This window comes from Clostridium sp. TF11-13AC (assembly GCF_003481065.1).
In the GTDB taxonomy this organism is placed as follows: Bacteria; Bacillota; Clostridia; order Lachnospirales; family Lachnospiraceae; genus Otoolea; species Otoolea fessa.
On sequence record NZ_QUKJ01000002.1, the window covers coordinates 172,351 to 287,693 of the forward strand.

The window sequence follows — 115,343 nt, forward strand, 5'->3', positions numbered from 1 at the left end:
GACTGGGCGGACAGCTTGACAAGGTGCGGCTGGACTTCTCGATGATCAATGACATTGAATATTATAACGGTATTATTTTCCAGGGATTCTTAGATGGTCTGGCACGCCAGGTGCTTTCCGGCGGCCAGTACGACGGTATGATGGCAAAATTAGGAAAGAAAGCCGATGCGATCGGATTTGCCATCTATTTAAAAGAGCTGGAACGCCTGCCGGAAAAGAGTATCCGCTACGATGTCGATGCGCTGGTACTCTATGAGCCGGATGTCGATGTAGTGCGCCTGTGCCAGGCGGTTGAAAGCCTGCGCCGTCAGGGACTGCGCGTGCGGGTGGAGAAAACTGTGCCGGAGGATCTGCGTTACTGCTATCTGTACCGGTATGACGGACGTCTTTCCCTGGAAGAGGACCGGGAAACTGCCTTTCAGGAGAATGGAAAGGAGGGCGCGAGATGTTAAACATAGCACTGCCAAAGGGAAGACTGGGCGATCAGGTGTATGAGCTTCTGGCGTCGGTCGGATATGACTGCAAGAGTATTTACGACGAAAATAGAAAACTGGTGTTTGAGAACCCACAGACGGGTGTCCGCTACCTGCTCGTAAAGCCGAGTGATGTGGCAATCTACGTCGAGCACCATGCGGCAGACGTCGGAATCGTCGGAAAAGACATTCTGATGGAGAGCAACCCGGATGTATACGAGCTTCTCGATCTGGGACTTGGAAAATGCCGGATGTGCGTGGCTGGAAAAGAGGATTACGTCGAGGACAAAGACCGCCCGGTGCGTGTGGCAACGAAATTTACGAATATTGCGAAAGAGCATTACGCGAAGCTGGGACGCGATATTGATATTATCAAATTAAACGGAAGCATTGAGCTGGCGCCGATTCTGGGACTTTCGGACGTCATCGTGGATATTGTCGAGTCGGGCAGCACGATCCGTGAAAATCACCTGAAAGTGCTGGAAGAGTTCCTGCCGATCAGCGCCCGTTTCATCGCCAACAAGAGCAGCTTTGAGTTTAAAAACAAGCAGATCACCGAGATGGCGGAGAAGCTGAAGGGCGCGGTGGAAGCACACCAGAAGAAAAAGGAACAGGAAAAGAAAGAAAAAGAAGCAAAAGAAGCAAAAGAGAAAGCGGAGAAAGAAACCGCAGCAGAAGATAAAAAGGAGGCGTAGGCAGATATGAGCCGTTTTTTGAGCAAAGCAAGCGAATCACTTCTTCCGTATACACCGGGTGAGCAGCCGCAGGGGCGGAAATTTATCAAGCTGAACACAAACGAATGCCCGTATCCGCCGAGCCCGAAGGTTGCGGAGGCGATTCTGGCGGGGTATGAGGAAAATTCTTCTAAAATTATGCCGCGGGAACTTGCAAATTTACGCCTGTATTCGGATCCGGAAGAGCGCGTCCTTATCGAGGCGATCGCCGATCACTACGGCGTGGGAACAAACCAGGTCATCGCGGGCAATGGTTCTGACGAGATTTTAGGTTTTGCATTCCGGGCATTCTGCGACCAGAACGCGCCGCTTCAGTTCGCGGATCTGACGTATGGCTTTTATCCGGCACTCTGCGGGCTCTATGGAATCCCGTTCAAGGTAGTTCCGCTGGAGGAAGATTTTACCTTAAATATCGAACCGTATAAAAATTGCGGAAATAATGTGATCATCGCCAATCCAAATGCCCCGACAGGCATGAACCTGCCGCTTTCTGCGATTGAGGAAGTAGCGGCGTCCAACCCGGACCGCGTTGTGATGGTGGATGAGGCGTATGTGGATTTCGGCGGCGAATCGTGTGTATCACTGCTTCCGAAATACGAAAATCTGGTGATTATCCAGACCTTTTCCAAATCCCGCAGCTTAGCCGGCGCGCGCGTCGGATTTGCGATCGCAAACCCGGAACTTATCGCGGATATGAACCGGATCAAATACAGTTTTAACCCGTACAACGTCAACCGCCTGTCGATTCTGGCTGGCGCGGCGGCGATGCGCGACTGGGACTACACGAAAGAATGTACCGGGCGCATCTGCAAAACGCGTGAAAAAACGACCGAGGCGCTCCGGGCACTTGGATTTACTGTGCTGGATTCGAAGACCAACTTCATTTTTGCCAAGAGCGGCGATATGCCGGGAAAAGTCTATTTTGACGGACTGCGCGAGGCAGGAATCCTGGTAAGACGCTGGGACAGCGAGCGGATCAAAGATTACGTCCGCATTTCCATCGGATCCGAGGAAGAGATGGAAACGTTTGTTGAGGAGACGAAGAAGCTGGTGGAAGCGGCGAGAAGTGCAGTTGTAAGATAGGCTGGAATTCAATAGGTTCACGCATTTACTGTGGGAACCGTATGAAAATGCTGGCAGCATGGTTTTTGTAGATGGGGCAGCTGTGAATAAGAAAGGAAGGCTGGCAGAAATGTCAAGAGAACGCAAGATTTCATTAGAACGAAACACGGCAGAGACGAAAATCAGCCTGTCGATTGATTTAGATGGAACGGGAAAATATCAGGTCGATACGGGCTGCGGATTTTTAAACCATATGCTGGAGCTCTTTGCCAGACATGGACGGTTTGACCTCACATTGAAATGTGACGGAGATACGCAGGTCGATTACCATCATACGACAGAGGACATCGGAATCGCCATGGGACAGGCAATTTTAGAGGCGCTGGGTGATAAAAAGGGCATCCGCCGTTATGGCAGTTTCCTGCTTCCGATGGATGAAACACTGGTAATGACGGCGCTCGATTTAAGCGGACGTTCCTATCTGGTCATGGATGTGGAGATTCCGACCGAAAAAGTGGGCGATTTTGATACCGAGCTTGTAAAGGAATTTATGATTGCACTGTCCTCCAACAGCCGGATGACGCTGCATTTTAAAATGTTCCACGGCGAAAACAGCCACCATATCATCGAGGCGATGTTCAAGGGACTGGGACGCGCGCTCGGCGAGGCGGTGTCGATTGACGAGAAGTACCGGGACGAGATTCCATCGACAAAAGGGGTATTATGATCTAAGATAAAAATAAGCATAACAAATCTATTTAATAGGTTTATAATGATTCAGCGGGTTCCTGCGTTGACTGCGGGAACATACATGAATTGATATAGGAGGCTGCAAATGATAACAATTATTGACTACGGCGTAGGAAACCTGTTTTCCCTCAGTTCCTCCCTCAGTTACCTGGGACTGGAAAATAAAGTCAGCCGCGATCCGGAAGATTTAAGAAAAGCGGATCACATCATTTTACCGGGCGTCGGCGCGTATGGCGATGCGATTGCGAAACTGCGCGGATCCGGAATGGCAGAGCCGCTGCTGGATGAAGCAAAAGCAGGCAAACCGATCATGGGAATCTGCCTCGGAATGCAGCTTCTCTTTGATAAAAGCTATGAATACGGCGAGCATCAGGGTCTGGGACTGATTCCGGGCGTGATGGCAGACTTAAAAGAAGACATTCCGGCAAACCTAAAAGTGCCGCACATGGGCTGGAACAGCCTGCATCTGACGGAAAAAGGAAAGAAGCATCTACTGTTTAAATACAGCAAAGAGGGCGATTACGTCTACTTTGTCCACAGCTTCTATGGAAAAGATTGTGATGAGAGTCTGCTGGCAACCTCGGAGTACGGCATTCCGGTCACGGCGTCCGCGGCAAATGAAAATGTCATGGGCTGCCAGTTCCATCCGGAGAAGAGCGGGGAAGTGGGACTGCGGATTCTGAAGGCGTTTTCGGAGATATAATTAATAGAAAAACAAGAAAGGTAACTGTTTTTTCAGGCTTGTAGATTGGATTTAAACAGTTATGGAGAGGAAACGGACATGGAGCTATTTCCGGCGATTGATTTGCGGGACGGCAAGGCGGTGCGCCTGGTGCAGGGCGATTATAACCAGATGACAGTATTCAGCGACCGGCCGGAAGAGGTGGCGCTGGGATTCAAGGAGCAGGGCGCGAAAAACCTGCATGTGGTCGATCTGGACGGCGCGAAAGACGCGGCGCTGGCAAATTTTGACACGATAGAGAAGCTGATTAGGACAACGGGATTATTTGTAGAAGTCGGCGGCGGCATCCGCAACGAGGCATCCATCGACAAATACCTGTCGCTCGGAGCCGGACGCGTGATTCTCGGCACGGTGGCGGTCACAAATTATCCATTTGTCGAAGAAATGGTCCGCAAATACGGCGATAAAATTGCAGTCGGTGTGGACGCGAAGGACGGTTTTGTGGCGACTCACGGGTGGCTTGAGACGAGCGAGGTAAGAGGCGTTGACTTCTGCCGCCGCCTGCGCGATACGGGAGTGAAAACGGTCATTTACACCGATATTTCCCGCGATGGAAAGATGCAGGGAACGAACCTGGAGCTTTATAAAGAATTATCGCAGATTGAAGGGCTGGATATCGTGGCGTCTGGTGGAATCAGCAGCCTCAAGGAGATTGAGATCTTGAAAAATGAGGTGTATGGTGCGATTTTAGGAAAAGCACTGTATCTGGGTGCGATTGATTTAAAGGAAGCATTGAAATATTCCGTTTAGGAGAAGCGCCGTATAAAAAGCGGCAAAAAAATCATTCGAATCGTTCGAATGAATAATCAGAAAAAGAAATCAGGAGGGAACGGCATGATTTCAAAACGTATTATTCCGTGTCTGGATGTAAAGAACGGGCGTGTCGTGAAAGGCGTCAACTTCGAGGGAATCCAGGATGTGGCGGATCCGGTCGAGATGGCAGAATTTTACAACCAGAGTGGCGCGGATGAGCTGGTATTTTATGATATTACGGCAAGTGTAGAAGGAAGAAAAATCTTTACCGACATCCTGACTGAGGCGGCAAAACGGGTTTTCATCCCGCTGACGGTCGGCGGCGGCATCAGCACGCTGGATGATTTCGACCGCGTTTTAAAATGCGGCGCGGACAAGGTCAGCGTCAACAGCGGCGCGATCAAAAATCCGGAGCTTATTACCGAGGCGGCACACCGCTACGGCGATCAGTGTGTGGTGCTTTCGATGGATGTCAAACGTGTTGGAGACGAATATCACGTATTTAAGCAGGGCGGGCGTGTCGATACAGGCATTGATGCGCTGGAATGGGCAGAATCCGGCGTCAGACGCGGCGCAGGCGAGCTGGTGGTCAACAGTATCGATACGGACGGTGTGAAGCAGGGATTTGACATTCCGATGCTTTTGGAGATCGCGAAGCGTGTCGATGTGCCGATTATTGCATCGGGAGGCGCGGGAAAGAAAGAAGACTTCTTAGACCTTTTTCAGTATCCGCAGATCGACGCGGGACTGGCAGCAAGTATTTTCCACCGGAAGGAAGTAAATATTAAGGAACTCAAGCAGTATTTGGCGGAGAATGGGGTGGAGATGCGGTTGATCTAATCGCATGGAGTAAAAGTTAGAGGGCGGTGCTTTTTCGTGAAAGGGACGGAAAACAGGCATCCAGAAACTTCCGAAAAACGCTTGCGCTCTTGCGCCTACGCAGCGGTGCTAAGTTCGAAAAGACCTCACTAAGCACCGGCGTATGCGATGTTTTCTACAGTTTTTGGATGCCTGTTCTCCTGTGGAGCACGAAGGAGAGCGTCGGCGCTGCGCTGATCGTACGAAAACATGAGCCAGCAGGCAATTTTTAATGGGATTTTGCGCGTGACTGTGAAGGTACTGAACAGTTACGATGTAATTAAAATTTTATGTGGTAAGGCAGGATAAAAATATGAGTGAGAATATCAACGAGATTGCAGGCGTAGAGCCGTCGTTTAAGATTGATGAGTTAAAGTTTAATGAGAAAGGTCTGATTCCGGCGATTGTGCAGGATCATTATAGCAAGAAGGTTCTGATGATGGCTTGGATGAATAGGGAGAGTCTGGAGATCAGCCTTCGGGAGAAGAAAACCTGTTTTTACAGCCGCAGCCGTCAGGAGCTCTGGAGAAAGGGTGAGACGAGCGGGAATGTGCAGCATATTTCCAGTATTTATGCGGACTGCGATAAGGACACCTTGATTGTCGAGGTGGTCAAGGAAGGTCCGGCGTGCCATACGGGCGCAGAGAGCTGCTTCTTTGAGCCGGTTTACCAGAACGAGGAGATCACGCCGTTTTCCTATGAGGGACTTTACGACCTCATTATGGGACGTAAGACGAATCCGAAGGAAGGAAGTTATACGACTTACCTGTTTGATAAAGGTCTGGACAAGATTCTGAAGAAAGTCGGCGAGGAGTGTACCGAGGTTATCATCGCGGCAGCGAAGAAAGACAAGGACGAAACGATCTACGAGCTGGCAGATCTGTGTTACCATGCCATGGTTCTGATGGCAGACGCGGGCATCAGTGTAGAGGATGTGACGAAAGAGCTGGCGAAGCGGCATGTGGTGGATCATAAGGTGAAGCAGGAGTATATGCGGTAGAAAGCTCTTTTAAGTTTTTGGAGAGTGACGAATATAGTAGAAGGTAAGAATGGGCTATTGCGGATGCAGGTGTTTGCAATAGCCTATTTTTATACGAAAATTATATATATTAAGTGTATGGAATGCCTGGAGAATCAGGTTAAAAATAGGAGTGCAGAAGGAAAAAATGAAATTTGTGAAACAGCAAATGACAACAGATGCTGTTTCGCAAAATATAAGAAAAATGATATGGTCCTTTTTAATGATATGTGCACTCAATTTTAAATTTACAATGTAAAAAACATAGTTTTTACGAGAATGGACGTAAATAAGAATCAAATTTTGAGCACATTGAGAATCAAATTAAGTTTAAGTCTTGACGAAGTGGATGGTAGATGCTATACTAGGCGTGGATTTAAGGAGGGAGATTCTCAGATGGCACAGTCGGCTGAAAAAAATATAAAGGAAAGAAGTTCACTGTATCCCATGTTTTCTATTAAAGAAATTGTGGATTTCATTAATGAAATTGTAAAAATCGGTGGAAAGCGTGTATCTATCAATACTATTGCAAGTGTTCTTGGATTTAGCGTGAAGACAAATTCCTTTCGGGCAAAGATTAGTACTGCAAAGCAGTTTGGATTGATTCGAGGTTCAAATGGAGCGGTTGAACTGACAGAACTTGCCAAGCGGATTGTCTATCCGGTTAATGAATTAGATACCAGACGCGCTATCGTAGAAAGCTTTTTATCGGCTCCGCTATATCGTAAGATCGTGGAAAGATATGAAAACCAGGCCCTTCCTAGTCAAGATAAGCTTAGTAATATACTTCTTTTAGAATACAATCTAACGAAAAGCGCTAAGGATATTGCCGCTGCGAAATTCATTGAAAATGCAGAGCAGGTAGGAATACTGAAAAACGGCATTATTCTTTTGGAATCAGATGAGAATGATATTGACTCCTTTGAGGATGAAAGTTCTTCTAAAGATTCTAAAGAGGTTAGTGAAAATAGTACCGCTGAATCCAAAGAGGAAGTTCTGACGTCGATGGAGCCGTCGGCGTATTGTTTTACAATACCAACACTTTCTGGTTCTGTGGCAAAGGTTATCATTCCCCAGAATGTGACCGAAAAAGATTTAGATTTCATCACACTTTACATTGAAAACATGTTACCCACTTTTATTTCCAACTTAAAAGAAGAGTTGGAAAAATAAAAGCAGACCACCCATAGGTGTTCTGCCTCTTGAATCTGTGTTGCAGCACAAATTCTGCCGACGAGTATGCCGGGATACGTATTTACATTTTTAAATGTATCATACTTTGTCGGGGATTTCAAGAGGAACCTTCAAAAAAGGAGGTGACCGCCTTATGGATAAGGAATATGTCTTAGTATATACTCCATATATTACTCGTAAGGGCGTGCGCATCTGGGCTTCACAATATGGCCTCAAGGTGTTCTGCCTGCGAATCCCTCGCGAAAAGTATCGCGGCTAATTGATGATCAAGATTCTATTCCGGCATAGAATCTTGATTTTTTTTGTAATTGAGAGAGACGGATAGAGTAATTATGAAACATAAAATCAATAAAATAACGGAAAAATCACAAAAATGTTGATATAAAAATCAGAAATTTGTATATTATATAAAAAGGAGATACAAAACATGTTGGTGCAATTTAAAATGAAAAACGTTCTTTCCTTTAAAGAAGAAACGATTTTTGATATGACAGCAATCAGCGCTTATAAAGAGCATCGTCGAACCTGATTGATATAGATACCAAGGAAAAATTCCTGCGGGTAGCAGCTATTTATGGCGCCAATGCCAGCGGAAAGTCCAATTTCGTGTGGGCACTACAGCTTTTTCGGCGGATTGTTTCCCAATCTTTGAACAATGTTGATGACGGAGCTGAGTCCGTACTCAAAAAATGCAGTAAACCATTTTCTTTTGAAGAGAACAAAGGTAATTCAGAATTTGAGATTGTACAGATTCTGCGGGACGAGGAGTATCAGTATGGGTTTGAGTACAATTCTGAGAAGATCGTGATGGAATGGCTGTACAGAAAGAGTTTAAAGACAAACCGTAAAGTGACGATTTTTGAGAGGACGATGCAAAAAGTAAATTTAGGGGTGTACGTTAGAAAAAAATGTGAAGCTTATAAAGATCAAATTCCACCAGAGACATTATTGTTATCTTTCTTTAATAAACTCAAGTTAAAAACAGATATTTTTAAAACGGTTTATTCAGGAATTACAGATGTACTGGTTTTTATGTCGGATGACTATGAAGATACAAGGTTTTTAGATGCTCTTTTACCTAAGGTGATTGATGGAAAAAAGGAAAAGTTATTAGAGTTTCTTACCGCAATAGATATTGGAATAAAGGATATTACTTATAAAGAAAAAGAAACGCTGTTTTTTACATTTCATAAAGGGGCGGATGGGGAATTATATCCTTTGAATTTATACGATGAGTCAGAAGGTACAATCAAGAGTATCATGCTTTTTATCCATGCACATATGGCAATTATCAATGATTATGTACTGGTGATGGATGAGCTAAATGTAAAATTACATCCATTGTTGTTAAAATTTTTTATTGATTTATTTTATGATAACAATTCAATGGCTCAGCTGATTTATACTACACATGATACGACATTAATGGATAAAAAATTCTTCCGAAGGGACCAGATTTGGTTTGTACAGAAAGACGAGCTGGGACATTCGGAATTATGTGCGCTTTCGGACTTTAAGGTGCGTTCCGATGCATCATTTGAAAAGGATTATCTGGCGGGGGTATATGGAGGAATTCCATTTCTTAAGGAGTTTTCCTTGAAAGAAGGTGAGTAAGAAGAGTATGTGTCAGCTGTGTAATGGCAACCGCATGGTTTTATAAGGCAGAATTAGTGCGGTATTATGGCAATTTTCTTGTGTTTTCTGTATGGAAATGTTACAATTAAATTGGAGAGCATTTCATTTTACAGTTACAAGGGGGAGTTATTATGAAACGTTTTAAAAAGTTTGGAACCGCGCTTTTATCCTGTATGATGCTGACGGCATCTTTCACAACAGTCTCAAATATGACGATGATTACAGCTGAGGCGCATCAGGGACGAACCGATGCACAAGGCGGTCATCATGACTACAAGAATAAGAGCGGTCTGGGAAGTTATCATTATCATTGTGGCGGCCATGAGGCACATCTTCATCCAAATGGAGTCTGCCCGTATAAGAATGGGGCTGTTTCGAATGGAAATACGTCCAGCCAGACGCAAACTCAGACACAGGCACAGTCCGCAGGTAATCAGAATCAGGTAGCGGAACAGATGAACACGTATCAGCCGGTGTTTGATGCAAATTATTATTATATGAATAATCCAGATTTGCAGTCGGTCATTGGCTTGGATTCGCAAAAGTTATTTGAGCATTTTTATACGTGTGGTATGGTAGAAGGACGCAGGGCATCGGAGAATTTCGATGTCAGTGTATATAAGGCAAATAACCCGGATTTGGCGGCAGTGTTTGGAGACGATTTGAAGGCTTACTATACACATTATGTGCAGAGTGGGCAGTTGGAGAACCGGGTTTGCAAATAAAAATAGGTGATGGAAGAGAAAAGCCATGCGGTTGTGTAATAAAGCCGCATGGCTTTCTATTTTCGCTTTTCTAAAACCAACTTCCGCATCCTTTGTTTCATGGAAGACCAAAACGGGGGCGGGAAAACTGTCCTGTTTTAGAGTTTAGAGAAATCTGAAAGCATATCTATAAAAGTTAAATGTCCTTGTTTCTTTTCAAAGTGATGCTTTCCGGTATGAAAAACATTTAAAGCATATATGGTTAAACCTATTTTTTTCATGGCATTGGCCTCCGAGGTAATATTTATAAATCTGTAATTTGTAAATGCTAACAAGCCAATTATAGAACTTATGTTCTGCAATGTCAACTGAGTTCGCTATCAGTCCGATATGTATTTCTAAGTAAATGTAGAATTTTGCCTTTGTACCCTTTATTTTAAATCAACTCCCGCAAGAAAAAAGCAATCTGCGATCCTCGATTTACCATATACTCCAGCACCGTCTGAGTCTTCAAAGCCAGTTCCACATCGTTCCTGAAATCCATGCGATGACGTGATACAAAAAGACCGACGTACTCTTCCATATAATACAAGGTTTGCTGATAAAGCGGTAACCGGCAGTCAGGATCACGCGTGACCAGTTTATACATCCAGTCGATTCCGTTTTCAATGTAAGGTTCCCGCCCAACGGTATAGAGCAGCCGGGAAATCGCATAGAACAGGGATTTGAGACTTCCTGATTTGTCGATAAAATCGTCAAAGAAAGCCGCTTTTCCTTCTGGAAGGAAGGCGCATCGGTGAACGCCGGATCTCCAGGGAGAATTGCCAAATAAATAGCTGATAATCACTTTGTCCAGTCCATACGGATGGCGGTCATCAAAAGAAACCTGTGGTTTGCTGCTTAATGCAAGAAGGTAAGGTTTCAGTAATTCCCATATATTCCAGAAAGCATCCGTTTTTCCACAGATATCTTGAATTCGAATAAGTTCGGTAATCAGATATTTTGAGTTATCATTCCGAATCAAATCTGCAGATTTGAAAAATGCATCGATCAGACCTGCCTGTTCTGCCTGCTCACAATGGAGCAGAACATCTGCCAGCCAGGAAACATAGTTTAATGTATATCCAGAAAGTTCCCTGCGTTCGGTGCGCAAATCCCTGTTATCTGTAAAAACAAGTTCCATGACAAGATCTTTCGTTGCATCCGCGAATTTAAATGCCTCTGCTGCTTGGGGAGAGATCAAGGAAAGAAGCGTGAAAATTGTTATATTCTGGAGCTTGGAAAAATCAAAGTCGGTTATATCAACTGAGTCTTTCGCAAGCGCACGGGCAATCACATCCTCATTCCGCTTGAAAAAGTCATCGCTGGAAAATGACTCATTTTTCAAAAGCGCGTCTTCATAAGAATCGGCGAGGAGTGAAAACAGATACAGGAAATGCCATGCAGCATTCTGGCTGTGCACCCAGATGGTTGACGCGATTCCGTTCACGATACGGCTGTTATAACTCCAGTCATTCAGTGCCAATTTAAGAAGCAGGCACAGAGGATTTTCGTCATTTATGGCTTTTATATTATCTTCATTGCTTAAAAGAACCAGTCCAACGGCAATCGCATCGATTCCATTTCCAGCCTGAACGATTTCAAAGTGAGAAGCGTGTGCAAATAAATCAGCAATAGAGAAAATGATACATTCGCATAATGTCCGATCTTCATGTGACAATGTTTCCTTAAAATCCCGAAGTAAAACAGCACTGGTGTAAGATGCGATCGCGGTAAAGCGGTCCACGATCACAGATATATCGTCGGAAGAGAGTTCCTCATTGCGAACTTCAGGGTCCATATATGCCCAGATTTCGTTCAGCTCTGAGCAAATGGTGCGGACATTCTCATACTTTTTATATTCCCGGAATTTAACATCATGGTGGAATTTATAATCGCTCCATAACTGTAAATCCATATATTTCAGATGAGGTTCATAGGCGGCGGCGCTCTTCTGGCTTAATGCTTTCATGTCTTCTGTAAAATCAGGGAGAACCGTACAGAGTGTCTGCCCGTGCTCATTTTCCCGAACATCAACAATTTCCTGATAATGTCGTAAATCCATCCGGTAATAGGCAAATTTGTCATTGGATGACCAGGTATCGATATCGGCAGTCGCTCGGTCAATCGCTTGATAAAGTGTTTGTTTTCGGAAATTGAAGGCTTCTGTTGAAAGACCGCTGGAATTTGTTTGATACGATAAAATAACTTCTTCCAGACGTTTTTTCCTGAAAGGAAGCCGGTTACTTTCTAGCCGTTCTTTTTCAAGAAGATCTTTTCCGGTCAACAAAAAGGAAGCTGAGGATTCGGCGGTAAAGCGGTATGAATCCAGATGAAACAGTTCTTTTGTACGCAGAAGCTCACAGGCAATCTCAAATAATTTATCTGGATAAGCTTCTGCGGCGCTGACGATCACGGAAGTTAACATAACATTGCGGGACTTCTGCAGGATATAGCGGCAATAATTAACAACAATAAGAGTTTCTGAATGCTCGATAACCATAAGAAGCCATTTTTCAAACCCCATCAAGAGACTAATCAGAAGATTTGGACCAACCGAAGTTCCGCGGTACATCTTCCAGAGTCGGTCAGATGCAATTTGTTCTACAGGTATATTGTTTACATAAATAGTAATGTTTGTACATTCCCCATAATCCTCATTTAAAGATGAATGTGCGTAGGAATTACCAGCTTGATTGCAAAAATCAATTAACCAATCAGTTACAAGATTTTGTTCGGCTTGCAGCAATGGGATAATTGGTGTTGCATAAGCGCTTGCGGTTTGATACCAAAAGTCCAGATGAGGATTTAAACCGAAATCTTCTTCAACATCAGGATGGGCGTAATGGGTACGAAGAGTCATATTGGAGTGAACCCACAATTTTGCCATCAGATGAAGCGCGATTTCAGGCATTGCAGCTGGAACCATTCCATAATGATAAATATCCGATACAGCACATTTTGCCAGGTCCGTATACATACGGGGAAGAGGAGGATGATTTTCATCGCCTGTTTTTTCATCTATTACCATTTGAAAAAGAGATTTTAAGGGTTCCTGAATCATCCATGCGGAATTTACCAATACATCCTGCAGCTTTTCTACCTGCCCTTTTTCAAAGGTATAACGCAGATCCTTGTCGTTGGCTATTTTTTGAAACAAAAATACCCCGATTTCTCCGGCCATGCGGGTGTTTTCTGATTTGGCATGAGCGAGGTGTTTGGTCCAGGAATCCAGTACCTCGATGATGATAGAGATCAGGCTTTCATCCCAAAGAATAGTCTCTTTTTGCTCCAGCAAAAATGCAAACAAAGCTTGCCAGGCATAGCCGGATGGCTTGGAAAGGCGAAACGGAATCAGATTTCCAGTACTCCAGTATTGCTCCCAGTTCTCTGCGGCGCGGCAGCAGGTGTTGATTAAAATTACAAGTTTTCGTAACAGCTCATAGTTGTTTGCAGCCATCTTTTGTGTCAGCTTTTGATAAACTACTTTTAAAGATTCCGTGCTGATAACCGTTAAGAGAATCTCATCTTTCCATATCCGCTCTATCTGTTCGCAGTCGAGAAGGTGGAAAATAAGCTCCTGATGCGTTGGAACAGCGGCAAAATCAGCCAGCCATCCGCGAAATAGCTTTCGGATGCGGAGAGAAGGGTGGAAATCGGCAAAAAACTGCTTATTCAGGGTACCATGCCGGTAGCGTTCAGTAAAAATATGACCGACAACCAACTCTTCAAATACATCATGGCTGTGCAAATATCTTCTGGCATCGTCGCTTTGGAACAGCACGCCGCTTTTTTCCAGTTCAGAAAGTGCCTCGGAATCATCCTCTGCGAGAATCTCATGATAATAAATCTCATTTCGAAGCATTTTCGTGGTCAAAGAAATAAGGGCCGTTTCCCTTCTGGTTGGCAGATTGTCCTTCCGCTTCCGGCTGTTACGGATGATATCATTCCAGATTTTTTCCTCAAATGCCTCACGGTTCAAAGAACGCATCGATTCATCCTCGAGGTTTTCCAGAGCCAGATATAAGCCCAGATAGAAAGGCGCACAGAGCAGATCCAGCAGCCGCTTATCCTGTGGCAGCTGAAAACCATAGGTATGGGATAGAGTGGACAGCTTATCTAGGTTAATTGGTTCGACCTGGTAGGTCTGAACCTTGCTGCCGTGTAATAGAGAGTTTTGAAAAGAATCCCGGTACGCGGTTCGGAGTGTCAAAATGATTTTCCATCCAGCGGCTATAAAGCGGTTCAGGATACCCTCAAACGTTTCCTGATATTCACAAATAAAAAACTTTTCGGCTGCATCGATATAGAGCACACGTGTGACAGCCATTTTGTATACATCGATCACTTCATCCAAATTTAATTCGCCATAACGCGTCAAAAAATTTAGTATATCATTCACATCCAGATCGGTGCTTTTAAAGGCAAGGAACGCGCAGTCACCTGTAAGTTCATTTGTAAGCTGTTTTACCAGAGCCGATTTTCCGGAACCGGCAGCTCCGTCAATGAGCAAAATGACCGCATCAGAATTTAGAAACGAGTTAAGGTCTAGTTGGATATGTTCCAGAGTAATATCGTTTTCTCTATATCTTACGCTGGTGTGAATGTGATCAAATATCTCTCTTTTATGTTTTACAAGATTTTCACAGCAGGTCTGTACGGCAGAGTCCACCTGAAAAAACACATTGCGGCAAATGGTAAGCTGCTTATCCTGCATCAACTGCGCTTCCAGATTGCTGGGACCCCGCCAGATAAGTTCAATGCCAAGCTCTTCAGCGGCTGCTTCCACCTTTTTCTGATAGGAGGGCCTGATATCGTCCTTTTTAGAACTGGGGGAAAATTCACGGCTGATATAGAAATAGAGTGTTGTAATACCCGGATATCTCTGTGCAGCTCCCTTGACAGCACCGATTAGTTCCTGTTCTTTGGAAGACATGGTAACACTGTCTGCATAGTATTTCGACTGGAAACCAATATAGCGATCGCCCACATGAATGGGATTTGTCTCAATATGGGGCTGGTTGAAGTAGCGGAAAATACCGTAGGGCTGCTGGAACTCATGGCAGAAGAGGTAGTATGTGAGGGATTCAAAGGCGTGTTGGGGATTGGTGGAGTATTTGTAGTTAAATGCGGTCCAGTTGACGGATGTTTGTGGGATCATGGGTGAGAGCCTCCTTTGGGTGGTGTGATAAGGGTATTGTAGCATAGGGGGGAGGGGAAGGGGAATGGGAAAAGAGCAGACGACGGAGATTTGATTTTTTATTTCACGTAAAGTTTAGAAGGAAAAATATCGGAACAAATATATTTTTTAAATAATACATGAAGTTTGCTGTGTGATTTTGTGCAACTTTGCTTGCTTATGGTTGAATAATTTAGAAAATAGCAGTAGAATAGTCATCGTCGCACTTTTTGAATGGATGTATTATGTGCTTTTTATAATAGGGGGGGATGTTTGGTTTGCACAAAAGAAAAAGACGCTCTTCTAGTGCGCCAAAGAGAACGCTACGCCTCACAATAAAAGCAGTAGTATTCGCTTTCATTTTGATTACCATTATATTTACTTGGCTTCGAATGGTCGGATTTGAACGATATATTCTGGTAACTATTGTTCTGCTTTTTGCTGCGTTTGCTGTTCGAGATTTTCTTTTTCGATTTAAAAATCACATGGATGAAATTGAAAAAAATAAAGAGTGGCCCAGAAAAATACAAGAACTGTCGGAACAAGTAGAATCTGTGTCGGATTCGTTTGTTTTAGGAATTGTAAAATATATATATGCTTTTAAAAGAAATGGTTTTATTGTAACAGAACTGATTTTTAGTGGAGCTATTTTGGCGGGTTCTGTAGTCGCAATTTCATTTCCACAGAATTGGTTTCTCCAAAAGCCTGGGGTGGGTAGAACACTTCGAAATGCGCTGGTTATGTGTGCTGCTCCCAATGAGTTAGCCATTACTGACGGCAGTGAAACTACAGCAGATTCGATTCCAGAGTCAAAAACAATTATAGCGCAAAATACGGAACAAAATGCTACAGTGTTATCATTGGATAATGAGTCTACAGAAAATGTGGATTCGGATACAGTTGAAAATAATACGTACATTAACAATTTGAGACAGGTGCCATTAATGGAAGCAGATCGTTCTCCGGTATTTTCGAAGACAAGACAAGCAGAGCTGCTTTTTCAATCTGGCAGTAGCATAGTTTCTTATCGTATGGAGATGGAAGAGGCTGTTAATATAGTTCAGGGTTTTCTAAAAAAAGAACACCCACCGTGTCAAAAAGAAACGTTAAATAATGCGGATGAATCCATTAAATCCAAGGTTAGTTATTTATCAAAGTGGCCCATTCATTCTTCTAATGATTTGGATAAGGTTCTCGAAGAACAAATAGCTATTTATAATGGTGATTCTAAGGGAAATATTGTTCAGGCCAGGAGTTATAACTTGGCGCAGTTGATTGCTAATAACTATTATGGTTATGGTTTAGCCTATTATGATCGAGGAACAAATCCGGAGACTGCGTTGTCATATATGCTTTTATCAATTGAGTGGCGTTTTTGTATGATGGATTTTGAACTATCAAGCGATCCTGATGAACAAATTCGCAGACATAATAATATTTATGAACGTATTATTCAAACGTATAAAGATATAGCATCGCTTTCAGGACTTTCTTCGGAAATTCATATGCAGGCTACTTTTTTGGCGGAAGTATTTGTTAGATTAAAATAACTATATTTTTGAATATGAGTATGATTGCATCAGTATTTAAATATATAGTTGTTTTACTTTTTTGTATTGAAATGATAAAGTTCGAAAATTTACACATGAAAAGATAATAACTGAAAAGAAAGAATATGTTGACATATTATGACAAATTCATTATATTATATATAAGGTGTGTATCCTCGTACGAAATAGGGCACATAGCATATTTGGATTGTAAAAAACCTTTGTATGAATTAAGACTTACAATTGATAATTTACATAAATGCTATATTTAACATACATAGTAAGTCAAATATAGAGGAGGCGTTTACAATCGACATGAATATTTTGTTAAGGGATTTTTGTTTATTTATTCTTGGTATATATGGGGAAAAGATATTTGATTATCTACACATCTTAGTACAAAAGCGAGAAGTGCAGTATTTTATGTTTTTAATAGTATCGTTTGTTTCGATACATATGCTTTTGACTTACCTCTAGGAAAATAGACAAATCCGCTACGCCCCCAGTTTTTAAACTGGGGGTTTGATGAATATGTATATAGATTCTTATATTGATGACAGTAGGGGCGATGATTAAGTTGAGCAAAGAATGTGGAGATAAGATGATGATAAACAAAAAATATGTTTTATCGGTATTGATATCAGTATAATAAAAATAATGAGTGGGAGATATATATGACAGGAATAGAGGATGTAAAGAGCCAAAAAATATTATATCATTTGACCAAATTTGAAAATCTAGATTCGATTTTAAAATTTGGTTTATTACCGAGAAATGTGCTTTTAAAACAAGATAAAATATTTAATGATATAGCAGATCCTAATATAATTAGTAAAAGAGCGGGATTGGCTAATTATGTGCCATTTCATTTTCATCCATATTCAGCTTTTGATATGGCGGTAAAGAGTAAACATGATGGTCAAACAATGATTTATATATGCATAAAAAGAGAGTATGCAAAAAATAATGGCTTTTATGTTTTGCCAAGACATCCATTATCGGACGAAAATATTCAATTATTTAATTATGATGATGGATTCAATAAAATTGATTGGGATACGATGAAAACAAAAAATAGAACTGATAATTATGCAAAAGAGGTGAAAATGGCGGAGTGTTTAACGAAAACAAGAATTCCAGCAAATTGTTTTGCTTGTATATTTGTGCCATCAGAAGAAATAAAAAATGAAGTTGAAAAGAAACTGAAACAAAATGGGATTTATCCGCCTTTTGCCGTACTTGTTCAAAAAAAGTGGTTTAATATTTCTGGGCGTTAATAATAAGATAAATGAAAATTGATTTTTAATAATTCGGAAGTTTCTTATAGAAACTTCCGAAAAACTATAGAGTAGAAATGAATAAAGGTAAAAATTGTACACAAATTAATAAGACATTTTATCTGGCAATGAATTGCTATGTTGTACTGAAATAAGAGAGAGCATTGCAAGATTGTTGATTGTACTACAAACTTCGGCTTCTTTTTGCTGTTTCCAATGAGGCTTCCAAGACATGATAAAATCATAAATATCTTTATCATATAGAGCCTGTTTTTCCTTATATAATTCATCATATGAATATAAAACTGTTGTCATTATTTCTGCTTGTTCTGTGCTTTTAATTCGGCCAAATAAGTCGACGGTTTTTTTCATTGCATTCCATTCTTCTGGACTAAAATTGCTTTTGCGTATAATTACGTCATCAGAGACATGTAGTGAAATCATTCGACCTAAAGTCTGCTCCGTAATTAAATTTGCGTTTGCTAATGCTGTAATAGAATCTTTGACATTGGCAGAATAAGGGCCATAGGACCCTTTTGAAAATATAAATCCTGTTTTGATACCATTTCTTGTCATGACATAACATATTTTTTGATAGATTGTTCTTCCGACTTTTAATGAATATGTTCTGCTATTAAGTTCTTTTACAGCTTCTAATATTAAATACCATGTAGGATTGATTTTTATTGCACTTTTTCCTGTAATATTATTGTTAATGATTTTTTTTGATAAAAAGTCATTCGTAATTTCATTAGGCTTTGTGCCAAATGGGGCATATATTTCGATTTCGATTGGTAAATTAATTAGTTTTTGATACATAATAGGTCCGACGCTCTCCCATGAAAGCCCTCCGTTTCCACACCCTAATGGAGGAAATGCAATACTTGTAATTTTGTAGTCGCCATAATTTTTTATAAACCAATCTAATCCGTCTATAATAAAAGATAATTTGGAAGAGGATCTCCAGTGATTTTTTGTTGGAAAATTAAGGATTTTGATACCATTTCCAACATCAAATACATATGGTGTTCCAGTTTGAACTTGTCCGGATTTGCATTTGTTTACATAATCAAAAAACATTTCTGGATATTTTTTTTTGAATTCCAAAGCAATTCCCTTACCCATTACACCTACACAATTAATAGTATTGACAAGGGTTGAGCATTTGCTTTCAAAAATATTCCCAATTTTTACTTTCATATTATCAACTCCTAAAAAAACAAGCTTTTTTCTATAAAGATTTTTTTGTTAAATCCAGTGGATTTTAAATTGATTTTGGCATTTTCATTTACAACAGCTGCACACATTACATAATCAAATGGAATATAATGAGGAACTAAAACTTCGGCACATTTAATAGATTTTTTTTTGCATTGTTCGTAATAATTGTCATCGATCCAATATTTAGCATAAACAGAGTTAAAATCTATATTGTCTAACCCTGTGAATGCATCATAGAAAGCAGCATAATCACTAGAAGCATTTCTGTCTGAAAGAATAACATCTTCAAAATCTAAAACTACTTTGTCGAATTTTAAAATACAAATTTCTTCATTTTGGTTTCGTCTTTTGGATAACATTGGGTTCCATGGATCAAAATAAAGATTGGCATATTGATGCAGCCTTAATCCATTAGGGATTCGAATAAGGTCTCTTCTGTCCTGTACTTCATTCATTGCAATTGATGTATGATTGATTTTACGGGCTTTTTCATTAGATAATAATCCTCTTTTCATAATGGATGGGATATTATTAATGGGTTGAATATTATAAAGACCTGTCTGATGCGTGATTTCTTCAAATCTATCGGATGCTCTCATTAGTATACCTCTATTATAGCAGATTATATGGAATTGCGCAAACGTTTGTTCTTGCCGCAGCGCTTTAAACTTTAAGTGTTAATATATAGTAATAAATAAAAAATTGTTGAAAGAAGGGTACCACTTTTTTGATGAAATTCTCTAGAATATTGTGATATAAAAAGTCTATTCTTTATTTTCGATTAAACAGTTTTCTCCCTAACTTCAAAGTTCCCTAAACATAAAAAAGCCTCTTTATGATTTAGAATATCTGTGACACTAAAATCGGGCATATCTTTTTCATAAGGGAATACATATGCTCGAATTTCATATACTCCTGTTTTGGTAAATTTAAGTTTTTTAATTTCTACTTTTATACTTGATGCAAAAGCATCTGAAAAAGAACATTCGCGTCCTTTACCATCCACTCGTTGAGAACCAGAGACTCTTCGTAAGATACTTTTGCTTAGCATTTTTACACTATTAGCTTCGTTTTCTTTAAATTCTTGAACACGATATATCAAATAATAGACGATCATTGCCTTGGGCGGATATTCAACGCCAGAAAAGAACATTACAAGGTCAAAAGATTGACGTTGAGCGTCGTTTAGAGTTATCGTATTAAAGATACCGGTAATATTTCCATTATTCTTATCAAAATTTTGACATAAAATAAGATTTCCATTCAAATTTTCCATTTTTATATCTCCATATTACTAACTTCTTGAGAGTCACTGTCTATATCATCGTTTCTAAGTGTATATTCTGAAACTTTTTGAGCAGTAGCATCCGGTAATGAATCAATTCGTTTATTAATTCGTCTAGACCGTCATTTACCTTTTGTAAACTGTTTTCAATGGTGTCATTGATGCGATTTACAGTTTCTTGCGATTGTTTGATTTCCTTGGCAGCTGCTTCTAATTGGTCTTTTATGTGTTCGGTTTTTCCTTCTCCTGTAATACTCATTATGATGGCTAATACAGATAAAATGATAGATGTGATCGTACTTGCAAAGGACATTTGCTCTACAAAACCTTTATGGTCATACGTTAATAATGAAAATAACCATATGCATATTATGGAGGCAATGATAAGCAAGTATGTGCTGTGCAATTTTGTTTTTATACATTTTATCTTTATTTTATATTCATCATCTTTAGAACAGGGACATTCTTTGCCTGTTTCTATTTCACCAAAAGGGAGTTTGATTTTCATGGTTGTTACCTTTCTATATTGATATATGCATGATACCTTGAAGCGGTTGATTTTACAAGAGAAAACGAGAAATTTTTTATTTAAAGGCAATAAAATTGAGATATCTTGAAAGAATTTTTGATGAATTACAAATTATATCAAATAAGACACACAAAGCGAAGCGAAAAGAAGAGAACCTTCTCCCAAGGCTCTCTCCCCATCATACAGCCGATTGCGCTTGTCCAGTGATGAGAAGAAGGAACGAAGCGCTGTATGACACCCCAATCATAACGAAAAATCCTACAATTTTCAAGCAATTACGAAAAAAATCTCATATACTCACTTCAAAAGCGATGTCCCCCCTGATTCTTAAGAATTTCCTAACCTTTTCTTCCCATAAACTTCTATTGAATCCCCACCGAAAGTAGCGTATAATAAACTAGAATTTATCTGTCTAGTGGAAGGATAAAAACAAAATGAAATACTAGGGATGGGCAATTGCAATGAATATGAATGTTGTACTGGAGAAGTACCTGCCTCATAGCAAAAGGGCACGTATGATGATTTTGATGGTGGTCGATGCACTGGCTGTGTGCATGGCATCATTTTTGGGACTCTTTGTCCGCTTCGATATGAACGCGTGGAAGATCCCGGTGGAGTATGCAGGACCCGTTGAGGCATATCTTCCTCTTTACATAGTAACTACACTGATTATCTTCTTCTTGTTCCGCCTGTACGCGATCATGTGGAGTGTGGCAGGCATCCGGGAGGCACTGCGTATTGTGGGATCCTGTGCACTGGCGACGCTGGTGCAGGTTGCTGGAATGGTATTTCTGGAGCACAGGGTTCCGAGAAGTTTTTATGTGATTTGTTTTATAGCGTTAACCTGTATGGAGCTGGGGGTCCGCCTGTCCTATCGTATATTGACAACTATTGTGCCTCAGAATATGGGACAAACTGAGCGGAGAATCATGATCGTGGGTGCAGGAAGCTCCGGCGCCGTGATATTGAAAGAGATGACCAGCAGCCAGCAGGTAAGTGATAGGGTTGTCTGCTTTATCGATGACAATCCGAATAAACAGGGAAAATATTTAAATGAGGTACCGATCGTAGGTACCCGGAATGATATTCCGGAAATGGCGGCAAAATACCGGGTTGATGAAATCTATATTGCGATGCCATCTGCTTCGGCAAAAGAACGCAAGGAGATCATTGAGATTTGCCGTAAAACAGACTGTAAAGTAAAGACCCTTCCGGGCATCTATCAGCTTTTAAACGGGGAAGTGGGCGTGTCCAAGCTTCGTGAAGTACAGATCGAAGATTTGCTTGGTCGCGATCCGATCCGTGTCAATCTAGACGAGATCATGGGATATGTCAGTGGTAAAGTGGTGCTGGTTACCGGAGGCGGCGGTTCTATCGGAAGCGAGCTGTGCCGTCAGATTGCGGCCCACAATCCTAAGCAGCTGATCATTGTGGATATCTATGAGAACAATGCTTACGATATCCAGATGGAACTGCGGGAAAAATATCCGGCTCTGAACCTAGAGGTATTGATTGCCTCTGTGCGAAATACACACCGTATCGATACAATCTTTGAAAAATACAGACCGGAGATCGTATATCATGCGGCAGCGCATAAGCACGTTCCGCTGATGGAAGACAGCCCGAATGAGGCGATCAAGAATAACGTATTTGGTACATATAAAACAGCCAAAGCGGCCGATAAATACGGCGTCAAGCGCTTTGTGCTGATTTCAACGGATAAGGCGGTGAACCCGACTAACATCATGGGTGCTTCCAAACGTATGTGCGAGATGGTTATCCAGATGATGAACGCGAAATCCAAGACCGATTTCGTGGCAGTACGATTTGGCAATGTACTCGGCAGCAACGGCTCGGTTATCCCGCTTTTCAAGAGACAGATCGCAGAAGGCGGACCGGTGACGGTTACACATCCAGACATTATCCGCTATTTCATGACGATCCCGGAGGCGGTATCTCTGGTACTGCAGGCAGGTGCCTATGCAAAAGGTGGCGAGATTTTTGTTCTGGATATGGGAGAGCCGGTTAAGATTCTTGATCTGGCTAAAAACCTGATTCGTCTTTCTGGTTACCGGGTAGATGAAGATATCAAGATTGAGTTTACGGGACTTCGTCCAGGTGAAAAATTGTACGAAGAACTTCTGATGAATGAGGAAGGACTTCAGGATACTCCAAATAAGCTGATTCATATTGGTAAACCGATAGATTTTGATATGGATTACTTTGCACATCAGCTGGATGAGCTGTATGAGATAGCAAACCGGGATTCGGATAGTATCAAAGAAGTTGTAAGAATGATTGTGCCGACATATGTGAAGCCGGTACAGACAAAGTGAGTATGCTTGTTTTGAAATGTAAAGTATTAAAATTAATTAATCGAACGAGGAATATTGAAAGCATAAAAATTTTAGAATACAAGTGGATGGGAGATAAAAATGCCATTAGTTTTGATGTATATAACTAATAATCCGAAGATTGCGTTAATTGCTGAAAAATATGGGGTTGATAGAATTTGGATTGATTTAGAAACCCTTGGAAAAGAAGAACGTCAAAAGGGATTAAATACGGTAAAGTCAAAACATACCATAGATGATATAAGGGAAATAAAACCCTTATTAACAACATCGCAATTGTTGGTACGCGTTAATCCATGGAATGTGTGCTCTATTAAAGAAATAGATGATGTCATATCGGCAGGAGCGGATATAGTTATGCTTCCGATGTGGAAAACTTCGCAGGAAGTGGAAAACTTTGTAAGAGCTGTTGATGGTAGGTGTAAAACAACATTGCTTCTTGAGACGAAGGAGGCTGTGGAATGTTTAGATGATGTGTTACAACTGGGGGGAATAGATGAAATACATATAGGATTAAATGATTTGCATTTATCTTATAAATTGGATTTTATGTTCGAGTTATTAACAAATGGTACTGTTGAAAAATTGACGAAAAAGATTAGAAAAGCTGGTTTGCCATATGGATTTGGTGGAATAGCGCGCATTGGAAGTGGAGATTTACCTGCAGAAAAAATAATTATAGAACATTATCGCCTTCAATCAACGAGAGCAATTTTGTCTAGAAGTTTTTGTAATACTGAAGTCGTCTCTGATTTGAAAGAAATAGAACGGTTGTTCAAAGAAAATATGAGGGTGTTAAGAGAATATGAAATGACGATAGGAAAAACGACAGATTTTATTTCGAATGAGAAGGAAATTAAAAGAATTGTTGAAAACATTGTTAATAAAAAGAAAGAGTTAAAAAAATGATTATTGATAAAAAAATGATTTCTACTTTACGAGCTAATTATGGGGATGCGTTTTATATTCTTGATTCAAGACAATTTCAAAATAATTTTTTAGAGTTAAAAAGTGAATTTGCCTCTATATATCCTAATTTTAATATTGCATACTCTTACAAAACGAACTACATACCAAAATTATGTAAGATAGTAAATGAATTAGGCGGATATGCAGAAACTGTTTCAGAGATGGAAGTAGAACTTGCATTGAAGTGCGGAGTTACTCCAGATAGGATTATATGGAACGGACCAATTAAAGAGCGCACAAAGTTAGCGGAGTTTCTCTTGCAGGGGGTAACGGTTAATATTGATTCATTGGAGGAAGCGGAGGATATACGTAGGATTGCAAAAGAAACAGAAAAAAAATTAAATGTTGGGATTAGATGCAATTACGATGTGGGAGATGGAGTTTGCTCACGTTTTGGATTTGATATTAATAGTCGAGATTTTAATCAAGTATTAGATATGTTAACACATACAAATAATTTACATTTTATGAACTTTCAATGTCACTTTGCAAAACGGCAATTAGAATATTGGCCAGCAAGGGCGAAAGGAATGATTCAATTACTGGATAAAGTGGGAATTATTCCTGATAGAATAGATATTGGCGGTGGAATTTTTGGTAAAATGCCAGAAGAATTAAAACAGCAAATCGCGACAAAAATACCAAATTATAAGGAATATGCTATTGCGGTTGCTACAATATTTCAAGAATATTTTAAGGATAAAGATAAGCTCCCGGAATTGTTGGTAGAACCTGGAACAGCAATTGTTGGGGATTGTATGAAATTTGTAGGGACAGTAAAAACAATAAAAGATGTTAGAGGAAAAAAAATAGCTTCAATACTGGGGAGTCAAAAAAATATTAGTATGTCAGGAGTTAATCCACCTATAGAGATTGTTCATATGGGGGAAACAGAGAAAAAGTATGAGAAGCTTGATATGGTGGGTTATACATGTATCGAGGGAGACGTGATTTATAAGGATTATAGTGGGAAATTAGCATTAGGGGATGCTGTTATTATTAGTAATTGCGGATCTTATTCGTTAGTCATGAAACCGCCATTTATTTTACCGAATTTTCCAGTGTTGGATATTTGCGGAAACGAAGTAGAGGTAATCAAGCGAAAAGAAACTTTTGAGGATATTTTTCACACATTTAAATTCTAAGTAAATATTAATGGAGTGGCTATGAAAAAGTTTAGTTTGTGCATAAAAAGAGTATTTGATATTCTGTCATCAGGAATATGTATTATTTTATTAACACCGGTTTGGATAGGAGTATCTATTGCAATAAAAAAAGATTCTGAAGGACCTGTTTTCTTTCGACAAGAAAGAAGAACAAAAGATGGTCGAGTGTTTCATATGCTAAAATTTAGATCTATGGTAGTAGATGCAGAACAAATGGGCGCGGGATTATTTAATTATAAAAATGATCCTCGCGTAACTAAAATAGGTAGAAAATTACGAGATAGCAGTATTGATGAATTGCCTCAGTTGTTTAATATTTTAAAAGGAGATATGTCAGTGGTTGGTCCTAGGCCATGCGTAACGTATGAGCTGGGAGATTTTGATACGCTTAATAATAAGTATAAAAAACGTTTTAAAGTAAAAGCTGGATTAACTGGATTGGCACAGATAAAAGGAAGAAACGATATTTCATGGGACGAGAAAGTTACATATGATAATGAATATGTTGATTTGTTCGCAAAATATGGTTTTTTAATAGATATTAAGATAGGAATTGAATCAATATTCAAGGCTTTTAAACATGAAAAAATTTATGAAAATAAAGTAGACGATTCTTTGGATGATGTGGAAGCAGCCAAAGCGGAGGAAACGGAGATTATTAGGCTGGCACATCAACCAGATCCTGAATAATCAGTAGGAGGGGTAATATGAAATACGACGTTGCACATAGAAGAATATGGTTTAAAGAACAGATATTGGATATCAATGATGCTAAGATAAATATTCTTGCACCTACATCTCAATTTGGGCTAAATGTGTTTGAAGGAATTCCATGTTATTGGAATGAAAATGAGAAACAGTTATATGCATTTCGATTAAATGACCATTATGATAGATTACTTCGTTCAGCAAAGTTGATACAAATTGACTGTAAATATACAAAAGAAAATTTAACAAAGGCTTTTTTAGAAGTTGTTAAAGCGAATGAGTATAAAGAAAATCTTTCAGTTCGTCAGACTTTATTTGTAGATGGATTTGGTTCGTGGGGCTCTGATGGACCGGTAGAGATGTTTGTGGCACCGATTCCGAGAGGAAACACTAGTGCTGAATATAATAAAAAGGGCTTAAATGTTTGTATAACATCATGGAGAAGAATTAGTGATGAGAATCTTTCGCCACGAATAAAATGTGGTGCAAATTATATTAATAGTCGAGTGGGACAGAGAGAGGCGCTTCGCAATGGCTATGATACCTGTATTTTTTTGAATGAAAGGGGAAAGGTTTCAGAAGGACCAGGTTCTTGCTTTTTTATTGTAAAAGGTAAAACGCTCATTACACCGAAACTTACGGATAGTGTTCTTGAAAGTATTACAAGAGATACTGTAATAAAAATTGCACAGAGTAAAGGCTTGCCGGTAATTGAGAGGACGATTGACAGAACAGAATTATATACTTGTGATGAGGCATTTTTATGCGGTTCAGCAATGGAAATGACACCAGTATTTAGTGTAGATAAATATAAGGTTGGAGAAGGAACAACTGGAAATATTACTAGAGAGCTTCATGTTGCGTATCTTAACGTTGTGAGGGGAGAATTAGAACAATTTAGAGACTGGGTTACGCCAGTTTATTAATTGGGAGAAGAAAATGGAACGTCAGTATGTCAAGGGAAGGGTATCGGTTATTACACCAATTTTTAATGCAGAACGATACTTAAAAGAAACGATAGAGTCAGTTCTTTCTCAAACTTATAAGAATATAGAGATTATATTGGTGGATGATTGTTCGAAGGATAAGTCGGCACAGATTATTAAACAGATGCAAAAGTTGCATCCAGAAATAATATATTTTTGTCAGCCAAAGAATATGGGAGCTGGAGCAGCTAGAAATAGAGCGTTAGAATTAGCGACGGGACAGTATGTAGCGTTTTTAGATGGTGATGATTTATGGTTGCCAGAAAAAACAAAGCGTCAAATTGAACTTATGAAAAAAACGAAAAGTCCATTTGTGTATGCTGCTATTGAAATGATAAATCAGAATGGTGAGATAATAAAGAAAAAACGTAATATCAAGGAAAGCTGTGATTATAGATATCTTTTGCATAATACAATTATTGCAACTTCTTCTGTTATGGTTGATAGAGAAATTGTAGGAGAATTTAGAATGCCCCTTCGAAGAGGGGGACAGGATTATGCAACTTGGCTTAGTCTTTTAAGAGGTGGAATTATTGCATATGGAATTAATGAGGCTTTAGTTAAATATAGGATTAGCAATAATTCCTTATCATCAAATAAATTTAAGAGTATTAAACAGGTATGGGAGATACAAACACAGGATGAACACATTGGTAGGCTTGCAGCTGGTTTTCATGTAACATGCTTCGCATGGAATGCTATGAAAAAATACTTTTTATAAGAGGTTTATAATATGGTAAAAGATATTTATAATGATGTTTCGATACTTGTGGTTGGGTATGATGGATATATTGATGTTTGGAATCACTTTTTTGAGTTGATGAATAAATATTGGAAAGATAGACCAAGTACATATTTGGCTACATCTGAATTAGAACCTTCATATGATAATGTGCATGTTGTTCCGGCGGGGAAAAATACGGAATGGAGTAAACGTGCCTTGGCGGGACTTGAAAAAATAAAGACTCCATATGTGATTCTGATGTTAGAGGATTTTTTTATTTCAGATTATGTAGATAATAAAATAGTAAAATCTTGTTTGGAGATGGTTGAACAAGATAAAATAAAGTTTTATCAAATACTTGTTCAGTTGGTAAAACAGACATGGGAAAAAGGTAAACCTTATAAAGGAAACAAACATATTCATATTGTACCAATTGATAAGAAATATGGACTTAATCTTCAAGCAGCCATTTGGGAAACTGATTTTTTGAAGAAAAAAATTGGGAATGAAAATTACAATGCATGGAAGTTTGAAATGAATCAGTTGGATAATGAAAAATATAACGAAAAACGAATAGAGTATTTAATAGATGATAGAAATATATTAAATATAACGCATACAATTGTTCAAAGTAGATATCTGCGCGGAGCCATTAAAAAAATGGAAAATATAGGTCATCATATAGATTTAAATGAAAGGGAAATGTTGAGTAAAAAAGAAGATTTTAAATACAATCTTAAACTTTTTATGTACAGTTTAACACCCAAAATCTTAACGAAGCCAGCAAAGGCAATTGGGAAACTTTTTAAGATTGACTTTGTAACAGATAGATTATCGAAATGATAAATATATCTTAAAAAAATTGAAAGATGAATTTAGAAGAATAGCTAATAATTATATGGAAAAATTAAAATTTTTTATTAAACAGATAATATCATTTGTAAGACATCCTATTTTAATGATATATATATGGAAAACGGGAAGCAAAAATGTGACAATAGGTTCGAGAATTTCAATTAGAAGAGTGAATTGTTTACAATTAGGAAATAAAATAGATATAGGAAACGATGCTCGCTTTTTATTTATAAAAGAATATCATGGTAAAACTTATGATCCGTCAATAAAAATAGGAAATAATGTTAGTATAAGAAATAGATTTTCAGCATTATCGGCGGAACCCATTATCATCAGTGACAATGTTTTGATAGCAAGTGATGTTTTAATAACATCTGAAAATCACGGAATTAATCCGGAAACTTGTATGAGCTATGTCGAGAATCCCCTAGAAGCGAAAGAGGTGTTTATTGGTAGTGGTTGTTGGATTGGAGAAAAAGTTACAATAATGCCTGGAGTAAAAATTGGTGAACGATGCGTTATAGCTGCTAATGCAGTGGTAACAAAGTCTATTCCTGCATATTGCATGGTGGCTGGAATTCCTGCAAAAATTATAAAGAAATATGATTTTAAGACACATAATTGGATAAATGCATAGAATTTTTAAGAAGAAAGGTAAAAATATGAAAATTTTAGTGACAGGGGCTAATGGCTATTTGGGTCAAGGAATTGTAAAAAAATTACTTGACAATGGTGTGGAGGTTGTGGCTACAGATGTTTCTCTTGAGCGTGTAGATGAACGAGCGATAAAAGAACCGTGTAATTTGTTTGAAATTGACGATCCATATGCATATTTTGGTAATCCAGATGTTTTGTTGCATTTAGCATGGCGGGATGGATTTATACATTATTCAGATTCTCATATGTTGGACTTGCCTAAGCATTTTTCATTTATTGAAAAAATAGCGTCTTCAAAAATAGAAATGATTGCTGTAATGGGAAGTATGCATGAAATTGGCTTTTATGAAGGGAGTATTGATGAGAATACTCCTTGTAATCCGGAGAGTTATTATGGAATAGCTAAAAATGCACTTCGCGAAGCTGTTAAAATAATATGCAAACAAAATGGAAAAAATTTTATGTGGCTTAGGGGATATTATATAGTAGGAAATACAAAATATGGCTCTTCTGTTTTTTCAAAAATTGCTGCAGCAGCTTTTGAGGGAAAGAAAACATTCCCGTTTACTTGGGGATTAAATCAATTTGATTTTATTGATTATGAGGAATTTTGTAAACAGACTTCAATGGCGGTAATGCAAAATGAGATTAGTGGTATAATAAATATTTGTTCTGGGAGACCGGAAAAGCTAGCTGATAGAGTGGAGCGATTTATAAGAGAAAATGGATTTGATATAAAGTTAGAGTATGGTGCATTTCCAGATAGACCATATGATTCTAAAGCGGTATGGGGATCCAATAAAAAAATTGAAGAAATAATGAAAATGATAAAAGAAAGATAATAGGTATGAAAAAAGAAAATTATAAATACATTGTAATAATTTTGACCTATCGTAATACAGAAGATTTGCTTGAGTGTATAGAATCTATAAAAAACAAAATAGACTCTGTAAAAATAATTATCGTTAATTCATATTATGACGAAGAGACTAAAAATGAAATAGAGAAAACTGCAAATGAGAGAAAATGTGATTTTATCAATATTGTAAATAAGGGCTACAGTTATGGGAATAATAGGGGAATAGAATATGCATTAGATAAATATATATTCGACTATATTATTATCTCCAATCCTGATATAGTGGTTGAGCAATTTGGTGAATTATCTGAACTGGATGCAGAAATAATAGCACCTAAAATAATAGCAGCTTCGGGGAAAAAACAAAACCCAATGCTGGTTAAAGAAAATCATTTTTCTGAGTATTGTATATATTGCGGATTGAAAAAAAATAATAAAATAATACTAGGAGTAGGTATGGTTTTCAATAGAGTAATAAATAGAATTGAAACCTTAAGAAAAAAAGGCAAGTTTGATATATTTGCAGCACATGGCAGCTTTGTTATCATAAAAAAAGTTGTAGTTCAAACAATAAAACCTCTTTATGATGAAAATGTGTTTTTGTTTGGAGAAGAAGGAATTTTGGCTTATAGATGCAGAATGAATGGGTTCAAAACAGTATATAATAATGATATTATAATAAAACATAAAGAAGATGGATGTATGAAACTTGCAGATTTTTCAATTAACAATGAGTTGAAAAAAGCAAATATTTATTTCTATGAAAATTATGTTTTAAAAAATAAATAAAAGAATATTAAAGATAAAAAGGGATATGGATAATGAGCGTTGAACTTTTAATATTAACTCTTTTTACAATGATAGTTGTTATGGCTTCAGTTAATTACTATCAACGAATTTGGAATCCAATTTTGTTATTTACAATAATGTTGTATTTGGGCGACATTCTTGCCCGAAGGAACGTTGACTCTGAAGAATTTAATAGTGCAACAATATGGATTTTGATTGGTGAATTCTTTTTTGTAAGCTTTTTTTTTACTACACAATATATTTTTAATAAAAAGATAAGAAAAGAAAAGTCAACTATTTTATACAATAATATATTTGTTGAAAAAATGCTGAATGTAAACATGGCTGTAAGTACTTTGAATTTTTTGGTGGGTTTGTATGCGGTTATGCAAGTTGCACCAAGCTTTTTAGATATATTTACAAATAGTACATATGTCAGGTATTTGTACTTACAGAGAAACAGTAGTATGTTAATTAGTGTTTGTGGTATTTTTTTGTCTTTAAATTTTTTTGTGACATTGTGTTTCTTCCCGATTGCAATGCAAAACAAAATAAAAAACGTGCTTCCTAAATTTTTGTTTGTTTTAATTATAAGGCTTTTAAGCTCTTTAATTACAATGTCAAAAGAAGGTTTTTTGATAGATGTTATTTATTTTATTTCTGTATATATGTTAGGAGTTAGAAATAAAAAAGAAGAGCACAAATTCTATATAAAGTATGGAACTGGGTTTGGTATAATGATAATAGCACTTATTGTTGTTATAAGCTTTCAAAGAAACTATGTTGTAAATGGGAGATATTCAAATTATCTAGAGGCAATATTAGGAACAATAAGTGAATACACTTCTGTAACAATAGAAGCTTTTGGAAAGTTAATAAGTAACAATTCGTTGGCATTTACAAAGGGAACACTATGCTTCAGACCATTTATTAATATTCTGTCTTACTTAGGAATTGGAGAGCATGTCTCCATAGTTCAAGATGTAGTTACGGATATAACGGATGTAAATGTTTATACAGCGTTTGGAAATATGTATAGAGATTTTTCCTTTGGTGGGATTATATGTTTAAGTGCTTTTTTTGGCTCTTTTTTTGGAATGTTGTATAATGTCAATTGTGGATATAATATTTCTAATATGGTTATTGACTCTATTGTAACAATGACAATGTTTTTTTTCTATTATGATTTGAAAATCATTCAGACAATTTATTTGTTTGTAATGCTGTATGCGCTTATTTTCGAATATGTAGTTCGAAAAGTATTATATATAAATTACAATTTGGAAAAAGATGAGTTGTTTCAAGTTTAGGGAACGCCTGATATTAAGATAGAAAAAGGAAATGATATGAATGAAAAAAATAATCAAATTCTTGCTGTAATAGATAAGAAAAAAACAATTTTTGTTGATTGTTTTGATACATTATTATATAGGATATGTTCACCAGAACAGGTGCTTGAACGTTGGTTTTATATGATCGCAGAAAAATATGAAATTGATTATATATGTGTGAAAGAAATATGGAAAATTAGTAAACAAATTAAAGACGAACCAATTGACGAACTATCATTTAAAAAAGTTGCATATAATATGTACAATCGGTTTGAATATATTAAAAGTATAATGCATACTTTTGAAGAGTTTTATAATTATATATTAGAAATATATATTCAAATCGAAGTGAGCGTTATTAGAATTAATCAACCTATATACACCCTTTTAAAAGATGCAAAAAAAAGGAAAAAGGATATTTGTTTAGTATCCGATTTTTACATGCCAAGAGCCTTTTTTGAGAGGATATTTATGATTCTTGGAATAAATGACTTGGTTGATAAAATGTTTATTTCATCTGAAGTTGGATATAGAAAAAGTAGCGGATTATTATTTGGAGAAATAATGAAAAATCTGAATTTAAATGCAAGCGAGATTTTGATGATAGGGGATAATAAGATAAGTGATTATAAAAGAGCTAGAGAACATGGAATAGATTCGTATAATATAAAAAAACATGATTTAAAGAAAGAGGAAACTTTAAATTATAAATTATGGAACTTGTTTGAAGGATTGCTGAGAGAAGCTCCGTTTGCGAATAATGCGTTTTCCATTTTTTTGTTTATAAGAAAATTGTTAAAAAAAGTTAAAGAAAAAAATATTAAAGATATATATTTTTTCTCTCGTGAGGGAGAATTTTTAAAAAAGGTTTTTGATACATTTTTGAAAGACACAAATTTGGATAAAAAAATCAGTACACATTATATGCTGGTTTCAAGAAAGTCAACATTTTTGCCATCGTTAAATGAAAATATAAAAATCGAAACTTTTTCTACATTAAAAAGAAGTATAAATAGTATTTCAATTAAAGATTTTATATTGACATTGGGGATGAAATTAGAGGATTTTAGTTCGAACTATAAGATTAATACGGATAGTGAAATTCGAAACTTTTTTGAAAGTAAAGAATTTGAAATGTTAATAAATAACGAATTGTTTGCGGAACGATATAAAGTTGCTGTTATACGTGAAAAAAAAGAGTTTAAGGATTATCTGGAAACGATAGGAATTGATGCTAATACGAAGAATATTGCGATAGTTGATATTGGATGGAAGGGAACTATTCAAGATAATTTGTATAATTTTTTTGAAGGGAGGTTGAAAATAGAAGGGTTCTATTATGGACTTGAGGGGGAAAGTTTGTTGAATCCAAATAATAGGAAGTATGGGCTTGTTTATACGGATGTTCCCATTAAAAGCCGTTTCTTTGGTATTTTTTCAACTAATCATAGATTGTTGGAGAGAATTTTGCAGGCGTCTCATGGTACAGCAAACTATTATTTTGGAGGACAATGTATTTTGGGGGAATTGGACGAAAATGAGAATGAATTATTTGAACAGATGAAGATTAACAAGGAACATATTTTGCAAATGATTCATATCTTAAATGTGCTTTTCAAAGAGAATGTTTGTAGTGAATTGCAAATTGAAAAGGTTGTAGCATATTTACATGAAACGTATTTATATTGTTATACAGACAGATTTTTTGCGGAAGAAAAACATACTGAAAACCTAATGTTAATGACATTTGGAACAAATAAACAATATGTTTCATATAGAGATATATTGAAATCCATAAGAAAAATGCCAAAAGTGGAGATGATAAATAAATTTTTGAAACTTGGAAGAAGAATTCATTGTAAGAGGATTGATGATGTGGTAGTTAGAGGTATTTATTGCCATAGAAAAAAGCAATTCTTAAAATTGGAGATATAATAATATATGGAAAAAAATAATTCTCTTAAGAAAAATGCAATATTAAATATAATATATAAACTCTCTAGCATGATTTTTCCGATGATTATTTATCCATATGTGTCAAGAGTGCTAGATGCAGAGTATCTTGGTAAAGTTACTTTTTTTTCGAATATAGCTAGTTATGGAATGCTAATTGGAGCATTAGGAATTTCGACGTATGGAATTAGAGCTGTTGCGAAAGTAAGAGATGATAAATTAAGGCTATCTAAAACTGTAAAAGAGTTGTTTTGGATAAATACATTAGTAACTTGTGGAGTAATCGTATTCCTCATATTGTCATTCGTATGGATAGATAAATTTCGGACAAACAGATGGTTATTTATAATTAGTATTGGTCAAATAGCTCTAGCACCATTTTCAATGGAATGGTTATATGGTGGGCTTGAACAATATACCTACATTACTAAAAGAGCTATTTTGTTTAAATTGGTTTCATTGGTTTTGATTTTTGGATTTGTTCATACGAAAAATGATTATATAATATATGCATTTATTTTAGCAGTTGCTTGTGTTGGAAACTATATATGTAATTTTGTTTATTCTAAAAAATTTATTTCTTTTAAAATAAAGGATAAATTGGAATTACAAAAACATATGAAACCAATATTAACCTTTTTTGCATCTTTGTTAGCAATAAGCATTTATACAAATCTTGATTCTTTAATGTTAGGCTTCATAAGCGGAGATAAGGCAGTAGGGCTTTATGATGTGGCTGTAAAGGCTAAAACGGTAATTTTATCTTTGATAAATGCAATAAGTGCAGTACTGTTACCGCGATTGTCATATTATATTGCCCAGGAAGAGCAAGAAAATTATAATAACACATTAAAAAGTTCTATTCGAATTATATTGATGATCTCTATTCCGCTAACAGTCTTTTTTGAAATCGAAGCGTGGGATTGCATTTTTATATTAGGGGGAATGAATTATGTGGCTGCTGTACCATGTATGATGATTCTCATGCCAATACTATTAATTTCTGGATTTTCAAATATCACTGGAAATCAAATATTGATACCTCATGGTTTAGAAAATTGTTATACTAAGGCGGTTATATGTGGAGCGTTTGTAGATGTTATTTTTAATGCCTTGTTTATGCCTATTTATGGAATTTATGGAGCTGCAATTGCAACACTTTTAGCTGAAGTTACTCAAATGTTAGTGCAAACCTTTTTTTCTAAAAAATATTTGCGAAATAAAATTGAGAAGGATTTTGCAAGACGAATTTTAATTGCGACTCTTGTAGCAGGAATCATAACAGCAGTATTAAGACTTATGGTAAGATTTAATCCTTTTTTAAATATATTAATTTGTTCAGGGGGATTTTTCATATGTTATATTTCGTTTTTGTTTGCCATGAAGATTGAAGAGATTTATATGGTTTTAAATAAGCTGAAAAAATAACAAGTGGTAAAATAAATTGAAAAATTATAATAGGTGTTATACACGGTTGTCGAATATAATATTAAGGGAAATGAAAAATGGATATCTTGCGTGAAAAGAGAGATAGCAATTTAGAATTATTGAGAATAGTAAGTATGGCAATGATTATTGCCTTCCATTATGTATATAAAGGAGGATTTGATTTTGAATCTGGCGGAACGATAATTAATAGAATGGTATATGATGTAGTATATCATTTTGGCGAGGTTGGAGTTAATTGCTTTGTGTTGATTTCTGGGTATTTTTTTGACAAAACAACATTTTCATGGAAAAAAGTCATTAAATATGCTGTTATGGTAGAATTCTATTTATTGCTTGGAAATATAATTTTGATTTGTTTTTTTGATGGTGACAAAATGAATTTGTTGAACTATAAACAATATATATACCTTATATTAGGGAATAAATACTGGTTTGTTAGTGCGTATATGCTAATATATGTAATTTCTCCATATTTAAAAAAAATGATTATTAATTTAGAACAAGTGGAATTAAAAAGATTATTAGTTATTCAATTGGTAATATGGTCTATTTATCCAACTTTAGGATTACTTGGATTAAATAATGGTGATACAGAGTCATCGCCTTATTATAATCGATATATATGGCTTTTGGTCATGTATTTTATGGGAGCATATATCAAATTATATGATATTAAATACATGAATGATTTGAAAAAATCAGTTTCACTATTTATAATTATAATATTAGGATTGCTTTTGTTTATCTTTTTTGAAGAATATGCGGATGTGAGAATGAAAGAAATTTCTGCGGTGTATTTTTGGAGACCAAATTCGGTTGTTGTATTTTTGTTTAGCTTGACGTTGTTTTGTGTCTTTAAACATATAAAACTAGGGGTGAATGGAGCTATTAATTATATTGCCTCATGTACCCTGGGAATTTATATGTTACATGACGGGGTGTTAGCTAGCGTATGGTGGTATGATATATTTAAAAATGCTATGTATCAATATTCAAAAAAATTCCCATTTATGATAATGTTTGCTGTTGTTATTATTTTTATATGTGGAATTGTTATTGAAAGTATACTGAAATTTATGGATAAATATTTAAAATTAAAGTGTAAAAGGATTTGGATTGAGTTGAAAAGTTGATGTTATGTAAATAGAAATTATAAGGAGTATTATAAATATGAAAATAGCAGTAGCTGGAACAGGGTATGTAGGACTATCAATAGCAACTTTACTGTCTCAACATCATGAGGTGGTGGCGATTGATATTATTCCTGAAAAAGTCGAAAAAATAAATAAAAGGGTAAGCCCAATTAGAGATGAATATATTGAAAAATATTTATTTGAAAAAAATTTGAATTTACAAGCAACGATGGATCCTAAAGAAGCATATGAAAATGCAGATTTTGTTGTAATCGCCGCGCCAACGAATTATGATAGTAAGAAAAATTTTTTTGATACATCTGCGGTAGAATCAGTAATTAAATTAGTAATGCAATATAATTCAAGCGCAATTATGGTAATTAAATCAACAATTCCAGTGGGATATACAAGGGCTATTAGAGAACAATTTCATTCTGATAATATTATTTTTAGTCCCGAGTTTTTGAGGGAATCAAAGGCCTTATATGATAATCTGTATCCTTCTAGAATTATAGTTGGAACAGATATGAAAAATGAAAGACTCATAAAAGTTGCAAATATTTTTGCAAAGCTTTTACAGGAGGGTGCAATTAAAAAGAATATAGATACTCTTATTATGGGTTTTACAGAGGCTGAAGCAGTTAAGTTATTTGCAAATACTTATTTAGCGCTTAGGGTATCATATTTCAATGAACTGGATACCTATGCGGAAATTAAAGGTCTAAATACAAAACAGATTATTGATGGAGTATGTCTTGACCCTAGAATAGGTTCTCATTACAATAATCCATCTTTTGGATATGGTGGTTATTGTCTGCCTAAAGATACAAAACAGTTGTTAGCGAATTATGAAAATGTTCCACAAAATATGATGTCTGCGATAGTAGAATCTAATAGAACAAGAAAAGATTTTATAGCGGATCGTGTTCTGCAAAAAGCGGGGTATTATGCTTATGAAAATGAAAACACTTATGATGCTTCATTAGAAAAGCAAGTTGTAGTGGGAGTCTATCGACTTACGATGAAATCAAATTCAGATAATTTTCGTCAATCTTCTATTCAGGGAGTTATGAAGCGGATAAAAGCAAAAGGGGCGGAAATTATTATTTATGAACCAACATTGGAGAATCATAGCACATTTTTTGGTAGCAAAGTGGAAAATAATTTAGAAGAGTTTAAAAAGAAAAGCCAGGTAATAATTGCCAACAGATACGATTCTGTTTTAGATAATGTAAGAAAAAAAGTTTATACGAGAGATTTATATAAAAGAGATTAATTCTAAGTGTCAATCAACGCAAAGGGAGGATGGAAAAAGTTATGGGAAATAGAATGCAAGTATTGGACTCTTTGAAGGGAATAGCCGCGATAGGTATATTTTGTATTCATGTCGGAGTTAATCATAATTATTTTACGGGGGGGGGTATATAACTTTTTTACAAATGGTTTAAGAGGGGTGGAAATTTGTTATATAGTTAATGCATTGCTTTTGATTAAATCTTATTCTGCAGGGAACTATACCCCATATGAATTATTCAAAAAAAACATAAAAAGTTTACTTCCGATGTATTATATATTTGTTTTATTGTATATACTTGTAAGGACATCTTTTGGGGAAAAATTTTCGAAAGGAACAGTAGTATCAGCACTGTTTTTTTTCAATTTTGTAAATCCGTATTGGAGCAATAAATTGGGAGGTACATTATTTTATTCATGTTTGGTAGTATCTTGGATGATTTATTTGGTTTGTTTTAAGTATATAAAAAATTTAAAAGCAAGTCTTGTTTTTGGGGGTATTGTCTTATTTTTTACATTATACTATATGCCTTTTCATTTATCGAATGAAGAAAACATAAATTATTTATATAGATGTATTAGTTCGTTTTCAGTTGGCCCTGTGATTTGGTATATTGTTACTTCTGAAAAATATAAAAAATTATTATTTCCCCAAATGGAAAAATTGATAATTACTGGATTTATGTGCTTTATAATATGGTTTGACTTTTTTTATGGCTTCATGTCTATGTTTGATTTTTATGGAATTATTATGATTTTGATAATTATTAATTATAATGATCCATGTGTTATTTTAAATAATGTTATTTTGAATTATTTAGGAAAAAGAATTTTTCCAATATTTTGTTCGCATATTTTGGTATATACTATATTAGATAGGTATATTAAAATTGGTAATTTTTGGTTTGTTATGACAGTAATATTTACATTAATCTTATCAGAGACGGCTTATCAAGTGGATTTATTCTTTAAAAGAAAATCGAGGTGTTAATTATAAAATTAGAAGTACTGTTATCGGCAATGTATTTGGATAATTATAGATATATTGATTCTTTAAATATTGTAAGTGATTGCGTTTTGGTGAATCAATGTAATCGAGAGATGAAGAGTTGTGTTAGAGAACAAAAACGGAAAATTTGTTATATAGAAACAACTGAACGAGGGTTAAGCAAAAGCCGTAATATGGCAATTCGAAACGCAACGGGCGATATTTGGATCCTTTGTGATAATGATGTGGAATATCTTCAAAATTATGATCAGTTGATTTTAGAGCAATATGAAAAACATCCTGAATATGATGGAATTGTTTTTCATGTAGAATCTCCTATTAACCCAGTACCATGTTTTCCAACGGAGCGAGAGATAAATTATTTGTCTTGTGGAAAGATAATATCATATGAAATATCTTTTCGGCGAGAGCGAGTAAAAGATATTCAATTTGATGAATTGATCGGTGCTGGCACTCGATTTAAAATGGGAGAAGAAAATGCGTTCCTTTATGAATGTCTGCGCCGAGGTCTTCGTATTTATTATATTCCAATTAAAATTGCTAAGCTTCGATATGAACCGTCAACCTGGAATACTGGATTTGATCGAGAGTATATGATTGGTCGAGGAGCAAGTTTTGATGCAATGACCAGTAGATGGTCTTGGCTATTGATTTTGCAATTTGCTGTGAGAAAGTATAAGCTTTATAGAGGCAAGTTGAAACTTGCAGAAGCGATAGCGGGAATGTTGGAGGGACGGAGGTTGTATCGGAAAGAGAAGAAAGGCAGTGCTGTGGGTTAGCGACACTGCCTTTTTTTGGCTATGGAGTGTTGAAGCTTATTATGGTAGGTTTGAAGAGTTTTGAGAACACCATTATGCTGAATCCGGTATAGAAAAGCACCAAGGTGCCCGCCAAGGTGTTCTCCCAGAACGTGCTTATATTTTTGAGTATAGAGCATGGCTTGTTTTGTTTCCGGATCGATCCATGTACCATTAAAAAGATGGTTGCTATAGGTATGATCGGAGAAATCTTCGCCTTCTTTTCGGTAGGGATGAAACGGGCAGAAATAAGTCATAGGATAGATGTGAATGTCTTTTAGCATCTGTTCTTGATTTTGAAATTGTAATCCCCGCTGGCGGCATAATTGAGTTAGTAAAGTGGGATTTGGCGTTGTGTCAAAGGAACCATTTGGAAGTAAAAAGTGTCGTTTGTTGTAATCTTCCAACATTTGCTGAATCAAGGGGTTACCGGCCTGGCTGCCGATAACACAGGTGCCGATAGAAGAGGATGTTTCTAGTCCGGCAAATGCCTGATCGGATAGTAAAGGATCAAAAGAGCGAAGAACCAAGACATCGGTATCCAGATAGATTCCGCCATACTGGTTTAGAACGTCAAGTCGTACATAGTCAGATACAAAGGCGTATTTTTTTGCTTCAAAGGCCTCTTTAACATAGTTGCAGGCGCCGAGATTTGAATTTTCAGCATTCCATTCCATGATGGTATAGTCGGGGAGCATTTGTTTCCAACTACTGATGCATTTGTAGACAAGATCCGGGTAAGGAGCGCCTGGAGTTGGATTGAACCAACAGAAATGGATGATTTTGGGAATATATGATTTTGCCATGTGGAATTCCTTTCAATTGTGAGTTGTATTTATAGTAACACAGGAAAAGAAATCCTGCAATCCCGTTAGCTGTAAGGTTGCCTTTTGGGTATTTGGGCTTTATAATTAAGATTATTTGAGTAAGAGTAAGCAGGAAATAGTAGGGATGAGGTGTAAAATGAAACGAACTTGGTGGCAGGCGAGTATGGATTGGTTTGCAGTATTGGTTATGATGGTATTGATGTTGACATGTTGGATTAGCCAGGAGATCCGTGGAAAAGTTTTTTGGTATGCTAATTTGATTTTCTTTTGCCCGCTCGTGGCATTGTTTTTTAGCCAAATTGATTGGCTGCAAAAAGTAAAGGAGAAAGAGAAGGAAATATATATATTGATGACTGGAGTAGGAGCATCGATTGTAAATTTATTTTTAGCAAAGTCAAATATAGGGGCTATTTTTTCAATTTTAAATTTTCTTTTAATGCTTTATTTAGCAGATAAGGTTATGCTATCGAGAAAAATGATATATAGTTTGACATTGACCTGTATTGGTATAGTTTTATATTGGATTTTGTATAAACATGTAACCTTTGAGACAGCAGAATTTAATACTAATGGGGTTTCGCATGCAATATGTACACCTATGTTTTTTGGAGTGTATGGGATGTGTTGGCTTTTAGAAGATAAAATAAAGTGGGGAAGAAAAGAACGGGGGATATTATTTCTCTGCTTTTCTGCAATGGTGTTTTTACAAATAGTTAATTTGCGCGCAAGGGGAACGGCGTTGGGAATAATCACAGCTATATTTGTATATTATCTTCTACCAAAAAAAAAGTGGAGTGTGTATATGATATTGGTGGGGACGCTATTAATACCGGTAATTTACTTATTACTTGGAAATATGGGACTATTGAATATTATGTTTGCTGGGAAACGAATTATGAGTGGAAGGGATGAAATATGGGCTGTATTTGGCAGCGCTTATTTGCATCATCCAATTATTGGCATTGGTTCTAATTTTGGACGGGTAGTTCCACAGTTAGAAATAAAGGAGGTGCACCATGCGCTTTTAGACCTCTTGTTTGTACATGGTGGTTCAGTGTTTTTATTTGTTTTATATTTTTTGATAAAACGATTTAGAGACCTGTTTGGAAAGACGGAGAAAATAGAACAAGGTTCTAGGACAGCATTGGCGCTTAGTTTCCTCTATGGTATGATTATTATAGGAACATTTGAAAATTATTACATTGTGGCACCATGCAGTACAGTGTTTTTTTTAATTTTGGTGTTGGAATATCAAAAACTAAAGAAAGGTAAGGGATTGGTTGAAGAAGGAAAATAAGCCGGTTATAACTATATTTACACCAACTTACAATCGACAAAAATTGTTAAAAAGAGCATATGTTTCTTTATGTGAGCAGACCAGCAAGAATTTTATTTGGCAAATAGTGGATGATGGCTCAACCGATGACACATGGAAGGAGGTGGAAAAGTGGCAGAGCGAATCTGATTTTGAGATTCGTTATGTATCTCAAGAAAATGGAGGAAAGATGCGGGCTCATAACCGAGGGGTTCAATTGACAGAGACTGAACTTTTTGTGTGCCTGGATTCGGATGATGTTTTGACGAAAAGCGCGGTAGAGAGATTGTGTTATTTATGGGAGAAAATACCAGCAGAAAAACAGCAACAGTATGCAGGGTTAGTTGCCTATAAGGGAAGAGACGAAGAGTATACCTTAAATGGGGAGGTGTTCCCGGATGTAGAATCGGATTCTTTAATGGGATTGGAAGAAAAAGGCTTTCATGGTGAGACAACGTTAGTATTTCGAACGGAGATTTTGCGGGAATTTTTGTTTCCAGAGTTTGATGATGAGATATTTATTCCAGAAGCGGTTGTGTATGATCAAATTGATCGGAAATATTTATATAAGGTAATTCCAGAAATCTTTATGGTTTGTGAATATCAGCCGGATGGTTTGACTAGTCGGATTGCTAAATTGAGAGAGGAGAATCCGAATGGATGGCTTCTTTACTATCAACAGAGGATTGAACAGAGTGGGAAATCGCTGTTGCGGTATAAATATCAGGTTCATGCGATATGTTTTGCTTGGAAACTTCATATTCCAATTCATAAAGCGGTACCAGGGAGTGTTTGGGAGCGTTTGGCGGCACTGCCAGCGGCAATTTTGCTGTGTTGCAAGGGAAAACTGTAAAAATAGGATAAAAGTGAAATGAAAATTTTTTGGAGTGAAAATAAGAAAAAGTGCAGGCAGATAGGTACGTGGATAGTAAGTGTTTTGTGGATTTGGGTGCTGTTGTCGTACTGGTCATGCTTGCCATTTCCTAAATTTCCAATTTCGAATTTAGAGGTATCATTTTTTTTGATTTTGGGATTACAGATTGGGCTGTGTTGTGATGTGAAAGAGATGCTGTTATTTCGAAATCGTGAGTGGAATTATGTAGTTGTGATATTGGTAGTGACAGTAATATGTTTGTTTTTAGCGGGGTCTAGACCGGGAGCTTTTTTTACGGTAGGGAATTTTTGTTTGCTGTTATATGTAAGTGATCGATGGAATTGGAAATTAGGTGTACAATATTTAGGGATATGTGGCGTTTTTGGTGTTTATTTTCAATGGTTATTGTGGCCCTTACTTACAACTGCTGAACGGAATTTTAATGTGGCAGGAACGGTGATAGTTTTTATGACATTTGTCTTTATGACATTCTTAGAACGTTGGAAGAGAAGCAAAGGGATTTGTTTGTTGATACAATGTATTTTACTAATAATTGCTATTCGACAACTATCGGTTTATCGCGGAAGAGGAACTGCAAGCGCATTATTGTTTTTTGTTATTGTAAGATACTTGATTTGCGATAAATGGTGGAAACAAGAGAAAATATATAGAATTATGTTTGATGTATTAACAATTGGTTCAGTGATATTTGCAATTTTTTATACGCTTGCAGGGCAAATATTAGATCCAGATAAGGTAATGCGATTTATGGGAAAACGACTATTTTCTGGGCGGGATATGATTTGGTTGGAATTTTTGCAGCATTTTGTAAAGCAACCATTATGGGGAACAGGAACAAATTTTACGATTCAGAGCTTCTCAGAATTTAACGTACATAATGCCATGTTAGACATATTAGTAATTCATGGTATGGTCGTTTTTGTACTGGTAGTTGCATATATCTGGTGGAAGATGAGGAAAATTTATAAGATACATCCTAAGAATCCCCTGTTTATAACGGCGATGTCTGGCGTGATGGCAGTCTTCTGGGAGAGTGTAACCGATATGGATCTACTCTGGACCCCAGAACTTATGATTTGGTCGCTGATGTTGATGGTTTTGAACTCGGATCCAGAGAAGATACAGGAGAAAAAGGAATGATATTAGAAACAAAACGACGCCTTTATACATTGCTGGTCACAACTATTAATGTAATGGTTCAAGTATTATTGGTAGGTTATGTATGGTGGCGTTACTACAATTCAATGATTCGAATCGCGTTCTGGGTAAAGGGGCACATCTACATCATGTCCCTTTACGCGGTAGTGCTCCTACTTTTCATGCACATCTACGGCGCGACCCGCGTCGGATATTTTAAACGCTGGGATGCGATGCTGTCGCACTTGTTTGCGACGATCTGTGCAAATGTGTTTTTCTATGCGGAGCTCGCACTTCTGGCGTACAAGTTTCCGACGGTCAAACCGCTGGCGGCGGCTACGGTGCTGGCGTTTATATTTGAGTTAATCTGGCTGAAACTGGTTCTGCACTGGTACCGTCTGTTATTTCCGCCGCATAAGGTTCTTCTGGTGTACGGTCGTGAGAAGGAACAGGAGGCGCGTGAGAAGCTGGCGGAGCGCCGGGATAAGTTTCAGATCATTCAGGTGGTTCCGGCTGAAGAGCTGGGATCGCAGGATCTGGATGCGTATGATGCGGTCATGCTCTGGGATATCCCGAATGCTGTCCGCAACCGGATTTTGAAGAAGTGTTATGGAAAGCGCATTCGGATTTATATGATGCCGAGTTTATCGGATCTGATCTTATCCGGGGCAGAGATGATGCACTTTTTTGATACGCCGCTGTTTTTGATCCGGGGCGAGGCGCTCTCGATCGATCAGAGGTTTGTGAAGCGGGTGATGGATATCGTGCTGGCGGTGATATTGCTTTTAGTTTTATGGCCGTTTATGCTTCTGACGGCGCTTGCGATCTATCTGTATGATCGGGGACCGGTTCTGTATAAGCAGACACGGTGTTCTTTGTATGGAAAGGAATTTTCGATTTACAAGTTCCGTAGCATGATCACGGATGCGGAGAAAGACGGGGTGGCGCGTCTGGCAGGTAAGTCGGATGACCGTATCACGCCGGTGGGTAAATGGATCCGCAAGACGCGTTTAGACGAGCTGCCGCAGCTTTTGAATGTCCTGCGGGGCGATATGTCGTTTGTGGGACCGAGACCAGAGCGGCCGGAGCTGGTACGGGAGTATGAGAAGGACCTCCCGGAATTTGATTACCGGATGCACGTGAAAGCGGGATTGACCGGATATGCACAGATCTACGGAAAGTATAATACGGTTCCGTATGACAAGCTGAAGCTGGATTTGTATTATGTGGAACATTATTCGCTGTGGCAGGATATTCAGCTGCTCATATTGACGACGAAGATTGTATTTTCACCGGACAGCACGGAGGGCGTGAAGTAGGATGGTAAGTATTGTGATGCCTGCGTACAATGCGGCAGGGTATTTGAATGAGTCGGTGGAATCGGTTGTACATCAGACATATGGGGACTGGGAGCTTTTGATTCTGGATGATGCTTCTGAGGATGGAACGGCGCAGATGGCGACGGAATGGATACATCGGGACGCCCGGATCCGCTATGTGAAAAATGAGGAGAATCTGGGCGTGGCGGCGACGCGCAACCGGGGAGTCGCACTGGCGAAGGGCGAATGGATTGCTTTTTTGGACAGTGATGACGCCTGGGAGCCGGAGAAGCTGAATCGGCAGCTGGAGACGGCTAAGCAGCAGCAGAGTTCATTTTTATTTACCGGTTCTGCGTTTATGGATGAGATGGGAAAGCGGCTGGATTATATTCTCACGGTCCCAGAGAGGATCGGCTTTGGGGAGCTGGCGAAGCAGAATGTAGTTTCCTGCTCTTCGGTATTGATTCGAAAAGAGCTGATAGCGGTGTATCCGATGCAGGGGCGGCGGATTCATGAGGATTTTGTCGTGTGGCTGCGTATCCTTAAGGAGCGGAAGATGGAAGCGGTCGGCGTAAATGAGCCGCTTTTGATTTACCGGCTGAGCGCGGCTTCGAAATCGGGGAATAAATGGAAGGCGGCAGGGATGAACTGGCGTGTGTACCGGGAGATTCAGCTGCCGTTTTTGCTTTGCTGCTATTATCAGTGGTGCTATGCGGTAAGGGGGCTTAAGAAGTATGCGGGGATCCGAAAGAGCCGGAGGATTTCTGGGCATGAGCAGGTGTGACAGGAGAGGCTGAATGAATGAGATAAAAAAATTGATTAAGAGTACCGGAATCTATTTTCTCGGGACGATCGGGACGAAGCTGGTATCATTTTTGCTGCTTCCTCTTTATACGGCTTATATTGCGCCGGAGGCATACGGGCGTTATGATTTGAACATCAATTATGCGACGCTGTTTGCCTCCTTCTTTTTTCTGGACATCTGGACGGGTATCATGAAGTTTTTCTTTGAGCAGGAGTCAGACCGGGAGAAACAGAACGTGGTTTGCAGTGGAACGGTGATTTTCCTTGGTTCTTCGGTGCTGTATCTGGCGGCGATGATTCTGTTTGGAATCTGGAACGGGATGGAATATCTGCCGGGCGTGATTGCGTATGGTTTTTTTATGGTGCTGCAGAGTCTGTATGGATATCTGGCGAGGGCGTACGGGCATAATGCTTTGTTTGCAACCTCGGGAATCGTGGCGACGCTGGTGAATGCGCTTTTGAATGTGTTCCTGATTGTGGTGGTTCGGATGGATTACCGGGCGCTTTATATTTCGTATGCAGGTGGAATTCTGGTTCAGTGTGTGATGCTGGAACGCAGGGTAACGCTTTTGCGGGCGTTTCGGGGACATTGCATGACGAAGGAGATGATCCGCCAGCTGTTTCGTTTTTCTTTACCGCTCTGTGTGAATTCGCTTTGCTACTGGCTTTTGACTGGATATAACCGGATTATCCTGACGAACCGGCTGGGGGAGACGGCGAACGGGTATTATGCGATCGCGGCAAAGTTTGGCGGGACGCTTCTGATTGTCTCGTCCTGCTTTTCGATGGCGTGGCAGGAGCTGGCGTATGGAAAGTACAGTCGGGATCAGGACACGGGCCGTTTTTATGAGGCGGCGACGGAGAATTGCATTCAGGCGCTTCTTTATGGCTTTTGCGGGCTGATTCCGGCAATCTCGGTGGTGTTTCCATTTCTGGTGGACGCAAGTTATGAGGGGGCGCGGAATCTGGTGCCTTTAAGCATGGCGGCGACGCTGGCGGGGATTCTTTACACGTTTCTGGGAAATATCATCAGCACGTACAAGCGCAATGATTTGATGTTTGTATCGACGCTGGCGGCCTGCGTGGGGAATATCGTCAGTATGCAGGTTTTTGTCGGCGTCCTAGGGATTCAGGCGGCGAATCTGTCTCTGCTTTTAGGGTATCTGGTCAGCGACTGGATGCGGATGCGGACGATCCGGCGTGAGGTAGTCTATCATCCGGGATGGAGGTACTGCTTTTTTCTGCTTCCGCTGGCAGTTATTTCGGTTATGATATATTTGGCATGCGGCTTGTGGATGAATCTTTTGATGTTAGCGGTGGCTGGCATATGTACATTACATTTTGTCCTGAAGTTTGTTTCGATTCACAGATAGAAATGTTTTATGATAGCTATCTTAGATGATGGAAGAAAGCGATAGAATTTTAAGCTTTATAAGACTGGAATGCGGGAAAGAGGCTGAATGCTGGTTGTTTCGGCGGGTGACTTATGATAAAATAAAGAGGATTGTGACTGCGGAGAGATAAAGCGGCTGCGATCGATAACGGACGTGGTAGTTTGACCGCGTGAGAAAGAGATAAAACGATAAATATTCAACGGGGAGACAGAACATGGAATCAAATAATGGATATGGTCAGGGGATTGATTTAAAAGACCTAATGTTTGCGATTCTCCGGAAATGGAGAACGGTACTGGTGGTAGCAGTCGTGCTGGCTGCCGCACTGGGCGGTGGAAAGGCGCTTCAGGCATTTCGGGCGTCACAGGATGTGGAGACACAGACAGAGGCGAAGGATGCGTATGAAAGGGAGCTGGATTCGTACACAACGGCAAAGGAGAGCGGCGAGCGTGAGATTGAGAATATCAATGTTGATATCGAAGCGCAGCAGACGTATATGGATGAATCGGTTCTGATGAAGATGAGTCCGTATGATGTCTGTGAGGCGAGCGCGGATCTGTTTATTAAGACAGATTATCAGGTTATGCCGGGGATGGTATACCAGAATGCGGATTATACAGACAGTATTTTACAGGCCTATCAGTCGGCTGTGACGAGTGCAGCGCTGCAGGAAAATGTGGCCAAGACGGTGTCTTTGGAACCGCAGTATCTGAAAGAACTGATTTCGGTGAAACGCGGCAGCTTTACATCTGGTACGGCTGCGGATGGCACAGCTGGATATGCACGGTATACGAACCTGCTTACCATCAAAGTCCGCTATAGTGACAAGGAAAAAGCCCAGGAAATCCTGGATGCTATTTTATCGAATGTGACCGGTTTACAGGAACAGATTGCAGCAACGATTGGACCGCACACGGTCAGCATTGTGAATCAGGCAGTGGGCTCTACGGTTGATACGGATCTGGCAAAACAGCAGAAAGATGCCAGAGATCAGCTTACTGATCTGCAGCAGTCTCTTTCGGATAAGGAAGCTGCTTTGAAAGACCTGAAAGAGCCGTCTGCACCGTCATTAGGTAAAAGCGCTGTGGTAAAAGCAGGTGTGAAGTATGCGGTGTTAGGCGGTGTGCTGGGTGTTTTTGTGGTGGCATTCTGCATCAGCGCAGTGTTTGTGATGAGCGATAAAGTATATGCGGCGAAAGATATCCGCAGACGCTATGGCCTGGATCTTTTAGGTACAGTAGCAGCTTCGGATAAGAAGCTGGGGGCACTGGATGCTTGGCTGGCGCGTCTGGAAGGACGCAGGGTGGACAAAGATGCAGCTAAAAATGGTGCACTTCTGGCAGCAAATGTGGAAAACTATGCAGGAGAACACAAGAAGCTGTTGATAACAGGCCTGGTACCGGAAGAACGGCTGAAGGATATGGTTAAGATACTTCAGAAGACGCTGGAAGGCTATGAGCTGAGCGCAGGCGCGAATATGCTTGAGGACGCAGAGACGCTTAAGAAACTGCCGGAGTGTGAAGGCGTGGTTCTAGTTGAGCAGACAGGTGTGTCGTCTTATGTGGATATGACGCAGGAGATTGAGAAGATTAAGAGCATGGGTAAGGCGATAGTGGGCTGCATTGTGGTTGAAGGTTAAGAGAGTGGAATAGAGGTTTTGTGATGGGATCCCCTGGCGGTTTGGCTGGGGGATTTCTTCACAAAACCTTTCCAGAAAAAGAAAGGAAGCCGGTTAACTGCTGCATTTATTGAAGAAGAAAAGGACTTCCTCATGCCATTACCTGCTTCCCCGTATGAAACGGCTGTCTGGTCAATTTGTAAAGGATGAAAGATTATATATTACGATGGCAGCTGTGATGGCAGCTATAATATTAGGTTGGGAGTTGCTGTGTAATAAAAAGGTGGATAGTATGATTGAATTTTCTACCTTTTCGGCGGTTATTATTGAGAGTATTTTAGTCTTTGTTGTTAGCCGGCTGCCCGGTAATGTTCTATGCAAAAACATCTATGTCTCAAGGTGAAATAGAAGCAGCATTTTATGAAAGAAATAATCAGATTAAAAAAGCACCCGGGCAGTACGGCTCAGATGCGGATAAAAAAGAGATGGAAACAGACGGAGATAAATTAGTCTGGATTTCTGTAAGTGAACTTCCGGATTGGGATGTATATTCGGATGTAATCCGATGCAGAAAAAATGGAAAAGAGGAGTATTTAAAAATGGTTCCATCGGCATCCGCCTGCGTTGAGATGCTGAAAGAATATATGAATTTGTAAAAGGTATTTTTGCTGATTACTATAAAATTGGAACTTATGAGGGAAATCGGGAAGAAAGAATCATCGGAGGTATCCTATGCAGAGTACATTAATTCGTTTTACGGACAGCAAGTTTGCTGATTCTTATAGGACCGGAGATTTGTATTTGTCATCTATATCAAGTTTTTGGGATCTTACGAAGGATACACTGCCATATGATCCAGAACTTGTTAAGCTGCCGGAGGCGGAGATACGAAAAAGATTAAAGGAGAAAGGTGCAGCGGAAGGAAGACAGGATTATTCGGAAGGTGTTATGGCACAGATACCCAGAGATAGAATTTCTCAAGTATTTGGCGATATGAGAGATCATGTTATACATGATGTGCGTTTCAGATTATCGGCATATAAATATTGCAATATCCTTTGTTTTTCAGGATTGATGCGGAGGATAGTTTAACCGGTTTGCTGGACGAGGAGAATGTAAGCTATCTTGCGAAAGACATGGGAATTATGATTACACCGGAAGAATTGACGTCCGATGCAGAGCTGGGGCGGGAGCTGGCTGATAGGGTGGGCTTTAAAAATGCTGCGTTGTCACCGCATCTGACGCATACAGTGCAGCTTCCATCCGTTTCTATGAATGACTTTGGTGATACGGTTATAGTGATTAAGAATGAGGTGGAGTTTCGAAGAAGAATCATAGCTGCTGTGAAGCAGTTGGGCGATCATTGTATCATGGGAGATATTCGTTATCATGAGTTGGAGGATAGAGTGGATCCATCCACATTAAGTAAGCATTGTGTTTCATTGGTATCATCCGGATGCGGTGATAATAAAGAATTAAGTAAAAATTGGCTTTCGGAGAATGAAACATTCGATGTTTCTATGCTTGATGGAATAGAGAATATTTATTGGAGAGGCTGTCTTGATAAATATGATCGATTTGCAAAGCAAAAGGAATGGAGAGTCTGCTGGCTGCCTTCAGAATTGAATTATGAAGCGAAAATACTTCATGTGGGATCACTGGAGGATATCATAGACATAGTACCGACAAAAGACATTAGAAGGTATTTACTTAAAAAGTATTCCGGATATGTTCCGGGGATAATAACAAATAATAGAAGAACCATAGCTGGGACGGAAAGCTACGGGGCATTTAAAACGCGTATGAGGGATATAGATGGTACAGGAGAATTTGTGATGGAAATCGGATAGAAAGAACACCGGGACAATCTTGAAGGTTTTCTGGTAAAGAACCGAACGGAGACGATAGAAGTGGGCATATTTGATATATAAAAGGTAATTTGATTAAAGATATATTGAAATAAACGGAGGGGCGTATGAAATTAGGTTTTTTATTTGGGGCTGGGGCTGAAGTTGGATATGGATTACCATCGGGAGGTAAATTTGCTCTTGATATTTTTCGGTATGATACAAGTAAAAGCAAACAAGCCTTTAAAAAAATGAGAGATAACGTAAAAACAACAACCAGATATGCGACGAAATGGTTGCCGAATGGATTTAAAGATAAGAATATAAGTTCATTTGGAAAATCAGTTTTTCAAAATATCGTAAAAGATACAGTAGAGCATAACAGGAAACAGATTATAGAACGGATTAATGATTTTGATAAAATTGCAGAAAATGAAGCGGAACAATTAAAAAAAGAGGGAATAGATATTAATGCAGTATTAGAAAATAGTCTTCAAACAGAACTTGATAATGTTCATTTGAGTCAGGATATATCTTTTATAAAAGAATTCAGTGATGGAAATAAACTATTTGATAGTATGTATTTTTCTGCATTGCTATTAATTTATAAGAATAAAGATTTTTCTTCTGAAGTTGAACGGAGGGAGTTAGGGAAAATCTTACTTTCAATTATGCAGCTGCATATAGGAGCATTAAGCGAATCCCTTACAAGAAAAATTAATGATGGTGTGTTCGAAAAGAAAGATGATGAAATTGATATTTTTGATGATATAGGTGAGATTATCCAATTGAATTATGCATCGTCAGGATTGAGCGGTATGGAGTATTTGCTAGAAAAACAAAAGGCGAATACAACGACACAAGCCGGGCAGGTTTTACGATTTGCACAAAATATCATTGAGGCGCTCTATGCGGTAGTGTTGGATTACAAATCATTGATTGATTCAAATTGGCATTATTTGTATAGTCCGGAATCTGACTGGGCTAAGTTTTGTAAGATATGTATTTTCCTATTGAATGTTAGAAATTATATTTCAGAAATTGCTGAAAAAGCAAATCCATGCACGAAAACAGGATATTATCATGTATTAAAGGATGCATTGGATGCAAATATGTTTGAAATATCCATGATAGCGACAACTAATTATAATGAATTCATTAAAGATATTTTAAAGCAGGATATTGCATTTTTAAATGGTTCTACAGAATTGTGGTATGATCCATATATAAACAGGATTGGTACAAAAGAAGCCCTTACTGATGTGGAAAAGCATATATTAGTTCCTTTAATGTTTACTCAGAGTGGAACAAAGCCTATGACATCAATAGATATGTCTGTCCGGTATGTTGAGACCTATCAAGCATGGAGAGAGTCTGATGCAGTTGTCGTAGTAGGCTTTGGTTTTGGTACAGATGATGAACATATTAATGGAATTATTCGTACCCTTCTTGATATTGATAATAAAACAATTATTATTATAACTCTTGATCAGCCTACAGATGATGCGACACTTTCAAAGGAATACGCACAGAAATTAAAGACTTTGAAAGCCGATCAAATTAAAATTTTGAGAGTTAATGAAGTGGGTCAGGTAATAGGGACGGAGAAAAAATGGACAGAGGTTCTAAAGGGGTAGAATTCAAGATGTGTACCTCCTTTAAAATGAGGATACATCATATATTTTTATCCGCATACTTTTTTCAGATATACCATGCGTAACGCTATAAAACAATGAAATGTGCGGATAACAAAAGTCTGCGTGTGCGGATACTCCATAGATCCGTCTGTCCATAAGATCGAGCCGAAACACCCAGTGTGATTTTTGTACAAAACAGAGAACCCATTATACAGGCGAATGAAACGACCCTTAAAGTGAACCGGGATGGCCGAAAGGCCGGATCATCCAGCTATATGTGGGGCTACATCACCGGAGAATATGATGCCAGTGGGAAAAGATCGAGTATCTTCTAAATAGAATTGCTTGAAAGGGTTTCTCAGAAAAAGGACAGCACGTTTTCGCTGGAGGATCTTATGCCGTGGTCACTGAAGCTACCAATGACCTGCCGCAAGATAAAATAAAACATTGGAGCCGCCTCAAAAAGGCGGCTGGTTTTAGTGGCAGGTGTGTGGTTTATCATTTACAAGGGGGATTTTGCTTTGCTAAATTTTTTGCTTGACAAGTGTGGATAAAAGTGAGATTATGACAATATAATGACATGTCACTAAAAGGGGAGGCATCTATGGCAGGAAGATCAATTCAGGGTAGTGAAGCACTTGCAGCAAAGATAAAGAGTAGAAGAAATGAACTTGGTCTGACGATCGAGGAAGCTGCGTTAAAAGCGGGAGTAGGAACGAAAACATGGAGCCGGTATGAAGCGGGAGAATCGATCCGTATGGATAAGTGCAAAGGGATTTGTAAGGCATTAAACTGGCATACATTTCCAGATGAGGAAGTGGATGAACGAATTGAGACGGATGAGTATCGGGAGCATAGGGCGTGGTCGAGCTTTTTGGAAAAGAATTTTGGTTCCAAAGCAGCGATGTGTTTTGCGGCAGGCAGCGATATTTTATGGGATAATATTAACCAGGATATGGAAGAACTGGCGGCTATGCCAAAAGGTTCTCATATTGGACAGCTGGGAGTTTCTTGGTTGAAAGAGGATCTTCCAGAGCAGTTTTTAGTGCATTATGATTATGAGTTCTTATACCGGATGAAATGTGTTCTGTATGAGATGATTGAGTGGGCGCATGAAGGAAGTGATATGAACGCGCACACGGTTTTACAGGAGCTAATACTTTATCTTTGTAATGAAGAGGCAGAAACGCTGATAGAAATGTGCGGAGGATTAGATGAGGCGGAAAAAGAGGAGGATCTGGACTCGGAGGATTGGGTGTTTGACCTGCTGGATGATGAGGATATTATAACATGCCTCTATTCGAATCGATATTTGACAGAGGATAATATATATCATTTTTCTCATTGGGATGAACAGCAGTTTTGTGTGGATTCAGAAGCATAAATTAGAAAGCGGGTGTAGGGATGCTCGAAGAAATGAGCTGGGAAAAAGTATATGAATTATGGAGGCACGGGAGTTATTATTTTCCGGAAAGTTTATCAGAACCATTGAAAGCTGAACCAGTTTTTGTCAAATATGCTCATTCAGGTCGATATATATACGGTTATGACTGGCTTCAGAAAGAGATAGGAGAACAAAGAAAAGAATTGATTGCGAAAGACCCTGCGCAATTTTTAGTTTCGCCATTATCAACGAATAAGGGAACGATTCAGACTGCGCAGATGCTGATAGAAGCCAAGGATGAGGAGGAACGGGCCGCGATATGGATTGCAGCAACAGCGGCAGAATTGATGGATACGAGGTTAGAAATCAGCACGAGTCGTTATTTGTGGAGATTAAGGGATGCTGCGCTGCTATTTCTTAAAGAGCGTTATATATTATGGCATCATGCAATGAAAAAATTAGTTCCAGAGATTATGATCCCATATTCTGTGTTGGGCAGTGTACAGTGTGATCGAGAAGAAACAGCTATGGGATTAATTCAGATGAATGTTTTGATGCTGAAAGCTACTTACATGCTGTTGAGATATTCATCAATAAGTGAGGAGGAAATCGAAAGGGAAAAGGTGGCTGAGAGGAAAAGCTTACGGCTAGATGAGTGAAAAAGGAGAAAACCAACATGTACGATTATTTAATAGTAGGCGCCGGTCTCTACGGTGCCGTCTTCGCCCATGAGGCGAAGAAAGCGGGCAAGAAGGTTCTGGTAATTGACCGCCGCCCGAATATTGCAGGAAATGTCTATACAGAGCCGATGGAGGGCATCCAGGTCCACAAGTATGGCGCGCATATTTTCCATACGAATAATAAAGAGGTCTGGAGTTATGTGAACCAGTTCGCGGAGTTTAACCGTTTTACAAACTCCCCGGTGGCGAATTACCACGGCGAGCTGTATTCCCTGCCGTTTAATATGTACACCTTCAACAAGATGTGGGGTGTCGTGACTCCGCAGGAGGCAGCGGCGAAGATCGAGGAACAGCGCAAGGCAGCAGGCATCACGGAGCCGAAGAACCTGGAGGAACAGGCGATCAGCCTGGTTGGTACGGATATTTATGAGAAGCTGATCAAGGGCTATACACAGAAGCAGTGGGGAAGAGAGTGCAAGGATCTTCCATCCTTTATTATCAAGCGTCTTCCGGTCCGTCTGACCTTTGACAACAACTATTTTAACGCCCTGTATCAGGGAATCCCGGTGGGCGGCTATACGAAGATGGTTGCCAATATGCTGGACGGCATCGAGGTTCGCCTGGAAGAGGATTATTTTAAGAATAAGGCTGATTGGGATGCGATGGCAAAGAAGGTAGTTTACACCGGCGCGATCGATGCGTATTTTGAGTATTCGCTGGGTGTTCTGGAGTATCGTTCCGTGCGCTTTGATACCGAAGTGCTGGATATCCCGAATTTCCAGGGCAATGCGGCAGTGAACTATACGGATGCGGAGACTCCGTGGACGCGTATTATCGAGCATAAATGGTTTGAGTTTGGCAAGGATGCCGATGGCAATGACCTGCCAAAGACGGTCATCAGCCGCGAGTACAGTTCTGAGTGGAAGTTAGGCGATGAGCCGTATTATCCGGTCAATGACGCGAAGAATGGTGCGCTGTATGAGAAGTACAAAGAGCTGGCCAAGAAAGAAGATAAAGTGATCTTTGGCGGCCGTCTGGGCGAGTACAAGTATTATGATATGGATGCGGTGATTGCTTCGGCGTTGGAGCTGGTGAAGAAGGAGCTGTAGGAGAATTTTTGATTTTTATCCGGATCGGCGGATGGTTTCGGAATCATGAAATGGATGGGAAGCTATCTGCTGATTCAGATAAAATGGTGAAATGAAAATTGCAAAATTTTAAATTGCTAAAAAATTGCAATTTCGCTTGAATCTTACGGATTATAATGTTATATTATATATAAAGGATGCCACCGATAGACGGTTTGGTTCCCTAGTGATTAAGACAAGAAAATAGCCGCAATCGTGTCAGGATGGGCGGCTATTTTTTTGCGCTTTTTTCTACATCTTTGCCAAGTGAATATCCGGCTTTGAAGCAAGTTGCGCCGAAACTCAAAATCGCTAGTACAATTCCAATGATTTCCATATGGCATCCCTCCTCTCAGGTAGATTCCCTTGCAGGTATCTATGTAATCAGAGGGTACGCAGCCCTCTGAAAGAGGACCAAGCCGCCTACCGTGTTATGGTGGCATCCATAGATTGATTGTATCACATTTCTTTTAAATTCGAAAGTTTTTTTGCACTGTTTAAATAAAAAAATGCACATATTATTTTTGCGTGGGCATCAATTTCTCCAAATCCTCCATCATTCTCCCCAAATCCCGTTCCACCACCTCATACACCAGCACATCCGGCTTATTTTCGTTCAAAAATTCCGGATCGAATGCCTGCCAGTGATAGAAATCGGTATGCGCGAAGTATTTCGGCAGCCCTGCCAGTAGGGCAGTGCCGAAGGAGTCGCGGTAGATCGTGATGCGTCGCGGGTCGGGCGCCTGGTCTGCTGAGATGTGGGCGATGTTGCCATCGTCGGAGGCACTGTCGTAGTGGATGGTTACATTGTTTCGGTAACCGGATACATCTGCTTTGGTATCGTCGCACATGGATTCTGGCATGTGGAACAGGTTTGCCAGATCGCCCGGATCGCGTGGCTCATAGGTGACAGTGACGTCCTCGATCGGCGTGGAGGTGCCGCCAGCGGCATCGATGATCTGCCCGGAGACGAGAAATCCGGCAGCATCGTTCCAGTGGGTGTCGGTTTTGAAATACCACTGATAGTCCCGGCGGTTTTTGAGCTCCGGGTATGGATTGACAACGGGGACATTTGTGTGCATTTCCAGATAATCGAGCAGTTCACTGCGGCGGGTAGGTCCGTCCGGTGCGGTGAAGCCATCCGGGAGGAATTCGCTGTATACGCCTTCTTTATTGGGAGCACACAGAAAGATAAATTCGGTGCCTTTTTCTTTCCAGGCGTCGTGGACGGTCTGGAGTTTGTCTGCCAGCATCTGGAGTTCCCCGGAGGAAAAACGGTTGGTGCCGAGGAAGTCCTCGACAGAGCTTCCGAGCGTGTAAAAGTACCAGCCATCTTTTCCGGTGATGACGTCCTGCGAGTCTCCGAACTGGAATAAGGAGAGGTTTAAGCGGGCGTTCAGGCTTAAGAAGCGGTTGCGGAACGCCGCGTGGTCGTTGATCCAGTCCTCAACACCGGATGGAAAGGTATCGATGGTTTCCAGCGACAGAGTTGGAAATGCCGCCAGACTGCGGTTTTCGCCGGTGCCCTCATCGGCTGTGGTTTTCAGGATAGGAAACAGCAGGTTGGGGGAGAGGATGCAGGCGAAGAAGACTGCGATCATGATATGAGTGCGTTTCATAGGATAAAGTCCTCAATTCATAAATTTTTATTCATTTCTTGAATTTTCCGTAGTGTTTATGGTTTCATTGATAGCATTTTCGGAAGATTCGCCGTTTACCTCTTTTTGAATAGTAGCTTCTTCCGGTATATTTGTTTTTTTCAGTTCATCGTCCTTTTTCGGCTTTTCAGCCGCTTCGGAAGCATCGGTTTCTTCTATTATTTCTGCGTCCTCCACCGCCTTCTCCGTCGTTTTCTCCACCAAATCAAACGTTACCTGCGCCTTAAACAGATCCCCATCGATATACAAACTAAACTGCCCGTTCTGCAATTCCGTCAGATCTTTGGCGATCGATAGTCCCAGCCCGCTTCCCTCGGTGGTGCGGGCGACGTCGCCGCGCACGAAACGTTCGGTCAGCTCGTCGGCACGGATGTTGAGCGGATTGGCAGATATATTTTTGATGGTGAAGACTGCCTGGCCAGCAGTACCGGTTTCTGGATTTCCGGGAACGCGGGCGAGGTCTACGTAGACGCGGCTGCCCTCCATCGCATATTTGCAGACATTGTTGTACAGGTTTTCAAGTACGCGCCACAGGCGGCGTCCATCGGCGCGGATCATCAGCGGTTCCCGCGGGGCATTGATGATGAGCTGCAGATGTCTGGCATCCAGTTTTTCTTCAAATTCGCCGTTGGTCTGAAATGCCATCTGGACGAGGTCAATGTCGGTAAATTCAAGCTTCACATTGCCGGAGCTTGCCTTGGATGCCTCGACGAGGTCTTCAATCAGTGTTTTGAGACGCTGAGATTTCTGGTCGAGCACATCAAGATAGGCGTTGATCCGCGCATCTTCAATATGTTCCCGTTTCATTAGGTTTACATAATTTATAATCGAGGTCAGCGGCGTTTTGATGTCGTGTGAAACGTTGGTAATCAGGTTGGTTTTGAGGCGTTCGCTCTTCATTTTCTCCTGAAGGGCGGTTTCAAGACCGGAACTGATGTTGTTGAGTCCCTCTGCCAGCGTGAGCTCCGGACCGTCAAATTCATCGAGATCAAGCTGATAGCTGGTCTCCCCGGCGGAGAGCTGGCGGACGGCATCGCGGATGGATTCCTGTTCGCTTGCCTGCCGGAACAGTATGTAAAAGATCCACAGGTTAAACAGCAGAAATACCAGCACAGTCAGACCTGTCAGCAGGTAAACAACGTATAAATTTGCATACACGCGGTCCCAGAAATACCAGGCAAGGCTGATAAGCGCTGTGTTGATTGCAAGATAGAGAACAAATCCGATGCCTAGGCGGCTGCGGAAGTTCTGCCGTGTTTTGAGGATCAACATTTTCTTCTGAATCCGGCAGATCAGGCTGGAGGTCCACAGGGTACCGGCGCGGTAGCGGCGCAGGAGGCTGAAAAAGAGCAGCAGTCCGCCCAGATACAGGACCAGCGCCTGCAGGCTGTGATCGGAGAAGTACCAATACTGCGATGGAATGACCAGATGCAGGATGCGGATGAGAATCAGGTCGCTTACAACCAGGGCGATCGCGGTCATGGCGGCAAAAAAGACGATGCCGGTTTCAGTGCCGCTCTTGTCGAAGCCGTGCAGCGTCACGTCGAAGCTGCGGTAACTCTGGTAGCCGGACACCCGGAACAGAAACAGGAAGCTTAAAAGCAGTCCGATCGTTGCAAAGATTGTCAGTGCAAATCCGGTCAGATACAGGTGCTGCCGGTGCAGGTATGCGGTATGCGTGCGCGCGTAAAGGTCAGTGACTGGATAATTTGTATCGATTCCGATCAGCAGATAATAGTCGCTGCCGGTGTACGGGTTATTGGATGCCAGTGCGGAAATGCTGCTGAGCGGGATCGCTTTCATGTTGGTGTCGTAGAAAACGGAATTGCCCGGCAGGTACGCGTAGCGCCCGTATTCCTTGACATTTTCCGGTGTCAGGGAATCGGTGTTTGTAAACTGGGTTGTTTCGCTCTGATCCGAATCTGGCTCCGTGTACTGGATTTTAAAATGCAGGTTGGATGGATTGGCGACGAAACGGTTATACACTGTGTAATAACGATGCAGTGTGTCCATGATCTCGACCGCCGCATCCTCCAATGTGCTGCGCTTCCGGCTGGCAGAACGGTAGCTGTAGATCCGCTGCGGCTCTTGAACCGACCATTCGACGTAGCCTTCGCGGCTCTTGACGCCGTCTGCCGGTTCAGAAACCTTCTGGCAGTTAAAGTCGTCGTCGAGCTGGTACCCCATGGATTCCAGATAGGAAATCAGGGAGGACAGGGAGAAATTTTCGGTCTCGCTTGGTCCAAAGGTCATTTTGAGCATCCGGCGCGAGAGGTCGATCGAGCTGTCGGCACCGAAGACGTCCTGATATTCCATATATAGGAAGATATCGTTCAGATCGTTATTAAATTGTGTGTTAAATTCCGCGGTGTCCTCATAAGGAACCGAGCCAATGCCGGTCAGCCCCAGCCCGAAATTTCCATTGATATACATGAGGCTGATACCGATGAGTCCCAGAATCAGGAAAAACAGATGCGCGAGGCTGGCGATCCATTTCTGGATCTGCATCGGAATATGTGAGAGTTTTGTCATAAATTTTGCAACTCCTAACTTCTGTTAGATGGATGATTCACATTTTTACTGCTTCTCAATTTTATATCCAACACCCCAGACAACCTTCAGATAGCGCGGCTCCCTCGGGTTAATTTCGATCTTTTCGCGGATATGGCGGATATGAACCGCAACTGTATTGTCCGCGCCGATCGCCTCCTCATTCCAGATCGCCTCGTAGATCTGGTCGATGGAGAAGACTTTTCCGGCGTTTTTAACGAGCAGAAGCAGGATGTTGTACTCGATCGGTGTCAGCTTGATGAGTTCGCCGTCCACGGTTACTTCCTTATTTTCATCGTTGATCTGCAAGCCGCCGCATTTGAATACGTGGTTGCCCATCTGATTGTTCATATTTCCCAGCTGCGTGTAGCGGCGGAGCTGAGATTTCACGCGGGCGACCAGTTCCAGTGGGTTAAACGGCTTCGTGATATAATCATCTGCCCCGATATTTAAGCCCAGAATCTTGTCCGCATCCTCAGACTTCGCGGAAAGAATAATGATCGGGATGCTGCTGGTTTCACGCACCTTCAGCGTCGTCCGGATGCCATCTAACCCTGGCATCATAACGTCCAGAATCATCAAATTCACGGTGTGCGTTTTTAAAAGTTCCAGTGCCTCCGCGCCGTCATATGCCTTGATAACCTCAAATCCCTCACCGGTTAAGTATATGTCAATCGCTTCCACGATCTGTTTGTCATCGTCACATACAAGAATACTCTGCATAGCAACTCCTCCTTTTAATAGGGTAATATATAGTATACAAATTTCTGTATAGATACAATAAAGATACCTATGTCTTATAATTATACAACGAAAAAGGAAACCGCGGTATCCTAATTTTTATGTATTTCAAGTGATGCGTATTTCAGGAGAAGAGCCGCCCCCAATCTGTAGGAAACATCACTCGCGCCGGCACTTAGCGAGGTTTTTTCGAGCTTAGTGTCCGCTGCAGCGAGTGCAAGAGCGAGAGCGTTTTCCGGAAGATTGGGGGCGGCTCTTCTCTGTCCGGGTTGCGTCTTCTCACCAGAATCCTGCCGTTCATTTACAAGTTATCCTTGACAAACCCCAGATTCTCCGCTACACTCTAAATTAATTTGAATATCAAACCATTTGAAATTAAAACTATCTTTTATAGAAGAAGCGGAGTTAAACGAGAAAATGACAGCTAGAATCATTGGAATCGGCGCGTATGCGCCGGAGCAGGTTGTGACGAATCAGGATTTGACGAAATTTCTTGATACAAATGATGCCTGGATCCGGGAACGGACGGGTATTGGAGCCAGACATATCTCGACGAGCGAGGGAACCTCGGCGTTGGCGACAGAGGCGGCGAAGCGCGCGATCGCGGACGCGGGCATTTCTCCGGAGGAGATTGAGATCGTGATCGTGGCGACTTCTTCCCCGGATCGGGCGTTCCCGAGTGCGGCGGCGGATGTACAGGGAGCCATCGGGGCGAAACATGCGGTGGCGTTTGACATCACGGCGGCATGTTCCGGATTTATTTACGCCTTACATATTGTGCAGGGATTTATTCAGGCGGGCATCTATAAGACGGCGCTGATCATCGGTGCGGAGACACTGAGCAAGGTGTTAGACTGGACGGACCGCAGTTCCTGCATCCTGTTTGGCGATGGCGCGGGCGCGGCGGTTGTCCGGGCGGACGAGACGGGTGTGGTGAAGACGCTGGTCGGCAGCGACGGAACGAAGAACGACGTTCTGTACTGCCAGGCGAGAAGTCTTGAAAACTGTCTGACGGGCGGCAAGCCGGAGCTTGGTTTTATGCAGATGGACGGTCAGGAAGTCTTCAAGTTTGCGGTGAAGAAGGTACCGGAGATTGTGAATGCGATTCTGGAGGAGACCGGAACGGACCGCGAGGCGGTACAGCATTATCTGCTGCATCAGGCGAATATCCGGATTCTGGAAGCGGCGTCGCGCCGTCTGAAGGTTCCGATGGACAAGATTACGGTCAATATCGAGCGCTACGGCAATACGTCGGCGGCTTCGATTCCGATTCTCCTGGATGAAATGCACCGGGACGGACGCTTAAAACGCGGCGATACGCTGGTGATGGCAGGTTTTGGCGCGGGTCTTACCTGGGGCGCGGCATTGATGACCTGGTAGGTGCCTGGAGAAGCAAAAAAATATATAGTAAAACTAATGTACATTATCCCATTTTTTGATAAAATATAAGAACAGTGATTGCATTTTTGCGGTCACAAAAAGAAAATTCATTTAAAAAGGAGATTGAAACGATGTTAGAGAAAATGAAAGAAATTATTGCAGAGCAGCTGAGCGTAGACGCAGATTCCATTACCGAGGCTTCCTCTTTCAAGGATGATCTGGGTGCTGATTCTCTGGATCTGTTTGAGCTGGTTATGGCTCTGGAGGACGAGTACTCCGTAGAGATCCCGGCTGAGGATCTGCAGAACCTGGCAACGGTAGGCGATGTTATGAACTACTTAAAAGAAAAAGGTGTAGAGGCATAATGAAAACAAAGATCACAGAAATGTTGGGGATTGAATACCCGATTATTCAGGGCGGCATGGCATGGGTGGCAGAACATCATCTGGCAGCAGCCGTTTCTGAAGCTGGCGGTCTGGGCTTAATTGGCGGCGCCAATGCACCAGGTGAGGTTGTCCGCGAGGAGATCCGCAAGGCGAGAGAGCTGACAAAGAAGCCGTTTGGTGTCAATGTCATGCTGATGAGCCCGTATGCGGATGACGTGGCAAAGGTAGTTGTGGAAGAAGGCATCAAGGTCGTAACGACCGGTGCCGGTATTCCAGGCAAATACATGGGCATGTGGAAGGAAGCCGGCATTAAGGTGATTCCGGTTGTTGCTTCGGTTGCACAGGCACGTCTGATGGAGAAAAGCGGCGCAGATGCAGTCGTTGCAGAAGGCATGGAGTCCGGTGGACACATCGGCGAGGCGACGACGATGACACTCGTTCCGCAGGTAGTCGATGCGGTTTCGATTCCGGTGATTGCAGCCGGAGGTATCGCAGATGGACGCGGCATTGCGGCGGCATTTATGCTGGGTGCAGAGGCAGTCCAGATGGGAACCCGCTTCGTCGTGTCGAAGGAATCCATCGTAAGCCAGGCTTACAAGGACAGAGTCATCAAGGCGAAAGACATTGATTCGACCGTAACCGGTATGAGTCACGGACATCCGATCCGCTGTCTTAGAAATAAGATGACGAGAGAGTATCTGAAGCTGGAAAAAGAGGGACGCCCGTTCGAGGAACTGGAGTATTTAACACTTGGAACGCTTCGGAAGGCAGTCATGGAAGGTGACGTGGACAACGGAACCGTGATGGCTGGACAGATTGCAGGTATGGTGAAGAAAGAGCAGACCTGCAAGGAAATGATTGAAGAAATGATGGCCCAGGCGGAGGCGCTTTTGGGCAGAAAGTAGAGAGTGAGTGTAACGCTATGAGCAAAATTGCATTTATTTTTCCGGGTCAGGGCGCACAGACCACTGGCATGGGACAGGATTTTTATCAGGAAACGGAAACGGGACGCGAGATGTTTGAGAAAGCAAGCGAGATCCTTGGGTTTTCAATGACCGATCTTTGCTTTGATCCGGCGCAGACGGACCGTCTGAATATCACGGAGTATACGCAGCCGGCGATGGTAACCGCCAGCCTTGCGATGATGCGTGTATTTATGGAACGTACTGGAATCCGCCCGGATGTGGCTGCGGGCCTGAGCCTGGGAGAGTATCCTGCAATGGCGGCTGCAGGCGTTATGTCTGACGAAGATGCCATCCGTACCGTGCGGCAGAGAGGTATCCTGATGCAGGGCGAAGTCCCGGTTGGTCAGGGCGCCATGTCTGCCGTACTGGCGATGGATGCAGAGAAGATCGAAGAGGTGATCGCGCCGATCGAGGGTGTGCAGATTGCCAACTATAACTGCCCGGGACAGATTGTTATCTCTGGTAAGACAGAGGCGGTTGCCGAGGCAGGAGAGAAATTGAAGGAAGCGGGCGCAAAACGCGTTCTTCCGTTAAAGGTAAGCGGACCGTTCCATTCCAAGATGTTAGTGGGAGCTGGCGAGAAGCTTGGAAAGGTACTTGATACCGTTGAGATTCATACACCGGAGATTCCGTATATTGCGAATGTGACGGCAGATTATGTGACCGATGTAGCCGATGTAAAGCCGCTTCTGATGAAGCAGGTTTCTTCCTCCGTCCGCTGGGAGCAGACGATCCGGAAGATGTTAGCAGACGGTGTGGATACATTTATTGAGATCGGACCGGGTAAGACCCTGACTGGTTTCATGCGTAAAATCGACAAAAACGCGAAGGCGTTCAATACAGAGAAACTGGAAGATATCGACAAAGTAAAGGAGGCGCTTGGATGTTAAATGGAAAAGTAGCAGTTGTGACAGGTGCCAGCCGCGGCATTGGCCGTCAGATCGCTATTTCGATGGCGAAAGAGGGCGCTGTGGTGATCGTCAATTATAATGGCTCTGCGGCAAAAGCAGAGGATGTCGTAAAGGAAATTACCGAGGCGGGCGGACAGGCGGAAGCCGTTCAGTGCAATGTTTCGGATTACAGCGCGGCGGAGGTGTTCTTAAAGGACATTATCAGCCGCTATAAGAGAATTGATATTCTGGTAAACAATGCGGGTATCACCCGTGACAATCTTCTGATGAAGATGAGCGAGGAAGAGTTTGATGCTGTTATCGATACGAACTTAAAGGGCGCATTTAACTGCATTAAGCACGTATCCCGCCAGATGTTAAAGCAGAAGGGCGGACGCATCATCAATATTTCCTCTGTTTCCGGCGTGATGGGAAATGCGGGACAGGCAAATTACTGTGCGTCCAAGGCGGGCGTGATCGGACTGACCAAATCCGTGGCAAGGGAGATTGGAAGCCGTGGTATCACGGTCAACGCGATTGCACCGGGATTTATTGATACGGAAATGACCGCCGTTCTTCCGGACGATGTGAAGAAGGCGATGGGCGAGCAGATTCCGTTAAAACGTTTCGGTACGACCGAGGATGTAGCGCAGGCAGCCGTATTTCTGGCTTCTGACCGCGCAGCTTACATCACAGGACAGGTTCTGTGCGTGGACGGCGGAATGGCGATGTAGGGAAAAGGTGCTTTACAGATAGGCACTTTTGGAACCGAAAGTGGCGTACGATAACGTAGTGGCAGCAGATTTTGCCGATTTGGAATGCGAAGCATCGGCAAAATCGTGTCGCAGTTTGCACAACGTGTGAACTGTGACGATAGAAAGGCAGGTTTTTAGATGGGAAATAAGACACGTGTAGTAGTAACCGGTCTGGGAGCGATCACTCCGATTGGAAATGACGTAGCAAGCTTCTGGCAGGGATTAAAGGATAAAAAAGTCGGTATCGCGCCGATCACATATTTTGATACAACCGATTATAAGGCAAAGCTGGCAGGCGAGGTGAAGGATTTTGATCCGAAGAAATACATGGATCCGAAGGCAGCGAGACGTATGGAGCCGTTTTCCCAGTATGCGGTAGCGGCAGCCGGTGAGGCGATCGCACAGGCGGGTCTGGATATGGAAAAAGAGGATCCGTTCCGCGTGGGAACCAGCATCGGTTCCGGTATCGGAAGCTTACAGGCGATGGAACGTGAGCACAAAAAAATGCTGGAAAAAGGACCGAACCGTGTGAACCCGCTGCTCGTTCCGATGATGATCAGCAACATGGCAGTCGGCAATGTGGCAATGCATTATGGTTTAAAGGGCAAATCCATCAACGTGGTAACTGCCTGTGCGACCGGTACGAACTCTATCGGTGAGGCGTTCCGCTCGATCCAGTACGGCGAGGCAGACGTGATGGTAGCCGGTGGTACCGAGTCTGCGATCACACCGCTCGGTATGGCAGGTTTCGCGGCTCTGACGGCTCTTTCTACCAATGATGACCCGGAGACGGCATCCCGTCCGTTTGATAAGGACCGCGATGGTTTTGTCATGGGCGAGGGCGCTGGTATCGTAGTTCTGGAGTCCTTAGAGCACGCGCAGAAGCGCGGCGCAAAGATTCTGGCAGAGGTAGTCGGCTACGGTGGAAGCAACGATGCATTCCACATCACTTCCCCGGCAGAGGATGGAAGCGGCGCAGCGTATGCGATGGAGATGGCGCTCAAGGATGCAGGTATCGCACCGGAGAAGATTGATTACATCAATGCACATGGAACCAGTACACACCATAACGATCTCTTCGAGACGATGGCAGTGAAAAAAGCGCTGGGCGATCACGCTTACAAGGTAAAAATTAACTCCACTAAGTCGATGATTGGACATCTTTTAGGTGCAGCGGGCGGTGTTGAGTTTATCGCCTGCGTGAAATCCATTGAGGATGGATTTGTACACGCAACCGCAGGTTTAAAAGAGGCAGGCGAGGGCTGCGATCTGGATTACACGATGGGCGAGGGTGTTCCGATGGATATCCACTATGCCCTGACCAACTCCCTGGGATTTGGTGGTGTCAATGCCAGCCTGGTAATCAAGAAATTTGAGGACTAAATATAATTTGAGGACGTTTTTGTGTGGATGATTGAATGATTGGAAGCAGCGCACTGGAGCTGGCGGAAGAGACTTGCAGCATACAAAAATGATGTCTGGGAAAGCGAAAGAGGTAACTGAAATTATGATGGGAATTAAAGAGATCCAGGAGATCATCCCGCACCGTCATCCGTTTCTTTTGATCGACTGTATCGAGGAAGTGACACCGGGCGAGGGCGCGGTTGGATATAAAAATGTAACATACAACGAGCCGTGGTTTGCAGGTCATTTTCCGCAGGAGCCGGTCATGCCGGGCGTCCTGATCGTGGAGGCGCTGGCGCAGGTCGGCGCGGTTGCGATTTTAAGTGAAGAAGGAAATAAGGGCAGGACGGCATATTTCGGGGCAATCAACAACGCAAAATTCAAGAAAAAGGTAGTTCCGGGCGACAAGTTAAAGCTGGAGTGCCATATCATCAAGAGAAAAGGACCGGTCGGCATCGGAAGTGCGACGGCAACCGTCGATGGCAAGCTGGCTGTTTCCGCAGAGCTGACGTTTATGATTGGCTAATAAGTGAGGTTGAATAAGAGATGTTTAAAAATCTGTTTAAGAAATCGTATACTTCGATCAATACAAACGACCACGGTTCTGCCGGCGTAAGCCGTGCGGAGAGCGCGAAAGCAGATAAAAGGGCGGCAGAGGCAGCACAGGAAAAACCGGAGAAGATTCCGAGCCGTCCGACGGCGATGACGCCGGAAAGTCTGCGTTCTTTATGGCGTAAGTGTAATAAATGTGAGAAACCAATTCTGGTGCAGGATGTCAAGGACAACCTGTATGTGTGCCCGCGCTGCGGCGGATATTTCCGGATGCATGCGTACCGCCGGATTGAGATGCTGATCGATGAAGGTACCTTTGAAGAGTGGGATAAGGAGATGTCTGTGGTCAATCCGCTTGCATTTCCGGGCTATGAGGGCAAGGTTGAGGCAGCCAGAGAGAAAACCGAGTTAAATGAGGCGGTTGTCACTGGTAAGGGAAAGATTCACGGTTATGAGACTGTGATCGCGGTCTGCGACTCCCGTTTCCTGATGAGCAGCATGGGTCACAACATGGGAGAGAAGATTGCCCGTGCGGTAGAGCGTGCGACCGAGGAACGGCTTCCGGTTATCATCTACGCGGCTTCCGGCGGTGCGAGAATGCAGGAGGGCATGATCTCCCTGATGCAGATGGCGAAAACTTCCGCAGCCTTAAAACGTCATTCCGAGGCGGGACTTCTCTACATAAGCTTTATGACGGATCCGACCACCGGCGGCGTAACGGCAAGCTTTGCGTCCCTGGGCGATATCATCCTGGCAGAGCCGGGAGCACTGATTGGATTTGCGGGTCCGCGTGTCATCGAGCAGACGATCGGCCAGAAGCTCCCGGAGGGCTTCCAGAGAGCCGAGTTCCAGCTGACACACGGTTTTGTGGATCAGATCGTGGAAAGAAAAGATCAGAAGCGTGTTCTGGGACAGATTTTGAAGCTTCACAGCCAGGAGCATGGCTGGGAGAAATGGAACGACGAGGCGGAGAACCACACAGAAGCGGCATCTGCATCCAGGGCAGAAAAAGCAGCTTCTGTGGAGGAAGGCAAGTTAAAGAGCCGGAAAGCACCGTTCTCCGGTATCATGCGCCAGAAGACCTTAAATAAGATCGCAGGCCGAGAGAGAGACGCCTGGGAGGCAGTACGCCAGTCCCGTAGCGCCGGACGTCTGAACGCCAGCGATTATATCCGGATCCTGTTTGACGATTTTACCGAGTTCCACGGCGACCGGTATTATGGCGATGATATGGCGGTCGTCGGCGGTGTGGCATCCTTCTATGGAATGCCGGTCACGGTCATTGGACAGGAGAGAGGTAAATCCCCGAAAGACAGCATGAAGCACAACTTCGGCATGCCGTCTCCGGAAGGATACAGAAAGGCGCTCCGTCTGATGAAACAGGCGGCGAAATTTAACCGTCCGATCATCTGTTTTGTCGATACGCCAGGTGCATTCCCGGGTATGGAGGCAGAGGAGAGAGGCCAGGGCGAGGCGATTGCCCGCAACCTCTTTGAAATGTCGGATATGAAGGTGCCGATTCTGGCGATTATCACTGGTCAGGGCGGCAGCGGCGGCGCACTGGCGCTGGCGGTTTCCAACGAGGTATGGATGATGGAGAATGCGACCTACTCGATCCTTTCTCCGGAGGGCTTTGCTTCGATTCTGTGGAAAGATGCCAAGAGAGCCAGCGAGGCGGCGAAGGTCATGAAGATGACGGCAGAGGATCTGTATGAGCTTGGCATGATCGAGCGCATTATCTGCGAGGATGAGCCGGCAACCGATGACAACATCGAGGAGATCGGACGCATCATCGACCGCCATATGCGTGAGTTCTTCCAGTCCTGCGCGGAAAAGACACCGGATGAGATCGCGGAGCAGCGGTATGAACGTTTTAGAAAAATCTAAAAAATAGATATTGAAAGGGGGTTGCCGCGCGGCGGTCCCCTTTGTGAATATAGGAGATCGTATGAGTACAATTTTATCACAGTTAAAACCGCTGAAAATTGGTGATCTGACGGCGAAGCTTCCGATCATCCAGGGCGGTATGGGGGTTGGCATCAGCCTGTCCTCGCTGGCAGGAGCTGTGGCGGGGGCTGGCGGCATCGGCATTATTTCCACTGCCCAGATCGGTTTCCGGGAGCCGGATTTTGCCGAGCATCCGCAGGAGGCAAACCTGCGCGCGATCGGTTCAGAGTTGCAGAAGGCGCGCGCGATCGCGAAGGGCGGCATCGTGGGCTTTAATATCATGGTGGCGACGAAAAACTATGCGGAGTACGTTAAAACGGCGGTCAAGGCGGGCGCTGACCTGATCATATCGGGCGCGGGACTTCCAGTTTCCCTGCCGGAGTATGTGAAAGGGACGGCGACGAAGATTGCGCCGATCGTTTCCTCCGTTAAGGCGGCGACGGTCATCTGCCGGATGTGGGACCGCAAGTACCAGACCGCACCGGATCTGGTGGTCGTTGAGGGACCGCTGGCGGGCGGACATCTGGGATTTGACCGTGAGAAGCTGACCGAGCTGGAGGTAGACACGCCGCACGCAGCCGAGACATTCCATCAGGCGGAATATGACGAGGAAGTGCGGGGAATTATCGTGCTGGTTAAAAAATACGCGCAGAAATATGGCAAATCGATTCCGGTTGTGACGGCTGGCGGCATCTACGACCATGCGGATGTGATGCACCAGATGGAGCTTGGCGCGGACGGCGTGCAGGTGGCAACCCGTTTTGTGACAACCGAGGAATGCGATGCACCGATGGCATATAAGCAGGCATATCTGGATGCGAAGGAAGAGGACATCGTGATTGTCAAAAGTCCGGTCGGCATGCCGGGACGTGCGATCAAGAATGCGTTCTTAAAAGAACTGGAAAAAGGAAGACAGGCAGTGACACACTGTTACCAGTGTCTGGAACACTGTGATCCGGCGAAGATCCCATACTGCATCACACAGGCACTCGTCAATGCAGCCCGCGGTGATGAAGATCATGCTCTGATTTTCTGCGGCGGAAACGCGTGGAGAGCAGAGAAGATAGAGACGGTTGAGGGCGTGATGCGGGCGCTGTGCGAAGGGTAGGATAGATCTTGGCACCATAGATTTTGGCAGAGTTCAGGGATAAGCCAAGATGAAACTTGCAAATAGTTTGATATAAGATGCAAAAATATAAAAAGAGGGTTTGCAAAATGCAGCCCTCTTTTGTGTATCCAATCATCCCCTAAAACGATTTAAACAAGCATAAATCTCCTGCACGCGCGGCATTGCCAGTCCCATGGCGGCATATGAAGCATCGCTGAACACAGAGAGCCCGTCTGCTTCATAGGCTTTTAAGAGTGTGGCAACCGTTTCCTGTACGGTGCAGCGCTCCAGAAGGCCTTTTTCCAGGCAGTAGCGCACCATCTGGGCAAGTGCGGCGGTCTGCTCGCTGTCGGCAAGTTGTTCGACGAAGCGCAGATCGACCGGCTCTTTGGCAACCTGGAAAGAGTGTTTGTCGTGGATACGGACTTTGATACGCGTGTTCCGGTCGGAATTTCGGTCAGCTCCACGGCGTCCTCCGCGACCGCGTTCAAAGCGTCCTGCGTCGGAGGCGCTGCCGCCGCAATTGTCAAACCGTCCGGAATGACCGCCCTTTTCGCTGCCTTCCTGAGATTCCCCGGCAGCTTCTGAGCGGCTGTCACCAAAATCCAGCGTCAGTGCCATCGCGCCCACAGCGCGGCCAGTCCCGCCAGCTGCCAGCTTCCGCCCTGTGGTCGGGAGCTTGAACCCCGGCGCCTGGATGGCAGGTTTGGAGGCCTCCTGTTCGCAGGCATTTTTTACCATCTCCGTGATATCAAACGGGCGGTATGCATCCATCTGGATAATAGTGTCCGCGATGAAGAAGTAGGCGCCGGAGCTTCCAGCTACGAGGACGGTGGAGATGCCTGCCTGGTCGTAAAGGGCACGGGCGCGTTCAATGAACGGGGTGATGGGCTCTTTATCGCGGCTGACGATGCGCTGCATCAGGTCGTCCCGCAGCATGAAGTTGGTAGCGGAGGTGTCCTCGTCGATCAGGAAAGCGCGGGTTCCCGCTTCAATGCTTTCGATCACGGCTGCCGCCTGGGAGGTACTGCCGCTGGCATCGGCGGTGGAAAAGCAGGTGGTGTCTTTTCTGTTTGGCAGATCCCGGATAAAGAGGGAAATGTCAACCTGATTGATGCTGCGTCCATCCTCGGCGCGCAGCTTGACTGCGGTTTCATCGGTGATGACATATTCACGTCCATCCCCCGGAATGTGGTTGTAGACGCCGGATTCCAGCGCTTTTAACAGTGTGGATTTGCCGTGGTAGCCGCCGCCTACGATCAGGGTGATGCCGCGGTGGATTGCCATGCCGGAGATCGGACCGTGTCCCGGAAGATTCAGAGTGATTCTTAAGGAATCAGGGGAATGGAACGCCACACTGCCCTTCATCGGGCGGTCAGAGACGCCGGTTTCACGCGGAAGGATTGAGCCGTCTGCGACAAAGGAAACGAGATCCAGGCGTTTTAATTCATTTCGGATAAACTGCTGATCGTCTGCCAGCGTGATGCGTTTTTTGATTTCAGCGGTATTCTGGCGGCGGTAGAAAAAGACGTTTTCGATGCAGCCTGGAAGAAAATCAAAGAAAATCCGGATCAGTTCACCTGAGTTGATGGTGCGCCCGAATGCCGGGAAACCAACCTCAAAACGGGCTGTAATCTCGTTTCTCCCGATCTCGCAGGCGGTCCGGGAGAGAACCTCCTGACCGGGACGGCTGGTGGCGATCAGGCCGCTTTTTCCAGAACCTTTTGCCTTGAAAGAAAGACGTCCGATCTCACGGGAAAAACAGCGGAGCAGGTAATCTTCGAGCGCCGTTTTTTTCCATGGCGTATCAAAGAGCTCTGCCGGGAATCCGGCTTTCGTATGGCGGATCTGGACACTGACCTTGGAAGGGGAAGCAAATGGGTCACCCTGTACATGGTCGATGTATAAAATATACGTATTAAAATCATAAGCGCCGCGCACATCCTTGTAAGCCGGATAGCTTTTGTGATCGATGGAGGTGAGGAGACGCTTTAAATCTGCGGATTGTTTCATTCTGAATACCTCGTTTTCATAATATTAAATCATATTTCAATGCCTTCACGGTTTTTGGCAGGAGAATCCATATAAAATGACCTTTTTCAAAGAATGTCTGTCATGTGAAGGAGATGATAGTTCTTATTTTAAAGATCCAAATTCTGAAATGCAAGCGGAATGGACGAAAAGAAACGATATAATTGTATCTATTTATGATGGTGTATATTTGGCGTCTTTTTATACTTGTCTGAGTATAAAATGTTCTGAGCGTACCATATGACAGCAGGGAGGTAGATGCATGTTAAATGCACTCTGGGCGTTTATGATGCTTACGGGGCTTGGCTGGGCGGCGGTGCATGGGACGCTGGGGGCGGTGACGGAGGGAATGCTTGCAGCGGCGGGGGATGCAGTCTCGCTGGGAATCACGATGCTGGGGGTGATGGCGTTCTGGACGGGAATTTTGGAGATCGGACGGCGGGCGGGGCTGATTGAGCAGTTGTCGGCGGGGATGCGGCCGGTGCTTCATTTCCTCTTTCCACGCATTCCAGCGGGTCATCCGGCGCTTTCTTCGATGGCCGCCAATATGATTGCCAATATGCTGGGGCTTGGCTGGGCGGCGACCCCGGCGGGGCTTACGGCGATGAAGGAGCTGGAAGAATTGGAGGAGGAACGGAGAGCGGCGGGGGATCCGGCGGCGGTCACACAGGGAACGGCGAGCGATGAAATGTGTACGTTTCTGGTCGTAAATATTTCATCGCTGCAGCTCATTCCTATCAATATGATCGCCTACCGGAGCCAGTACGGATCGGCGCATCCGCTGGCAGTGGCCGGTCCGGCGTTCCTGGCGACCTGTGTCAGCACGCTGGCAGGAGTGGCGGTGTGCCGCGTGATGTGCAGGAGAAAGCAATATAAATCAATAAAAAAGGATGGCTGGAAATAGAAAACGCAATTTGGCGTCATGTAGGGGAAAAATTTCACACAAAAAACAAATTTATCCCCTATAATGCCCTTGTTAAAATAAGGGGCTCTGGAAACAGATCCGTTATCATAGAACGCGGATTCAAACCATACATATAAAACAAGTATAGACACGGGAGCCGTCAAATGCGCTGCATCAATTACCTCTCTGAATACCTGGTTCCGGTTGTTTTGTTTTATATCGTTGGGTTTGCGGTGCTTCAGAAACGCCCGGTTTTTGATGATTTTATCGAAGGGGCGCTTGCGGGGCTTAAAACGGTGGCTGGAATCCTGCCGACGCTGGTGGGACTGATGGCGGCGGTCGGCGTGCTTCGGACCTCCGGTTTTCTCGATTTCCTCTCCGGGGTGCTGGCGGGACCGGCGGCATTTCTGCATATACCGGCACAGGTGGTTCCGCTGCTTCTGGTGCGTCTGGTGTCCAGTTCGGCGGCGACGGGGCTGCTCTTAGATATTTTTAAAACGTATGGACCCGATTCGCGGCTCGGCATGATGGTGTCGGTTCTTGAGAGCTGCACGGAGACGGTTTTTTATACGATGAGTGTCTACTATCTGACCGTGCGGATCTCAAAGACGCGATGGACGCTTGCGGGGGCGCTGATTGCAACGTTCGCGGGGCTTGTGGCGAGTATCTTATGTAGTGCTATGGTAACTGTTCACGGGTAGGCACTTTTGGAACCGAAAGTGCCGTAAGAAAACGTGGTGGCAGCAGGAATTTGCCGTATTTAAATGCGAAGCCACGGCAAATTCCGTTACTGGGCACGTGTGCGTGAACAGTAACAAGTGCTATGGTATAAGAGAAGATGTAAGAAATTTGCTAGTTGTCTTGCCGCACAGAATATTGTATAATCGGTAGGGTAAATTGCCGTTTTGCGCGCTGAAACCAAGGATGAGAGGGAAAACTGTGGGAAATTATGAGACGCTGAATGAGCTTCTGGTGACGCTGTTCCGCGATGTGATGGACATAGAACAGAAGGTAATCATTACGCCGGAGTTTAAAGACATCACGAATAACGATATGCATGTGATCGAAGCGATCGGGATTGGTGAACCGAAAAATATGTCATCGATTGCCAGAGAACTGTCCGTTACGGTGGGAACGCTCACGATTGCCATGAACAGCCTGGTCAAAAAAGGCTATGTGGAACGAAGCCGGGGACTCGAGGATCGGCGGGTCGTATATATTTCTCTTTCAGAGCGGGGCAGAAAAGCGTATGGGCATCACGCCCGGTTCCACCGGGAGATGATCGAGAGCCTGACAAGCGATCTGTCGGAAGATGAGATGCAGACGTTGGTAAAGGCGCTGATGAAGCTGAATCAGTGGTTTAGGAGTAAGGATGGGCAGCGGTAAAAAGAATGGATGTAGTCTGCACTGGATGGAAACAGGTGTGAAAGACAAAAACGGTTGCGAAAACCGTGAAGCAACTGCTGCGAGGAGAATACAAGGAGGTACATTATGAAGAAATTTATGGTAATGGCAGCTGGTCTTATGATGGCAGCTGTTCTGGGCGCATGTGCGCCGACGGCAAGAAATACAGGAGAAACCAGCGAACATGGAACTGCCCCGGCAGGTGCGGCGCAGCAGGAGACTGTAGACGGCGTGGCTGAGAAAGAAAGCATGGTGGTAACGGATGCAGATCCGACGGTAACCGTTTGCGTATATTCTGTAAAATCTGATAAGAGCGGCTTAAAACAGAATATGGATGGCATTGACGGCGATGAGCTGGATGCACAGGAACTGCTTGATAAGATGGCAGAGGTGGGCGTCATTGAAGAGGGAATCACCGTGGATAAATTTGAGCAGAAGGACGGCGCCCTGACGCTGGATCTCTCCTCCTTAAAGGAGTCCTCTGACAAGCTGGTTGTCATGGCCATTGCCAATACATTTATCCAGAACTACGAGGCAAAGACGCTGGAGTTGAGCGTAGCAGGCGAGAAGATCGGCGACGGTCCGATGAGCTTTGAGAAGAATTACAAGAAAGTAAACTAAAGCATGAAAATGCGAAAAGAGCGGGATCCCTGAAGTCTGCGGATGCATACAGGGAGATACCGCTCTTTTTCTCTTATACGTGTAATTTCTCCGTCATCAGCCATGTTTGAAAATACGGTTTGATGACCCGGAAGGAAGCGCCGTCCATGTTCAGGATGAACTGGTGGAAGCTCTTGGCGTTGAATTTGTTTCCAAGTACCTCCTCGGCTTCCTGGCGCATGGTCAGGATTTCCAGATAGCCGGTATAGTATTTCAGGTAATTGCCCGGATTATCAATGATTGCCAGGTATATCTCGCGCGCGGATTCCGGATCCGTAAATCCGTAGGAATTTTCCAGATAACTGGTGGTTGTGGCGAGATCCCAGCCATCATAGTGGATGCAGATGTCGAGAAGCGCGTACAGCCCGTAGCTGCTGGCTTCGCTGCAGCGCATCAGCGGTTTGACCGCTTCCGGCAGTCCGTTGTCGAAGGAGTAGGCGTACAGTTCGCTGTAGAGTCCCCAGCCTTCGTTGTAGCCGCCGCAGGCAAGAAGCCGCCGTACCGGAACCGGCTCCCGGCCATTGAAATAAGCCGATTGGTAGAGATGCCCCGGATAGCCCTCGTGCGCCAGCATGGTGTAGAGGTTCTGCTCAGTACTTGCTTTTTCGTTGATGTAAATGGTGTTGGAACCGTCGGAATCGATCGGCGGTACGAGGAAAAACGCCGGGGACAGGGAAGATTCCAGCGCTTCCGGGACGTATTTGAGCGTGTAGGAGGTATCTGTAAGCGCCGGGAAATCATCCTGAATCTGCACCTGTAAATTCTGAAGGATCTCATCCGGATCGGAGAGTGTGATGGCAGAGTCGGTCATCTGCCGGATGAGTTCCGGATGTTCCTTTAAGCGGACGCGGATTTCGGATAAATCTGCCTGCATCTGCTTCTCAATCCGCGTTTTGAGCGCATCGACCGAAGAATCTGTGCCGGTCAGCGCCGCCGCAAGATAGGCATAATACTCCTTGCCGTGTTCGTAGGTGCTAAGTCCTCCTGCCTCCGGATGGGAGCCCTTGAGCGATTCCAGTGCTTTAGAGAGGTTTGTATATGCCGGGATAAAGTGTTCCTTTAAAATGGTCAGATGTTTTGCTTTGTAGGACGCCTTTTCTGCATTGCTTAAGCCCTCAACCGCATTTAAGCGGGAGACAAATGTTTCCGTCAGCAGGCTGTTTTCCGGGCGGATGAGGTAGCTTTTACAGGATTTTAAAATCCGGTCGATGGTGTCGTCGGACGGTGCGAGACCGGCGTCTGCCTGCGCCTGTTCATACGCTGCGAGCTGCTTGTAATATGTGTCGATCTGCGAAAGCAGTGCCAGGTAATGGTCGATGTCGGCACGGTTGTAAAATGTGTATTCGGCTAATAAGGTCGGAAGTTCCGCCTGCGTGCCGATCAGGGCGCTTAACGGCTGATTGTAGAGTTCCAGTCCCTTCGAGCCGGCTTCCGTCTCCAGTGTGTCCTTTATCATCCGGTAGGTGAAGAGCTGGTCGGAGGTCAAGAGAGAGGTATCGAAGGAAGAAAGTTCCTCAAGAACGGCCGCGTTTTCCTCGGAATCTTTTTGAAGCTGTTCCAGGGAATATTCTGGAAATTTCATCTCCGGTTCGGTGATACCGTAATTTTCCGGATTCCGGACAAGAAAATGAAGGGAGAGCGGATCGTCCTGCACGCTTTCTTGAAACTGGTGTGCCAGAAACGCATCAAAACGCGCCTGTTCGCTGGCAGCATCGGACGATGCATTGGAAGGAGAACCAGTCTGCCCGGAAGCGGCGTAGGATTCGGCGGGGGTCCCTGAGCCGGAAGAACCAGCGCATCCGGAGAGCGCCAGGGCAGCAGCTGCAGCGATCGCGAGCGCTGTGCGCGGCAGGGGCGGGAAGGAAAAGCGTTTCTGCATAATATAATACCTCCAAAACAAATATATATGTCTGCAAGTATACCATACTTGACAAAGGGATGCAAAACAGATAGACTTAATCTATATATTTATATATGAAGAAAAGGCAGAGAAAAGAAGGTGGCTTGCCTTTAATCGCAGATGGAAAACCATGGGCGGTTAGAGGCTTTTTTTGTGAAGAACACAATTTAAAGCGCAATTTTAATAAGGAGGGCATGATAAATGTGTCAGAACTGTAAGAAACCTTACTATATAACAACTGCGATTGCCTATACATCGGGCAAACCGCATATCGGAAATACCTATGAGATCGTACTGGCGGACAGCATTGCGCGCTACAAGAGAGCGCAGGGCTACGATGTGCGTTTCCAGACGGGCACCGATGAGCATGGTCAGAAGATCGAGTTAAAGGCAGCTGAGGCTGGCATCACGCCGAAGCAGTTTGTCGATAACGTGGCGGGTGAGATCAAGACGATCTGGGATCTGATGAATACATCCTACGACAAATTTATCCGCACCACTGACGAGGATCATGAGGCGCAGGTAAAGAAGATTTTCAAGAAGCTCTATGATCAGGGCGATATTTACAAGAGCTGCTACGAGGGACTTTACTGTACCCCGTGCGAGTCCTTCTGGACCCAGTCCCAGGTCGTAGACGGCAAATGCCCGGACTGCGGACGCCCGGTGCAGCCGGCGAAGGAAGAGGCGTATTTCTTCCGTATGAGCAAATATGCGCAGAGACTCATCGATTATATCAATGAGCACCCGGAGTTCATCCAGCCGGTTTCCCGTAAAAATGAGATGATGAACAACTTCCTGCTTCCGGGCCTGCAGGATCTGTGTGTTTCCCGTACTTCCTTTAAATGGGGGATTCCGGTTGATTTCGACCCGAAGCACGTTGTATATGTATGGCTGGATGCACTGACCAACTATATCACCGGTCTTGGATATGACTGCGACGGCGAGAGCGGCGAGCTGTTCAAGAAATACTGGCCGGCAGACCTGCATCTGATTGGTAAGGATATTATCCGTTTCCATACCATTTACTGGCCGATCTTTTTGATGGCACTCGACCTGCCGCTTCCAAAGCAGGTATTTGGTCATCCGTGGCTGTTACAGGGCGACGGCAAGATGAGTAAATCCAAGGGGAATGTGATTTACGCCGATACACTGGTTGATTTCTTTGGCGTGGATGCAGTCCGCTACTTCGTTCTGCATGAGATGCCGTTTGAGAACGACGGCGTTATTACCTGGGAGCTGATGGTAGAGAGACTGAACTCGGATCTGGCAAATATCCTCGGCAACCTCGTAAAGAGAACGGTATCGATGACGAACCAGTACTTTGGCGGCGTGGTAGCCGACAAGGGTGTGACGGAGCCGGTGGACGAGGATCTGAAGAAGGTAGTGCTGGAAGCAGTCCGCAAGGTTGATGAGAAGATGGATAAGCTGCGCGTTGCCGATGCGATCACCGAGATCTTCAATATTTTCCGCCGCAGCAACAAATACATTGACGAGACAACCCCGTGGATTCTGGCAAAGGAAGAGGACAAGCAGGATCGTCTTGCGACTGTTCTTTACAACCTGGTTGAGTCTATCACGATCGGTGCGTCCCTGCTTGAGTCCTTCATGCCGGAGACCTCGGAGAAGATCTTAAAAGAATTAAATACCGTAAAACGTGAACTGCCACAGATGGATGAATTTGGCCGTTATCCGTCCGGAAATAAGGTGACTGAGGAGCCGGAGGTTCTCTTTGCCCGCCTGAAACTCGACGATGTGATGAAGAAAGTCAAAGTTATCCAGGAAGAGCAGAAGAAGGCAGTTGCTGCAAAGGCAGAGCCGGAGAAGGAAGAGGACGAGAAAGCCGAGGGCATCGATATCGAGCCGAAAGCAGAGATTACCTACGATGATTTTGCAAAACTGCAGTTCCAGGTTGGCGTGATCCTCTCCTGCGAGGCTGTTCCGAAGTCCAAGAAACTTCTCTGCTCCCAGGTCCAGATCGGAAGCAAAGTGCGCCAGATTGTCAGCGGAATCAAACATTCTTATTCTCCGGAGGAGATGGTAGGTAAGAGAGTTATGGTTGTGACAAACCTGAAACCGGCGAAGCTGGCAGGTATCCTGTCTGAGGGCATGATTCTCTGTGCAGAGGATGCAGAAGGCAAGCTGTCTCTGATGACCACCGAGAAGGATATGCCGGCGGGCGCAGAAATCTGCTAATATCAGATGTGAGATGACTCCCATCTTGCAGCAAGAATATTGAGACATTCTTGAATGGAAATGGAGAAATATAAGTTATATGATATTTGACACACACGCCCATTATGATGATGAGGCATTTGATGAGGACCGGGAGGCGCTGCTTTCCGGTCTGGCAGCAGGCGGGATCGGAACGGTTGTCAATGTGGGTGCCGATATGGAGAGCACAAAGACCACCATTGAACTGACGAAGAGATATCCCTTTATCTACGGTGCGGCCGGTGTTCATCCCAGCAGCACGGCAGAGCTTGATGAGGAAAAATTTGCCGAACTTCGTGTATTGGCACAGTCGGATAAGATTGTTGCAATCGGAGAGATTGGTCTGGATTATTACTGGGAAGAGCCGGATCATGAGACACAGAAAAAATGGTTCCACCGCCAATTAAATCTGGCGCGGGAATTAAAACTTCCAGTCATCATCCACAGCCGCGATGCGGCGAAGGATACGCTCGATATCATGAAGGAAGAGCACTCCGGGGAGATAGGCGGTGTGATTCATTGCTTCTCCTATGGAAAAGAGATGGCGGCAGAGTATTTAAAGATGGGCTTTTACTTAGGTATCGGCGGCGTACTGACCTTCAAGAACGCGAAAAAGCTTCTGGAAGTAGCCGAGATGGCGCCGCTTGACCGTCTGGTACTCGAAACCGACTGCCCCTACCTCGCTCCGGTTCCCAACCGCGGCAAACGCAACTCCTCACTGAACCTGCCATATGTGGCGGAAAAGCTGGCAGAAATCAAGAAATGTACACCGGAAGAGATCGTCCGTGCGACTGAAGAGAATGCGCGGAGGCTGTACCGGTTACCGTAAAAAGGGGTGTCCCGGACACCCGGGAAAGGATTTTCGGAATGGATCTTGGAAACCCGAAGAATACAATCGAAGTAATACAGAAATACAATTTCGCCTTCCAGAAAAAATTCGGTCAGAATTTTCTGATTGATACGCACGTGCTGGACAAGATTATCTCAGCGGCGGGCATGACCAAGGAGGACACCGTCCTGGAAGTCGGTCCTGGCATCGGTACGATGACACAGCGCCTTTCACAGGCGGCAGGACAGGTCATCGCCGTGGAGATCGACACAAATCTGATTCCGATCTTAAAAGATACGCTTCAGGACTGCGAAAATGTAACTGTTATCAATGAAGATATTTTAAAGATTGACATTAAAAAAATGGTGGAAGAAAAAGGCGGCGGACGTCCGGTTAAGGTTGTGGCGAACCTGCCGTACTATATCACGACCCCGATTATCATGGGGCTGTTTGAGAGCGGCGCGCCGATCGACAATATTACGGTTATGGTGCAGAAAGAGGTCGCAGACCGGATGCAGGTTGGTCCGGGCTCGAAGGATTACGGCGCGCTGTCGCTGGCGGTTCAGTATTATGCCGAGCCATACATCGTGGCAAATGTGCCGCCGAACTGTTTCATTCCGCGTCCGAATGTCGGCTCAGCGGTCATCCGTCTGACCCGCCATGCGAAGCCGCCGGTGGAGGTAAAGGATAAAGATTTAATGTTCCGTCTCATCCGCGCGTCCTTCAACCAGCGCCGGAAAACCCTGCAAAACGGGCTTTCCAACGCACAGGATCTCTCCTTTAGCAAGGAAGAGATCGCAGCCGCAATCGAGTCGCTGGGACTTTCACCGTCCGTGCGCGGCGAGACGCTGACGCTGGCGCAGTTTGCAGCGCTTTCGGATGTGCTTGGGAAATAGAAATTGGATAAGAGAAATATAAAAAAGTCCCATCCTTATGCAGATTCAAATCTGAAAGGATGGGACTTTTTGAATTTTTTGCTTTTTTAAAATTATTCCGACAATAAAATACGGTCATTATCCAGCGCGTGGCCTGCGCCGGTCTTGAAGCGGGCGATCAGATCCTCGACAGTCATGGAAGCGCGCTCTGCGCCGCCGACGTCGAGCACGATATTTCCGTTTGCCATCATGAGCGTGCGGTTTCCGAGCTCCAGAGCCTGGTTCATATTGTGGGTGATCATCAGGCAGGTGATTTTCTCCTCAGCAACGATATTTTTCGTCAGCTCCAGTACTTTTTCAGCTGTTCCCGGATCGAGGGCGGCAGTGTGCTCATCGAGCAGCAGAAGCTTCGGCGTGATGAGGGTTGCCATGAGCAGGGTGAGCGCCTGGCGCTGACCGCCGGAGAGAAGTCCGACCGGCTGGGTCATCCGGTCTTCAAGCCCCATATTTAAGAGGGAGAGGCGTTCGCGGAACGCATCCTTATCTTTCTTGGAAATGCGGGAAAATGGCGATTTCCCCTTTGCAGTCCGCAGATAGGCGAGGGCAAGATTTTCTTCGATCGTCATGCCCGGCGCCGTTCCCTTTAACGGGTCCTGGAAGAGGCGGCCGACCATCAGGCTGCGCTTGTGCTCCGGCATATAGGTGATGTCCTCGCCGTCCAGCTCGATAAAGCCGTCATCGACGTAGAAGCTGCCGGCAATCGCATTGAACAGGGTCGATTTTCCGGCGCCGTTGGAACCGATGATTGTCACGAAATCGCCGTGATCCAGATGCAGGGACAGCCCGGAGAGCGCCTGTTTGGCGTTGACAGTTCCCGGATTAAAGGTTTTTGATATCGACTGAATATTTAACATGCTCCGTGTCCTCCCTTCCGGCGTGCCGCTGCATTTTTACGTGTCTGGAATGCCGCCCATTTCCGGATCGTCGGAAATGCGATTGCCAGCGCTACGATCACAGCGGTGACCAGTTTCAGCCCCTGTACAGGCATGATTTTTGTATACAGGACGATAGCGTAGATAAAACGGTAAATAATCGAACCGATGACGGTGGCGATGACACCTCTTGCCACACCGCGGCGTCCGAGGACGGTTTCACCGATGATCAGGCAGGCAAGACCGATCACGACGATACCCGTGCCGCCGTTGATGTCGGCGGTATTCTGGTACTGACCGACCATTGCGCCGGAGAGTGCGGTCAGCGCATTGGCGATGCATAAGCCGACCGTAATGGTAAATGTCGGGTTGATCGAGGAGGCGCGCACCATGTCAATGTTGTTGCCGGTTGCCCGGATGGAGAGTCCCAGACGGGTACCGAGAAAATAGACGAGCAGTGCGCCCGCAAGCACAGTTACGCAGATTGCCAGAAGTGCTTCATACCAGTCACCCCCGATACCGGTTTTCTGAAGCAGGGAAAAGATGGTCTCTGTCTTTAAAAGACTCACGTTGGCACTCCAGCCCATTACCATCAGATTGATGGTGTAGAGTCCCATATTGGTGATGATACCGGCGAGAATGGACGGCACGCCGAGACGGGTCTGCTGAAATGCGGTAACAAATCCGGCGCAGATGCCTGCAAGCATGGCAGCCGGAACCGCGAGGAATGGATGCCCTGCCGCAGCCATTGTGACGGATACCGCTGTGCCGAGGACGAAACAGCCGTCCGTCGTCATATCCGCGATGTCCAGTATGCGGAAACTCAAGAACAGCGCCATCGGCACCAGCGCATACAGAAATCCCAGTTCCAGAGCGGTTTGTAAAATATGAAGCATGGGAAATTACCTCCGTAGAATGATTTGTACTCCCAGAGCGTTCATAAGGCAGATGCGCCAGCCGCGTGGTAAGCGGGGGATGCGGCTGGCGTCTGGTCTGTCTTACGGTTCTGAGAGTACATGAAAGTCAGTCAAATGAAAATCAAAGTGCTGCCGGATGAGGGTGTATTAGTCCTCGGTGGTCCTAACCTCTACAACATCGCCAAAATCTTTGAATACAGCTGTGTCGATATTCAGGGCTTTTGCAGTCTCGGTATTTACGGTTACGATGCCGCCTTCTGCGGTGTAGTAGTCTTCCATGCCGTCCATGCCTTCGGTGATTGCCTGATAAGCAAGGTCAGCGGTCTGTGTACCAAGAGCCGTGTAGTTGACGCCGCAGGTGGCAAATGCGCCATTGCGGACGAAGGAATCAGCGCCGGCATAGTGCGGGATGCCTGCATCGGCCAGATCCTTGAAGATAGCCAGCTCAGCTGCCATGATGACATTGTCGGTAGGAGTGAAGACAGCGTCTACTTTGTCAGCAACCAGGGAGGAGGCAGCGGTAATTACTTCGTCGTTGGTATTTGCAGTCTGCTCGGTGTAGGAGATGCCTTTTTCATCTAAGTATGCCTTTGCATCCGCGATCGGTTTGGTTGAGTTTGCCTCAGATAAGGAATATAAAAGCCCCACATTTTTAACATCTGGGTTTGCGGCAAAAATCATATCCATGATTTTCTCGGTGTTCAGCGCATCGCTGGTACCGGTTACATAGTCGATGCCGGTCAGCTCAGCGGCTTCCGGATCGGAAACAGCGGCGTAGACAACCGGTGTCTGGGTCTGCTGTGCGGATACGGTTGCTACCTGTGCAGCCAGGGTTGCAATCGGGATGATGGCGTCAACACCGTCAGCAACCGCCTGATCACCAATCTGCTTTAAGGTTGTCTGGTCATTCTGGCCGGAGTACAGTTCGTAGTGAATGGTTACATTGTTATCCTCGGCGATTTTATCTAACTCTGCCTCGACTGCATTTGCAATCTCATCGAGGGAAGCGTGGTCGAGCTGTTTGACAATCGCTACATTATAAATTTCTTTGTCCGCGGAAGCTTCCTGAGAGGTTTCGGCGGTGGTGTCTGCTTCGGAAGCGTTGCTGGATGTGCTGGAAGAGCATCCTGCGGTTGTCAGTGTCAGGGCTGCGGTGCATCCAAGTGCAAATAATTTTTTCAGATTCTTTTTCATAGTCATTTTCTCCATTCTTTATTCTTATTTTGATATTTGTTTTGGATGGCAGATGTATCAGTCTGCCTTGCCGGAGCAGAGTAAAGAATGTGTCTGGAAAGAAGATTCTCTTTGGTTTGGCGCCGCGCGCCGTGATGAAAGATTTTACTGAGAATGTTTCCAGAAACTAAAAAACGCCTCTGTCCCCATACATGGGACAAAAGCGTAAACTTCTGCGATACCACCCAAATTGACATTTGTGAAAATGTCCACTCGCTTACACGTACCATCATACGTGCCCCGATGGATAACGGGTGGGGTCCCGTCAGCCCCTACTGATACAATCGTTCAAGGCTGCCCTCGGAAGTCCATTCACTGACGGTAAGGCGTTCCGTTTCCACCATCCGGAACTCTCTGTGGCGATACATAGGTCAGATACTCCTCTTCCTCATCGGTTTATCTGTGTTCTTCGTTACATGCATTATAAACACACCCAAAAGGATTTGTCAACCATCAAAATCAAAAAGATGCAGGAAAATGAAAAAGAGTCGGTTTTTCCATTGTTTACGGAAAATTTGGAGATGAAGATGTGGACGCTGGCTGTGCGGCAGGAACAGCAAGTTGAAAAAGTTTTTGAAAAAATTTAGAAAAGTAGAAAAAAATAGTTGACATTTAAAAGACTCTCTAGTATAATAACTCATGTCGCTGAACAAGAGCGAACATGAGAATCACAGGATTCCTCAGGATGCCCAGATAGCTCAGTTGGTAGAGCAGAGGACTGAAAATCCTCGTGTCACTGGTTCGATTCCGGTTCTGGGCATTACAATTTCATAATTTATCATGCGGGTGTAGTTCAATGGTAGAACACCAGCCTTCCAAGCTGGATACGTGGGTTCGATTCCCATCACCCGCTTTTTTGTTGTTTAAAATTAAGAAAGCCCCCAGAGTTGCCGCTCTGGGGGCTTTCTTGTTTCATAGGAAATTACGTCCTATGAAACAAAAAACGCTCCGCGAGGATGTGCACTCGCGCGAAGCAGGAACATGTCGCAAGCGACCGCGCGAGACGCCCGGATGTGCCAAGGCACATTCTTTTTTATCAGATGCTATAAAAAACCAGAAAATATACCGCCATCAGGACTGCTAGAAATCCCGCATTTGCAATCGTGAACCAGCGGAAGTAGATTCCTTTTTTCTCTGGGCAGGAGCGGACGATATATTTGTAAGAAATAAGACTCGCCATGGATGCGATCAGGGTGCCGAGACCGCCGAGGTTAGTTCCGATCAGAAGGGAAACTCCTTTTTCGGTAAATCCGGACAACAGGATGGCGGCCGGAACGTTGCTGATTACCTGGCTGGCCAGAACGGAGACTATCACTTCGTGTCCCGTGATCATACTGGAAAGCAGGGAGCTTACCGCAGGAATGTGTTTCAGATTCCCGATGAAGATGAAGAATCCGATAAAAGTCAGGATGAGAGAGTAATCCACCTGACAGAAGATCTTCGGGTCTGCCAGACAGCCAATCGCCAGAATGCAGATAAACAGGATTGGAAGCGGCAGAAGACCGGCTACGGTGCAAAGGCACAGGAAAAACATTCCCAGACAGCAGAAAAGGCAGCGTTTAGGAAAGGTCTCATCGGAGGTTGTATCTCTACCGGCTGTATCTAGTGAGATAGTCTCCCTTGGTGTAAACATTGTGACGAGCAGCAGCAAAACCAATGAAAGCAGCGAAAATGGACCGATGCTCCGGATAAATGTATCAAGTGAAAGCTCAAAGTGGGAATACAGATACAGATTCTGGGGATTCCCCACCGGAGTTGTCATGCTGCCGAGGTTGGCTGCCAGTGTCTGGCAGACGACAACCGGAACGATCCGGTCTTTGCGGTTTACCATCCGCAGTAATTCCAGAGCGAATGGAACGAAGGTAATTAAGGCCACATCGTTGGTGATCAGCATGCTGGAAAAGAAACACAGAAGAATCAGAAGCTGTTCCAGCTGCCTGAGTGAATGGATTCGAAGCAGCAGTAATTCCCCGAGCTGTCGAAAGAAACCGATGTTTTGGAGACCTGTGGTTGCTGTCATCAGGCCAAAGAGCAGGATCAGTGTGTGCAGATCCAGATATTTCAGGTATCCGGCAGACGGTGGTATGATAAACATGGAAAGGACAGCCAGAGCCAGGGCGATGGTTAAAACGGTATCCTTTTTGAGAAAAGAACTTACTTTTTGTATCATGGTAAAATACTCCCTTGAAAAGAAAAAGTGTAACTGTGACCAGTAACGAAAATAGCGGAAACCCCCATGAAAATGAAAAGGTTTCCGCTATAAAATAAAAAGAGCGCGAGACGGGACTCGAACCCGCGGCCTCGACCTTGGCAAGGTCGCGCTCCACCAACTGAGCCACTCGCGCATTTCTGAAGCATCGCTTCAACGAGTTATATAATATCATAGGTCGGTTGATTTGGCAAGCGTTTTTTTAAAAAAAATCAAAAAATATAGAAAATTCATTACTGTTCACGGGTAGGCACGTTTGAAACCGGGAGAACCGTATGAAAACGATCAAGTTTCCATATTTTCCACTGGATGTGTTCCCGCGGTCTGCACAAACCCGATGATCTGTCCGGACAGGAGTACCGTGAGGATGGAATATACCATGCGGTTTAACGGAATGTAGCTCAGTGAAAGCACCAGTACAGCAAAATCGGACAGGAGGTAGATCCACTGGATTTTGATGTGCGTCACGTGGGAAAGGCTCATCGCAAGCGCATCGTCCCCGCCCGGGGCACCGCCGATCCGCACGCAGAGCCCGGCACCGACGCCGACGAAGACCGCGCCGAGCAGGGATGCGGCAAGCGGCATATCGGCAAGCTGCGGCCACAGGGGCGGAAACTGCTCACAGATCCGGTAAGACAGGGAGAAGCTGGCGCTGGAAAGAATGGAGTAGGCGATGAACTGCCGCCCCAGAAGTTTCCATCCCATCGCGTAGCAGGCGAGGTTTATGATGAAGCCGGACACGGATGGGGAGATATGGAACCAGTGATCAAGCAGAAGCGTCATTCCTAAGACACCGCCCTCGGTGACACCGGAAAAGGAATGGACATGGTACAGGCCAAATGCCAGAAATGCACTTCCAAACAGTGCAATCAGGCAGGATTTTAGTTTTAAATCGAGGGAATGGAATAATTTCAGCAAAATAACAGGCTCCTTACAAATGATAGTGTTGTTAATGGTTTCTCTATTTTAGTATGGAAACAAATTTGTGTCAAGAATAGACAAAAATGTGGGATGTGCGTATACTGGAAGATAGGAAGACGGAAAGGGGAATGAAAACATGGTAGAAAATCATCCGGACACCCGGAAGCAGGAATACCGCGGAATTGCCTGCCTGGTGCTGTCTGCGTTCTGTTTTGCGCTGATGAGTATGTTTGTACATTTGGCGGGCGATCTGCCGTCGATGCAGAAGAGTTTTTTTCGCAATCTTGTGGCGGCGCTGGCAGCGGTTGTTTTGCTTTTGCGGGCGGGAGAGCCGTTTCGTATCCGCAGGGAAAATCTGCCGTATTTTCTGATGCGGTCAATTTTCGGCACGATGGGAGTGCTGTGTAACTTTTATGCGGTGGATCATCTGGTGCTGGCGGACGCATCGATTCTAAATAAAATGTCGCCGTTTTTTACAGTGCTGTTCAGCTGGCTGATCTTAAAGGAAAAAGTTATGCCAATTCAGCTTTCGCTGATCTTCGGTGCGTTTCTCGGCAGTATATTCGTGGTAAAGCCGACATTCTCCAATCTGGCACTTGTGCCGTCGCTGCTGGGCTTTTTCGGCGGCATCTGCGCGGGCGCGGCGTACACGATGGTGCGGAAACTGGGAGAGGCAGGAGAAAAGGGACCGGTGATCGTGCTGTTTTTCTCGGTATTTTCCTGTGTGGTTGTGCTGCCGTGGCTGATTTTTGACTATCATCCGATGACCTGGCAGCAGATGGGGATCCTTCTTTTGGCGGGCTGCGCGGCGGCGGGCGGACAGTTTGCGATCACGGCGGCATACCGCTATGCCCCGGCGAGCCGTATTTCCATCTACGATTATTCGCAGCTGATCTTCTCGACGATGCTCGGTTTCTTCATCTTCGGGCAGGTGCCGGACGGCTGGAGTTTCCTCGGATATGGAATTATCTGCCTGATGGCAATTTTCATGTTTGTATATAATAACCAGAAAAGAAAGAATACTCAAAAGCAGGCACTTTTGGAATCGAAAGAGCCGTCAGATGTAATAAAAATGTAAGGGAAAGTATCCGCCGATATGGTTTACAAGCGATGCCAAATTATATATACTGAAGATAAAGTCGGAGTGGTTTTCGTGTCCAGAAACGTGAATTTCAGGAACAAAAGCTGGGTTGCCGACACAGCTCGAAAATGGGTTATAGATAGGGCAGAAAGTTATATAGGGAAATACGACATAAGCCCGGCAGCAGACAGGAGGAAACAGGGATGAAAAAATTAGCAACCGCACTTGTGAGTGCAGCAGCCATTATGACGATGTCAACAACCGCATTTGCAGCCGAAAATCCGGCGGAGGTATTTGACCGGGTGATGGAGAAGAACAATACGATTCAGTCCGCGGAGATTCAGAGCGGCGTCCATTCGGTCATACTTGCAAAGGATGTCATTCCGGACGGTCAGATGAAAGTTGATATGGCGATGCATGCAGAGATGGATATGCAGGATACCACCGATCTCAAGTACCTGGCACAGGTCGCTTCCTCGATTCTGGGACAGGACAGCTATTCACAGGTTTTTTATACGGACGGCTACTATTACGTAGATGCCAACGGTGTCAAACTGAAATACCCGATGCCATTAGAGCAGATCATATCCTCCGTCCAGACCGGAGTCAACACCAGCAATATGGAATCCAGCTATATGAAGGGCATTTCCTTAAACGAGGTCAATGGAAAACGTGTGCTGGCATATGAGGCAAATCCAAAGAAGCTAAACAAGAACGTCAAAGAAGCCCTCGGAACCGTGATGAACACACTCGGCACCGATGTCAATCTGGACATGAACATCCAGGAAATGAAAGGCGCTTACGTGCTGGATGACAACGATTACATTATCTATATGACAAACTATATCGTATACAACATGGAAGTCCTCGACCAGCCGATGACCTGCATTACTCTGATGGAGACCGAAGTCCAGAACCCGGGCGAGCCGGTCGTAGTGACACTTCCATCCACGGATGGCTATGAAGACTTAATTGGTTTATACGATGGAGTCATTGAAAGCGAAGTAGAATAAAAAAACAGACAAAAACAAAAATAGACAATCAAAAGCCAGCGTTCCAATTATCGATTGTACGCATCCCACGCCAGCTGTCCGGCTGGGGCGGACATTTTTGTCCGATCCAGACGAACAGATGTAGCGAAAGCAAGCGAACAATGATAATTGGAGACGCAGGCGGTGCAGATTCCCGGACGCCTCTTTCCGCATCACGACAATCAATCAATCTATCTATTACTGCATCTCATCCTCAATCATCCGATACCCAATCCCGATCTCCGTAAACACATACTGCGGTTCCGCTGGATTCTGCTCCAGTTTCCTTCGAATATGTGCCATATTCACGCGCAGAATACTGTTATCATCGTCCGCATACGGCCCCCAGATATTCGAAATAATCGTATCATACGTCATGACTCTGCCGGAATTCTGTGCCAGCAGGGAGATAATCTTAAACTCGATCTGCGTCAGATGGACATCCCTTCCATCAACCGATACCAGATGTTTTTCAAAATCGATCGTCAGTCCCTTTGCATGGAATGGGCGCTTATAAAGCGGAGAAGCTGTGTTTAAGCGGTTGCTGTGGCGCAGGGCAGTCCGGATGCGCGCGAGAAGCTCGGAGGTGCCGATCGGCTTGGTCAGATAATCATCCGCGCCAAGGTCGAGCGCACGTACCTTTTCCTGTTCCTGCGTGCGGGCGGAGAGGACGATGATCGGGATGCTGGACCAGGTGCGGACCTGGCGGATGATCTCCATGCCGTCCATGTCCGGAAGCCCCAGGTCGAGGAGAATCAGATCCGGGCACTGGGACGTGATGATCGGAAGTGCTTCTTTTCCCGTGTGTGCGGTGGAAATGCGGTAATCCTGTGCGGACAGGGAGGCGGAGATGAAGTCGCAGATGTTTTTTTCATCTTCTACTAATAAAATAGAAAGTTTATGTGTCATGTTATTTGTCCTCCTTTGGAAGAGTAAAGTAAAATTCGGCACCGCGTGTGTGGTTGATTGCCCTGATTTCGCCGCCGTGGGCGAGAATGATTGTTTTACAGATGGAAAGCCCGATTCCCATGCCTTTTCGTCCATCCGGCGAAGTGCTGGTCGTGGAAGAAGAGCCGTCAAAGATGGTTGCCAGCTTCTCCGGCGGGATGCCGACGCCGTAATCACGCACATGAAAAATCGCATAGTCGGAAAGCGATTCCACATAGCACTCGATCGGTTCGGTGCTTTCCGCGTGGACAACGGAATTTTCCAGCAGGTTGATGAGAACCTGTTCGATGAGAACTGCGTCCATCGGGACCATCAGGAATTCCTCCGGCACGCGCACATGGATATTGGCGTCTGGAAGTCTCTTTTTTAAGCGGATCATCGCCTCGGAGAGAACTTCCTCGACCGGTTCCGAGGTCTTAGTTACCTTTGCCGTCTCATTGTTGATACGCGTGACGGAGAGCAGGTTTTCAACCATGTTTAAGAGCCAGTTGGAATCCTCAAGAATATGGCGCACCAGCGCATTTTTCTCAACCTCCGGGAGGCTGCTGCCATTTTCCAGATATACGGTACTGGAACCGATGATGCTGGTAAGCGGGGTGCGGAGGTCATGGGAGATTGCCCGCAGCAGGTTCGCCCGCATCTTTTCCTTTTCCGCTTCCATCAGCATCTTTTCACGTTCTGCCAGCACGCGCGCCTGTGTTTTCATGTTGCTTGTGATGGCGCTTGTAATGCTGGAAATTGAAAACATTGCCACGAAGGTAATCGGATAGCCGGCCATCGTGAAATCCAGCGCGAAATACGGATACGTGAACAGAAAATTGACGCAGACAACGCCGACAAAGGAGGAGAACAGACCGAAGCTGTATCCGTCCGTAAAACGCGCTACCAAAAAGACCGCCAGAATGTATGTTAGCGCGATGTTGGCAGTCGGATTTTTGAGCGCATGAAAAAAGCAGAACGCGATGATCGTGGCGGTACCCATGAAAAACAGGGTAAGTCCCCAGCTCTGTATGTATGTCGGAAGCGCACAGAATTTTTCAACGATCGGGCGGGTTCGGAACCAATTTTTTAAGGCGTCAATTTTGTGTGGATATGTTTCGCTGCTATTGGAAATGCTGGTATCCGGAGAGTTTGGTTCGGCTGAACCTTGAAGGCTGCTGGCTGATTCTGTTTTCAGGAAAGTTTCATTGGAAGTTCCAGAAACAGAAGGTTTATTTGAATGTTTCATTTAAATAAAGAAAGTCTCCTTTCAAAAAATTCATATGGATGCTTCTATTATACAATGTTTCTTCTGAAAAATAGAGAGGAAGACTGTTAAAAAGTTGAAAAAATCGTGAAAATTTGGGATAAAAACAGTAACACAATTATTGAGAATCTGGCTGGATAAGGGCGATTTCATTGCATTTTCAGCGTCGGTGTGTTAAACTCCAAACAGTCTCCCGAATGAGGGAAGCAGGCTGACCCGCCTGTTAGAAAGTGACAAACGGGCTGCCGGAGTGCAGGACGAAAGGAATGAAAGTAAGATGAAAAAATTAGGAAGAAATGATCTGTGCTGGTGTGGAAGCGGAAAGAAGTACAAACATTGCCATGAGGTGTTTGACGAGAAGCTGATGGAGGCGGCGGACGCCGGATATCAGATCCCGGATCACGACATGATCAAGACCCCGGAGCAGATCGAGGGGATCCGCGAGAGCTGCAAGATCAATGTGGCAGTTCTGGACTATGTGGCTGAGCATATCAAAGCTGGCGTCACAACTGAGGAGATCGATCAGTGGGTATACAATGAGACGACCCGCATGGGCGGAATTCCGGCGCCGCTTGGCTATGAAGGATTCCCGAAGAGCGTGTGCACATCCATCAATGACCAGGTCTGCCATGGCATTCCGTCAGCGGATGTCGTATTAAAGGATGGCGATATTATCAACGTGGATGTTTCGACCATTTATCACGGCTATTATGCGGATTCTTCCCGTATGTTCTGCATCGGAAATGTCAGCCCGGAACATAAAAAACTGGTGGATGTTGTCAAAGAGTGTGTGGAATTAGGTCTGGAGCAGGTAAAACCGTGGGGCTTCATGGGCGATATGGCGGAAGCGGTCCAGAAGCATGCGGAAGAAAATGGCTATTCTGTGGTTCGTGAGATTGGCGGTCACGGCGTCGGCATCGAGTTCCATGAGGATCCGTGGGTTGGATATATTGGCCAGAGAGGCACCGGCATGATGTTTGCACCGGGCATGATGTTCACGATCGAGCCGATGATCAATGAGGGAACCGAGGAAGTATTCGTGGACGGCGATGACGACTGGAGTGTATACACGAAGGATGGAAAAGCATCCGCCCAGTGGGAGATTCAGGTGCTGGTAACCGAGGATGGCCATGAGGTGCTTTCCTGGTAGTTTGCAGAGTACATAAAAAGAGACGGCGTCAAACCGTCTCTTTTTTGTACCCAAGGTGGGGGTTCTTCACAGCCGAAGGGGGATAAAAGACTGCGAAGAAATATCTATATAAAGGAAATTGTTGTTAGTCGAGCCAGATAACGATTGCGCGCATCTTGTAGTGTCATCTGCCTCATTGATGTTATGCCATTATAATACTGGATAATTGTGTCCATATTTTGACCAATATCTAAAATAAATCTAAACGAGTATTACATAATTCGAAACTTTTTCGGAACTGTTTATGAGGCTGGCACGCTTGAATTTTTCTTGTCGATTTCTTGGATGGGGTATATAATAAATCTGGTGATTAAAGGGGTGCGGCCTGACTGGATAGAAACCGCGTCCAGAACAAAGCAATTAAGAAGAAAGTGGCAGGAATTATATGGAAAATTTTTTATTTGCACTTAATACAGTCCTTCCGTTTCTGCTCTATATCGCATTTGGATATGGAGTCAGGATGTCGGGGCTGGCGGATGAGGATTTTATGAAGCGCCTGAATAAGGTGATCTTTCAGGCATTCTTTCCGATTCTGATGTTTAACAACCTGTATTCCATTCCGGAGGGAATGACATTAAATCTGCGTCTGGTGGCAGTCGCCATTATCAGCGTGCTGCTTTTGCAGGCGGTTCTGCTTGCTGTGGTTCCGCGTCTGGTAAAGGAAAATGAGCGGCGCGGCGTTATCATCCAGGCGATTTACCGCAGCAATTTTGTCCTGTTCGGCATTCCGCTGGCAACCAGCGTGTTCGGTGAGGAGGGAACACTGCTGGCGACGATGATGGTGGCGATCGTGATTCCGGTCTACAACATAACGGCGGTCGTGATTCTGGAATTGTTCCGGGGCGGCAAGGTCCCGGTTTCTGTTTTGATTAAGAATATCCTGAAAAATCCGATGATCCGCGGCGCGCTCCTGGGCTTTATCTTCCATATATTAGGAATTAAACTTCCGGTTTCCGTGGAAGGACCGATCAAGCAGTTTGCCAATCTGACAACGCCGCTGGCACTGTTCGTACTGGGCGGAACGCTGCATTTCAATGCGATCGGCGGCAATCTGAAATATGTGGTTCCGTCGATGACCTTCAAGATGGTGATCCTGCCGGCAGTGATTCTGGCGGTTGCGACGCTGCTCGGCTTTTCCGGTGTGGAACGTTTTGTTTACTTTGAAATGTACGCGACTCCGGTTGCGACGGCGTCCTATGCGATGGCGCAGAACATGGGCGGCGACGGCGAGCTGGCGGGACAGTTTGTCGTGTTGAGCACGGTCGCCTCGGTTGTGACGATCTTTTTGTGGGTCTATTTCCTTAATTCGATCGGGTGGCTCGCATAAAAATAAATATATAATAGGGGACTGCCAGACAGTGGTTTGTGGAAGAGCAACAATTGTCTGGCAGCTTTTTTTGTGGAAACAAACACTGTTTTTCATGAGAACCGAAATTTTTTTTCATAAATTAAGATGTATGTATAATCTTTTCAAAATTAAAACATTTAATAGACAAAACTGATTGAAAAAGTTATAATAGTATACAAATGCGAGAAAACTTATTTATTTTCCATGTGCTTTTGATGCTTCGAATCAGCGAATTGTATGGAATGGGAGGATGTGAAACATAATAAGGATATTGCATTATTGTTGAAAAAAAATTAGGGGAAAAGGTGGTGGTTCAATGATCAAGGAGACGATCCAGGCGGTCGAGGACGCAGAGGCGAAGGCATCGGAACTGGTCGCGCAGGCTTCGGAGGATGCACGCCGCGTTAAGGCGGAGGCGGAGGCAGAAGCGGATCGAATGCTCGCAGATGCACAGAAAAGGGGGAAAGAAGCAGCTGTGAAGCAGGAAGAAGAACTGACTCTCAGAGGGAAGGAGTACGTAAAACAGGCACTGGCAGAAGCCGAGGCGGAGTGTCAGACGCTCAGAGAGACGGCGGACAGACGGAAACCGGAGGTGGTTGACCGGCTCATAGCGGAACTGGTCTAGTGAATGGAGGGATGTAGATATGGCAGTATTGCAGATGCAAAAGCTATGTATCTGTGCCCTGAAGAAGGACCGTAAGTCCCTGATGGAGTTTCTGCAGGCTGCCGGAGTGCTGGAGCTCTCTGCGGAGGCGGAGCCGGACGAGGTATTTAAGCGGACGGACACGCTGGAGGATCGGCAGAAGTTTGAGCGGAATGCGGCGACGGCGGATCGCGCATTGGAAGTGCTTGCCGCGGTGGTTCCGGAGGAAACATCGATGCTTGCTGGGCTTGCCGGAAAGCCGCTTGCAAAGGCAGGCGCGTACCGGGAGACGGAGGCGAACGCAGAGGCGCTTTTAGGTCAGGCGGAACGCATTTTGAACCTGCAAAAGCAGATCACGGAGGAAAAGACTGCGGCGCTTAGACTGCTGGCGGAGGCGGAAAGCCTGAGACCGTGGCAGAAGCTGGAGATTCCACTTGCGTATCAGGAGACGAAACGGTGTGCTATCTTAGCTGGCGCGGTCGGCGGAGGCGCTTATACGCAGGAAGAAATTTACGCTTCGGTGGCAAAACAGGAGCCGCAGCTTGAAAAATGGGAGCTGGAGGTTGTCGGAAGCGATGCCGACCAGACCTGCATTGCGGTAATTTGCCTGAAAGAGGACGAGGAGAAGCTGGAGACAGCACTCCGGTCGATTGGATTTGCCCGTCCGGCGCGTCCGGTGGAGGAAGTTCCGGCAGCTTACGCTAAGAAACTCAAAGCGCAGGCGGCAGAGCATGAGGGACGCGCGGCAGCGACGGAAGAAGAACTGAAACAGTGCGCTCCGGCGAGGGAAGATTTGAAATTGTTATCCGACTATTACCGCCTGCGGGCACAGAAGTATGAGGCGCTCGGCGAGATCTTACAGTCGGAAAAAACGTGTATGATCACGGGATTTATCCCGAAGCGCGATGCGAAAGGACTGGAGGAGAAGCTGAATAGCCGGTTTGAACTTGCAGTGGAAAGTTCGGATGTGCCGGAGGATGAGGAAGCACCGGTGCTTCTCTCCAACGGAACCTTCGCGGCGTCGGCGGAGGGCGTGACCGCGTCCTTTGGCTTACCGGCGAAGGGGGAGATGGACCCGACCGGCATCATGGCAGCGTGCTATGTATTTTTGTTTGGTCTGATGCTTTCAGATGCGGCATACGGATTTATTGTATTTTTGATGTGCTTCCTGGCACTTAAGAAATTCCCAAGGATGGAAGAAAACCTGCGGAAATCACTGCGGCTCTTTATGTACTGCGGACTTTCGACCCTGTTCTGGGGCGTCATGTTCGGCGGTTATTTCGGAGATGCGGTGGACATCGTGAGCCGGACATATTTTGGACATACGGTGACGATACCGGCGCTCTGGTTTGTCCCGCTAAATGACCCGATGAAGCTTTTGGTTTATTCGATGTTATTTGGCGTGATTCACTTATTCCTGGGGCTGGGACTGAAAGGATATATGCTCTTAAAGGATGGCAAGGTTGTGGATTTTATCTGCGACGTGGTACTCTGGTACCTCCTGCTTCTGGGGCTGATCCTGATGCTGCTTCCGACGGAACTGTTTGGTTCCATCGCGCAGATGAATATCGTATTCCCGCCGGTGCTTAATTCGCTGGCAAAGGGAATGGCGATCGTGGGCGCGCTGGGAATTCTGGTGATGTCGGCGCGCGACAAGAAGAATCCGATCCTGCGGCTGGCGCTTGGCGCATATGATTTGTACAATATTACCGGATGGGTGTCGGATGTGCTTTCCTACTCGCGCCTTCTGGCGCTCGGACTGGCAACCGGCGTTATCGCATCGGTTATCAACCAGATGGGAAGTATGGTTGGAAATAATGTATTTGGCGTGATTGTATTTATACTGGTATTTTGCTTCGGACACCTGTTTAACCTGGCGATCAACCTGCTCGGCGCGTATGTGCATACCTGCCGTCTGCAGTACGTCGAGTTTTTCGGAAAGTTCTATGAGGGTGGCGGAAAGGCGTTCCGTCCGTTTAAGCAGATAACAAAATACGTGGAAATCAAGGAGGATTAAATATGAGCGGAATTGTATTTGCATTGTTGGGAGTTGCAGTGGCGGTTATTCTTGCAGGTATGGGTTCAGCCTACGGCGTAGGCGTGGCAGGTCAGGCAGCAGCCGGAGTCGTAACCGAGGATCCGGATAAATTCGCGAAGGTGCTTCTGCTCCAGCTGCTTCCGGGTACCCAGGGTATCTACGGTCTGCTGGTTGGTTTCATCGCTCTTTCTAAGATTGGTCTTCTTGGCGGCGGCGCTGACATGAGCATGTCGATCTCCCAGGGACTCTTATATCTGGCAGCATGCCTTCCGATCGGCGTGGTTGGTCTGGTATCGGCGAGACATCAGGGAAGAACGTCGGTTGCTTCCATCGGTATCGTAGCGAAGAAACCGGAACAGTTTGGTAAAGCGATGCTGTTCCCGGCGATGGTTGAGACCTATGCGATTCTGGCACTTCTGGTTTCGATTCTGGCAATCAATGCACTGTAATCTGGCACGGCGGAAAGAATCAAAATCAGTTAAGGAGTGAAGCGTATGAATGGATTAGATAAGATTATTGCTCAGATCCTTGACGATGCAAAGCAGGAATCGCTTGCGATTCGGGAAAAAGCAGCCGGTGAAGCGGAGACGACTCTTGCGGCAGCCGGTGAAAAGGTAAAAAAGCTGGAGGAAGAGCAGGCGAAATCGGCGGCGCAGCGTGAAAAAAGCTATGAGGAACGGCTTCGTTCTTCGGCGGCGCTAAAGAAGCGCCAGGCGATCCTTGCGGAAAAGCAGGCGATCATCGAGGAAATGCTTGCGGCGGCACACAAGGAGCTGCTGGCAAAGCCGGATGAGGCGTATTTTGCATGGATGGAGCAGCTTCTTTCCCGGTTCGTGACGGATCGGGCAGGAGAAATCTATGTTTCAAAACGTGATTTAGAGCGGATGCCGGATGATTTTCCGGCAAAGATAGAGAAGGCAGCGCAGGAAAAGGGCGGAAGCCTGGTACTGAAAAAAGAACCGAGGGAGATCGACGGGGGCTTTGTTCTGGTGTATGGCGGTGTCGAGGAAAATTGTTCTGCCGGGGCGTTGTTTGCGTCGCAGCGGGATGAGCTGGCGGACAAGGTACATGCGATGCTGTTTGGATAACGGCGGGAGAAGGTAAGGAGGGCTTATATGTCTGATACAAAATATGCCTACGCGGTCGCCCGGATCCGGGCACTGGAAAATGGGCTTTTTTCCTCCGCACAGATTGAACAGCTGCTGTCCGTAAAAAGCTACGAGGGGGCGCTGCGTTTCCTGACCGAACACGGCTGGGGGGATGCAGATACACCGCTCAGCGCGGAGGCGATCCTGACCCGGGAGAAGGCGAAATCCTGGGAGACGGTCCGCGACCTTTTGAAGGGCGACGACGCGATCCTGGCAGTGCTTTCCTACGGGGATCTCTACCACAATTTAAAGGCGGCGATCAAGGATGCAGCGGCGCCGGGCAGCCACGGCAATGTCTATTTTGACGACTGCGAGGTGGACGGCGCGCGGATGTCGAAGATCGTGGCGGAGAAGGACTGGCAGGCGCTTCCGGCACATATGCGGGAGGCGGCGAAGGAAGCCAGCGAGACATTTCTGCACACGGGCGACGGGCAGCTCTGCGATATCATTGTTGACCGGTCGGCGCTCGCAGCTATCTATGAGTGCGGAAAGAATGCGTCCGACGCGATCATCCGCGATTATGCCGAGACAACGGTCGCGGTGGCGGATATCAAGATAGCGGTGCGCTCCCAGAAGACGGGAAAACATCTGGATTTTATGCGGCGCGCGATGGCACCGTGCGATAGCTTGAATATCGAGCGCCTGTCACAGGCGGCTCTTGGCGGTGTCGGCGCGATCTGCGAGTATCTGGAAGGAACCCGCTATGGGGGCGGCGCGCAGGCATTAAAGGAATCGCCGTCGGCGTTTGAGCGGTGGTGTGACAATCAGCTGATCGAGACGATCAAGCCGCAGAAATACAACCCGTTTACGGCGGGACCGCTGGTTGCCTATATACTGGCGAAGGAAAATGAGATCAAAACGGTCCGTATCATCCTGACCGCCCGTCTGAACGGTCTTGAGGAGGAACAGATTCGGGAAAGGATAAGGGAGATGTATGTATAAGGTTGCAGTAGTCGGAGATTACGACAGCATCTACGGATTTGCGGCGCTGGGACTGGAGACATTTCCGGTGTCCGATGTAAATGAGACGGAGAAAGTATTTCTGGAACTGGCTTCTGGTTCCTACGCGGTGATCTATATCACCGAGGCGGCGGCTGCCGGGATTGAGACAGCCATCGACCGCTACCGGGAACAGCCGCTTCCGTCCGTGATCCTGATTCCGGGGATTTCCGGGAATACGGGAAAAGGCGTGGAGTCGGTCAAGCATTCGGTGGAACAGGCAGTTGGATCGGATATTCTGTTTGGAGATGCATGATAGAAAGGTGGGTGAAACCTTCCAATGAGCAAAGGAACGATAAAGAAGGTAGCAGGACCGCTGGTTATCGCCAGCGGGATGCGGGATGCCAATATGTTTGACGTCGTCCGCGTCAGCGACGAACGTCTGATTGGCGAGATCATAGAGATTCACGGAGATGAAGCGTCGATTCAGGTATATGAGGAGACTTCCGGTTTAGGACCTGGCGAGCCGGTAGAGTCGATGGATGTGCCGCTTTCGGTTGAACTGGGACCGGGACTCCTGACGAGTATCTACGATGGAATCCAGCGACCGCTGGACGATATCATGAAGGAGACGGGCAGCAACAACTTAAAGCGCGGCGTTGAGGTTCCGTCCTTAAAGCGTGATAAGAAATGGCAGTTTGTGCCGACCGTGAAAGCGGGCGACAGCGTGGAAGCAGGCGACATCATCGGTACCGTGCAGGAGACGCTGATCATTGAGCATAAAATTATGGTGCCGTATGGTGTAAAAGGTACGGTCAAAGAGATCAAGAGCGGTGAATTTACGGTGGAGGAAACCGTAGCGCTCATTGAGACGGAAAACGGCGAAAAAGAGCTTACGATGATGCAGAAATGGCCGGTTCGGCGCGGACGTCCGTACCAGACGAAGCTGCCGCCGATAAAACCGCTGATCACCGGACAGCGTGTCGTTGACGCATTTTTCCCGATCGCCAAGGGCGGCGTGGCAGCTGTGCCGGGACCGTTCGGAAGCGGCAAGACCGTCATCCAGCATCAGTTAGCGAAATGGGCAGAGGCGGACATTGTTGTTTACATCGGCTGCGGTGAGCGCGGCAACGAGATGACGGATGTTTTAAATGAGTTCCCGGAGTTAAAGGATCCAAAGACCGGGCACTCCCTGATGCAGCGGACCGTGCTGATTGCCAATACTTCGGATATGCCGGTAGCAGCCCGCGAGGCATCAATTTACACGGGTATTACGATCGCAGAGTATTTCCGCGACATGGGTTATTCGGTGGCACTGATGGCGGATTCCACCTCCCGATGGGCGGAGGCGCTGCGAGAGATGTCGGGCCGTCTGGAAGAGATGCCAGGCGAGGAAGGTTATCCGGCCTACTTAGGAAGCCGTCTGGCACAGTTCTATGAGCGTGCAGGTCATGTCATCTGCCTTGGCAGGGACGGACGCGAGGGCGCCCTGTCCGCAATCGGAGCCGTATCCCCGCCAGGCGGCGATATTTCCGAGCCGGTTTCCCAGGCGACGCTGCGTATCGTCAAGGTATTCTGGGGACTCGATTCAGCGCTGGCATACAAGCGCCATTTCCCGGCGATCAACTGGCTGACCAGCTATTCCCTGTATGTGGACAATCTGGGAAAATGGTTTGATGAGAATGTATCGGATGAGTGGATGAGCTGCCGCCAGGGTCTTATGAGCCTTCTGCAGGAAGAGGCAGAGCTGGAGGAGATCGTAAAGATGGTCGGCATGGATGCATTGTCCCCGATCGACCGCCTGAAAATGGAAGCGGCGCGCTCGATCCGTGAGGATTTCCTGCATCAGAACTCCTTCCATGAGATTGACACGTATACACCATTGCAGAAACAGTTCCGCATGATGAAGCTGGTGCTGGCGTTCTATGAGCAGTCGAAGAAAGCGCTGGAAGGCGGCGCTTCCATCCAGAATCTCATCAAGATGCCGGTGCGCGAGCAGATCGGACGTTTTAAATATACGAAAGCAGAAGACGTGGAGAAAGAGTATCAGGCGGTCCTCGATGAACTTGCGAAAGAGGTTGCCGATGCGGCTGGAAAGGGGGCATTCTAAATGCCGAAAGAATATAGAACCATACAGGAGGTTGCAGGTCCTCTGATGCTGGTGCAGGGCGTGGAAAATGTTACCTATGACGAGTTGGGTGAGATCGAGCTGGCGAGCGGCGAAAAGAGACGCTGCAAGGTGCTGGAGATCGACGGCGGCAATGCGCTGGTACAGCTTTTTGAGAGTTCCACGGGTATCAACCTTTCAAATAGTAAGGTGCGTTTTTTAGGCAGAACGATGGAACTTGGCGTATCGGAGGATATGCTGGGACGCGTCTTTGACGGTCTGGGCAATCCAATCGACGGCGGTCCGGAGATCCTGCCGGAGGAACGCCGCGATATCAATGGTCTGCCGATGAACCCGGCGGCGAGAAGCTATCCGCAGGAGTTTATCCAGACGGGTGTTTCTGCGATCGATGGTCTGAATACACTGGTTCGCGGTCAGAAATTGCCGATTTTCTCGGCGTCCGGTCTGCCGCATGCGAATCTGGCAGCCCAGATTGCGAGACAGGCGAAGGTGCGCGGCACGGACGAACCGTTTGCCGTTGTCTTCGCGGCGATGGGTATCACCTTTGAGGAAGCGCATTTCTTTACCGAGAGCTTTAAGGAGACGGGCGCGATCGACCGTACCGTCCTGTTTATCAACCTGGCAAACGATCCGGCGGTTGAGCGTATCGCGACCCCGCGTATGGCGCTGACGGCTGCCGAGTATCTGGCATTTGAGAAAAATATGCACGTTCTCGTTATCCTGACGGATATCACGAACTACGCGGATGCGCTGCGAGAGATTTCGGCTGCCCGCAAGGAAGTTCCGGGACGCCGTGGTTATCCGGGTTATATGTACACGGATCTTGCATCCCTGTATGAGAGAGCTGGACGCCAGAGAGGCAAGAATGGTTCGATCACGATGATTCCGATCTTAACCATGCCGGAGGATGACAAGACGCACCCGATCCCGGACTTAACCGGATATATTACCGAGGGACAGATTATCTTAAGCCGTGATCTGTACCGTAAGGGCATCACACCGCCGATTGACGTACTTCCGTCGCTGTCCCGTCTGAAAGATAAGGGAATCGGCGAGGGCAAGACGCGTGCCGACCATTCGAACACCTTAAACCAGCTCTTTGCGGCGTATGCGCGCGGCAAGGAAGCGAAGGAACTCATGGTGATCCTAGGCGAGGCGGCATTGTCCGATGTTGACTTAATCTATGCAAAATTTGCGGACGCCTTTGAAAAAGAATATGTTTCACAGGGCTACAATATGGACCGCGATATCGAGGAGACGCTGCGGATTGGCTGGAAACTGCTTTCCATCCTGCCCAGAAGCGAGCTGAAACGTATCGATGAGAAGTATCTGGATCTGTATTATGGGAAAGAGTAAAAATGCCTGTGCATGGCGGATGCGCTTGAAAACGAAAGTGGCGTGTCATAACGCGGCTGCGGGAGCTGGCGGATCTGTCGTGACAAAGTGATTGCAGGAGAGAGGTGGTACGCATGGCATCGACACAGGTCAACCCGACCCGAATGGAGCTTACGAGGCTGAAAAAGAAGCTGGCGACAGCCACGCGGGGACATAAACTGCTGAAGGATAAGCGGGATGAGCTGATGCGCCAGTTCCTGGATCTGGTCCGGGAAAATATGGCGCTGCGCCAGAAAGTGGAGTCGGGCATCCGGAGTGCGAATGTGAATTTCGTCATCGCTAAAGCCGGGATGTCCGAGCAGGCGTTAAATACCGCGCTTGCCGCGCCGAAACAGGCGGTTTATCTGGAAGCAGACAAGAAAAACGTAATGAGCGTCGATATTCCGGTGTTCCATTATAAGACCCGGACGGCGGATGAGAACGATATTTACTCGTATGGATTTGCGTTTACTTCGAGCGATCTGGACGGGGCAGTCAAGTCGCTGGCGGACATTCTGCCGGATATGCTGCGGCTGTCTGAGACAGAGAAAGCCTGCCAGCTCATGGCAGCCGAGATCGAGAAAACGCGCCGGAGAGTCAATGCGCTGGAACACGTAATTATTCCGGAGGCGCGCAAAAATATCAAATATATCACGATGAAGCTGGATGAAAATGAGAGAAGCACGCAGATCCGCCTGATGAAGGTGAAGGATATGATGCTGGAGGAGAAGCATCATTATAAGGAGAAGCGGGAGCTTTGTTCGTGATGATGAAAATGCCTCTTCTGGCGGCTTTAGGGCTGTCAGGGGAGGCTTTTTGCACATAGTTGTGAAAATGACGGACCTCGCGGGCTCGTCCCTGTGTATTGGAAAAATAAAAGAGACAGAAAAAAGTAAAGTATTTATTGGAAATATTTGGTAGAATAGGAGGAAATGAGGGGAGGAATTTTGCATGGCAAAGCAGGTACAGAGGGCGATCGGCTGGGTGGCAGCATTTCTTTTGGCGGTGGGGATGTTGTTCCTGCCGGTTTCGAAGGCGTATGCGGGTCCGGTATCGGGCGGCAGTCCTGGAAGTGGAGAGATGAGAGGTGTCTGGGTTTCGTATCTGGACTGGAATGGATGGGCGAAGGATGAGGCTGGATATAAGAAAGCGATGGATCAGACACTGGACCTCTGTGTACAGAAGGGGTTAAATGCGGTTTTCCTACAGGTTCGCCCGGATGGAGATGCGATGTATCCGTCACAGTATTTCCCGTGGTCGAAATTTGCCTCTGGAAAACAGGGAAAGAATCCGGGGTATGATCCGCTGGCATATGCGGTGCAGGCGGCGCATCAGCGGGGCTTGCAGCTTCATGCGTGGATCAATCCGTACCGGATCACGGGGTATCTGAACCGTTATTCGGATCTGTGTGCGTCAAATCCGGCGATCGCGTGGGCGAAGGACGGGGACAGTTCGAATGACCGGTGGGTATTGTGCCAGAATGGTGAGTATTATTACAATCCGGCGATTCCGCAGGTGCGCCAGCTGATTATTAACGGTGTGAAAGAGATCGTGACGAATTATGAGGTGGACGGCATCCATTTTGATGATTATTTCTATCCGAATCTCGATGACAGCAAGGCGGAAACATGGTTTGATTATCCGGAGTACCAGGCGGGCGGCACATCGCTGAGTGTGGCGGCGTGGAGACGGAATAATGTCAATGAGCTGGTAAGGGGCGTTTACAGTGTGGTCAAGTCGATCCGTCCGCAGGCATTGTTCGGTATCAGCCCGGAGGGATATTTACAGAACCTCCGAAAAGATACCCGCCAGTTTACAGATGTGGATGCGTGGATGACCCAGAGCGGCTATGTGGATTACCTGATGCCGCAGATTTACTGGGGATTTGAGGCGAAGCAGAACGGCCAGGCAGCGGGCTATGCGTTTGCAAACTGCCTGAATGAGTGGGTGACGCTGAAAAAGAAGGGCAATGTGAAGCTGTATGTCGGTCTGGCGCTCTATAAGACCGGAACAGATGCAGTGGACGGCAACGAGGTGCCGGAGTGGCAGCGGTATCATGATATCATGAAGCGCGAGGTGCAGGCTGGACGGGCAACCGGACAGGTGAGCGGTTACTGCTTCTATGATTTATCGTCCCTGACGCGTGCGGCGGCAGCGGAGGAAGTGGCGAACGTGACGGCGCTGTTCCATTAAGTGCTCCATGATAGTTACTGTTCACGCATACGTGCCCAGTAACGGAATTTGCCGTGGCTTCGCATTTAAATACGGCAAATTCCTGCTGCCACCACGTTTTCTTACGGCACTTTCGGTTCCCAAAGTGCCTACCCGTGAACGGTAACCATGATACCTTGTTGGGGAAATGGAAACCCCTGTGGATGATTGCAACCACAGGGGTTCTGTGCTATACTGGACATACGATTGCAGTAAAAATGTTGTTGTTTACATAATGTTCAGATGGCAGCAAATATACGGACGAGGAGAGGGAAGATGAAAAAAACAGCACTTGTCATTATGGCAGCCGGAATCGGAAGCCGTTTTGGCGGAGGGATCAAACAGCTGGAGCCGGTGGGTCCGAATGGGGAGATCATTATGGATTACTCTATCCATGACGCGCTGGAAGCTGGATTTGACCGGATTATCTTTGTGATCCGTCATGATTTGGAGGAGGACTTCAAAGAAGTGATCGGGAACCGGATTGAGAAGATTGCGCCGGTGACATACGCATTCCAGGAGCTTTCGGATGTACCGGAGGGATTCAGTGTCCCGGCAGACCGGAAAAAACCGTGGGGAACTGGACAGGCGATTTTGAGCATTCGCGGACTGGTCGAAGAGCCATTTCTGGTGATCAATGCGGATGATTATTATGGAAAAGAAGTGTTCCGAAAGATTCATACATACATGGTGGAACAGATGGACGTGAACGCACCGGTGTATGATATCTGCATGGGCGGCTTTATTCTGGCAAATACGCTCAGCGAGAACGGCGGCGTGACACGCGGCGTCTGTGAGGTGGGCGAGGGAGAGATTTTAAAACGCGTAACCGAAACCTACAATATCCAGAAGACAGCGGACGGCATGACGGCGACGGACAAAGAGGGGAATCCGGTTTCGGTTCAGGAGAACCAGCATGTATCGATGAATATGTGGGGACTCACACCGGGCTTTGTGGAGGAGCTGGAAAAAGGATTTCCAGAGTTTCTTGCGGGGCTGAAAGAGGGCGACGTGAAGTCGGAGTACCTGCTTCCGACGATTATCGATCAGATGATCCACGACGGGCGCGCAAGGGTGAAACTTCTGGAGACGCACGACTGCTGGTTTGGTGTGACCTACCGTGAGGATAAGGAGAGCGTGACGGAGTCGATCCGGGCGCTGATCCGTGATGGCGTGTACCCGGAAAAACTGTTTTGATAATTTGAGGAACAGTTTAAAGAAACAGAATTATTTGAAAAGATAAAACATCATGAGAACGATACTGCGAAATGGTGCAGCTGATTCGGCTGTGCAGAGGATAACGTGAAAAACGGTACGTGAGAATAACATGATACGCATAAATCCTGCATAGGATACCATGTAAGCCTTGAATTAAGGGGGAATGGCAGTCCGATGCAGGATTTTGCATATTTTAAGAGTCTTTATCCGGCTGCATGTAAGCAGATGCAGCTTTGCGTGGAAGCGGTCTGTGATGAGCTGGAGTATGAGGGGAGTCCCATCTATGATGAATATCCGGATCGGATCTTTCTGGAAAAACTGACAAAACGGGCACTGGAAAAATGGCAGAAGGTTTATCCGGCTGGAACGGAAAGGACGGATACACTGACGACCTATATAAAGGCGGCGGACGTGGGCACCGTATCCACAGAAGAAGGAACGGCGATGGTGGAAAATTCCCTGAAAATAGATTCTCCTGGTGGAGAAAGAGAAGAGAATCTGGCGGGAACCAGCATACAGCCGCATCTTCCTGGAAATGATGTATGGTATGGACCACTTCGGGGCGAACAGAAGGGCGGAAACGCTGGATATATGGTGTGGGAGGCGGATGAGCCGAATCTGACCGCGCAGGAGCGCCGTCCATGGAGTCCGCCGCCGGGACCGCGCCCGGGAGGACCGGGAAATCCGTGGGGACCGCCGCCTCCGCCGCCGGGACCGCGCCCGGGAGGACCGGGAAATCCGTGGGGACCGCCGCCCCCGCCGCCGGGACCGCGCCCGGGAGGACCGGGAAATCCGTGGGGACCGCCGCCCCCGCCGCCGGGACCGCGCCCGGGAGGACCAGGAAATCCGTGGGGACCGCCGCCCCCGCCGCCGGGACCGCGCCCGGGAGGACCGGGAAATCCGTGGGGACCGCCGCCCCCGCCGCCGGGACCGCGCCCGGGAGGACCAGGAAATCCGTGGGGACCGCCGCCCCCGCCGCCGGGACCGCGCCCGGGAGGACCGGGAAATCCGTGGGGACCGCCGCCCCCGCCGCCGGGACCGCGCCCGGGAGGACCAGGAAATCCGTGGGGACCGCCGCCCCCGCCGCCGGGACCGCGCCCGGGAGGACCGGGAAATCCGTGGGGACCGCCGCCCCCGCCGCCGGGACCGCGCCCGGGAGGACCAGGAAATCCGTGGGGACCGCCGCCCCCGCCGCCGGGACCGCGCCCGGGAGGACCGGGAAATCCGTGGGGACCGCCGCCCCCGCCGCCGGGACCGCGCCCGGGAGGACCAGGAAATCCGTGGGGACCGCCGCCCCCGCCGCCGGGACCGCGTCCGGGGAGACCGGGGAATCCGTGGGGAGCGCCGCTTCAGGATTTTCTTCAGGTTTTATTAATGAATGAGCTGCAGGAGCGAAGACGGTGTCGGAAGTGCTGAAATGGCAATTTTCAGGTGTGAATTTTCTGAATTAAAATGCGGTAACATCCAGTTGTGACAACGAATTTTATCGATTTGGAAATACTGTTCACGGGTAAGCACTTTTGAAACCGAAAGTGCCGTAAGAAAACGTGGTGGCAGCAGGAATTTGCCGTATTTAAATACGAAGCCACGGCAAATTCCGTTACTGGGCACGTATGTGTGAACAGTAACACAATCGGAGTTCTTACAAATCATAGAAATTCTGGAATTTGAAGCCTGCTTGTGTTATACTGAAACAAAGGCTGCCGCCGGGACAGATGGGTGCCTGCGGCAGTTTTTGGCGTGCATGACAAAACGGAAACAGTTCGGCGGGTAGATTTTCCTGTACCTGTGAAGATACGGAACTGGTATGGTGGAGCGATAAAAGGAATTGATTTGATATATGAAGAAAAACCTGAAAAAGATACTGATTTTACTGATCTTATTTGTGCTGGCAGCAGCCGGTTATTTTACCTGGTCCTGGATGCAGCTGCGGGAGGATGGGGCAGTCTATACTTCGATTGAGGACGCGAACCTTCCAGTCGCTTATGTGAATATTCTGGGGCGGCGGATGAACGAGCTGGACGGTTTCGTGGAGGACAGCCAGAAAGCGGCTGGACGCGGGGATCTGACGCTGCTTCCGGCAGACCGGAAACTGTCGGTGACGATCGACAAGCTGGACTCCCAGATTACGGGGATGCAGTATGAGATCCGCAGTCTGGACGGCGAACGTCTGGTAGAACGGACAACGCTTGACCACTGGGAACAGTCAGGGGAAGAGGTTTCTGCGGAGCTTCCGATCCAGAACCTTCTGACGGAGGAAAGCGAATACCGCTTAACGATTGCGATCGCGACGGAAAAGCACCCGGCGATCTATTTTTACACGCGCGTGATGTGGCAGCAGGAGAGCCGTGTGCAGGAGATGGTCGATCTGGCGGTGTCCTTTTCTGAAAAGACGTTTGATTATGATTCAGCGAGGGAGCTGACGACCTATCTGGAGACGGATCCGAATGCGGATAACAGTTCGTTGGGACATGTGACGTTAAAAAGCGATTTCAGCCAGCTGACCTGGAAAGGGCTTTCGATGGAGCGGGTCAGCGAACCGGAAATTCATCTGCGGGAGCTGCAGGGCATCATTGGGACGATCGATTTAAAGTATGTTGTAAGTGAGATGAAGGATGGCAAGGCGGCTGCTTATTACGATGTGATCGAGAGCTTCACGATGAAGCTGGGCGCACAGCGCATCTACATGATGAATTATGACCGCCGCGCGGACCAGATTTTTACGGGGGAGAGCAGCGCCTATTCTGGTGACCGGATTCAGCTGGGGGTTTCGGATGCGGAGGATCTGCAGTCGATGCAGGATGAAGCGGGGAAATACCGTGCCTTTGTGGCAAACCGGGCGCTCTGGATTTATGATACAGGAAAAAAAGAGAGCACAAAGGTATTTGCGTTCCGCAAGAGTGAGAATGATACGAGGGTCAATTATGATACCTACGGAATCAAGATTCTGGATGTGAGCGAGGCAGGCCAGATTGATTTTGCCGTGTACGGCTATATGAGCCGCGGTAACCACGAGGGAACGACGGGAATCGCGCTATACCGCTATGAGACTGCGGGAAATGCCCTGACAGAGCGGCTGTATCTGCCGGCATCGACCGATTACGGCAACCTGCGCCAGGATATCAACCAGCTGTGCTACTTAAGCGGCGGGCAGACGCTGTATGTGCTGATGAACCATGCGGTTTACAGTGTCGATCTGACGGGAAAAGAGTACATGGTGGTGGCAGATGGCCTGACGGAGGAAAATTTTGCAGTCAGCACGGATGCCTCCCGGATTGCGTGGCAGGATGGGGCGGATATTTACCGTTCGACCAAGCTGCATGTCATGAATCTGGAGACAGGCAAGAAGGATGAGATTTCCTTCCCGGATCAGACCGTGATCCGGCTGATCGGATTTGTCGGAACCGACTTAGTCTACGGGCTTGCCCATCCGAACGAGCAGCTTACGATGGATGGACGCGTGACGGGGCTTCCGCTGTATGCGGTCGAGATCGTCGGCAGCAATATGGAGATGGAGACCCGCTATGAGAAGCCGGGTGTCAGCCTGGTGGATGTGCGGATTCAGGACAGCCGGGTTCATCTGTCACGGATGCGCCAGATAGGAAGCGGCTATCAGCCGATGGACGAGGACACGCTGGTCTGTAATGAGGAAGTGTCGAAAGATCCACTGGATGGAATCGCTACGTTAAATGACAGTGCAAAGGGGCGTCTCTACTGCGTCAAGCTGGATGCAGGCAAGACGGCACGGAGCACGAAGGTGCATGTTCCGAAGCAGGTGGCAGCAGAAGAAAATGATGTGATTGTGCTTCAGAACAATGGCGCGGCTGCACAGCGGATTTACAGTGCCTACAGCGAGGGACGCTTGAAAGGCTCATATGCGGAATTTTCCAGCGCGGTGCAGGCAGCTTACGATGGCATGGGACTCGTAACGGATGAAAATGACCGGGTTGTCTGGGTGAGAGCAAACCGGAGCGACGCGAAGACGATCCGCGACGTCCAGAATATGGCGGGAACCGTCAGCCGCTATCTGTCGGATATGGCGGACGGAAAGGCGACCTCCTCGGATGGCACAGAGTTAATCGACGCACGCGGGCTGACGCTGAACCAGATTCTCTACTTTGTCTACGCGGGCATGCCGGTGGTGGCATATCTGGGAGACGGAAGCTATGGTCTGATCTGTGGATACGACGCGTACAACATCTCCTGTCTCTGGTATCCGGGCACGGAATTTGCCTACACGGATAAGATGGGACTCAACGATGCAGCGGCATTTTTCGAGGGAAACGGAGGCAATGATTTCATTTGTTTCCTTGCCAATTAAGGGAAAAACGGAAATTACTGTTCACGGGTAGGCACTTTTGGAACCGAAAGTGCCGTAAGAAAACGTGGTGGCAGCAGGAATTTGCCGTATTAAAATGCGAAGCCACGGCAAATTCCATTACTGGGCACATATGCGTGAACAGTAATAAACGGAAAGCCAGTGCTTTACAAATTGAGATGTTATGATATAATCATGTAGATAACATGATATAAATTTAAGAAAATATTAAAGATTTGAGGCGCCGTCTGGCGCGTGTAAGTATCGTAAGATAATAGATTTTGAGGTGCAGAATGGAACAATTTATTATGAAGGGCGGAAATCCGCTGGTAGGCGAAGTGACTATCAGCGGAGCGAAGAATGCGGCGCTGGGAATCTTGGCGGCATCGATTCTGACTGACGAGGATGTTTTAATAGAAAATCTGCCGGACGTGCGTGATATCAACGTGTTTCTGGAGGCTGTTTCGGAGATTGGCGCGATGGTAGACCGGATTGACCGGCACACTGTCCGCATCAATGCGAAGGGGATTCATGCGATCCATGTGGATGACGAGTACATCCGCCGGATCCGGGCTTCCTACTATTTTATTGGCGCCCTGCTTGGCAAGTATAAAAGCGCACAGGTTCCGCTTCCGGGCGGATGCAACATCGGCAGCCGTCCGATCGACCAGCATTTAAAGGGCTTCCGTGCCCTCGGTGCGAAGGTACAGGTGGAAAATGGCGCGGTGCTCGCACATGCGATTGATTTAGTTGGTACCCATATTTATCTGGATATGGTGTCGGTCGGCGCGACGATCAATATCATGATGGCAGCGACGCTGGCAGAGGGCGAGACGATCATCGAGAATCCGGCGAAAGAACCACATGTCGTCGATGTGGCGAACTTCTTAAACAGCATGGGAGCCAATGTCAAGGGTGCCGGAACCGACGTGATCCGCATCCGCGGCGTCCACAAGCTGCATGGAACCGAATATTCGATCATCCCGGACCAGATCGAGGCAGGTACATTTATGTGTGCGGCAGCGATCACCCGCGGCGACGTGATGGTACAGAATGTCATTCCGAAGCATCTGGAAGCAATTTCTGCGAAGCTTATCGAGATGGGCTGTGAGGTGACGGAGTTTGATGAGGCGGTTCGTGTTGTGGGACGCCCGAGCCATGTGCATACCGATATCAAGACACTTCCGTATCCGGGATTTCCGACTGATATGCAGCCGCAGATCACCGTGACACTGGCACTGGCAGAGGGAACCAGTGTAGTGACCGAGAGTATTTTTGAAAACCGTTTTAAATATGTGGACGAACTTGCCCGCATGGGTGGACGCATCAAGGTTGAGGGCAATACCGCGATCATTACCGGCGTGAAGAAGCTGACTGGAGCACAGGTGGAGGCACCAGATCTGCGCGCAGGCGCTGCCCTGGTCATTGCGGGGCTGGCAGCGGAAGGATATACGACCGTTGATGAGATCGGTTATATCCAGAGAGGCTATGAGCATTTTGAGAAGAAGCTGCAGGGACTTGGCGCGGTGATCGAGAAAGTCGATTCCGAGAAAGAGGCGCAGAAGTTCAGACTCAAAGTGGGCTGATAAAAAAGAATGCGGTGTCACATATTGCTTGACAGACACCGCGGAGTATGTTATCGTACTGTTGAAACTTTTAACAATTAAAAAGTTCGTATATATCCCTTATTCAGAGTGATGGAGATACAAAGGATCTATGAAGTCACGGCAACCCCGTTACATGGGACTGAAAATTGGTCTCAGCAGGGAACGGAAGGTGCCAGCCTGAGCGAGGAACCGGGAGATCGGTTTATCGAGCAATAAGAGGATTTGATCGAGATAATCAAGTCCGTGTTGCTGCGGACTTTTTTTATGTCTTACGACAAACTTATCAAAGGAGGAAATATGGAGAGATTACTTTTTACATCTGAATCAGTAACCGAAGGACATCCGGATAAAATGTGTGATCAGATTTCCGATGCGATTCTGGACGCGCTCTTAGAGCAGGATCCGATGAGCCGTGTGGCTTGTGAGACGGCGACGACAACCGGTCTGGTTATGGTTATGGGCGAGATCACAACGAAAGGCTATGTGGATATCCAGAAGGTAGTCCGCAATACCGTCCGTGAGATCGGTTATGACCGTGCGAAATACGGTTTTGACTGTGATACCTGCGGCGTGATCGTGGCACTGGACGAGCAGTCCCCGGATATCGCGATGGGAGTTGATAAAGCGCTGGAAGCAAAAGAGAACAAGATGACCGACGAGGAGCTGGAGGCAATCGGTGCCGGCGATCAGGGTATGATGTTTGGTTATGCGACCAACGAAACGGATGAATATATGCCATATCCGATTTATCTGGCACACAAACTGGCACGCCAGCTGACCAAGGTCCGCAAAGACGGAACCCTGCGCTACCTGCGCCCGGACGGCAAGACACAGGTAACCGTAGAGTACGATGAGAACGGCAAACCATCCCGTCTGGATGCAGTGGTTCTTTCCACCCAGCATGACGAGGAAGTAACCCAGGAGCAGATCCATAAGGATATTAAAAAATATGTATTTGACGAGATTCTGCCGGCAGAGATGGTTGATGAGAATACAAAATTCTTTATCAATCCGACCGGACGTTTCGTTATCGGCGGTCCGCATGGAGACAGCGGTCTGACCGGACGTAAGATCATTGTGGACACCTACGGCGGCATGGCGCGTCACGGTGGCGGCGCATTCTCCGGAAAAGACTGCACAAAAGTGGATCGTTCTGCTGCATACGCAGCCCGCTATGTTGCGAAAAACATCGTAGCAGCCGGACTGGCAGACAGATGTGAGATTCAGCTTTCCTATGCGATCGGTGTTGCACAGCCGACCTCCATCATGGTAGATACATTCGGAACCAGCAAGTTGCGTGAGGATCAGCTGGTTGAGATGATCCGCAAGCACTTTGACCTGCGTCCGGCTGGCATCATCAAGATGCTTGACCTGCGCCGCCCGATCTACAAACAGACGGCTGCATACGGACATTTCGGCCGCGACGATCTGGATCTTCCGTGGGAGAAGCTGGATAAGGTGGATGAATTAAAGGCGTATCTGTAAGAGTAGGAAACGCTGCAGGGGTATCTGCCCGTAAAAAATCATAAGATCAGAACGAGGGGGCTGCCGCTTTTGCGGCAGTCTTTTTTATTACACAAAAAGGCACATGCTTTTTTATTTATAATACTTTTAGAGACGTAATCTGCAAAATATGATACACTATTTGTGGAAGATATCAGGAGCAAAAGCGCAGAAGTCCGACGCAGTTTTGCGGGAGGATTTTTGTAGGGGCAATCTGGTATCAGACCGGGTAATGACTGGAGGAAATAGGATGAAGATACGCACACGTCTGGCGATTGCTTTTGTGACGATTACGGTCGTTCCGATTGTGCTCATATTTGTGGCGGCGTTCGGACTCGTAAACTATCAGGAGCATCTGTTTCAGAAAACATACGGGCTGTCGGAGCAGATCGATCTGCTCTCCGGCAATCAGACACAGGTGTTTAACCGGCTGACGCAGGGAATCCAGGAGGAGATCCGCGAGGCGGTCGGGAAAAATACAGATTTATTTGAAGAACCGGCTTATTTGAGCAAGGTCAATGAAGAACTGCGCGATAAATATTCGTATCTGGTCATCCGCAAGGGCAAGGACATCACATTCTGCGGAAGCGAGGATGGACGCGAGCTCTGCGAACGGCTGGCGCCGTACGGTGATCAGGGAAGTATGGCAGGCAGTATTTACATGGATGGCGAGGAACAGCATCTGGTCAAACAGATCGATTTCCGGTTTTCAGATGATTCACAGGGCAGTGTGTTCATCGTGACGAACGTCGGGGATTATGTGCCGGAGATCAAGGCGCTGCTCGGAGAGATGCTGCTTCTCGGCGTGCTGATCATCAGTTTTATGGGCGGTCTGCTGATCATGTGGATCTACCGTTCTCTGCTGCGTCCGCTGCACAAGCTGCAGGAGGCGACCAAGCAGATCCGGGATGGAAATCTGGACTTTACGCTCGATGTGGATGATGAAGATGAGATCGGAATGCTCTGCCAGGATTTCGAGGAGATGCGCCTGCGTCTCAAGGAATCGCAGGAAGAAAAACTCCAGTACGACAAGGAGAGCAAAGAGCTGATCAGCAATATTTCCCATGATCTGAAGACTCCGATCACGGCGATCAAGGGGTATGTGGAAGGCATTCAGGATGGCGTGGCTTCTTCACCTGAGAAATTGAATAAATATATTCGGACGATTTATAATAAAGCAAACGATATGGATCGATTGATTGACGAGCTGACGTTCTATTCGAAGATTGATACGAACAAGATTCCGTACAACTTTTCAAAGATCAATGTGGCGGAATATTTTGGTGATTGTGTTGAGGAAGTTGGTCTGGATATGGAGACGCGCGGCATCGAGCTGGGATATTTCAACTATGTGGACGAGGATGTGGTCGTGATCGCGGACGCGGAGCAGATGAAGCGAGTGATCAACAACATTATCGGAAATTCGCTCAAATATCTGGACAAGAAAAAGGGTATTTTAAATATCCGCATCAAGGATGACGGCGATTTTATCCAGGTCATCATCGAGGACAACGGAAAGGGAATCGCGGCGAAAGATCTGCCGTATATTTTTGACCGTTTCTACCGGACGGACTCGTCGAGAAATTCGTCCAAGGGCGGCAGCGGCATCGGGCTTTCGATCGTAAAGAAGATTATCGAAGATCACGGCGGACGCATCTGGGCGACCAGCAAGGAAGGCATCGGAACGGAGATCCATTTCGTTTTGCGCAAGTATGTCGGGGCATAGTGATTTGAAGTTTGGTCGTTTAAATAAAAACAGCAGGAGGAATTCACAGATGAGCAGAATATTAATCGTAGAAGACGAGGAGAGTATTGCAGAGCTGGAAAAAGATTATCTGGAGCTTTCTGGTTTTGAGGTTGAGATAGAAAATAATGGAGAAACGGGACTGAAACGCGGCATGGAGGAAGATTTTGACCTTCTGATTCTTGATCTGATGCTGCCAGGGGTCGATGGCTTCGAGATCTGCAAGAAGATCCGGGAAGTAAAAAACA

103 protein-coding genes, 3 tRNA genes, 1 riboswitch and 1 other annotated feature (2 of these 108 only partly in view) are annotated in these 115,343 nt (G+C 45.3%); of the genes, 86 read left to right on the forward strand and 20 right to left on the reverse strand.

Annotation, left to right across the window (positions count from 1 at the left end):
• The 12 genes from DXD12_RS05005 to DXD12_RS05060 all read left to right on the forward strand — a co-directional run.
• Positions 1-452, forward strand: partial view of an ATP phosphoribosyltransferase regulatory subunit gene (locus tag DXD12_RS05005; RefSeq protein WP_118637634.1) — the end only. Its footprint begins 721 nt before the window's first position; 452 of the gene's 1,173 nt are visible here — the last part of the coding sequence; its start codon lies off the left edge, out of view; its stop codon occupies positions 450-452.
• Positions 446-1,168 carry an ATP phosphoribosyltransferase gene (gene hisG, locus DXD12_RS05010; RefSeq protein WP_118637636.1) on the forward strand — a complete coding sequence of 241 codons (723 nt, stop codon included), beginning with the start codon at positions 446-448 and terminating at the stop codon, positions 1,166-1,168. Before DXD12_RS05005 ends, hisG begins: the two co-directional genes overlap by 7 nt.
• A gap of 6 nt (positions 1,169-1,174) precedes the next feature.
• Positions 1,175-2,290: a histidinol-phosphate transaminase gene (gene hisC, locus DXD12_RS05015; RefSeq protein ID WP_118637638.1), complete on the forward strand. Its 1,116-nt coding sequence runs from the start codon at positions 1,175-1,177 to the stop codon at positions 2,288-2,290.
• A 109-nt stretch (positions 2,291-2,399) separates the two neighbouring features.
• The gene (hisB, locus tag DXD12_RS05020) at positions 2,400-2,996 is read left to right on the forward strand and encodes an imidazoleglycerol-phosphate dehydratase HisB (protein WP_117796589.1); all 597 of its coding nucleotides are present in this window, start codon (positions 2,400-2,402) and stop codon (positions 2,994-2,996) included.
• 108 nt (positions 2,997-3,104) lie between these two features.
• Positions 3,105-3,722 carry an imidazole glycerol phosphate synthase subunit HisH gene (gene hisH, locus DXD12_RS05025; protein ID WP_118637640.1) on the forward strand — a complete coding sequence of 206 codons (618 nt, stop codon included), beginning with the start codon at positions 3,105-3,107 and terminating at the stop codon, positions 3,720-3,722.
• 78 nt (positions 3,723-3,800) lie between these two features.
• Positions 3,801-4,511: a 1-(5-phosphoribosyl)-5-[(5-phosphoribosylamino)methylideneamino]imidazole-4-carboxamide isomerase gene (hisA, locus tag DXD12_RS05030; RefSeq protein ID WP_118637642.1), complete on the forward strand. Its 711-nt coding sequence runs from the start codon at positions 3,801-3,803 to the stop codon at positions 4,509-4,511.
• An 84-nt stretch (positions 4,512-4,595) separates the two neighbouring features.
• Complete coding sequence (gene hisF / locus DXD12_RS05035) at positions 4,596-5,354, forward strand: imidazole glycerol phosphate synthase subunit HisF (protein ID WP_117796566.1); 759 nt, start codon at positions 4,596-4,598, stop codon at positions 5,352-5,354.
• A 331-nt stretch (positions 5,355-5,685) separates the two neighbouring features.
• A complete protein-coding gene (hisIE, locus tag DXD12_RS05040) occupies positions 5,686-6,372 on the forward strand; it encodes a bifunctional phosphoribosyl-AMP cyclohydrolase/phosphoribosyl-ATP diphosphatase HisIE (RefSeq protein ID WP_117796565.1) in 687 nt (228 codons plus the stop codon).
• Between the two features lie 414 nt (positions 6,373-6,786).
• Positions 6,787-7,563 (forward strand): hypothetical protein, encoded by a 777-nt coding sequence (locus DXD12_RS05050; RefSeq protein ID WP_117796563.1) that lies wholly within the window; start codon positions 6,787-6,789, stop codon positions 7,561-7,563.
• A gap of 154 nt (positions 7,564-7,717) precedes the next feature.
• Complete coding sequence (locus DXD12_RS15770) at positions 7,718-7,843, forward strand: hypothetical protein (protein ID WP_270224331.1); 126 nt, start codon at positions 7,718-7,720, stop codon at positions 7,841-7,843.
• A 311-nt stretch (positions 7,844-8,154) separates the two neighbouring features.
• Positions 8,155-9,198, forward strand: a complete 1,044-nt coding sequence (locus DXD12_RS05055) for an ATP-binding protein (protein ID WP_347559575.1) — start codon at positions 8,155-8,157, stop codon at positions 9,196-9,198.
• Positions 9,199-9,350: 152 nt separating this feature from the next.
• Positions 9,351-9,944, forward strand: coding sequence for a YHYH domain-containing protein (locus DXD12_RS05060; RefSeq protein ID WP_117796562.1), 594 nt, complete (start codon positions 9,351-9,353; stop codon positions 9,942-9,944).
• A 137-nt stretch (positions 9,945-10,081) separates the two neighbouring features.
• Here DXD12_RS05060 and DXD12_RS15775 read toward each other — a convergent pair whose 3' ends face one another.
• The gene (locus tag DXD12_RS15775) at positions 10,082-10,204 is read right to left on the reverse strand and encodes a hypothetical protein (RefSeq protein ID WP_270523436.1); all 123 of its coding nucleotides are present in this window, start codon (positions 10,202-10,204) and stop codon (positions 10,082-10,084) included.
• 155 nt (positions 10,205-10,359) lie between these two features.
• Complete coding sequence (locus tag DXD12_RS15250) at positions 10,360-14,751, reverse strand: hypothetical protein (RefSeq protein ID WP_182457030.1); 4,392 nt, start codon at positions 14,749-14,751, stop codon at positions 10,360-10,362.
• A gap of 222 nt (positions 14,752-14,973) precedes the next feature.
• Between DXD12_RS15250 and DXD12_RS15255 the strand changes: the two genes are divergently transcribed.
• From DXD12_RS15255 to DXD12_RS05075, 3 genes are all read left to right on the forward strand, one after another.
• Positions 14,974-15,129, forward strand: coding sequence for a hypothetical protein (locus DXD12_RS15255; RefSeq protein WP_182434327.1), 156 nt, complete (start codon positions 14,974-14,976; stop codon positions 15,127-15,129).
• A 290-nt stretch (positions 15,130-15,419) separates the two neighbouring features.
• Positions 15,420-16,691, forward strand: a complete 1,272-nt coding sequence (locus DXD12_RS05070; RefSeq protein ID WP_147354009.1) for a hypothetical protein — start codon at positions 15,420-15,422, stop codon at positions 16,689-16,691.
• 674 nt (positions 16,692-17,365) lie between these two features.
• Entirely contained in the window at positions 17,366-17,968 is a 603-nt protein-coding gene (locus tag DXD12_RS05075; RefSeq protein WP_118637646.1) for a DarT ssDNA thymidine ADP-ribosyltransferase family protein, read from the forward strand.
• A 105-nt stretch (positions 17,969-18,073) separates the two neighbouring features.
• Here the strand turns inward: DXD12_RS05075 and DXD12_RS05080 are convergent, their stop codons facing one another.
• The 4 genes from DXD12_RS05080 to DXD12_RS05095 all read right to left on the reverse strand — a co-directional run bounded on the left by DXD12_RS05080 (position 18,074) and on the right by DXD12_RS05095 (position 20,982).
• A complete protein-coding gene (locus DXD12_RS05080; RefSeq protein WP_118637648.1) occupies positions 18,074-19,168 on the reverse strand; it encodes a macro domain-containing protein in 1,095 nt (364 codons plus the stop codon).
• An 11-nt stretch (positions 19,169-19,179) separates the two neighbouring features.
• Positions 19,180-19,788, reverse strand: coding sequence for a DUF4433 domain-containing protein (locus DXD12_RS05085; protein WP_118637650.1), 609 nt, complete (start codon positions 19,786-19,788; stop codon positions 19,180-19,182).
• Between the two features lie 182 nt (positions 19,789-19,970).
• Positions 19,971-20,465, reverse strand: a complete 495-nt coding sequence (locus DXD12_RS05090; RefSeq protein WP_118637652.1) for a hypothetical protein — start codon at positions 20,463-20,465, stop codon at positions 19,971-19,973.
• Between the two features lie 40 nt (positions 20,466-20,505).
• The gene (locus DXD12_RS05095; protein WP_118637654.1) at positions 20,506-20,982 is read right to left on the reverse strand and encodes a hypothetical protein; all 477 of its coding nucleotides are present in this window, start codon (positions 20,980-20,982) and stop codon (positions 20,506-20,508) included.
• Positions 20,983-21,470: 488 nt separating this feature from the next.
• On the opposite strand from DXD12_RS05095, the gene DXD12_RS05100 reads away from it, so the two are divergent.
• From DXD12_RS05100 to DXD12_RS05180, 17 genes are all read left to right on the forward strand, one after another.
• Positions 21,471-23,339 (forward strand): nucleoside-diphosphate sugar epimerase/dehydratase, encoded by a 1,869-nt coding sequence (locus DXD12_RS05100; RefSeq protein ID WP_118637941.1) that lies wholly within the window; start codon positions 21,471-21,473, stop codon positions 23,337-23,339.
• Positions 23,340-23,438: 99 nt separating this feature from the next.
• The gene (locus DXD12_RS05105; RefSeq protein ID WP_118637656.1) at positions 23,439-24,266 is read left to right on the forward strand and encodes an aldolase/citrate lyase family protein; all 828 of its coding nucleotides are present in this window, start codon (positions 23,439-23,441) and stop codon (positions 24,264-24,266) included.
• The gene (locus DXD12_RS05110) at positions 24,263-25,471 is read left to right on the forward strand and encodes an alanine racemase (protein WP_118637658.1); all 1,209 of its coding nucleotides are present in this window, start codon (positions 24,263-24,265) and stop codon (positions 25,469-25,471) included. Before DXD12_RS05105 ends, DXD12_RS05110 begins: the two co-directional genes overlap by 4 nt.
• Positions 25,472-25,492: 21 nt before the next feature.
• Complete coding sequence (locus DXD12_RS05115; RefSeq protein ID WP_118637660.1) at positions 25,493-26,182, forward strand: sugar transferase; 690 nt, start codon at positions 25,493-25,495, stop codon at positions 26,180-26,182.
• Between the two features lie 17 nt (positions 26,183-26,199).
• Positions 26,200-27,126: a branched-chain amino acid transaminase gene (locus tag DXD12_RS05120; protein ID WP_118637662.1), complete on the forward strand. Its 927-nt coding sequence runs from the start codon at positions 26,200-26,202 to the stop codon at positions 27,124-27,126.
• A 13-nt stretch (positions 27,127-27,139) separates the two neighbouring features.
• A complete protein-coding gene (locus tag DXD12_RS05125) occupies positions 27,140-27,907 on the forward strand; it encodes a glycosyltransferase family A protein (RefSeq protein ID WP_118637664.1) in 768 nt (255 codons plus the stop codon).
• 12 nt (positions 27,908-27,919) lie between these two features.
• A complete protein-coding gene (locus DXD12_RS05130; RefSeq protein ID WP_118637666.1) occupies positions 27,920-28,753 on the forward strand; it encodes a hypothetical protein in 834 nt (277 codons plus the stop codon).
• Between the two features lie 55 nt (positions 28,754-28,808).
• Positions 28,809-29,402, forward strand: a complete 594-nt coding sequence (locus DXD12_RS05135) for an acyltransferase (RefSeq protein WP_118637668.1) — start codon at positions 28,809-28,811, stop codon at positions 29,400-29,402.
• Positions 29,403-29,427: 25 nt separating this feature from the next.
• A complete protein-coding gene (locus tag DXD12_RS05140; protein WP_118637943.1) occupies positions 29,428-30,264 on the forward strand; it encodes an NAD(P)-dependent oxidoreductase in 837 nt (278 codons plus the stop codon).
• Between the two features lie 5 nt (positions 30,265-30,269).
• The gene (locus DXD12_RS05145) at positions 30,270-31,070 is read left to right on the forward strand and encodes a glycosyltransferase (protein ID WP_118637670.1); all 801 of its coding nucleotides are present in this window, start codon (positions 30,270-30,272) and stop codon (positions 31,068-31,070) included.
• A 32-nt stretch (positions 31,071-31,102) separates the two neighbouring features.
• Entirely contained in the window at positions 31,103-32,380 is a 1,278-nt protein-coding gene (locus DXD12_RS05150; RefSeq protein ID WP_118637672.1) for an O-antigen polymerase, read from the forward strand.
• Positions 32,381-32,416: 36 nt separating this feature from the next.
• Positions 32,417-34,336: an HAD family hydrolase gene (locus DXD12_RS05155; RefSeq protein ID WP_118637674.1), complete on the forward strand. Its 1,920-nt coding sequence runs from the start codon at positions 32,417-32,419 to the stop codon at positions 34,334-34,336.
• Positions 34,337-34,342: 6 nt separating this feature from the next.
• Complete coding sequence (locus DXD12_RS05160) at positions 34,343-35,782, forward strand: flippase (protein ID WP_118637676.1); 1,440 nt, start codon at positions 34,343-34,345, stop codon at positions 35,780-35,782.
• Positions 35,783-35,859: 77 nt separating this feature from the next.
• Positions 35,860-36,936, forward strand: a complete 1,077-nt coding sequence (locus DXD12_RS05165; protein ID WP_118637678.1) for an acyltransferase — start codon at positions 35,860-35,862, stop codon at positions 36,934-36,936.
• A 37-nt stretch (positions 36,937-36,973) separates the two neighbouring features.
• Positions 36,974-38,212 carry a nucleotide sugar dehydrogenase gene (locus tag DXD12_RS05170; protein WP_118637680.1) on the forward strand — a complete coding sequence of 413 codons (1,239 nt, stop codon included), beginning with the start codon at positions 36,974-36,976 and terminating at the stop codon, positions 38,210-38,212.
• 108 nt (positions 38,213-38,320) lie between these two features.
• Positions 38,321-39,220 (forward strand): hypothetical protein, encoded by a 900-nt coding sequence (locus DXD12_RS15135; protein ID WP_147354010.1) that lies wholly within the window; start codon positions 38,321-38,323, stop codon positions 39,218-39,220.
• A complete protein-coding gene (locus DXD12_RS05180; RefSeq protein ID WP_118637684.1) occupies positions 39,214-40,017 on the forward strand; it encodes a glycosyltransferase family A protein in 804 nt (267 codons plus the stop codon). The genes DXD12_RS15135 and DXD12_RS05180 overlap by 7 nt, the downstream gene beginning before the upstream one ends.
• Here the strand turns inward: DXD12_RS05180 and DXD12_RS05185 are convergent.
• Entirely contained in the window at positions 40,014-40,841 is an 828-nt protein-coding gene (locus DXD12_RS05185) for a glycosyltransferase (RefSeq protein WP_118637686.1), read from the reverse strand. The genes DXD12_RS05180 and DXD12_RS05185 overlap by 4 nt on opposite strands.
• Positions 40,842-40,998: 157 nt before the next feature.
• Here DXD12_RS05185 and DXD12_RS05190 point away from each other — a divergent pair, with 157 nt between their 5' ends.
• The 15 genes from DXD12_RS05190 to glf all read left to right on the forward strand — a co-directional run bounded on the left by DXD12_RS05190 (position 40,999) and on the right by glf (position 56,001).
• Complete coding sequence (locus tag DXD12_RS05190; RefSeq protein WP_147354011.1) at positions 40,999-42,159, forward strand: hypothetical protein; 1,161 nt, start codon at positions 40,999-41,001, stop codon at positions 42,157-42,159.
• The gene (locus DXD12_RS05195; RefSeq protein ID WP_118637690.1) at positions 42,143-43,030 is read left to right on the forward strand and encodes a glycosyltransferase family A protein; all 888 of its coding nucleotides are present in this window, start codon (positions 42,143-42,145) and stop codon (positions 43,028-43,030) included. Before DXD12_RS05190 ends, DXD12_RS05195 begins: the two co-directional genes overlap by 17 nt.
• An 18-nt stretch (positions 43,031-43,048) precedes the next feature.
• Positions 43,049-44,212: a hypothetical protein gene (locus tag DXD12_RS05200; protein WP_118637692.1), complete on the forward strand. Its 1,164-nt coding sequence runs from the start codon at positions 43,049-43,051 to the stop codon at positions 44,210-44,212.
• Positions 44,209-45,528: an exopolysaccharide biosynthesis polyprenyl glycosylphosphotransferase gene (locus DXD12_RS05205; protein ID WP_118637694.1), complete on the forward strand. Its 1,320-nt coding sequence runs from the start codon at positions 44,209-44,211 to the stop codon at positions 45,526-45,528. Before DXD12_RS05200 ends, DXD12_RS05205 begins: the two co-directional genes overlap by 4 nt.
• Before the next feature lies 1 nt (position 45,529).
• Positions 45,530-46,312 (forward strand): glycosyltransferase family 2 protein, encoded by a 783-nt coding sequence (locus tag DXD12_RS05210; protein ID WP_118637696.1) that lies wholly within the window; start codon positions 45,530-45,532, stop codon positions 46,310-46,312.
• Between the two features lie 13 nt (positions 46,313-46,325).
• Entirely contained in the window at positions 46,326-47,705 is a 1,380-nt protein-coding gene (locus DXD12_RS05215) for a lipopolysaccharide biosynthesis protein (RefSeq protein ID WP_118637698.1), read from the forward strand.
• A 235-nt stretch (positions 47,706-47,940) separates the two neighbouring features.
• Positions 47,941-49,365: a hypothetical protein gene (locus tag DXD12_RS05220; protein ID WP_118637700.1), complete on the forward strand. Its 1,425-nt coding sequence runs from the start codon at positions 47,941-47,943 to the stop codon at positions 49,363-49,365.
• Positions 49,366-49,712: 347 nt separating this feature from the next.
• Positions 49,713-50,000 (forward strand): hypothetical protein, encoded by a 288-nt coding sequence (locus DXD12_RS05225; protein ID WP_118637702.1) that lies wholly within the window; start codon positions 49,713-49,715, stop codon positions 49,998-50,000.
• Positions 50,001-50,076: 76 nt separating this feature from the next.
• Positions 50,077-50,436 carry a hypothetical protein gene (locus DXD12_RS05230; protein WP_118637704.1) on the forward strand — a complete coding sequence of 120 codons (360 nt, stop codon included), beginning with the start codon at positions 50,077-50,079 and terminating at the stop codon, positions 50,434-50,436.
• 5 nt (positions 50,437-50,441) lie between these two features.
• A complete protein-coding gene (locus DXD12_RS05235; RefSeq protein WP_118637706.1) occupies positions 50,442-51,194 on the forward strand; it encodes a hypothetical protein in 753 nt (250 codons plus the stop codon).
• A gap of 125 nt (positions 51,195-51,319) precedes the next feature.
• A complete protein-coding gene (locus tag DXD12_RS05240; protein ID WP_118637708.1) occupies positions 51,320-52,828 on the forward strand; it encodes a hypothetical protein in 1,509 nt (502 codons plus the stop codon).
• A gap of 179 nt (positions 52,829-53,007) precedes the next feature.
• On the forward strand, positions 53,008-53,163 hold the full coding sequence (locus tag DXD12_RS15780) for a transposase (protein ID WP_118637710.1): 156 nt from the start codon (positions 53,008-53,010) through the stop codon (positions 53,161-53,163).
• A gap of 269 nt (positions 53,164-53,432) precedes the next feature.
• Complete coding sequence (locus DXD12_RS05250; protein WP_118637712.1) at positions 53,433-54,212, forward strand: helix-turn-helix transcriptional regulator; 780 nt, start codon at positions 53,433-53,435, stop codon at positions 54,210-54,212.
• 32 nt (positions 54,213-54,244) lie between these two features.
• Positions 54,245-54,871 carry a hypothetical protein gene (locus tag DXD12_RS05255; protein ID WP_147354012.1) on the forward strand — a complete coding sequence of 209 codons (627 nt, stop codon included), beginning with the start codon at positions 54,245-54,247 and terminating at the stop codon, positions 54,869-54,871.
• Positions 54,872-54,888: 17 nt separating this feature from the next.
• Positions 54,889-56,001, forward strand: coding sequence for a UDP-galactopyranose mutase (gene glf / locus DXD12_RS05260; protein ID WP_118637716.1), 1,113 nt, complete (start codon positions 54,889-54,891; stop codon positions 55,999-56,001).
• 536 nt (positions 56,002-56,537) lie between these two features.
• Here the strand turns inward: glf and DXD12_RS05265 are convergent.
• Genes DXD12_RS05265 through DXD12_RS05275 form a run of 3 tightly spaced genes read right to left on the reverse strand, consistent with a single transcriptional unit; the run spans position 56,538 to position 60,950 of the window.
• Entirely contained in the window at positions 56,538-57,638 is a 1,101-nt protein-coding gene (locus DXD12_RS05265) for an alginate O-acetyltransferase (RefSeq protein WP_118637718.1), read from the reverse strand.
• A gap of 27 nt (positions 57,639-57,665) precedes the next feature.
• Positions 57,666-60,209 carry a HAMP domain-containing sensor histidine kinase gene (locus DXD12_RS05270; RefSeq protein ID WP_118471600.1) on the reverse strand — a complete coding sequence of 848 codons (2,544 nt, stop codon included), beginning with the start codon at positions 60,207-60,209 and terminating at the stop codon, positions 57,666-57,668.
• Between the two features lie 45 nt (positions 60,210-60,254).
• Positions 60,255-60,950 (reverse strand): response regulator transcription factor, encoded by a 696-nt coding sequence (locus DXD12_RS05275; RefSeq protein ID WP_022360531.1) that lies wholly within the window; start codon positions 60,948-60,950, stop codon positions 60,255-60,257.
• 435 nt (positions 60,951-61,385) lie between these two features.
• Between DXD12_RS05275 and DXD12_RS05280 the strand changes: the two genes are divergently transcribed.
• The 9 genes from DXD12_RS05280 to DXD12_RS05320 all read left to right on the forward strand — a co-directional run bounded on the left by DXD12_RS05280 (position 61,386) and on the right by DXD12_RS05320 (position 70,355).
• Positions 61,386-62,348: a beta-ketoacyl-ACP synthase III gene (locus DXD12_RS05280; RefSeq protein ID WP_118637720.1), complete on the forward strand. Its 963-nt coding sequence runs from the start codon at positions 61,386-61,388 to the stop codon at positions 62,346-62,348.
• Positions 62,349-62,479: 131 nt separating this feature from the next.
• Complete coding sequence (gene acpP, locus DXD12_RS05285) at positions 62,480-62,713, forward strand: acyl carrier protein (RefSeq protein WP_022360533.1); 234 nt, start codon at positions 62,480-62,482, stop codon at positions 62,711-62,713.
• Positions 62,713-63,639 carry an enoyl-[acyl-carrier-protein] reductase FabK gene (fabK, locus tag DXD12_RS05290; RefSeq protein WP_022360534.1) on the forward strand — a complete coding sequence of 309 codons (927 nt, stop codon included), beginning with the start codon at positions 62,713-62,715 and terminating at the stop codon, positions 63,637-63,639. The genes acpP and fabK overlap by 1 nt, the downstream gene beginning before the upstream one ends.
• Before the next feature lie 17 nt (positions 63,640-63,656).
• The gene (fabD, locus tag DXD12_RS05295) at positions 63,657-64,589 is read left to right on the forward strand and encodes an ACP S-malonyltransferase (RefSeq protein WP_118637722.1); all 933 of its coding nucleotides are present in this window, start codon (positions 63,657-63,659) and stop codon (positions 64,587-64,589) included.
• Positions 64,583-65,323, forward strand: coding sequence for a 3-oxoacyl-[acyl-carrier-protein] reductase (fabG, locus tag DXD12_RS05300; RefSeq protein WP_118471598.1), 741 nt, complete (start codon positions 64,583-64,585; stop codon positions 65,321-65,323). The genes fabD and fabG overlap by 7 nt, the downstream gene beginning before the upstream one ends.
• Positions 65,324-65,482: 159 nt before the next feature.
• On the forward strand, positions 65,483-66,727 hold the full coding sequence (fabF, locus tag DXD12_RS05305; protein WP_107000851.1) for a beta-ketoacyl-ACP synthase II: 1,245 nt from the start codon (positions 65,483-65,485) through the stop codon (positions 66,725-66,727).
• 124 nt (positions 66,728-66,851) lie between these two features.
• Positions 66,852-67,274, forward strand: coding sequence for a 3-hydroxyacyl-ACP dehydratase FabZ (gene fabZ, locus DXD12_RS05310; protein WP_022359380.1), 423 nt, complete (start codon positions 66,852-66,854; stop codon positions 67,272-67,274).
• A 20-nt stretch (positions 67,275-67,294) separates the two neighbouring features.
• Complete coding sequence (gene accD, locus DXD12_RS05315) at positions 67,295-69,187, forward strand: acetyl-CoA carboxylase, carboxyltransferase subunit beta (protein ID WP_118637724.1); 1,893 nt, start codon at positions 67,295-67,297, stop codon at positions 69,185-69,187.
• Between the two features lie 61 nt (positions 69,188-69,248).
• A complete protein-coding gene (locus DXD12_RS05320) occupies positions 69,249-70,355 on the forward strand; it encodes a nitronate monooxygenase family protein (RefSeq protein WP_118637726.1) in 1,107 nt (368 codons plus the stop codon).
• Between the two features lie 132 nt (positions 70,356-70,487).
• Here DXD12_RS05320 and DXD12_RS05325 read toward each other — a convergent pair whose 3' ends face one another.
• Positions 70,488-72,368, reverse strand: a complete 1,881-nt coding sequence (locus DXD12_RS05325; RefSeq protein WP_118637728.1) for an ABC-ATPase domain-containing protein — start codon at positions 72,366-72,368, stop codon at positions 70,488-70,490.
• A 280-nt stretch (positions 72,369-72,648) separates the two neighbouring features.
• Here DXD12_RS05325 and DXD12_RS05330 point away from each other — a divergent pair, with 280 nt between their 5' ends.
• The 4 genes from DXD12_RS05330 (at position 72,649) to DXD12_RS05345 (ending at position 75,315) form a co-directional block, all read left to right on the forward strand.
• Positions 72,649-73,290: a nucleoside recognition domain-containing protein gene (locus DXD12_RS05330; protein WP_117796537.1), complete on the forward strand. Its 642-nt coding sequence runs from the start codon at positions 72,649-72,651 to the stop codon at positions 73,288-73,290.
• Between the two features lie 164 nt (positions 73,291-73,454).
• Positions 73,455-73,991: a hypothetical protein gene (locus tag DXD12_RS05335; protein WP_022359373.1), complete on the forward strand. Its 537-nt coding sequence runs from the start codon at positions 73,455-73,457 to the stop codon at positions 73,989-73,991.
• Between the two features lie 238 nt (positions 73,992-74,229).
• Positions 74,230-74,676, forward strand: a complete 447-nt coding sequence (locus DXD12_RS05340) for a MarR family transcriptional regulator (protein ID WP_022358468.1) — start codon at positions 74,230-74,232, stop codon at positions 74,674-74,676.
• Positions 74,677-74,781: 105 nt separating this feature from the next.
• Complete coding sequence (locus tag DXD12_RS05345; protein ID WP_022358467.1) at positions 74,782-75,315, forward strand: GerMN domain-containing protein; 534 nt, start codon at positions 74,782-74,784, stop codon at positions 75,313-75,315.
• A gap of 73 nt (positions 75,316-75,388) precedes the next feature.
• On the opposite strand, the gene DXD12_RS05350 is transcribed toward DXD12_RS05345, so the two are convergent.
• A complete protein-coding gene (locus DXD12_RS05350; RefSeq protein WP_118637730.1) occupies positions 75,389-77,233 on the reverse strand; it encodes a DUF885 domain-containing protein in 1,845 nt (614 codons plus the stop codon).
• A gap of 222 nt (positions 77,234-77,455) precedes the next feature.
• Here DXD12_RS05350 and metG point away from each other — a divergent pair, with 222 nt between their 5' ends.
• The 3 genes from metG (at position 77,456) to rsmA (ending at position 81,190) form a co-directional block, all read left to right on the forward strand.
• Complete coding sequence (metG, locus tag DXD12_RS05355) at positions 77,456-79,447, forward strand: methionine--tRNA ligase (protein WP_118637732.1); 1,992 nt, start codon at positions 77,456-77,458, stop codon at positions 79,445-79,447.
• A 79-nt stretch (positions 79,448-79,526) separates the two neighbouring features.
• Positions 79,527-80,294, forward strand: coding sequence for a TatD family hydrolase (locus tag DXD12_RS05360; protein ID WP_118637734.1), 768 nt, complete (start codon positions 79,527-79,529; stop codon positions 80,292-80,294).
• A 38-nt stretch (positions 80,295-80,332) separates the two neighbouring features.
• Positions 80,333-81,190: a 16S rRNA (adenine(1518)-N(6)/adenine(1519)-N(6))-dimethyltransferase RsmA gene (gene rsmA / locus DXD12_RS05365; protein WP_118637736.1), complete on the forward strand. Its 858-nt coding sequence runs from the start codon at positions 80,333-80,335 to the stop codon at positions 81,188-81,190.
• A gap of 92 nt (positions 81,191-81,282) precedes the next feature.
• Here rsmA and DXD12_RS05370 read toward each other — a convergent pair whose 3' ends face one another.
• From DXD12_RS05370 to DXD12_RS05380, 3 genes are all read right to left on the reverse strand, one after another.
• On the reverse strand, positions 81,283-82,083 hold the full coding sequence (locus tag DXD12_RS05370; RefSeq protein ID WP_022358462.1) for an ATP-binding cassette domain-containing protein: 801 nt from the start codon (positions 82,081-82,083) through the stop codon (positions 81,283-81,285).
• Positions 82,077-82,997, reverse strand: a complete 921-nt coding sequence (locus DXD12_RS05375) for a branched-chain amino acid ABC transporter permease (protein WP_022358461.1) — start codon at positions 82,995-82,997, stop codon at positions 82,077-82,079. The genes DXD12_RS05370 and DXD12_RS05375 overlap by 7 nt, the downstream gene beginning before the upstream one ends.
• 168 nt (positions 82,998-83,165) lie before the next feature.
• Complete coding sequence (locus tag DXD12_RS05380; RefSeq protein ID WP_118637738.1) at positions 83,166-84,212, reverse strand: ABC transporter substrate-binding protein; 1,047 nt, start codon at positions 84,210-84,212, stop codon at positions 83,166-83,168.
• 189 nt (positions 84,213-84,401) lie between these two features.
• Positions 84,402-84,652 (reverse strand) — a binding site (T-box leader).
• Between the two features lie 286 nt (positions 84,653-84,938).
• On the opposite strand from DXD12_RS05380, the gene DXD12_RS05385 reads away from it, so the two are divergent.
• Together DXD12_RS05385 and DXD12_RS05390 are read left to right on the forward strand one after the other, a co-directional pair.
• Positions 84,939-85,011, forward strand: a tRNA-Phe gene (locus DXD12_RS05385).
• A 22-nt stretch (positions 85,012-85,033) separates the two neighbouring features.
• A tRNA-Gly gene (locus tag DXD12_RS05390) sits at positions 85,034-85,104 on the forward strand.
• A 183-nt stretch (positions 85,105-85,287) separates the two neighbouring features.
• Here DXD12_RS05390 and DXD12_RS05395 read toward each other — a convergent pair.
• From DXD12_RS05395 to DXD12_RS05405, 3 genes are all read right to left on the reverse strand, one after another.
• The gene (locus DXD12_RS05395; RefSeq protein ID WP_107000838.1) at positions 85,288-86,421 is read right to left on the reverse strand and encodes an SLC13 family permease; all 1,134 of its coding nucleotides are present in this window, start codon (positions 86,419-86,421) and stop codon (positions 85,288-85,290) included.
• A 102-nt stretch (positions 86,422-86,523) separates the two neighbouring features.
• Positions 86,524-86,596: transfer RNA gene (locus tag DXD12_RS05400), tRNA-Gly, on the reverse strand.
• A gap of 149 nt (positions 86,597-86,745) precedes the next feature.
• The gene (locus DXD12_RS05405; RefSeq protein ID WP_243105348.1) at positions 86,746-87,378 is read right to left on the reverse strand and encodes a YitT family protein; all 633 of its coding nucleotides are present in this window, start codon (positions 87,376-87,378) and stop codon (positions 86,746-86,748) included.
• A 139-nt stretch (positions 87,379-87,517) separates the two neighbouring features.
• On the opposite strand from DXD12_RS05405, the gene DXD12_RS05410 reads away from it, so the two are divergent.
• Positions 87,518-88,459 (forward strand): DMT family transporter, encoded by a 942-nt coding sequence (locus tag DXD12_RS05410; protein WP_118637740.1) that lies wholly within the window; start codon positions 87,518-87,520, stop codon positions 88,457-88,459.
• A gap of 206 nt (positions 88,460-88,665) precedes the next feature.
• Positions 88,666-89,475, forward strand: coding sequence for a hypothetical protein (locus DXD12_RS05420; protein WP_107000835.1), 810 nt, complete (start codon positions 88,666-88,668; stop codon positions 89,473-89,475).
• A gap of 216 nt (positions 89,476-89,691) precedes the next feature.
• Here DXD12_RS05420 and DXD12_RS05425 read toward each other — a convergent pair whose 3' ends face one another.
• Both DXD12_RS05425 and DXD12_RS05430 read right to left on the reverse strand, forming a co-directional pair.
• Complete coding sequence (locus tag DXD12_RS05425) at positions 89,692-90,402, reverse strand: response regulator transcription factor (RefSeq protein WP_107000834.1); 711 nt, start codon at positions 90,400-90,402, stop codon at positions 89,692-89,694.
• Between the two features lies 1 nt (position 90,403).
• Positions 90,404-91,669, reverse strand: coding sequence for a DUF4118 domain-containing protein (locus DXD12_RS05430; RefSeq protein WP_118637742.1), 1,266 nt, complete (start codon positions 91,667-91,669; stop codon positions 90,404-90,406).
• A 295-nt stretch (positions 91,670-91,964) separates the two neighbouring features.
• Here DXD12_RS05430 and DXD12_RS05435 point away from each other — a divergent pair, with 295 nt between their 5' ends.
• The 19 genes from DXD12_RS05435 to DXD12_RS05525 all read left to right on the forward strand — a co-directional run.
• Positions 91,965-92,837 (forward strand): methionyl aminopeptidase, encoded by an 873-nt coding sequence (locus tag DXD12_RS05435; protein WP_118637744.1) that lies wholly within the window; start codon positions 91,965-91,967, stop codon positions 92,835-92,837.
• A 424-nt stretch (positions 92,838-93,261) separates the two neighbouring features.
• On the forward strand, positions 93,262-94,203 hold the full coding sequence (locus tag DXD12_RS05440; protein ID WP_117796527.1) for an AEC family transporter: 942 nt from the start codon (positions 93,262-93,264) through the stop codon (positions 94,201-94,203).
• Positions 94,204-94,540: 337 nt separating this feature from the next.
• Positions 94,541-94,849, forward strand: coding sequence for a hypothetical protein (locus DXD12_RS05445; protein ID WP_118628411.1), 309 nt, complete (start codon positions 94,541-94,543; stop codon positions 94,847-94,849).
• 19 nt (positions 94,850-94,868) lie between these two features.
• On the forward strand, positions 94,869-96,884 hold the full coding sequence (locus tag DXD12_RS05450; protein WP_118637746.1) for a V-type ATP synthase subunit I: 2,016 nt from the start codon (positions 94,869-94,871) through the stop codon (positions 96,882-96,884).
• Positions 96,885-96,886: 2 nt separating this feature from the next.
• Positions 96,887-97,354, forward strand: coding sequence for a V-type ATP synthase subunit K (locus DXD12_RS05455; RefSeq protein WP_022358667.1), 468 nt, complete (start codon positions 96,887-96,889; stop codon positions 97,352-97,354).
• A 45-nt stretch (positions 97,355-97,399) separates the two neighbouring features.
• On the forward strand, positions 97,400-97,993 hold the full coding sequence (locus tag DXD12_RS05460) for a V-type ATP synthase subunit E (protein ID WP_118493578.1): 594 nt from the start codon (positions 97,400-97,402) through the stop codon (positions 97,991-97,993).
• 27 nt (positions 97,994-98,020) lie between these two features.
• Positions 98,021-98,995: a V-type ATPase subunit gene (locus tag DXD12_RS05465; protein ID WP_107000827.1), complete on the forward strand. Its 975-nt coding sequence runs from the start codon at positions 98,021-98,023 to the stop codon at positions 98,993-98,995.
• On the forward strand, positions 98,988-99,308 hold the full coding sequence (locus DXD12_RS05470) for a V-type ATP synthase subunit F (protein ID WP_107000826.1): 321 nt from the start codon (positions 98,988-98,990) through the stop codon (positions 99,306-99,308). Before DXD12_RS05465 ends, DXD12_RS05470 begins: the two co-directional genes overlap by 8 nt.
• A gap of 24 nt (positions 99,309-99,332) precedes the next feature.
• Positions 99,333-101,102, forward strand: a complete 1,770-nt coding sequence (locus DXD12_RS05475; protein WP_118493575.1) for a V-type ATP synthase subunit A — start codon at positions 99,333-99,335, stop codon at positions 101,100-101,102.
• Positions 101,103-102,476, forward strand: a complete 1,374-nt coding sequence (locus tag DXD12_RS05480; RefSeq protein ID WP_118637748.1) for a V-type ATP synthase subunit B — start codon at positions 101,103-101,105, stop codon at positions 102,474-102,476.
• A gap of 113 nt (positions 102,477-102,589) precedes the next feature.
• Positions 102,590-103,261: a V-type ATP synthase subunit D gene (locus DXD12_RS05485; RefSeq protein WP_118637750.1), complete on the forward strand. Its 672-nt coding sequence runs from the start codon at positions 102,590-102,592 to the stop codon at positions 103,259-103,261.
• 184 nt (positions 103,262-103,445) lie between these two features.
• Positions 103,446-104,687 carry a family 10 glycosylhydrolase gene (locus tag DXD12_RS05490; RefSeq protein WP_118637752.1) on the forward strand — a complete coding sequence of 414 codons (1,242 nt, stop codon included), beginning with the start codon at positions 103,446-103,448 and terminating at the stop codon, positions 104,685-104,687.
• A gap of 294 nt (positions 104,688-104,981) precedes the next feature.
• Positions 104,982-105,902 carry an NTP transferase domain-containing protein gene (locus DXD12_RS05495; protein ID WP_118637754.1) on the forward strand — a complete coding sequence of 307 codons (921 nt, stop codon included), beginning with the start codon at positions 104,982-104,984 and terminating at the stop codon, positions 105,900-105,902.
• A 195-nt stretch (positions 105,903-106,097) separates the two neighbouring features.
• Positions 106,098-107,339, forward strand: coding sequence for a hypothetical protein (locus DXD12_RS05500; RefSeq protein ID WP_118637756.1), 1,242 nt, complete (start codon positions 106,098-106,100; stop codon positions 107,337-107,339).
• Between the two features lie 424 nt (positions 107,340-107,763).
• Entirely contained in the window at positions 107,764-110,244 is a 2,481-nt protein-coding gene (locus tag DXD12_RS05505) for a hypothetical protein (RefSeq protein ID WP_118637758.1), read from the forward strand.
• A gap of 290 nt (positions 110,245-110,534) precedes the next feature.
• Positions 110,535-111,827, forward strand: a complete 1,293-nt coding sequence (locus tag DXD12_RS05510) for a UDP-N-acetylglucosamine 1-carboxyvinyltransferase (RefSeq protein ID WP_022359474.1) — start codon at positions 110,535-110,537, stop codon at positions 111,825-111,827.
• A gap of 96 nt (positions 111,828-111,923) precedes the next feature.
• A riboswitch (SAM riboswitch) is annotated at positions 111,924-112,067 on the forward strand.
• A gap of 78 nt (positions 112,068-112,145) precedes the next feature.
• On the forward strand, positions 112,146-113,333 hold the full coding sequence (gene metK / locus DXD12_RS05515) for a methionine adenosyltransferase (protein ID WP_022359473.1): 1,188 nt from the start codon (positions 112,146-112,148) through the stop codon (positions 113,331-113,333).
• A 268-nt stretch (positions 113,334-113,601) separates the two neighbouring features.
• Entirely contained in the window at positions 113,602-115,077 is a 1,476-nt protein-coding gene (locus tag DXD12_RS05520) for a HAMP domain-containing sensor histidine kinase (protein WP_118569976.1), read from the forward strand.
• Between the two features lie 49 nt (positions 115,078-115,126).
• Positions 115,127-115,343, forward strand: partial view of a response regulator transcription factor gene (locus DXD12_RS05525; RefSeq protein WP_022359471.1) — the 5' portion only. 473 nt of this gene lie beyond the right edge of the window; the window shows 217 of its 690 coding nt (coding positions 1-217); it begins with the start codon at positions 115,127-115,129; its stop codon lies off the right edge, out of view.

Excerpts from the sequence above, each read along its gene's own strand:
- hisG (WP_118637636.1), top strand. The coding sequence starts at position 446 with ATGTTAAACATAGCACTGCCAAAGGGAAGACTGGGCGATCAGGTGTAT.
- hisC (WP_118637638.1), top strand. The coding sequence starts at position 1,175 with ATGAGCCGTTTTTTGAGCAAAGCAAGCGAATCACTTCTTCCGTATACA.
- hisB (WP_117796589.1), top strand. The coding sequence starts at position 2,400 with ATGTCAAGAGAACGCAAGATTTCATTAGAACGAAACACGGCAGAGACG.
- hisH (WP_118637640.1), top strand. The coding sequence starts at position 3,105 with ATGATAACAATTATTGACTACGGCGTAGGAAACCTGTTTTCCCTCAGT.
- hisA (WP_118637642.1), top strand. The coding sequence starts at position 3,801 with ATGGAGCTATTTCCGGCGATTGATTTGCGGGACGGCAAGGCGGTGCGC.
- hisF (WP_117796566.1), top strand. The coding sequence starts at position 4,596 with ATGATTTCAAAACGTATTATTCCGTGTCTGGATGTAAAGAACGGGCGT.
- hisIE (WP_117796565.1), top strand. The coding sequence starts at position 5,686 with ATGAGTGAGAATATCAACGAGATTGCAGGCGTAGAGCCGTCGTTTAAG.
- DXD12_RS05050 (WP_117796563.1), top strand. The coding sequence starts at position 6,787 with ATGGCACAGTCGGCTGAAAAAAATATAAAGGAAAGAAGTTCACTGTAT.
- DXD12_RS15770 (WP_270224331.1), top strand. The coding sequence starts at position 7,718 with ATGGATAAGGAATATGTCTTAGTATATACTCCATATATTACTCGTAAG.
- DXD12_RS05060 (WP_117796562.1), top strand. The coding sequence starts at position 9,351 with ATGAAACGTTTTAAAAAGTTTGGAACCGCGCTTTTATCCTGTATGATG.
- DXD12_RS15775 (WP_270523436.1), bottom strand. The coding sequence starts at position 10,204 with ATGAAAAAAATAGGTTTAACCATATATGCTTTAAATGTTTTTCATACC.
- DXD12_RS15255 (WP_182434327.1), top strand. The coding sequence starts at position 14,974 with ATGGGGCTGGTTGAAGTAGCGGAAAATACCGTAGGGCTGCTGGAACTC.
- DXD12_RS05075 (WP_118637646.1), top strand. The coding sequence starts at position 17,366 with ATGACAGGAATAGAGGATGTAAAGAGCCAAAAAATATTATATCATTTG.
- DXD12_RS05080 (WP_118637648.1), bottom strand. The coding sequence starts at position 19,168 with ATGAAAGTAAAAATTGGGAATATTTTTGAAAGCAAATGCTCAACCCTT.
- DXD12_RS05085 (WP_118637650.1), bottom strand. The coding sequence starts at position 19,788 with ATGAGAGCATCCGATAGATTTGAAGAAATCACGCATCAGACAGGTCTT.
- DXD12_RS05090 (WP_118637652.1), bottom strand. The coding sequence starts at position 20,465 with ATGGAAAATTTGAATGGAAATCTTATTTTATGTCAAAATTTTGATAAG.
- DXD12_RS05095 (WP_118637654.1), bottom strand. The coding sequence starts at position 20,982 with ATGAAAATCAAACTCCCTTTTGGTGAAATAGAAACAGGCAAAGAATGT.
- DXD12_RS05100 (WP_118637941.1), top strand. The coding sequence starts at position 21,471 with ATGAATGTTGTACTGGAGAAGTACCTGCCTCATAGCAAAAGGGCACGT.
- DXD12_RS05105 (WP_118637656.1), top strand. The coding sequence starts at position 23,439 with ATGCCATTAGTTTTGATGTATATAACTAATAATCCGAAGATTGCGTTA.
- DXD12_RS05110 (WP_118637658.1), top strand. The coding sequence starts at position 24,263 with ATGATTATTGATAAAAAAATGATTTCTACTTTACGAGCTAATTATGGG.
- DXD12_RS05115 (WP_118637660.1), top strand. The coding sequence starts at position 25,493 with ATGAAAAAGTTTAGTTTGTGCATAAAAAGAGTATTTGATATTCTGTCA.
- DXD12_RS05120 (WP_118637662.1), top strand. The coding sequence starts at position 26,200 with ATGAAATACGACGTTGCACATAGAAGAATATGGTTTAAAGAACAGATA.
- DXD12_RS05125 (WP_118637664.1), top strand. The coding sequence starts at position 27,140 with ATGGAACGTCAGTATGTCAAGGGAAGGGTATCGGTTATTACACCAATT.
- DXD12_RS05130 (WP_118637666.1), top strand. The coding sequence starts at position 27,920 with ATGGTAAAAGATATTTATAATGATGTTTCGATACTTGTGGTTGGGTAT.
- DXD12_RS05135 (WP_118637668.1), top strand. The coding sequence starts at position 28,809 with ATGGAAAAATTAAAATTTTTTATTAAACAGATAATATCATTTGTAAGA.
- DXD12_RS05140 (WP_118637943.1), top strand. The coding sequence starts at position 29,428 with ATGAAAATTTTAGTGACAGGGGCTAATGGCTATTTGGGTCAAGGAATT.
- DXD12_RS05145 (WP_118637670.1), top strand. The coding sequence starts at position 30,270 with ATGAAAAAAGAAAATTATAAATACATTGTAATAATTTTGACCTATCGT.
- DXD12_RS05150 (WP_118637672.1), top strand. The coding sequence starts at position 31,103 with ATGAGCGTTGAACTTTTAATATTAACTCTTTTTACAATGATAGTTGTT.
- DXD12_RS05155 (WP_118637674.1), top strand. The coding sequence starts at position 32,417 with ATGAATGAAAAAAATAATCAAATTCTTGCTGTAATAGATAAGAAAAAA.
- DXD12_RS05160 (WP_118637676.1), top strand. The coding sequence starts at position 34,343 with ATGGAAAAAAATAATTCTCTTAAGAAAAATGCAATATTAAATATAATA.
- DXD12_RS05165 (WP_118637678.1), top strand. The coding sequence starts at position 35,860 with ATGGATATCTTGCGTGAAAAGAGAGATAGCAATTTAGAATTATTGAGA.
- DXD12_RS05170 (WP_118637680.1), top strand. The coding sequence starts at position 36,974 with ATGAAAATAGCAGTAGCTGGAACAGGGTATGTAGGACTATCAATAGCA.
- DXD12_RS15135 (WP_147354010.1), top strand. The coding sequence starts at position 38,321 with ATGTCGGAGTTAATCATAATTATTTTACGGGGGGGGGTATATAACTTT.
- DXD12_RS05185 (WP_118637686.1), bottom strand. The coding sequence starts at position 40,841 with ATGGCAAAATCATATATTCCCAAAATCATCCATTTCTGTTGGTTCAAT.
- DXD12_RS05190 (WP_147354011.1), top strand. The coding sequence starts at position 40,999 with ATGAAACGAACTTGGTGGCAGGCGAGTATGGATTGGTTTGCAGTATTG.
- DXD12_RS05200 (WP_118637692.1), top strand. The coding sequence starts at position 43,049 with ATGAAAATTTTTTGGAGTGAAAATAAGAAAAAGTGCAGGCAGATAGGT.
- DXD12_RS05205 (WP_118637694.1), top strand. The coding sequence starts at position 44,209 with ATGATATTAGAAACAAAACGACGCCTTTATACATTGCTGGTCACAACT.
- DXD12_RS05210 (WP_118637696.1), top strand. The coding sequence starts at position 45,530 with ATGGTAAGTATTGTGATGCCTGCGTACAATGCGGCAGGGTATTTGAAT.
- DXD12_RS05215 (WP_118637698.1), top strand. The coding sequence starts at position 46,326 with ATGAATGAGATAAAAAAATTGATTAAGAGTACCGGAATCTATTTTCTC.
- DXD12_RS05220 (WP_118637700.1), top strand. The coding sequence starts at position 47,941 with ATGGAATCAAATAATGGATATGGTCAGGGGATTGATTTAAAAGACCTA.
- DXD12_RS05225 (WP_118637702.1), top strand. The coding sequence starts at position 49,713 with ATGTTCTATGCAAAAACATCTATGTCTCAAGGTGAAATAGAAGCAGCA.
- DXD12_RS05230 (WP_118637704.1), top strand. The coding sequence starts at position 50,077 with ATGCAGAGTACATTAATTCGTTTTACGGACAGCAAGTTTGCTGATTCT.
- DXD12_RS05240 (WP_118637708.1), top strand. The coding sequence starts at position 51,320 with ATGAAATTAGGTTTTTTATTTGGGGCTGGGGCTGAAGTTGGATATGGA.
- DXD12_RS05250 (WP_118637712.1), top strand. The coding sequence starts at position 53,433 with ATGGCAGGAAGATCAATTCAGGGTAGTGAAGCACTTGCAGCAAAGATA.
- DXD12_RS05255 (WP_147354012.1), top strand. The coding sequence starts at position 54,245 with ATGAGCTGGGAAAAAGTATATGAATTATGGAGGCACGGGAGTTATTAT.
- glf (WP_118637716.1), top strand. The coding sequence starts at position 54,889 with ATGTACGATTATTTAATAGTAGGCGCCGGTCTCTACGGTGCCGTCTTC.
- DXD12_RS05265 (WP_118637718.1), bottom strand. The coding sequence starts at position 57,638 with ATGAAACGCACTCATATCATGATCGCAGTCTTCTTCGCCTGCATCCTC.
- DXD12_RS05270 (WP_118471600.1), bottom strand. The coding sequence starts at position 60,209 with ATGACAAAACTCTCACATATTCCGATGCAGATCCAGAAATGGATCGCC.
- DXD12_RS05275 (WP_022360531.1), bottom strand. The coding sequence starts at position 60,950 with ATGCAGAGTATTCTTGTATGTGACGATGACAAACAGATCGTGGAAGCG.
- DXD12_RS05280 (WP_118637720.1), top strand. The coding sequence starts at position 61,386 with ATGACAGCTAGAATCATTGGAATCGGCGCGTATGCGCCGGAGCAGGTT.
- acpP (WP_022360533.1), top strand. The coding sequence starts at position 62,480 with ATGTTAGAGAAAATGAAAGAAATTATTGCAGAGCAGCTGAGCGTAGAC.
- fabK (WP_022360534.1), top strand. The coding sequence starts at position 62,713 with ATGAAAACAAAGATCACAGAAATGTTGGGGATTGAATACCCGATTATT.
- fabD (WP_118637722.1), top strand. The coding sequence starts at position 63,657 with ATGAGCAAAATTGCATTTATTTTTCCGGGTCAGGGCGCACAGACCACT.
- fabG (WP_118471598.1), top strand. The coding sequence starts at position 64,583 with ATGTTAAATGGAAAAGTAGCAGTTGTGACAGGTGCCAGCCGCGGCATT.
- fabF (WP_107000851.1), top strand. The coding sequence starts at position 65,483 with ATGGGAAATAAGACACGTGTAGTAGTAACCGGTCTGGGAGCGATCACT.
- fabZ (WP_022359380.1), top strand. The coding sequence starts at position 66,852 with ATGATGGGAATTAAAGAGATCCAGGAGATCATCCCGCACCGTCATCCG.
- accD (WP_118637724.1), top strand. The coding sequence starts at position 67,295 with ATGTTTAAAAATCTGTTTAAGAAATCGTATACTTCGATCAATACAAAC.
- DXD12_RS05320 (WP_118637726.1), top strand. The coding sequence starts at position 69,249 with ATGAGTACAATTTTATCACAGTTAAAACCGCTGAAAATTGGTGATCTG.
- DXD12_RS05325 (WP_118637728.1), bottom strand. The coding sequence starts at position 72,368 with ATGAAACAATCCGCAGATTTAAAGCGTCTCCTCACCTCCATCGATCAC.
- DXD12_RS05330 (WP_117796537.1), top strand. The coding sequence starts at position 72,649 with ATGTTAAATGCACTCTGGGCGTTTATGATGCTTACGGGGCTTGGCTGG.
- DXD12_RS05335 (WP_022359373.1), top strand. The coding sequence starts at position 73,455 with ATGCGCTGCATCAATTACCTCTCTGAATACCTGGTTCCGGTTGTTTTG.
- DXD12_RS05345 (WP_022358467.1), top strand. The coding sequence starts at position 74,782 with ATGAAGAAATTTATGGTAATGGCAGCTGGTCTTATGATGGCAGCTGTT.
- DXD12_RS05350 (WP_118637730.1), bottom strand. The coding sequence starts at position 77,233 with ATGCAGAAACGCTTTTCCTTCCCGCCCCTGCCGCGCACAGCGCTCGCG.
- metG (WP_118637732.1), top strand. The coding sequence starts at position 77,456 with ATGTGTCAGAACTGTAAGAAACCTTACTATATAACAACTGCGATTGCC.
- DXD12_RS05360 (WP_118637734.1), top strand. The coding sequence starts at position 79,527 with ATGATATTTGACACACACGCCCATTATGATGATGAGGCATTTGATGAG.
- rsmA (WP_118637736.1), top strand. The coding sequence starts at position 80,333 with ATGGATCTTGGAAACCCGAAGAATACAATCGAAGTAATACAGAAATAC.
- DXD12_RS05370 (WP_022358462.1), bottom strand. The coding sequence starts at position 82,083 with ATGTTAAATATTCAGTCGATATCAAAAACCTTTAATCCGGGAACTGTC.
- DXD12_RS05375 (WP_022358461.1), bottom strand. The coding sequence starts at position 82,997 with ATGCTTCATATTTTACAAACCGCTCTGGAACTGGGATTTCTGTATGCG.
- DXD12_RS05380 (WP_118637738.1), bottom strand. The coding sequence starts at position 84,212 with ATGAAAAAGAATCTGAAAAAATTATTTGCACTTGGATGCACCGCAGCC.
- DXD12_RS05395 (WP_107000838.1), bottom strand. The coding sequence starts at position 86,421 with ATGATACAAAAAGTAAGTTCTTTTCTCAAAAAGGATACCGTTTTAACC.
- DXD12_RS05410 (WP_118637740.1), top strand. The coding sequence starts at position 87,518 with ATGGTAGAAAATCATCCGGACACCCGGAAGCAGGAATACCGCGGAATT.
- DXD12_RS05420 (WP_107000835.1), top strand. The coding sequence starts at position 88,666 with ATGAAAAAATTAGCAACCGCACTTGTGAGTGCAGCAGCCATTATGACG.
- DXD12_RS05425 (WP_107000834.1), bottom strand. The coding sequence starts at position 90,402 with ATGACACATAAACTTTCTATTTTATTAGTAGAAGATGAAAAAAACATC.
- DXD12_RS05430 (WP_118637742.1), bottom strand. The coding sequence starts at position 91,669 with ATGAAACATTCAAATAAACCTTCTGTTTCTGGAACTTCCAATGAAACT.
- DXD12_RS05435 (WP_118637744.1), top strand. The coding sequence starts at position 91,965 with ATGAAAAAATTAGGAAGAAATGATCTGTGCTGGTGTGGAAGCGGAAAG.
- DXD12_RS05440 (WP_117796527.1), top strand. The coding sequence starts at position 93,262 with ATGGAAAATTTTTTATTTGCACTTAATACAGTCCTTCCGTTTCTGCTC.
- DXD12_RS05445 (WP_118628411.1), top strand. The coding sequence starts at position 94,541 with ATGATCAAGGAGACGATCCAGGCGGTCGAGGACGCAGAGGCGAAGGCA.
- DXD12_RS05450 (WP_118637746.1), top strand. The coding sequence starts at position 94,869 with ATGGCAGTATTGCAGATGCAAAAGCTATGTATCTGTGCCCTGAAGAAG.
- DXD12_RS05455 (WP_022358667.1), top strand. The coding sequence starts at position 96,887 with ATGAGCGGAATTGTATTTGCATTGTTGGGAGTTGCAGTGGCGGTTATT.
- DXD12_RS05460 (WP_118493578.1), top strand. The coding sequence starts at position 97,400 with ATGAATGGATTAGATAAGATTATTGCTCAGATCCTTGACGATGCAAAG.
- DXD12_RS05465 (WP_107000827.1), top strand. The coding sequence starts at position 98,021 with ATGTCTGATACAAAATATGCCTACGCGGTCGCCCGGATCCGGGCACTG.
- DXD12_RS05470 (WP_107000826.1), top strand. The coding sequence starts at position 98,988 with ATGTATAAGGTTGCAGTAGTCGGAGATTACGACAGCATCTACGGATTT.
- DXD12_RS05475 (WP_118493575.1), top strand. The coding sequence starts at position 99,333 with ATGAGCAAAGGAACGATAAAGAAGGTAGCAGGACCGCTGGTTATCGCC.
- DXD12_RS05480 (WP_118637748.1), top strand. The coding sequence starts at position 101,103 with ATGCCGAAAGAATATAGAACCATACAGGAGGTTGCAGGTCCTCTGATG.
- DXD12_RS05485 (WP_118637750.1), top strand. The coding sequence starts at position 102,590 with ATGGCATCGACACAGGTCAACCCGACCCGAATGGAGCTTACGAGGCTG.
- DXD12_RS05490 (WP_118637752.1), top strand. The coding sequence starts at position 103,446 with ATGGCAAAGCAGGTACAGAGGGCGATCGGCTGGGTGGCAGCATTTCTT.
- DXD12_RS05495 (WP_118637754.1), top strand. The coding sequence starts at position 104,982 with ATGAAAAAAACAGCACTTGTCATTATGGCAGCCGGAATCGGAAGCCGT.
- DXD12_RS05500 (WP_118637756.1), top strand. The coding sequence starts at position 106,098 with ATGCAGGATTTTGCATATTTTAAGAGTCTTTATCCGGCTGCATGTAAG.
- DXD12_RS05505 (WP_118637758.1), top strand. The coding sequence starts at position 107,764 with ATGAAGAAAAACCTGAAAAAGATACTGATTTTACTGATCTTATTTGTG.
- DXD12_RS05510 (WP_022359474.1), top strand. The coding sequence starts at position 110,535 with ATGGAACAATTTATTATGAAGGGCGGAAATCCGCTGGTAGGCGAAGTG.
- metK (WP_022359473.1), top strand. The coding sequence starts at position 112,146 with ATGGAGAGATTACTTTTTACATCTGAATCAGTAACCGAAGGACATCCG.
- DXD12_RS05520 (WP_118569976.1), top strand. The coding sequence starts at position 113,602 with ATGAAGATACGCACACGTCTGGCGATTGCTTTTGTGACGATTACGGTC.